This window comes from Clostridium sp. Marseille-P7770, from assembly GCF_902143525.1.
Classification (GTDB): Bacteria; Bacillota; Clostridia; order Lachnospirales; family Lachnospiraceae; genus Pilosibacter.
On sequence record NZ_CABFVC010000002.1, the window covers coordinates 519,044 to 634,386 of the forward strand.

96 protein-coding genes, 1 tRNA gene, 1 other RNA gene and 1 pseudogene (1 of these 99 cut by a window edge) are annotated in these 115,343 nt (G+C 50.4%); 88 read left to right on the top strand and 11 right to left on the bottom strand.

All coding sequences use genetic code 11. From position 1 onward, the window contains the following. The first annotated feature begins 354 nt into the window (after positions 1-354). The 9 genes from FN001_RS06185 (at position 355) to FN001_RS06225 (ending at position 14,105) form a co-directional block, all read left to right on the top strand. Entirely contained in the window at positions 355-1,710 is a 1,356-nt protein-coding gene (locus tag FN001_RS06185; RefSeq protein ID WP_118297819.1) for a GntP family permease, read from the top strand. A 77-nt stretch (positions 1,711-1,787) separates the two neighbouring features. Next, positions 1,788-3,527: a dihydroxy-acid dehydratase gene (ilvD, locus tag FN001_RS06190; protein WP_486463490.1), complete on the top strand. Its 1,740-nt coding sequence runs from the start codon at positions 1,788-1,790 to the stop codon at positions 3,525-3,527. Positions 3,528-3,799: 272 nt separating this feature from the next. Then, positions 3,800-6,160: an ATP-dependent helicase gene (locus FN001_RS06195; RefSeq protein ID WP_142411172.1), complete on the top strand. Its 2,361-nt coding sequence runs from the start codon at positions 3,800-3,802 to the stop codon at positions 6,158-6,160. 652 nt (positions 6,161-6,812) lie between these two features. After that, positions 6,813-7,148: a DUF4366 domain-containing protein gene (locus FN001_RS06200; RefSeq protein WP_142411173.1), complete on the top strand. Its 336-nt coding sequence runs from the start codon at positions 6,813-6,815 to the stop codon at positions 7,146-7,148. Positions 7,149-7,407: 259 nt separating this feature from the next. Next, positions 7,408-8,811, top strand: coding sequence for a 23S rRNA (uracil(1939)-C(5))-methyltransferase RlmD (rlmD, locus tag FN001_RS06205; protein ID WP_142411174.1), 1,404 nt, complete (start codon positions 7,408-7,410; stop codon positions 8,809-8,811). 233 nt (positions 8,812-9,044) lie between these two features. Next, positions 9,045-10,301 (top strand): BMP family ABC transporter substrate-binding protein, encoded by a 1,257-nt coding sequence (locus tag FN001_RS06210; protein WP_486463485.1) that lies wholly within the window; start codon positions 9,045-9,047, stop codon positions 10,299-10,301. A gap of 207 nt (positions 10,302-10,508) precedes the next feature. After that, positions 10,509-12,047: an ABC transporter ATP-binding protein gene (locus FN001_RS06215; RefSeq protein WP_486463486.1), complete on the top strand. Its 1,539-nt coding sequence runs from the start codon at positions 10,509-10,511 to the stop codon at positions 12,045-12,047. After that, a complete protein-coding gene (locus FN001_RS06220; protein WP_118727860.1) occupies positions 12,040-13,128 on the top strand; it encodes an ABC transporter permease in 1,089 nt (362 codons plus the stop codon). Before FN001_RS06215 ends, FN001_RS06220 begins: the two co-directional genes overlap by 8 nt. Then, complete coding sequence (locus FN001_RS06225; protein ID WP_142411177.1) at positions 13,125-14,105, top strand: ABC transporter permease; 981 nt, start codon at positions 13,125-13,127, stop codon at positions 14,103-14,105. Before FN001_RS06220 ends, FN001_RS06225 begins: the two co-directional genes overlap by 4 nt. Before the next feature lie 186 nt (positions 14,106-14,291). On the opposite strand, the gene FN001_RS06230 is transcribed toward FN001_RS06225, so the two are convergent. After that, positions 14,292-14,804 (bottom strand): alpha/beta hydrolase family protein, encoded by a 513-nt coding sequence (locus FN001_RS06230; RefSeq protein WP_486463491.1) that lies wholly within the window; start codon positions 14,802-14,804, stop codon positions 14,292-14,294. A gap of 157 nt (positions 14,805-14,961) precedes the next feature. Between FN001_RS06230 and FN001_RS18385 the strand changes: the two are divergent. Continuing rightward, a pseudogene (locus tag FN001_RS18385) lies at positions 14,962-15,048 on the top strand (CpsB/CapC family capsule biosynthesis tyrosine phosphatase); the annotation flags it as partial. On the opposite strand, the gene FN001_RS06235 reads toward FN001_RS18385, so the two are convergent. Continuing rightward, positions 15,046-15,531 carry an aspartate/glutamate racemase family protein gene (locus FN001_RS06235; protein ID WP_142411179.1) on the bottom strand — a complete coding sequence of 162 codons (486 nt, stop codon included), beginning with the start codon at positions 15,529-15,531 and terminating at the stop codon, positions 15,046-15,048. The pseudogene FN001_RS18385 and the gene FN001_RS06235 sit on opposite strands and share 3 nt — an antisense overlap. Before the next feature lie 134 nt (positions 15,532-15,665). Here FN001_RS06235 and FN001_RS06240 point away from each other — a divergent pair, with 134 nt between their 5' ends. The 10 genes from FN001_RS06240 to FN001_RS06285 all read left to right on the top strand — a co-directional run bounded on the left by FN001_RS06240 (position 15,666) and on the right by FN001_RS06285 (position 23,251). Then, positions 15,666-15,965, top strand: coding sequence for a LysR family transcriptional regulator (locus FN001_RS06240; RefSeq protein WP_279230956.1), 300 nt, complete (start codon positions 15,666-15,668; stop codon positions 15,963-15,965). A gap of 127 nt (positions 15,966-16,092) precedes the next feature. Beyond that, entirely contained in the window at positions 16,093-16,464 is a 372-nt protein-coding gene (locus FN001_RS06245) for a hypothetical protein (RefSeq protein ID WP_142411181.1), read from the top strand. Positions 16,465-16,613: 149 nt separating this feature from the next. Next, complete coding sequence (locus tag FN001_RS06250; protein ID WP_142411182.1) at positions 16,614-17,108, top strand: hypothetical protein; 495 nt, start codon at positions 16,614-16,616, stop codon at positions 17,106-17,108. Further along, positions 17,105-17,776 carry a response regulator transcription factor gene (locus FN001_RS06255; protein WP_142411183.1) on the top strand — a complete coding sequence of 224 codons (672 nt, stop codon included), beginning with the start codon at positions 17,105-17,107 and terminating at the stop codon, positions 17,774-17,776. The genes FN001_RS06250 and FN001_RS06255 overlap by 4 nt, the downstream gene beginning before the upstream one ends. Beyond that, positions 17,773-18,843 carry a sensor histidine kinase gene (locus tag FN001_RS06260; protein ID WP_142411184.1) on the top strand — a complete coding sequence of 357 codons (1,071 nt, stop codon included), beginning with the start codon at positions 17,773-17,775 and terminating at the stop codon, positions 18,841-18,843. Before FN001_RS06255 ends, FN001_RS06260 begins: the two co-directional genes overlap by 4 nt. Then, on the top strand, positions 18,840-19,367 hold the full coding sequence (locus FN001_RS06265; protein WP_142411185.1) for a hypothetical protein: 528 nt from the start codon (positions 18,840-18,842) through the stop codon (positions 19,365-19,367). The genes FN001_RS06260 and FN001_RS06265 overlap by 4 nt, the downstream gene beginning before the upstream one ends. Positions 19,368-19,497: 130 nt before the next feature. Further along, positions 19,498-19,632 carry a hypothetical protein gene (locus FN001_RS18595; RefSeq protein WP_279230954.1) on the top strand — a complete coding sequence of 45 codons (135 nt, stop codon included), beginning with the start codon at positions 19,498-19,500 and terminating at the stop codon, positions 19,630-19,632. Between the two features lie 46 nt (positions 19,633-19,678). Then, entirely contained in the window at positions 19,679-19,945 is a 267-nt protein-coding gene (locus tag FN001_RS06270; RefSeq protein ID WP_142411186.1) for a hypothetical protein, read from the top strand. 819 nt (positions 19,946-20,764) lie between these two features. Further along, positions 20,765-21,775, top strand: coding sequence for a zinc-dependent alcohol dehydrogenase (locus tag FN001_RS06275; RefSeq protein ID WP_142411187.1), 1,011 nt, complete (start codon positions 20,765-20,767; stop codon positions 21,773-21,775). A gap of 705 nt (positions 21,776-22,480) precedes the next feature. Further along, positions 22,481-23,251, top strand: a complete 771-nt coding sequence (locus FN001_RS06285) for a TraX family protein (protein WP_142411188.1) — start codon at positions 22,481-22,483, stop codon at positions 23,249-23,251. Positions 23,252-23,351: 100 nt separating this feature from the next. Here FN001_RS06285 and FN001_RS18390 read toward each other — a convergent pair whose 3' ends face one another. Then, positions 23,352-25,280, bottom strand: a complete 1,929-nt coding sequence (locus FN001_RS18390; protein WP_243121948.1) for an alpha/beta hydrolase family protein — start codon at positions 25,278-25,280, stop codon at positions 23,352-23,354. 377 nt (positions 25,281-25,657) lie between these two features. Between FN001_RS18390 and FN001_RS06295 the strand changes: the two genes are divergently transcribed. Continuing rightward, on the top strand, positions 25,658-26,386 hold the full coding sequence (locus tag FN001_RS06295) for a YebC/PmpR family DNA-binding transcriptional regulator (protein WP_015554900.1): 729 nt from the start codon (positions 25,658-25,660) through the stop codon (positions 26,384-26,386). Between the two features lie 210 nt (positions 26,387-26,596). Continuing rightward, a complete protein-coding gene (locus FN001_RS06300; RefSeq protein ID WP_486463487.1) occupies positions 26,597-28,219 on the top strand; it encodes a Na+/H+ antiporter NhaC family protein in 1,623 nt (540 codons plus the stop codon). A 52-nt stretch (positions 28,220-28,271) separates the two neighbouring features. Here FN001_RS06300 and FN001_RS06305 read toward each other — a convergent pair. Further along, positions 28,272-28,345: transfer RNA gene (locus FN001_RS06305), tRNA-Pro, on the bottom strand. A gap of 132 nt (positions 28,346-28,477) precedes the next feature. On the opposite strand from FN001_RS06305, the gene FN001_RS06310 reads away from it, so the two are divergent. From FN001_RS06310 to FN001_RS06375, 14 genes are all read left to right on the top strand, one after another. After that, positions 28,478-28,852: a DUF3783 domain-containing protein gene (locus tag FN001_RS06310; protein WP_118297825.1), complete on the top strand. Its 375-nt coding sequence runs from the start codon at positions 28,478-28,480 to the stop codon at positions 28,850-28,852. Positions 28,853-28,983: 131 nt separating this feature from the next. Continuing rightward, on the top strand, positions 28,984-30,465 hold the full coding sequence (gene pap / locus FN001_RS06315) for a polyphosphate:AMP phosphotransferase (RefSeq protein ID WP_142411189.1): 1,482 nt from the start codon (positions 28,984-28,986) through the stop codon (positions 30,463-30,465). Continuing rightward, positions 30,462-31,694 carry a BaiN/RdsA family NAD(P)/FAD-dependent oxidoreductase gene (locus tag FN001_RS06320; RefSeq protein ID WP_142411190.1) on the top strand — a complete coding sequence of 411 codons (1,233 nt, stop codon included), beginning with the start codon at positions 30,462-30,464 and terminating at the stop codon, positions 31,692-31,694. Before pap ends, FN001_RS06320 begins: the two co-directional genes overlap by 4 nt. Positions 31,695-31,748: 54 nt before the next feature. After that, the gene (gene cmk, locus FN001_RS06325) at positions 31,749-32,420 is read left to right on the top strand and encodes a (d)CMP kinase (protein ID WP_118297828.1); all 672 of its coding nucleotides are present in this window, start codon (positions 31,749-31,751) and stop codon (positions 32,418-32,420) included. Position 32,421: 1 nt separating this feature from the next. Beyond that, positions 32,422-33,267: a 4-hydroxy-3-methylbut-2-enyl diphosphate reductase gene (gene ispH / locus FN001_RS06330; protein ID WP_118513519.1), complete on the top strand. Its 846-nt coding sequence runs from the start codon at positions 32,422-32,424 to the stop codon at positions 33,265-33,267. After that, positions 33,255-34,334 (top strand): 30S ribosomal protein S1, encoded by a 1,080-nt coding sequence (rpsA, locus tag FN001_RS06335; protein ID WP_118297830.1) that lies wholly within the window; start codon positions 33,255-33,257, stop codon positions 34,332-34,334. The genes ispH and rpsA overlap by 13 nt, the downstream gene beginning before the upstream one ends. 315 nt (positions 34,335-34,649) lie before the next feature. Then, positions 34,650-35,384 carry a hypothetical protein gene (locus FN001_RS06340; protein ID WP_142411191.1) on the top strand — a complete coding sequence of 245 codons (735 nt, stop codon included), beginning with the start codon at positions 34,650-34,652 and terminating at the stop codon, positions 35,382-35,384. Between the two features lie 55 nt (positions 35,385-35,439). Next, a complete protein-coding gene (locus FN001_RS06345) occupies positions 35,440-35,646 on the top strand; it encodes a small, acid-soluble spore protein, alpha/beta type (protein ID WP_185911852.1) in 207 nt (68 codons plus the stop codon). A 152-nt stretch (positions 35,647-35,798) separates the two neighbouring features. After that, positions 35,799-36,893 (top strand): cobalt-precorrin 5A hydrolase, encoded by a 1,095-nt coding sequence (locus FN001_RS06350; RefSeq protein ID WP_142411192.1) that lies wholly within the window; start codon positions 35,799-35,801, stop codon positions 36,891-36,893. Positions 36,894-36,949: 56 nt separating this feature from the next. Next, positions 36,950-38,026, top strand: a complete 1,077-nt coding sequence (locus FN001_RS06355; protein WP_142411193.1) for a bifunctional adenosylcobinamide kinase/adenosylcobinamide-phosphate guanylyltransferase — start codon at positions 36,950-36,952, stop codon at positions 38,024-38,026. Beyond that, the gene (locus FN001_RS06360) at positions 38,026-39,114 is read left to right on the top strand and encodes a pyridoxal phosphate-dependent aminotransferase (protein ID WP_142411194.1); all 1,089 of its coding nucleotides are present in this window, start codon (positions 38,026-38,028) and stop codon (positions 39,112-39,114) included. The genes FN001_RS06355 and FN001_RS06360 overlap by 1 nt, the downstream gene beginning before the upstream one ends. A 217-nt stretch (positions 39,115-39,331) precedes the next feature. Further along, positions 39,332-40,786: an IMP dehydrogenase gene (guaB, locus tag FN001_RS06365; RefSeq protein ID WP_021905973.1), complete on the top strand. Its 1,455-nt coding sequence runs from the start codon at positions 39,332-39,334 to the stop codon at positions 40,784-40,786. 114 nt (positions 40,787-40,900) lie between these two features. Beyond that, a complete protein-coding gene (locus FN001_RS06370) occupies positions 40,901-41,800 on the top strand; it encodes an AEC family transporter (protein WP_142411195.1) in 900 nt (299 codons plus the stop codon). Between the two features lie 201 nt (positions 41,801-42,001). Next, positions 42,002-43,555, top strand: coding sequence for an ABC-F family ATP-binding cassette domain-containing protein (locus tag FN001_RS06375; protein ID WP_118297836.1), 1,554 nt, complete (start codon positions 42,002-42,004; stop codon positions 43,553-43,555). Positions 43,556-43,629: 74 nt separating this feature from the next. Here the strand turns inward: FN001_RS06375 and FN001_RS06380 are convergent, their stop codons facing one another. After that, complete coding sequence (locus FN001_RS06380) at positions 43,630-45,048, bottom strand: spore germination protein (RefSeq protein WP_142411196.1); 1,419 nt, start codon at positions 45,046-45,048, stop codon at positions 43,630-43,632. A 681-nt stretch (positions 45,049-45,729) separates the two neighbouring features. Here FN001_RS06380 and FN001_RS06385 point away from each other — a divergent pair. The 11 genes from FN001_RS06385 (at position 45,730) to FN001_RS06435 (ending at position 56,675) form a co-directional block, all read left to right on the top strand. Continuing rightward, a complete protein-coding gene (locus tag FN001_RS06385) occupies positions 45,730-47,661 on the top strand; it encodes an NAD(+) synthase (protein ID WP_142411197.1) in 1,932 nt (643 codons plus the stop codon). Further along, on the top strand, positions 47,658-48,440 hold the full coding sequence (locus FN001_RS06390) for a TrmH family RNA methyltransferase (protein WP_118320840.1): 783 nt from the start codon (positions 47,658-47,660) through the stop codon (positions 48,438-48,440). The genes FN001_RS06385 and FN001_RS06390 overlap by 4 nt, the downstream gene beginning before the upstream one ends. A 13-nt stretch (positions 48,441-48,453) precedes the next feature. Further along, positions 48,454-48,897, top strand: a complete 444-nt coding sequence (locus FN001_RS06395) for an NfeD family protein (RefSeq protein ID WP_142411198.1) — start codon at positions 48,454-48,456, stop codon at positions 48,895-48,897. Between the two features lie 134 nt (positions 48,898-49,031). Beyond that, entirely contained in the window at positions 49,032-49,967 is a 936-nt protein-coding gene (locus tag FN001_RS06400; protein WP_118297841.1) for an SPFH domain-containing protein, read from the top strand. Beyond that, positions 49,951-51,096, top strand: coding sequence for a patatin-like phospholipase family protein (locus tag FN001_RS06405; RefSeq protein ID WP_142411199.1), 1,146 nt, complete (start codon positions 49,951-49,953; stop codon positions 51,094-51,096). Before FN001_RS06400 ends, FN001_RS06405 begins: the two co-directional genes overlap by 17 nt. A gap of 23 nt (positions 51,097-51,119) precedes the next feature. Continuing rightward, positions 51,120-51,422, top strand: a complete 303-nt coding sequence (locus tag FN001_RS06410; RefSeq protein WP_118297842.1) for a DUF6637 family protein — start codon at positions 51,120-51,122, stop codon at positions 51,420-51,422. 20 nt (positions 51,423-51,442) lie between these two features. Then, positions 51,443-52,423 carry a biotin--[acetyl-CoA-carboxylase] ligase gene (locus FN001_RS06415; RefSeq protein WP_142411200.1) on the top strand — a complete coding sequence of 327 codons (981 nt, stop codon included), beginning with the start codon at positions 51,443-51,445 and terminating at the stop codon, positions 52,421-52,423. Then, entirely contained in the window at positions 52,416-53,570 is a 1,155-nt protein-coding gene (gene mutY / locus FN001_RS06420) for an A/G-specific adenine glycosylase (protein ID WP_243121949.1), read from the top strand. Before FN001_RS06415 ends, mutY begins: the two co-directional genes overlap by 8 nt. 21 nt (positions 53,571-53,591) lie before the next feature. Next, positions 53,592-54,521 (top strand): diacylglycerol/lipid kinase family protein, encoded by a 930-nt coding sequence (locus FN001_RS06425; RefSeq protein ID WP_346011239.1) that lies wholly within the window; start codon positions 53,592-53,594, stop codon positions 54,519-54,521. Positions 54,522-54,665: 144 nt separating this feature from the next. Continuing rightward, positions 54,666-55,790, top strand: a complete 1,125-nt coding sequence (gene rpoD, locus FN001_RS06430) for an RNA polymerase sigma factor RpoD (protein ID WP_118297844.1) — start codon at positions 54,666-54,668, stop codon at positions 55,788-55,790. Between the two features lie 225 nt (positions 55,791-56,015). Beyond that, the gene (locus tag FN001_RS06435) at positions 56,016-56,675 is read left to right on the top strand and encodes an epoxyqueuosine reductase QueH (RefSeq protein WP_142411201.1); all 660 of its coding nucleotides are present in this window, start codon (positions 56,016-56,018) and stop codon (positions 56,673-56,675) included. 3 nt (positions 56,676-56,678) lie between these two features. On the opposite strand, the gene FN001_RS06440 is transcribed toward FN001_RS06435, so the two are convergent. Then, positions 56,679-57,683 carry an MBL fold metallo-hydrolase gene (locus FN001_RS06440; RefSeq protein WP_185911854.1) on the bottom strand — a complete coding sequence of 335 codons (1,005 nt, stop codon included), beginning with the start codon at positions 57,681-57,683 and terminating at the stop codon, positions 56,679-56,681. 285 nt (positions 57,684-57,968) lie between these two features. Between FN001_RS06440 and FN001_RS06445 the strand changes: the two genes are divergently transcribed. From FN001_RS06445 to FN001_RS06525, 17 genes are all read left to right on the top strand, one after another. Continuing rightward, positions 57,969-58,232 carry an HPr family phosphocarrier protein gene (locus tag FN001_RS06445; RefSeq protein WP_118297848.1) on the top strand — a complete coding sequence of 88 codons (264 nt, stop codon included), beginning with the start codon at positions 57,969-57,971 and terminating at the stop codon, positions 58,230-58,232. Between the two features lie 237 nt (positions 58,233-58,469). Then, entirely contained in the window at positions 58,470-59,315 is an 846-nt protein-coding gene (locus tag FN001_RS06450) for an Mrp/NBP35 family ATP-binding protein (RefSeq protein WP_118531816.1), read from the top strand. 371 nt (positions 59,316-59,686) lie between these two features. Further along, a complete protein-coding gene (locus FN001_RS06455) occupies positions 59,687-60,721 on the top strand; it encodes a methionine ABC transporter ATP-binding protein (RefSeq protein ID WP_142411203.1) in 1,035 nt (344 codons plus the stop codon). Then, on the top strand, positions 60,714-61,394 hold the full coding sequence (locus FN001_RS06460; protein ID WP_142411204.1) for a methionine ABC transporter permease: 681 nt from the start codon (positions 60,714-60,716) through the stop codon (positions 61,392-61,394). Before FN001_RS06455 ends, FN001_RS06460 begins: the two co-directional genes overlap by 8 nt. A 140-nt stretch (positions 61,395-61,534) precedes the next feature. Next, positions 61,535-62,425: a MetQ/NlpA family ABC transporter substrate-binding protein gene (locus tag FN001_RS06465; RefSeq protein WP_118727844.1), complete on the top strand. Its 891-nt coding sequence runs from the start codon at positions 61,535-61,537 to the stop codon at positions 62,423-62,425. A 449-nt stretch (positions 62,426-62,874) separates the two neighbouring features. After that, positions 62,875-64,242, top strand: a complete 1,368-nt coding sequence (locus tag FN001_RS06470; protein ID WP_243121950.1) for an MATE family efflux transporter — start codon at positions 62,875-62,877, stop codon at positions 64,240-64,242. Positions 64,243-64,637: 395 nt separating this feature from the next. Continuing rightward, positions 64,638-65,360: a DUF554 domain-containing protein gene (locus tag FN001_RS06475; protein WP_142411205.1), complete on the top strand. Its 723-nt coding sequence runs from the start codon at positions 64,638-64,640 to the stop codon at positions 65,358-65,360. 206 nt (positions 65,361-65,566) lie between these two features. Further along, positions 65,567-67,549, top strand: coding sequence for an ABC-F family ATP-binding cassette domain-containing protein (locus FN001_RS06480; RefSeq protein ID WP_142411206.1), 1,983 nt, complete (start codon positions 65,567-65,569; stop codon positions 67,547-67,549). 340 nt (positions 67,550-67,889) lie between these two features. Then, entirely contained in the window at positions 67,890-68,816 is a 927-nt protein-coding gene (locus FN001_RS06485) for a LysR family transcriptional regulator (protein WP_142411207.1), read from the top strand. A gap of 80 nt (positions 68,817-68,896) precedes the next feature. Further along, positions 68,897-70,084, top strand: coding sequence for a M20 family metallopeptidase (locus tag FN001_RS06490; protein ID WP_142411208.1), 1,188 nt, complete (start codon positions 68,897-68,899; stop codon positions 70,082-70,084). 110 nt (positions 70,085-70,194) lie between these two features. After that, positions 70,195-70,833 carry a Na+/H+ antiporter NhaC family protein gene (locus FN001_RS06495; protein WP_243121951.1) on the top strand — a complete coding sequence of 213 codons (639 nt, stop codon included), beginning with the start codon at positions 70,195-70,197 and terminating at the stop codon, positions 70,831-70,833. 198 nt (positions 70,834-71,031) lie between these two features. Next, positions 71,032-71,724, top strand: a complete 693-nt coding sequence (locus tag FN001_RS06500) for a redox-sensing transcriptional repressor Rex (protein WP_118531806.1) — start codon at positions 71,032-71,034, stop codon at positions 71,722-71,724. Further along, positions 71,718-72,086 carry a holo-ACP synthase gene (acpS, locus tag FN001_RS06505; protein ID WP_118296894.1) on the top strand — a complete coding sequence of 123 codons (369 nt, stop codon included), beginning with the start codon at positions 71,718-71,720 and terminating at the stop codon, positions 72,084-72,086. The genes FN001_RS06500 and acpS overlap by 7 nt, the downstream gene beginning before the upstream one ends. After that, a complete protein-coding gene (locus FN001_RS06510; RefSeq protein ID WP_142411209.1) occupies positions 72,083-73,666 on the top strand; it encodes an NAD(P)H-hydrate dehydratase in 1,584 nt (527 codons plus the stop codon). The genes acpS and FN001_RS06510 overlap by 4 nt, the downstream gene beginning before the upstream one ends. Further along, entirely contained in the window at positions 73,656-74,831 is a 1,176-nt protein-coding gene (gene alr / locus FN001_RS06515; RefSeq protein ID WP_142411210.1) for an alanine racemase, read from the top strand. The genes FN001_RS06510 and alr overlap by 11 nt, the downstream gene beginning before the upstream one ends. Positions 74,832-74,982: 151 nt before the next feature. Beyond that, positions 74,983-75,333 carry a type II toxin-antitoxin system PemK/MazF family toxin gene (locus FN001_RS06520; protein ID WP_118531922.1) on the top strand — a complete coding sequence of 117 codons (351 nt, stop codon included), beginning with the start codon at positions 74,983-74,985 and terminating at the stop codon, positions 75,331-75,333. Between the two features lie 213 nt (positions 75,334-75,546). Further along, positions 75,547-76,944 (top strand): hemolysin family protein, encoded by a 1,398-nt coding sequence (locus tag FN001_RS06525; RefSeq protein WP_142411211.1) that lies wholly within the window; start codon positions 75,547-75,549, stop codon positions 76,942-76,944. Between the two features lie 189 nt (positions 76,945-77,133). Here the strand turns inward: FN001_RS06525 and FN001_RS06530 are convergent, their stop codons facing one another. After that, positions 77,134-77,718 (bottom strand): xanthine phosphoribosyltransferase, encoded by a 585-nt coding sequence (locus FN001_RS06530; RefSeq protein ID WP_142411212.1) that lies wholly within the window; start codon positions 77,716-77,718, stop codon positions 77,134-77,136. 490 nt (positions 77,719-78,208) lie between these two features. On the opposite strand from FN001_RS06530, the gene recQ reads away from it, so the two are divergent. The 10 genes from recQ to FN001_RS06580 all read left to right on the top strand — a co-directional run bounded on the left by recQ (position 78,209) and on the right by FN001_RS06580 (position 90,633). After that, positions 78,209-80,077 (top strand): DNA helicase RecQ, encoded by a 1,869-nt coding sequence (recQ, locus tag FN001_RS06535; RefSeq protein ID WP_142411213.1) that lies wholly within the window; start codon positions 78,209-78,211, stop codon positions 80,075-80,077. A gap of 403 nt (positions 80,078-80,480) precedes the next feature. Further along, positions 80,481-81,515 carry an ABC transporter substrate-binding protein gene (locus FN001_RS06540; protein ID WP_142411214.1) on the top strand — a complete coding sequence of 345 codons (1,035 nt, stop codon included), beginning with the start codon at positions 80,481-80,483 and terminating at the stop codon, positions 81,513-81,515. A gap of 92 nt (positions 81,516-81,607) precedes the next feature. After that, complete coding sequence (locus FN001_RS06545) at positions 81,608-82,537, top strand: ABC transporter permease (protein ID WP_117484315.1); 930 nt, start codon at positions 81,608-81,610, stop codon at positions 82,535-82,537. Continuing rightward, complete coding sequence (locus FN001_RS06550) at positions 82,530-83,324, top strand: ABC transporter ATP-binding protein (RefSeq protein WP_142411215.1); 795 nt, start codon at positions 82,530-82,532, stop codon at positions 83,322-83,324. The genes FN001_RS06545 and FN001_RS06550 overlap by 8 nt, the downstream gene beginning before the upstream one ends. 343 nt (positions 83,325-83,667) lie before the next feature. Continuing rightward, complete coding sequence (ybaK, locus tag FN001_RS06555) at positions 83,668-84,165, top strand: Cys-tRNA(Pro) deacylase (protein WP_118296885.1); 498 nt, start codon at positions 83,668-83,670, stop codon at positions 84,163-84,165. Between the two features lie 303 nt (positions 84,166-84,468). Then, positions 84,469-85,410 (top strand): cell wall hydrolase, encoded by a 942-nt coding sequence (locus FN001_RS06560; protein ID WP_142411216.1) that lies wholly within the window; start codon positions 84,469-84,471, stop codon positions 85,408-85,410. A 251-nt stretch (positions 85,411-85,661) separates the two neighbouring features. After that, entirely contained in the window at positions 85,662-86,348 is a 687-nt protein-coding gene (locus FN001_RS06565) for an HAD family hydrolase (RefSeq protein WP_142411217.1), read from the top strand. Positions 86,349-86,598: 250 nt separating this feature from the next. Continuing rightward, positions 86,599-86,777: non-coding RNA, 6S RNA (gene ssrS, locus FN001_RS06570), on the top strand. Between the two features lie 196 nt (positions 86,778-86,973). After that, positions 86,974-88,263, top strand: coding sequence for an AI-2E family transporter (locus tag FN001_RS06575; protein ID WP_118531782.1), 1,290 nt, complete (start codon positions 86,974-86,976; stop codon positions 88,261-88,263). Positions 88,264-88,332: 69 nt separating this feature from the next. Continuing rightward, entirely contained in the window at positions 88,333-90,633 is a 2,301-nt protein-coding gene (locus tag FN001_RS06580; protein ID WP_142411218.1) for a SpoIID/LytB domain-containing protein, read from the top strand. Positions 90,634-90,775: 142 nt separating this feature from the next. Here the strand turns inward: FN001_RS06580 and FN001_RS06585 are convergent, their stop codons facing one another. After that, a complete protein-coding gene (locus tag FN001_RS06585; protein WP_118296881.1) occupies positions 90,776-91,990 on the bottom strand; it encodes a 6-phosphofructokinase in 1,215 nt (404 codons plus the stop codon). Positions 91,991-92,503: 513 nt separating this feature from the next. On the opposite strand from FN001_RS06585, the gene FN001_RS06590 reads away from it, so the two are divergent. From FN001_RS06590 to FN001_RS06645, 11 genes are all read left to right on the top strand, one after another. Further along, positions 92,504-94,477, top strand: coding sequence for an oleate hydratase (locus FN001_RS06590; RefSeq protein ID WP_142411219.1), 1,974 nt, complete (start codon positions 92,504-92,506; stop codon positions 94,475-94,477). A 335-nt stretch (positions 94,478-94,812) separates the two neighbouring features. Further along, the gene (locus FN001_RS06595; RefSeq protein ID WP_142411220.1) at positions 94,813-96,444 is read left to right on the top strand and encodes an RsiV family protein; all 1,632 of its coding nucleotides are present in this window, start codon (positions 94,813-94,815) and stop codon (positions 96,442-96,444) included. A gap of 116 nt (positions 96,445-96,560) precedes the next feature. Further along, positions 96,561-97,214, top strand: coding sequence for a fructose-6-phosphate aldolase (gene fsa / locus FN001_RS06600; protein ID WP_118320870.1), 654 nt, complete (start codon positions 96,561-96,563; stop codon positions 97,212-97,214). A 418-nt stretch (positions 97,215-97,632) separates the two neighbouring features. Beyond that, positions 97,633-98,535, top strand: a complete 903-nt coding sequence (locus FN001_RS06605) for a YitT family protein (protein WP_142411221.1) — start codon at positions 97,633-97,635, stop codon at positions 98,533-98,535. Positions 98,536-98,710: 175 nt separating this feature from the next. Then, on the top strand, positions 98,711-100,141 hold the full coding sequence (locus tag FN001_RS06610; protein WP_243121952.1) for an acyl-CoA carboxylase subunit beta: 1,431 nt from the start codon (positions 98,711-98,713) through the stop codon (positions 100,139-100,141). 17 nt (positions 100,142-100,158) lie between these two features. Beyond that, positions 100,159-100,953, top strand: coding sequence for an OadG family transporter subunit (locus tag FN001_RS06615; protein ID WP_142411223.1), 795 nt, complete (start codon positions 100,159-100,161; stop codon positions 100,951-100,953). Positions 100,954-100,974: 21 nt separating this feature from the next. Continuing rightward, complete coding sequence (locus FN001_RS06620) at positions 100,975-101,376, top strand: biotin/lipoyl-containing protein (RefSeq protein WP_142411224.1); 402 nt, start codon at positions 100,975-100,977, stop codon at positions 101,374-101,376. 38 nt (positions 101,377-101,414) lie between these two features. Beyond that, positions 101,415-102,563: a sodium ion-translocating decarboxylase subunit beta gene (locus FN001_RS06625; protein ID WP_021906021.1), complete on the top strand. Its 1,149-nt coding sequence runs from the start codon at positions 101,415-101,417 to the stop codon at positions 102,561-102,563. Positions 102,564-102,630: 67 nt separating this feature from the next. After that, positions 102,631-104,043 (top strand): oxaloacetate decarboxylase subunit alpha, encoded by a 1,413-nt coding sequence (locus tag FN001_RS06630; protein ID WP_142411225.1) that lies wholly within the window; start codon positions 102,631-102,633, stop codon positions 104,041-104,043. Positions 104,044-104,410: 367 nt separating this feature from the next. Then, positions 104,411-106,639 (top strand): N-acetylglucosaminidase, encoded by a 2,229-nt coding sequence (locus FN001_RS06640; protein ID WP_142411227.1) that lies wholly within the window; start codon positions 104,411-104,413, stop codon positions 106,637-106,639. A 151-nt stretch (positions 106,640-106,790) separates the two neighbouring features. Next, a complete protein-coding gene (locus FN001_RS06645) occupies positions 106,791-108,653 on the top strand; it encodes a cadherin-like beta sandwich domain-containing protein (RefSeq protein ID WP_142411228.1) in 1,863 nt (620 codons plus the stop codon). 215 nt (positions 108,654-108,868) lie between these two features. Here the strand turns inward: FN001_RS06645 and FN001_RS06650 are convergent, their stop codons facing one another. Next, entirely contained in the window at positions 108,869-109,891 is a 1,023-nt protein-coding gene (locus FN001_RS06650; protein ID WP_142411229.1) for a sugar kinase, read from the bottom strand. 360 nt (positions 109,892-110,251) lie between these two features. Between FN001_RS06650 and FN001_RS06655 the strand changes: the two genes are divergently transcribed. Continuing rightward, positions 110,252-111,940 carry a glutamine--tRNA ligase/YqeY domain fusion protein gene (locus tag FN001_RS06655; RefSeq protein WP_118320882.1) on the top strand — a complete coding sequence of 563 codons (1,689 nt, stop codon included), beginning with the start codon at positions 110,252-110,254 and terminating at the stop codon, positions 111,938-111,940. 6 nt (positions 111,941-111,946) lie between these two features. Continuing rightward, on the top strand, positions 111,947-113,389 hold the full coding sequence (gene pdxR / locus FN001_RS06660) for a MocR-like pyridoxine biosynthesis transcription factor PdxR (protein ID WP_142411230.1): 1,443 nt from the start codon (positions 111,947-111,949) through the stop codon (positions 113,387-113,389). Between the two features lie 72 nt (positions 113,390-113,461). Here the strand turns inward: pdxR and FN001_RS06665 are convergent, their stop codons facing one another. Further along, the gene (locus tag FN001_RS06665; protein WP_118296867.1) at positions 113,462-114,229 is read right to left on the bottom strand and encodes an IclR family transcriptional regulator; all 768 of its coding nucleotides are present in this window, start codon (positions 114,227-114,229) and stop codon (positions 113,462-113,464) included. Next, positions 114,226-114,633, bottom strand: coding sequence for a hypothetical protein (locus FN001_RS06670; protein ID WP_142411231.1), 408 nt, complete (start codon positions 114,631-114,633; stop codon positions 114,226-114,228). Before FN001_RS06670 ends, FN001_RS06665 begins: the two co-directional genes overlap by 4 nt. Positions 114,634-115,111: 478 nt before the next feature. Between FN001_RS06670 and FN001_RS06675 the strand changes: the two genes are divergently transcribed. Then, a protein-coding gene (locus tag FN001_RS06675) for a co-chaperone GroES (RefSeq protein WP_015554836.1) crosses the window boundary here: on the top strand, positions 115,112-115,343 show its 5' portion. It continues 53 nt past the right edge of the window; only the first 232 of its 285 coding nucleotides appear in the window; the start codon lies at positions 115,112-115,114; the stop codon falls past the right edge of the window.

Sequence of the window (115,343 nt, forward strand, 5' to 3'; positions counted from 1 at the left end):
CCGTCAGGGAAATGACCGGATCATGGTGATAATGGAATAAAAAGCAGGATTGCAGGGGAAAATAATGCACAATTTTCCCCTGCTTTTTTTGTGCGAAAAAGAGAAAAGCCAAAATACATCAGACATGTATTGCAAAAAGTATAGAAAAATGTTAGATTATGCACATAGACATAAGACATCAGACGAATACAAAAAATAAGCGCCGGAATCCCCGGAGATGTCTGATGAAAATGCCGGAAAGCTCCAGTACTCATCTGGTTTTCACGGTATGCATCACAAGCGCGGTCCCGTCCTGGGGTATCATGCGGATGCCGCGCGTCAAAAAACACAAATATATTGGGAGGTAAATCCACTATGTCTGAAGGAGTTGTACTCAACCCGACCCGCCTTGTCCTGGCAGCCCTGATCGGTCTGGTGATCCTGCTTGTCCTGATCATCAAGTTTAATGTTCAGGCGATGATCGCGATCCTGATCGGTGCGATCTGTATCGGACTTCTCGCGGGAATGCCGACACAGGACATTATTTCGGCAGTAAATGATGGAATTGGAAACACGTTAAAAGGAATTGCCCTGCTTGTAGGTCTGGGATCCATGTTCGGTGCGATCTTAGAGGTATCGGGCGGCGCGCAGACCATCGCTGTCACGATGGTAAAGAAGTTCGGTGATGAGAAGGCCGCCTGGGCGCTCGGTATCACAGGTCTCGTGATCGCGATGCCGGTATTCTTCGATGCAGGACTGATCATTCTGATCCCGCTTGCGTTCTCACTCGCGAAGAAGACAAAGCGTTCCTCCCTTCATTATGTTATTCCGCTTCTCGCAGGACTTGCGGTCGGACATGCGTTCATTCCGCCGACACCGGGTCCGGTCCTTGTAGCGACAATGCTGAATGTAGACCTCGGCTGGGTCATCTTAGTCGGAATCTTCTGCGGAATCTTCGCGATGATCGTTGCCGGTCCGGTATGGGGATCCATCTGCGGAAAGAAATATTTTGTTCCGGTTCCGGAGAGCGTAGCGAACCAGGAAGAGATCGACGAATCCAAACTTCCGAGCTTCGGACTGATCGTCGGAATTATCCTGATCCCGTTAGTGCTGATCATCCTGGACTCCATCTGCGGTGTTGTACCGGCTCTTGCAGGTGTTGCTCCGATCTTCGAGTTCCTCGGTGAGCCGTTTGTAGCGCTTCTGATCGCGACACTTGCCGCAATGTTCGGTCTTGGATTAAGACATGGATACACGATGAAAGAGCTTGAGAAGGTCATGACAAAGTCCCTGGAGCCGACCGGTCTGATCCTTCTTGTGACAGCGTGCGGCGGCGTGCTCAGATATGTACTTCAGTATTCCGGACTCGGAGATGTGATCGGAAACGCAGTTGCGTCCATGAATCTCCCGATCGTTGTACTGGCATTCATCATTGCGGTCCTTGTCCGCATCAGCGTTGGTTCTGCAACCGTTGCGATGACCATGGCGGCCGGTATCGTTGCAGCACTTCCGGGAATCAGCGAGCTTTCCCCGTTATACCTCGCATGTACCGTAGCAGCGGTAGCAGGCGGTGCGACTGTCTGCTCCCACTTTAATGACTCCGGTTTCTGGCTGGTAAGATCCCTTGTCGGAATCGATGAGAAGACGACTTTAAAGACATGGACCATCATGGAGACATTAGTCGGCGGAACAGGATTTATCGTAGCGCTGATCATCTCATTCTTCGCGTAAGATTTTACGTTGACAGCCCGGATGAGATACACAATAATACCCACCACACAAAGAAAGAAGGAACTATCATGAAATGTCTGAAAAGCCAGGAAATGAGAAAACTTGCACCGGAGCTTGATCCGTTAAGGATCGGTACCGGCTGGAAACCGGAAGAGCTTGCAATGCCGCAGATCATCATCGAGAGCACCGCGGGCGACAGCCATCCGGGAAGCGGACATCTCCATATTTTAGTAGATGAAGTAAAGAAAGGGATCGCAGAGGCAGGCGGCCGCGGCGCAAAGTATTTCTGCACCGATATCTGTGACGGCGAGAGCCAGGGAACAGACGGCATCAACTACAGCCTTGCAAGCCGTGAGATGATCGCAAACATGATCGAGATCCACGCGAACGCGACTCCGTTTGATGCGGGCGTTTATCTCGCAAGCTGCGATAAGGGAATGCCGGCAAACCTGATGGGATTATTCCGCGTGAATATCCCGGCAGTCGTTGTTCCGGGCGGAACCATGAACGCAGGTCCGGAGATGCTGACACTTGAGCAGCTTGGAATGTACAGCGCACAGTTCGAGCGCGGAGAGATCGATGAGAACCGTTTAAACTGGGCAAAACACAATGCATGTCCGAGCTGCGGTGCATGTTCCTTCATCGGAACTGCATCCACGATGCAGATCATGGCAGAGGCTCTCGGTCTTGCACTTCCGGGAAGTGCCCTGATGCCGGCGACAAGCCCGGATCTCTTAAACTATGCGAGAGAGGCCGGAAAACAGGCCGTAAAGCTCGCAAAGATGGACAATATGCGTCCGAGCGATATCGTGACCATGGAAAGCTTTGAGAACGCGATCCTGGTACATGCGGCAATCTCCGGAAGTACGAACTGCCTGCTCCATCTTCCGGCGATCGCCCATGAACTCGGGATCGAGATTACAGGCGACACCTTCGACAGACTCCACCGCGGTGCGAAATATCTCCTCGATATCCGCCCGGCAGGAAAGTGGCCGGCAGAGTGCTTCTACTATGCGGGCGGTGTTCCGGCGATCATGGAGGAGATCAAGGATCAGCTTCACCTGGATGTCATGACCGTGACCGGAAAGACACTCGGTGAGAACTTAAAGGAATTAAGAGAGAACGGATTTTATGAGCGCTGTGAGAAGTGGCTTCAGAAGTTCAACGAGCGCTATGGAACATCCGTGACACGCCAGGACATCATCCGTCCGGCTGACAAGGCGATCGGAACAGATGGAAGTATCGCAGTTCTCCGCGGAAACCTTGCTCCGGAAGGCGCTGTCATCAAGCATACCGCGTGCCCGAAGGAAATGTTCAAAGCAGTCCTCAAGGCGAGACCGTTCGACAGCGAGGAAGAGTGCCTCGATGCAGTCCTGAAACATAAAGTACAGAAAGGCGATGCAGTCTTCATCCGCTATGAGGGCCCGAAGGGAAGCGGCATGCCGGAGATGTTCTACACATCCGAGGCGATCAGCAGCGACAAGGAACTCGGACGTTCCATCGCCCTCATCACAGACGGAAGATTCTCCGGTGCGTCCACAGGTCCGGTCATCGGACACTGCAGTCCGGAGGCGGCAGACGGCGGCCCGATCGCCCTCGTTGAGGAAGGCGATCTGATCGAGATCGATGTTATGGAGAGAAAGTTAAATATCATCGGCATCAAGGGCGAGAGAAAGACTCCGGAGGAGATCGATGCAGTCCTTGCTGAGAGAAAGAAAAACTGGAAACCGAGAGAGCTCCGTTACAAGAGCGGCGTGCTTCGCATGTTCAGCGAGCATGCGGCAAGCCCGATGAAAGGTGCTTATCTGGAGTTTTAAAAAATATTTTCTGGAAGAGAAGATCATAAATCCCCTGCAGTAACCGAAAACTGTGTCTGCAGGGAAAAAAGGAAAGTCCGGGAACGCGGCTGCATGGAGACATGCAAAACGCGGTTCCCGGATTTTTGCTTCAGGTTTTGGAATAGGGGATTGCACGAACGAGTGTTCCTGTGGTAAAATATTCATATATATGCTTCCGGTTGCGGGAGAGGTCGGGAAGGAAAGATTACGTCCGGATCTGACCGGATCCGGGAACATGAAAGGGGAACAGGATGAACAATTATGATACATTAAATCCGATGCAGAGGGAAGCTGTCTTTACCACGGAAGGTCCGCTCTTAGTGCTGGCGGGAGCCGGATCCGGAAAGACGAGAGCCCTGACGCACCGGGTTGCTTATTTAATAGAAGAAAAAGGAGTAAAACCGTGGAATATCCTCGCGATCACCTTCACGAACAAGGCGGCGGGTGAGATGCGGGAACGCGTCAACCAACTCGTGGATTTCGGTGCGGACAGCGTATGGGTCAGCACGTTCCACTCCCTCTGTGTGCGGATCTTAAGAAGATTTATCGAAAATCTCGGATATACGACAGATTTCTCGATCTACGATTCCGATGACACAAAGACGCTCATGAAGCAGATATTCAAGGATCTGGAAGTGAACCAGAAGGTTCTAAAGGAGCGGGGCGTTCTCGGTGTGATCTCCTCCGCAAAGAATGAGATGATCTCACCGGAAGAGTTTTTGCTAAGCGCAAAGGCTGACGGCGATTCGAGACTCCAGCGGATCGGGGAACTCTACATGGAATACCAGAAACGCCTGAAAAAGAATAATGCCCTGGATTTCGATGATCTCCTCGTAAAGACGGTCGAGCTCTTCCAGGCAAAGCAGGAGGTCCTGGAGTATTATCAGGACCGCTTCCGATATATCATGGTGGACGAGTACCAGGATACAAATACGGTGCAGTTTAAGCTGGTCAGCCTGCTTGCGGCGAAATACCGCAACATCTGTGTCGTGGGAGATGATGACCAGTCGATCTACCGGTTCCGCGGCGCCAATATCAAAAATATTCTGAGTTTTGAGGAGACATTCCCGGGCGCAAAGGTGATCAAGCTGGAGCAGAATTACCGTTCCACGAAGATGATCCTGGATTCCGCGAACGAGGTGATCAAGAACAACTCCGGGCGTAAAGATAAGACACTCTGGACGGAGAACGAGGTGGGCGAGAGACCGGTATTCCGGGAGTTTGGCTCCTCCTTTGATGAGGCAGAATGGGTGGTACGGGATATTGTAAAAAAAGGCGGTCCGTGGAAGGACTACGCGATCCTCTACCGTACAAATGCCCAGTCCCGTCTGTTTGAGGAGAAATGTATCGCATATAACCTGCCGTACCATCTTGTGGGCGGCGTGAACTTCTATCAGAGAAAAGAGATCAAGGATATCCTCTGCTACTTAAAGACGATCGCAAACGGCCGGGATGATCTGGCTGTCCAGAGGATCATCAATGTCCCGAAACGCGGGATCGGTGCGATGAGCGTTGCCCGCGTGAACATGTTCGCGATGGAGAACGACATGAGTTTCTACGAGGCGCTGGAGCGGGTTCAGGCGGTTCCGGGGATCGGAAAAGCGGCGTTAAAGATCGGCGTGTTTACGGATCAGATCGGTGAATTCCGAAAGATGCTGCGGGAAGAGAAAACGATCAAAGATGTGATCGAGGCGGTTCTTGAAAAGACCGGATACCGGGAAGAGCTGAAGGAAGAGGGCGAGGTGGAAGCCGAGTCCAGACTGGAAAATATCGAGGAATTGATCAATAAGGCTGTCTCCTACTGGGAGAGCGCGGATGAGCCGAGTCTCTCTGAGTTCCTGGAAGAGGTTGCCTTGGTTGCGGATATCGACAGTATGGATGAGTCGGAGGACCGGATCATCCTTATGACGCTTCATTCTGCGAAAGGCCTGGAGTTTCCGTATGTATACCTTGTCGGAATGGAAGACGGACTTTTCCCGAGCATGATGTCGCTCATGGAGGGACCGGAGGCGTTAGAGGAAGAGCGCCGTCTCTGCTATGTCGGTATCACGAGAGCGGAGAAGCGGCTGACCCTGACGGCGGCAAAGAGCCGGATGGTGAAGGGCGAAATGCAGTATGCGAGAACGAGCCGGTTTATCAATGAGATCCCGGATGTCTGCCTGGAGCGGCCGGATCAGGATGATTCAAAGAGCGGGTGGAGGAAGACCGCGGCCGACTTTGATGAGGCGATTGCGAAGGCCGGACTTCTGTGGGAGAAATCTGCGGAAACTGCGAAAACTGCCATAGGAGGACACGGCGGAAGATGTAAGGACCGTCCGTCCGGTGTGAGCCTGTTCGGACAGAAGTCAGATGCATACAAGAGTCCGTATGTGTCAAAAACATCGGGAACACCGTCATCAACGCCGGCCTTCGGAAAGGCGTTTACGGTGGAAAAACCAAAGAATCTTGACTATTCCGAAGGCGACCGGGTTCATCACATGCGGTTCGGAGATGGAACCGTAAAAGCGATCACGGACGGCGGAAAAGACTTCGAGGTGACGGTCGAATTTGACCGGGAGACAGTCGGAACGAGAAAGATGTTTGCGTCGTTTGCGAAGCTGAAAAAAATTTGAGTTAGCGATTGATTTTTTCGGAGAAATCGCATATACTAGATAACAGCTAAGGAATCCAGTTATATTTCCACAACTACCCGAAAACCCCCGGAGGTGCTAGCTCCGGGGGTTTTCTCGCTCTTTACAGCGAGCTGAACTGTTCAGGCTGTCACTGTCTGTTGTTTCTGTCCAGCCATTTGCAAACATAGTAGCCAACTAAACTTGCCATGACAGAAACAAGGAATCCAGTTATGTATTCCATACTACCACCTCCTTTCTGCTGGAGGTCGACAGCAACTTAATTTTACCATATTTTTGGGGAGGGCTCCATGCGTAGGATGTAGAAAAGAACAGGTGATTTTTGGTTACTTTTTACGGATAGGAATTTTCTGAATTGAAAATTCCGTATAATGCAGTTGCGGTCGCAGATTTTGCCGATTTGGAATGCGAAGCATCGGCAAAATCCTGTTACAGGTAACAGTTTTTTCAGTTATCCTGTGGCTGGAATGAAGAGATCAAAAATTTAGGATAGTAAAAATCAGAAAAGCATGGTATACTATTAAAAAATATCGCTTTGAATGGAAATGTTCGACCAGGAGAGCGGCAGCCGTGAAAGCTCCGGGAGAGCTCCGGGAGAGCGAAACAGCTGCAAAAACAGAAAGGATGTGCGAGAATGAACAAATTCGATATGATGAGTAAAGACGCACTCAGTAAAATGGAAGAACTTATGAACGCGTCCAAACTGAACGAACTGCTTCATAAAAAAGAAGAAGAAGATAAGAAAAAGACCTGTATTCTCTGGATTCTTGCGATCATCGGTGCAGTGGCTGCAGTAGCAGCGATCGCGTATGCGGTTTATCGTTTCTTCACTCCGGATTATCTGGAAGACTTTGAGGACGATTTCGACGATGATTTCGATGACGACTTTTTCGAGGATGAGGAGGAAGCTCCGAAGAAAGTGGAAAAAGCAGCAGAGAAAAAAGATGAGGACGAGGAGACAGAGGCTTAAAAGTTCGCGGACTGCCGGGATGGCAGTGTGAAAAGTCTTGTGCTCATGACAGAAAAGAGGCTGTGGCAGGGAGTACGCTTGCCCGGCCTCTTTTGTTTAACAGGAACTTCCTGTTAAACAAAAAGGCACTACGTGCCTAAGATGCACACTCGCGCGAAGATGAAGGTTGTCGCAAGCGACCGCGCTCGGCGCGAGAATGTGCCGAGGCACATTTTTTTTTAACAGAAAATTCTTTTTTATATAGACAGAAGGAGAAGAGATGAAAAAAGGTGAGATTTACACCGGAGTGGTGGAAAAGATGGATTACCCGAACAAGGGAGTTCTCCACATCGGTGAGGAGAAAGTGGTTGTAAAGAACGCGCTTCCGGGTCAGACTGTGGAGATCGCGATCTCGAAGCAGAGAAAGGGAAAATGTGAGGGACGGCTTCTTAAAGTGGTAACACCGGCAGATTACGAAAAGGCCGAGGGTGCATGTCCGCATCGCGCAGACTGCGGCGGATGTACATACCAGACCGTGCCGTATGAAGAGCAGTTAAAGATCAAGGAGAGACAGGTCCGTGCACTCCTGGATCCGGTTCTCCCGGAAGGCTACAACTTTGAGGGGATCAAGGGAAGTCCGCTGACGAGAGCGTACCGCAACAAGATGGAATTTTCCTTCGGAGATGAATTCAAGGATGGTCCGATGACACTCGGTATGCACAAACGCGGCAGCTTTTATGATATCGTGACGGTAGATCAGTGTGTTCTGGTGCATCCGGACTGCTGTAAGATCTTAAAGGCAACTCTGGACTATTTTACGGAGCAGGGTGCGACATTTTATAAAAAAATGGCGCATGTGGGATATCTGAGACATCTTCTCGTCCGCCGCGGTGTGAAGACAGGGGAGATCCTTGTGGACCTTGTGACTTCCACACAGACGGAAGGAACCTGGAAGAGTGAAGCGAACGAGGAAGAATTACTTGAAGGCTGGAAAGAGGAACTCCTTGCGCTTGATCTGGAAGGAGCCTTTGCCGGAATTCTCCATACGGAGAATGACAGTCTTGCGGATGTGGTACAGAGTGACCGCACGGTGATTCTTTACGGACAGGATTTCTTTATGGAAGAGCTTCTTGGGCTGAAATTCAAGATCACACCGTTTTCCTTCTTCCAGACGAATTCCCTGGGTGCGGAAGTTCTCTACGAGACAGCCCGCGAGTATATCGGTGACACGAAAGGAAGAAAGGTATTCGACCTTTACAGCGGTACTGGTACGATCGCACAGATCCTGGCCCCGGCGGCAGAACATGTGACGGGCGTGGAGATCGTTGAGGAGGCAGTTGAGGCTGCAAAGATCAATGCACAGAGGAACGGACTTACAAACTGCGACTTTATCGCCGGAGATGTCCTGAAGGTGCTGGATACGCTGGAAGAGCGCCCGGACCTCATCGTCCTGGATCCACCGAGAGACGGGATCCATCCGAAGGCGCTGCCGAAGATTATCAAATACGGCGTTGATCACATGGTCTACATTTCCTGCAAACCGACGAGTCTTGCGAGAGATCTTGTTGTTCTCCAGGCAGGCGGATACACGGCAAAACGGATCTGCTGTGTGGACATGTTCCCTGCAACAACCGGGATCGAGACCGTGTGCTTATTGGAAAAGCAGAAAAGTGCGGACGAATAGAGTGTTCGAAGAATAAGATAAAAAAGTTGAAGGGTCGGGATGTAAGTTCCGGCTCTTTTCAGTTGTTGTTCAGTTCACATGTCAGCTGCTGAAAAAGTCTTCTTTGTCATACTCAGGGATCATCAAAAAGATAATCTAAAAATTTTGTCAAAAACAGTTGAAAAAAACATTATAAGGTGCGATAATGTTTCTGTGCTTGTTTATTAAACAACCTTATAACGAGGAGGATCATTATGAAGAAACAGTTAAGTGTCATTCTTGCAGCATCCATGGTTCTTTCCATGACAGCCTGCGGAGGCAGCAGCCAGACAGCAGAGACAACAGCAGCAGCGGCAGATACGACCGCAGCGGCAGCAGCGGATCAGACAGCGGCGGCAGCCGAGACGACCGGCGAGGGCGTGGATCCGGCGGATCTGAAAGTCGGCTTCATCTTTATCGGCGATGAGAACGAAGGCTACACCGCAGCTCATTACGCAGGTGCCAAGAAGATGCAGGAAGCATTAGGTCTCAAGGATGACCAGTTAATTGTAAAGTGGAACACACCGGAGGACGAGACTGCTTATGACGCAGCTGTCGATCTTGCGGATCAGGGATGCCAGCTTGTATTTGCAAACAGCTTCGGTCAGGAAGACTATGTAAAACAGGCAGCAGAGGAATTCCCGGACGTCCAGTTCTGCCATGCAACCGGTTACCAGGCTGCATCCAGCGGACTTTCCAACTTCCACAACTTCTTTACAAATATTTATGAGTCCCGTTACGTTTCCGGCGTTGTCGCAGGAATGAAATTAAACGAGATGAAAGAAAAAGATCCGTCTATGGATCTCAAGATCGGTTATGTCGGCGCTTACCCGTACGCAGAGGTGATCAGCGGATTCACTTCCTTCTTCCTCGGCGCACGTTCCGTTTGCCCGGAAGCTCATATGGAAGTAACTTACACAAACAGCTGGGGAAGCTTCGATCTTGAGAAAGAGGCAGCTGAGGCTCTGATCGCGGACGGCTGTGTTCTGATCTCCCAGCACGCGGATACAACAGGCGCTCCGACCGCATGTGAGGCAGCTGGCGTTCCGTGCGTAGGCTACAACATCTCCATGATCGCGACAGCTCCGACACAGGCTCTTACATCCGCATCCATGGACTGGGGCATCTACTACACATTCGCAGCACAGAGCGTAGTTGACGGAACAGAGATCCCGGCTGACTGGTGCCGCGGATTCGCAGACGGTGCAGACAAGCTCACAGAGTTAAATGAGAACGCAGTTGCAGCAGGAACAGCAGAGAAGGTCAAAGAGGTTGAGGACTCCATCGCAAGCGGCGACCTCAAGGTATTCGCTACTGACACCTGGACTGTAAACGGCAAGAAAGCCGAGGATGACGCAGAGCTCATGGACAAGTACAAAGATTACATCTATGACGGTTACTTCCACGAGTCCGAGAAAGCTTCCGCTCCGTCCTTCGATATCATCATCGACGGCATCGAGAGCCAGGCGTAATATGAATGAAACGGCAGGAAGTCGATGGAAATTCCTGTCTGTGTGAGAGGAGCGGCATCCGGAGGACTGTAAAATACAGAACCCGGGTGCCGGTTCCAATCTCAAAAAGAGATACAGGCGAAACTGCTGGAATACGACAGTTTCGCTATTTTTCGCCTAATGGTCCGGGCGGAAAGGACCAGAAAAAATTACGTGGGAGGTCTGTTCGTGGCAGCACAGGATAACGCAATTGAATTAAAAAACATCACGAAGCGGTTTGGCAGCGTCGTGGCGAACGACAAGGTATGTCTGACCGTCAAAAAAGGAGAGATCCTTTCCATTCTCGGTGAGAACGGAAGCGGAAAGACGACACTGATGAATATGCTGTCCGGAATCTATTTTCCGGATGAAGGGGAGATCTATGTCGATGGAAAAGAAGTGACGATCGCATCTCCGAAAGACTCGTTTGCCCTGGGCATCGGCATGATCCATCAGCATTTCAAGCTGGTTGACGTTCTCACAGCAGCGGAGAATATCATCCTCGGACTTCCGGGAAAAGAAGTTTTAAAGATGGATGAGGTGCGGAAAAAGATCAAAGGTCTTGTGGACAAGTACGGATTTGACCTGGATCCGGATCAGAAGATCTACGAGATGTCCGTTTCCCAGAAACAGACGGTCGAGATCATCAAAGTCTTATACCGCGGAGCAAACATCCTGATCCTTGATGAGCCGACAGCCGTTCTGACCCCGCAGGAGACAGAGAAACTCTTTGCGGTCCTCAGAAATATGAGAGTGGATGGACGTTCCATCATCATTATCACGCACAAACTTCATGAAGTGTTGTCCTTATCCGACCGCGTGGCGATCCTGCGAAAAGGAAAATATATCGGAACCGTCGAGACAAAGGATGCGACTTCCGAATCTCTTACCGAAATGATGGTAGGCCAGAAAGTGGACCTTGACATCAAACGCTCCGCACCGAAAGATCTCACAAGACGTCTTCTCGTGCAGGATCTGACATGCGTAAATCCGGAGAACGTCATGACCTTAAATCATGCGACCTTCAGTGCATACGGCGGCGAGATCCTTGGAATCGCCGGTGTTGCGGGAAGCGGACAGAAGGAACTTTTAGAGGCGATCGCGGGACTTGAAAAGACATCTGAAGGTTCCGTTATGTACTACCCGCCGGACGGCATCGGGATCGACCTTGCGACAAGGGATGCGACAGAGATCCGGAATCTCGGGATCCACCTGTCCTTCGTTCCGGAGGACCGTCTCGGAATGGGACTTGTCGGCTCCATGGACATCACTGACAACATGATGCTCCGCGGATACAACAACGGACATAACTTCTTTGTTGACCGGAATACACCGAAAAAGCTGGCGGAAGATCTGATCCGCCGTCTGGAGATCGTGACGCCGGGAACGACGACACCGGTAAGACGACTTTCCGGAGGAAATGTCCAGAAAGTCCTTGTCGGACGTGCAATCTCCTCAAATCCGACTGTCCTCATGGTTGCATATCCGGTCCGCGGACTTGATATCAACTCCTCCTACACGATCTACAACCTGCTCAATGAACAGAAGGAGAAAGGCGTTGCAGTCATCTGTGTCGGAGAGGACCTGGACGTTCTCCTGGAACTCTGTGACCGGATCCTCGTTCTCTGCGGCGGTTCCATCTCGGGGATCGTGGATGCGAGAACTACAACGAAAGAGGAGATCGGACTTCTTATGACAAAGACCGGAAAGGAGAAGAAAGATGAGTAGTATCCATATTTCCAAAAGGGACGGAATGCCTTTCGCGAAAGCGCTCATGATCCGGCTGATCGGCGTCCTGTTATCCCTGGTCGTGTGCGCGGTGGTGATCGTTGCACTCACAAAATTAAATCCGGTGGAAGTCTATAAGGCGATCTTTTCCGGAGCTGTCGGAACATCGAGACGTGCCTGGGTGACGATCCGTGACGCGCTGATCCTGCTCTGCGTGGCGATTGGTCTGACACCGGCGTTCAAGATGCGGTTCTGGAACATCGGTGCGGAGGGACAGGTCCTCATGGGCGGCTGCGTCTCCGCGGCGATCATGATCTACGGGGCTGACCATTTCGGAACGGCGCAGCTGATCCCGATGATGGTGGTCGGCAGTATCGTTGCAGGAATGATCTGGGGACTGATCCCGGCATTCTTTAAAGCGCACTGGAACACGAACGAAACGCTGTTTACCCTGATGATGAACTACGTTGCGATGCAGATCATCACGTTCTGTATCGTTTTCTGGGAGAATCCGGCAGGTTCCAATACCGTCGGCATCATCAACTCCAAGACAAAGCTCGGCTGGCTCCCGGCACTCTCCGGACTGACTTACGGCTGGATCGTCGTGATCGTCCTCGTGCTTACCGTTGCCATGTTCGGTTACTTAAAGTACAGCAAACAGGGCTACGAGATCTCGGTTGTCGGCGAGAGTGAGAATACGGCGAAGTACGTCGGCATCAACGTAAAGAAGGTCATCATGCGCACGATGGCGATCTCCGGTGCGATCTGTGGTCTCGCAGGCTTTATCATCGTCAGCGGTTCCAGCCATACGATCTCCACGAGCACGGCGGGCGGACGCGGATTTACTGCGATCATCGTCGCATGGCTCTCAAAATTCAACACGTTTACAATGGTCGTGATCTCCTTCTTCCTGGTTTTCATGGAGCAGGGCGCAGGTCAGATCGCCTCCCAGTTCAACTTAAATGAGAACGCCTCCGAGGTCATCACGGGGATCATCCTGTTCTTCATCCTCGGCAGCGAATTCTTTGTAAACTATAAGATCCAGTTCAAGAAGAAAGAGGAAGGAGGACATACAAAATGAGCGTGATCATCATTTTCCTTCAGAAAGCGATCGCACAGGGTATTGGAATGCTCTATGGTGCACTCGGCGAGATCGTGACGGAGAAATCCGGTAACTTAAACCTCGGTGTTCCGGGTGTCATGTACATGGGCGGCATTGCAGGCCTCATGGGCGCGTTCTTCTATGAGAACGGAAATCCGGCTCCGAACGGACTTGTGGGACTTATCATTTCCTTCCTCTGCGCGTTTCTTGCGGGCATCATCGGCGGACTGATCTACAGTATCCTGACGATCACTCTGCGCGCAAACCAGAACGTGACGGGGCTTGCACTGACCACCTTCGGAACAGGCTTCGGAAACTTCTTCGGCGGTTCCCTTTCCGCTCTTGCGGGCGGTGTCGGTCAGATCTCCGTCGCCTCAACTGGTGCAGCTTATACAAAGTCGATCCCGGTGCTGAGCCAGATCCCGGTGATCGGACCGGTGCTGTTTTCCTACGGATTTATGACATACCTCTGCATTATCCTGGCATGTGTGCTCGCGTTTTTCCTCGCAAAGACGAGAAAAGGCCTGAATCTCCGCGCAGTCGGTGAGAATCCGGCGACTGCGGATGCGGCGGGCATCAATGTTACATTGTATAAGTATCTCGCGACATGCATCGGCTGCGGGATCAGCGGTCTCGGCGGACTGTACTTTGTCATGGAGTATTCCGGCGGAACCTGGACCAACAATGGGTTCGGTGACCGTGGATGGCTTGCGGTTGCCCTTGTCATCTTCTCCTTATGGAAACCGTTAAATGCGATCTGGGGATCCATCCTCTTTGGAGGACTCTACATCCTGTATCTCTATCTTCCGGGTGTTGGAAGAAGTGCACAGGAGATCTTCAAGATGCTTCCGTACCTGGTAACGATCATTGTCCTGATCTTTACAAGCTTCCGGAGAAAGAGAGAGAACCAGCCGCCGGCAGGACTCGGACAGCCGTACTTCAGGGAAGAGAGATAGGCAGGATAGAAAAAACAATTTGATATGATGAAAGAAATGCGCACCATATTCCCGCCGCTTGAGCGGCGAGTCAGGTGCGCATTTTTTGTGAAGAGTTCACTGCTGCGATTGCACAAAACGCAAAAACAGCAATGAAAATTCCAGGCTTTTTATGTCCCAGGGGATGTTGGTAATCCAGTTAAATAATTATCTCAGATATGTATCCATCCACTCAATAATCTCCCTCATCCGGTCGAGCCTGTTTTCCGGCTTTCCGCTCCTTGAGAGTTCATGATTTTCCCCGTGGAACAGGCAGAGCTTTGCAGGGCAGCCGTTCCGCTTGATGGCGCTGAACATGGCGAGCCCTTCGGCCATATAGCAGCGGTAGTCTTCATCGGAGTGGATAAAGAGCGTCGGCGTCTTGCAGTTCGGTGCAAACTGAAGCGGGGACTGCTTCCAGAGAAGTTCCACATCGGTCCTCGTATTTCCGCCCTGGTTGTTTAAGATGAAGGTGTGTCCGATATCGGAGTTATGTTCAAAGGACACCCAGTTGGAGATGGAGCGCTGGGATGCGGCGGCATGGAACCGGTCGGTATGTCCGATGATCCAGTTCGTCATAAATCCGCCGTAGGAACCTCCGGCAACACCGAGACGGGATGTGCTGCGGGATGCAGGTGTTTTCAGCCGGAAAAAAGCGTAAAGTGACAGAGCTTGTCGTATTTAACCTGAGGTTAAAAAAATTACAAACTTCTTTGCAACTTCTTAACATCACGGTGTGAAAACAGAGTTAACAATTATAAAAATCAATGGTATAGTTGTTCTGAATGTCGGAATTTTACAGAATCGGAAAATAAACAGAAGAGCATACGGAGACAGAATGATTGATATTCATAGCCATATCATCCCAGGCGTGGATGATGGATCCCCAAATCTGAAAGAAACAGAAAAACTTCTGAAAATGTCATGGAATCAGGGAGTGACCGATCTGATCGCGACCCCGCATTTTTCCCGTAATCTTGATCCGGAAAGACTGGCGGACTGCTTTGAAAAAGTCTGCTTCCATGGTGGCGGATGTTCCTATCAATCCGACTTTTTTGTATCCTCGCCGTACCGCCTCGGCGCAGGTAGCCTCCACGATGCTGACAAGTGGAATGGGAGATGTTTTTTGCAGCTCGTCAAACACCAGATGCCCCGTATTGCAGGCCAGCGCGCCCACCTCTGCCCCCGCCGCAGCCAGATTGCGGATGCCCGCCAGCAGATAGGCAGTCAGCCCCTCTGTATCGCCCTCACTGCTCATGCGGATGACCTCGAAGCAGCTCAGACTTTCGATGGTCATAGGCGGCAGATAGGGTCTTCCCACCCTGTCTTTCACGCCGTTTACGATGCTTCTGTAATAGGGAATGGTGGATTCCGGTCCTACGCCGCCGATTAAACCTAATTTTTTCATACTGTTTCGACCTCCCGTTCAAAAAATATCTTCTTTTAATGGTAGTATATACTGTATCATAGAATCAGTAAAATAGATGTTTGTGATATTTAGTATGCAGAAATGTTATTCTAAATCTGGATCGTTATATTGCGCTGCAAAAAGTCGTGGAAGTCGGCAGTTTCACCAAGGCGGCGGAACTGCTGGGATATACGCAGCCTGCCCTCAGTCAGATGATCGCCTCGCTGGAACGGAAACTGAATATCAAACTGCTGTACCGTACCAGTCACCGGGTCTGCCTGACGCTGGAGGGAGAGCATATTTTCCCAGCCATTCAAAAATCGGTATCGCAATATCTTGCGATGCAGGAGATTGCCAAAGAGATACGCGGTTTGGAAACCGGTGTCATCCACATTGGACCAAGCGCATTTGGAGTTGTGTATGTGTCGAAGTAGTCTTAAAGATGAAAGTTGTCTCACTGTATCATTTTGATATTTCGCAAACAAAACTCAAACATCCAGCCAACAAAGCTGATGTATCATACAGCCATCCGATGAGGAAAAATACATGGAGGTCTTTCAAATGTCTAAGAAAAATTTTGTTTCCCTGATCTTTGGTACGGTTGGTGGTATCCTGTTTGCACTGGGTATGTGCATGGCAATGATCGCCGAGTGGGGTGCCTTCAAGCAGGGCATCGTAGTCGGCTGCATAGGTCTGGTTGTGCTGCTGATCATGCTGACCGTGCGCCGTAAAATGGAGGGCAAGCCCATTCTCGTTCCCCTGAGCGCCAAGACTGTCGGTACAGTCGTGCTGGGTGTTGTCGGAGCCATTACGCTGGGCGTCGGTATGTGCCTGGTTATGGTATGGAACAATCTGGTCTGGGGTATTGTGGTCGGTCTTGTAGGTATCGTCCTGCTGCTGTGCCTGATTCCGTTGGTCAAGGGCATCAAATAAATCCATTCTGTTTGGTGGGCAGAAACTGAAAAGCCGCTGCCCGATTTTTTATTTCCCGAGCAAATTAACAATTCTCAAACAATTCTCAAACATTTCGGCAATGCTGCTTTTGTATGATATAATCATTATAAGCAGAGGGAGCAAAAAGGATGGAACAATTCAAACTTTCCCTCGGCCTTAATGTGATATATGCCGTGATGAAATTTACGTTCGGCCTCCGGTATCATTCCGTATGGTTCGGAACGCTGGCAGTTTATTACTTCCTGTTGGCCGTCATGCGCTTTCTTCTGCTGCATCATGCGAACCGGAAAGGCTTTGGCACAGACAGAAGCGGTGAGCTGCAAAGCTATCGCTTATGTGGTATGATTTTAATGGTCATGAATGTAGTGAAATACCGAAAATACCGCAGTCCGGTCATGTCTGCGGCCAAGGTGGTGAGTCTCGCTGCTGCACTGGTATCTATGCTGTCGCTGGAAACGGCCATGCTGACACAGTTCGGCAGCACCGACTCGGAAATGTCCCGTAGGATCATGACGGCCTGCACAGGAGCCGGTGTCTGCACGATTATTTTGGCAATGGCGGTTTATATGATTTATCATGCAACACGGGAATTGAAATGCGCACGAATGGAGGAAGCAAAATGATTCGTATTCTTGTTTTGGAGGATGACGCAAAACTGAATCAGATGGTTTGCACCTATCTGAATGACAGTGGTTTTCAGGCCAAAGGCTGCCTGCACGCAAACGACGCTTACGACGAGATGTATAACAGTCTCTACGACCTCATTATCTCGGATATTATGATGCCGGATATTGACGGCTTTGAATTTGCGGAAAATGTGCGCCGGGTCAACAAGCACATTCCCATTCTCTTTATGTCAGCAAAGGATGACTTACCATCCAAACAGCGTGGATTCCAGCTCGGCATTGACGATTATATGGTCAAGCCGATCCAACTGGACGAACTGCTGCTGCGGGTGCGGGCGCTTCTGCGGCGTGCCAATATTGAGATGGAGCGCAAAGTGGTGGTCGGTAATCTGGAGCTGGATGCGGATGGCATGAGCGCTGCCATTGACGGCGAGGAAATTCCCGTCACAACGCGGGAGTTCAATATTCTCTATAAGCTCCTGTCCTACCCGAAAAAGACCTTTTCCCGCGCTCAACTCATGGATGAGTTCTGGGGTGTCGATACGGATACCAGTCTGCGGGCGGTGGATGTTTATATCACCAAGCTGCGGGACAAATTTTCCGCCTGTGACGGCTTTGAGATCAAAACTGTCCGGGGACTTGGCTATAAGGCGGTGCTGAAATGAAAGAGCAGGATGCAAGAGTAAAAGCGGACATTTTCCCGGTCAGCGGTTTTCTGATTTCGCTGATTACCTTTGGCGTCATTACGACTATACAGATGAAAATTCTTGGGAATTATATTGATGTCTCCCAGATCGCACCTGTTCATGTGATATTGGTTCTAATTCTCTGGCTGTTGGTAGCTGCAACTTTTACCATCTTCACAAGCTACCAGATCCGAAAACGGTATCAGAAGCCCATCGAGGAATTTGCGGAGGCTGCCCGTAAAGTAGCCGCCGGAGACTTTTCCGTTTATCTTGCTCCCCGGCACAGTGAGGATAAGCTGGATTATCTGGATGTGCTGTTTCTGGATTTCAACAAGATGGTGGAGGAGCTGGGCAGCATTGATACTCTGAAAACAGACTTTGTTTCCAATGTATCGCATGAGATCAAAACGCCGCTGGCGATTATTTACAACAATGCAGAGTTGCTGAACAAGCCAAATTTGACCGAGGAAAAGCGGCTGGAGTATTCCCAGACCATTCTCTCTGCTGTGCATCGCCTGTCCGAGCTGGTGCGTAATATGCTGAAGCTGAACAAACTGGAAAAGCAGGTCATCAAGCCGGTGCCTGAACGCTACGATGTGACGGCGCAGATTTGCGAGTGCGCCGTGCAGTTTGAAGAACTGTGGGAGAAAAAGGGTATCAACTTTGAAGCGGATCTGGAGGATTGCGTTATGCTGGAAGCCGATGCCGGACTGTTGGAGCTGGTCTGGACAAACCTCCTGTCCAATGCCCTGAAATTTACTCCGGAGGGCGGCACGATCCGACTGTCTCAGTCCTTAGATGACACAAATGTGACAGTCTGTGTGTCCGATACCGGCTGCGGAATGACGCCGGAAACCATGAAGCATATCTTCGATAAATTCTATCAGGGCGATACCTCTCATGCCACGGAGGGAAACGGCTTGGGGCTGCCGCTGGTGCAGCGCATCTTGCAGCTTTCAGACGGTACCATCTCCGTGCAGAGTAAACCCGGAGAGGGTTCTACCTTTACCGTGGTGCTGCCTAAAAAACAGGGAGGTCAATCATGATGGAGCAGGAAAAGCGTCCCTATGTGGGTTATGAATATAAAAAAATCACTGTTTCCGAGGAAAATGCATCCTGGTATCTGGACTGCTATGAATCTTTTGGCTGGGAGCAGGATGACCATGTACCAGCCGCAATCGGCGGTCATACCGTGACACTTTCTTTGAAGCGCGATCGTAAGATCATCAATAAGGCGGAGCTGACCCGCTTGCAGCGAAACTTTGAAGCCTGCGTTGCAGAAATCAACCATCTGGAGCGTTCGCGCCAGAGTGCGGCAACCATGTGGGCACTGATCGTTGGCGTAATTGGAACGGCTTTTATGGCAGGCTCCGTATTTGCCGTAACCCATGAACCGCCAATTATCTGGCTGTGCATTTTGCTGGCGATTCCGGCCTTCATCGGCTGGATTACACCATACTTCCTCTATCGCTCCATAGAGGTCAGGCATACCACAAAGATCCAGCCAATGATCGAAGCAAAGCAGGAGGAAATCTATGAGCTTTGCGAGAAGGGACACAACTTGCTGTAAAGTGAAGATGCCGATGCTGCTTCAAAAAGCACCGGCATCTTCTTTTTAATAATTCGCAAACAGAACAGAAGCATTCAGAAAACAATGGCGTTCTATAATAAGCTCATAGTTAAGGCGAAAGGAGAAGCCTATGAAAAAAGCAGTATTGACTACCGGCTGCGGAGTCGGTGTGATTGTAGGCGCGCTTTTGATTTGGAAGTTCGTGTTTCCGCTCATTGGCTGCACGCTCCAACATATTTGGGGATTTCTGACCGTGCTGCTGTAAGAAAAGCAACAAGAAATATGTTTATAACAAACAGGAGGCTATCATTATGAGCGAGTATAAACTGAAGCCCGGTAAGCTGGGCAAGAAGATCATGGATACCTATCAGGGCATTGAGGACAAGTTCGTAGACAAATTTCTGGAGGAAGATGGTTCGCTGAAAACCGGCGGCATGGCAGAAAAAGCAACCGCAGCCTACCATAAGGTCGAAGATACCGTGGTCGGTGGATATAAGAAGGTGGAAAACGCCTTCGTGGATGCGTTCCTTGAGAAAGTGGATGAGCCAGAATCCAAGGATTCTGAGGAAAAGAAGTAATGCCAAGCAAAGAACGGCAGGTACAGTTCAAATGTGCCTGCCGTTCCCTTTTATTTTTAAGATTATAGAAACACAACGCCAATAAAACGCAAAAATTGATTGGGTATTCTATAAAACGAAAATAATTCTCAGGAGAATCGCCCATGAAATCGATTTATATTATGCTGACGCGGTCGGAAACTATCATCATATTCCCTGCGCTGTGTATGAACTGAAGGTCGAAAACGATGCCTACGAAGCAGCCCGCAAGGAGGTCGCTTCCATTATGGCAAATGCAGACCAATATCATTTCAATATTTTCGACCTTTTGCTATGTCGTTTCGGAATACCGTATCATCGCAAACCATTTAATAAATTGCAAACAGGATTCAAGCATTCGGCAAACAATCCTATTGTATGATTCAATCATCAAAAATGTCCAGAAGCCAACGTGGTTTATGGCGTTTCAAACTGAAAGGAGGAGCTTCGCAATGCTGAAATGGATCATCGGTATCGGTGCTGTCGTTATCGCCGCCGTTGGCGCAGTGGCTGCTTTCTTTAAGCATCGCAGATAATGAAAAGAGCCAAAAACAACGAAAGCAATTTGGTAAGAATGAAAGCTGTCATCATTGTTGCAGTGATCGTTATTGCCGTAATTGGCGTGATCGCGGCAATCGTTAAGAGCCACAAGTGATTATTCCATAGCTGCCCATGGTTTTTGCCGTGGGCAGCTATGTTTAATATTTCTCAAACAAAACTGAAACACGCGGACAATCTTCCGGATATATAATTACCGTGCAGGCTGAAAAATGCCGAGTCTAATCTTGTGAGGAAAACGCAATGAAAGCTGCGATTTATTATGGACAGAAGGATGTCCGTCTGGAAGAATTGGAAACGCCGGTAGCCGGTGACAATGATATTGTGGTGAAGAACCTCTATGCCAGCATCTGCGGTACAGATGTAGCGGTTTACACGCATGGCCCTCATACCGGGCACCGGATCACAGTAGGCAGCGAATTCGGTCATGAGATGATCTCCGAAGTTGTGCAGGTTGGTAAGAATGTAAAAGACATTGAGCCAGGTATGATCGTCTATCCCTACCCCCGGCTTGCCAAGGGTGACCCAAAGCGGGCAGGAACAGTGGGCGGCTTCTCTGAGTATGTCCTGATCCCCAACGCAGAGTTGGACAAGCAGGTATATGATATTCCTGCAAAAATCCCTGTGCGGGAAGCCTGCCTGATTGAGCCGTTCACGGTGGGCTTCCGCGCCGCTCGCCGTGCCGAGCCAAAACCGGGAGAAAATGCCATCGTATTTGGTGCCGGTACGATTGGCATTGCCGCAGCCATCGGTCTGAAATACTTCGGCTGCAAGGAAGTTATGATTTGCGACCACTCGGATTTTCGGCTGGAAAAAGCAAAGCATCTGGGCTTTGCCACCTGCAACAATAGCCGTGAGGATTTGAAGGAAGCGGCAATGGCAGTGTTTGGCACAGCCCCCTCCCGTTTCGGCCCGACAGCAAATGCGTCCATTTACATTGACGCTGCCGGAGCCGAGCCGATTCTGGAGCTGTATCAATCCATGGGCAAAATTGAGAGCCGCATGGTGGTAGTTGCCGTTCGTGCAGGCAAACGCCCGGTGGATGTGCTGGAAATGACCTATTCCCAGCACGCACTCATTGGCTCCGGAGGTTATAATCCGCAGGATGTGGAGGATGTCATTGCGGTGATGGTGCAAAAAAAGTGGGACATTGAATCCATCATCACGGATGAGTTCCCGCAAGAGCAGATCACGCAGGCCATTGAGCGTGCAGCAGATGTAGATCATGCGCTGAATGTGGTGATTCGGTACTAAACACAGGTGGTGATACGCATTGGCAGAAAGTCTCCTGGATTACTTGGCGAAAGAATTAAACCTCGCTTATGTTTCTGATTTACACAAGAATACATACCGAGAATCAATGAAGTACATGATAGAAAATTTAGATTGTCGGCAATTTTCCCTGTTTGACTGGAATGACAGAATCGCCTATTTGTTGGGGAAACCCATGAACTTTCAGGATTGCAGTGCGGCGCAAGCGTTTCTGATTGCACAAATCTAAACAAGTTCCAGATTTAGAGGGAGGCCTTTTGAGAAGCCCCCGTCATCATCAAATATCCCGTCAGGCAGATGACCGCCAAGAACTCAGGCGCTACCTACGCCTGTATCAATCAGGGACAGGAGGTTTGCTCTCAAGAAATCGAGCAACGATCAATCTGCATGAATGCAGATATTGGACAGGTTTTGCAGAGCTTGTCCGATGCTGCAATTCAATAAAAGAAAGCAGTTCTACCACGCATGTATTGTGTGATAGAACTGCTTTTGTTTCGTGAGCCCGGCGGCTAATAAGGCTTCAAACTCTTTAGGGCATACAGAAATTCCTCCCAGCTGATGGATTCGATTTTGACAGGCGTGAACGTGAGATGGCAGGCAGAAGAATCATTGTCACTGATAAGGATTTGACCAGAGACGGTAAATGGAAGTATAATTGGACTGAGAGAAAACAACAGGAGTGACAATATGGTAAAAAATCAAGTACATTCATCTCGGTCAGGAACCTTTGACATCAGTGCGGCAATGCTCCATATCATCGCCATGACATTTATGCTGATGGATCATCTCTGGGCTACGCTTCTTCCGGCTCAGGACTGGCTGACTTGCGTAGGAAGGCTCGCGTTTCCCATCTTTGCATTTATGGCAGTGGAAGGATATTTTTACACGCACAGCTTTAAAAAGTACATTCTCAGGCTGCTGCTGTTTGCGGTGCTGTCGGAGATACCCTTTGATCTGATGTATGGTGGAACCTGGTTTTATCCGTTTCATCAGAATGTGATCTGGACGCTGTTGATAGGACTCGCTGGAATCCATTTGATGGAAAAAGCTCGAAAAAAACAGAAGCTTACGATCTTTCTGCCGACGGCGGTTCTGGCCGTGTTGGTTGGAAGTGCACTTGGGACGGTAGGAATGGCAGATTACTACGGTGCCGGTGTATTGACACTGTTTATTTTTTACTTTTTCCGGGGAAGAAAATGGTGGTGTTTTTCCGGACAGCTTCTGGCGCTCTATTGGGTCAATGTAGAGCTGCTGGGAGGTCTGATGTACCCCATCCGGCTTTTTGGGATGGACTTTGAACTCTGCCAGCAGGGACTTGCATTGCTTTCACTGCTTCCGATCTGGCTGTATCGTGGACGGCAGGGCTGCCATACGAAAGTCTTCCAGTATAGCTGTTATGCGTTTTATCCGGTCCATATGCTGATTCTTGCATTGGTGCTGAATTATGTAAATCGATAATGATAAGATCTGCGGCTGCAGGGAATACGACCCTGCAGCCATTTTTTATTAACAGGAAACCTTGTGGCACATATAAAAAAGAACGGTAGGATCGTTTCCTTTATTTTAAATATTCATCCATCCAGTTCATGATCTCCGTCATCCGGTCAATCCTGTTCTCCGGCTTTCCGCCTCTGGACAGCTCATGGTTTTCTCCATGGAACAGGCAAAGCTTCGACGGACAGCCGTTCCGCTTGATGGCGCTGAACATGGCGAGTCCTTCTGCCATATAGCAGCGGTAGTCCTCATCAGAGTGGATAAAGAGTGTCGGTGTCTTGCAGTTCGGCGCAAACTGGAGCGGAGACTGCTTCCAGAGAAGCTCCACATCGGTCCTCGTATTGGCTCCCTGGTTGTTTAAGATGAAGGTGTGTCCGATATCGGAGTTGTGCTCAAAGGATACCCAGTTAGAGATGGAACGCTGGGAAGCGGCGGCATGGACCCGGTCTGTATGTCCGATGATCCAGTTTGTCATGAATCCGCCGTAGGAACCGCCTGCGACACCGAGATGTTCCGGATCGATCATTGGGTACCGCTTCAGGACTTCATCCGTGAAATCCATCAGGTTCTGATAGTCCACAGTTCCGTAGATTCCGTTGATATTTCCAAAGTCCGTACCCCGTCCGTCAGATCCTCTCGGGTTGCAGAAGAACACAAAATATCCGCGGTTTGCCCACATCTGCATCTCATGATAGTAGACATCTGAATAAACGGTTCTAGGACCGCCGTGGATATTTAAGATTCCAGGATAGGACTTACCTTCCTCGAAACCTGCCGGTTTTAATACCCATCCGTGGATCTCGTACCCATCGCTGGCAGTGAATGTGAAGGATTCCGGAGTCTGGACATCGTACTCGTCGGTGAGCCAGTCATTCATGTGGGTCACCTGCTCGCCGTCTACAAATAGTTCCGCAATGTGGAGTCCGTGGAATTCCATGGAGGCGATGTGTCCGCCCGCGAGATCGAAGCTGTCGCAGGAGCTTCCTGCCGTCAGCGGCTCGGAGACGGTGCCGCCCCGGGAGATCTTATAGAGATGGGAAAAATCTCCTACGGTGGAGATATAGTAAAATTCTCCGTCCACAGCCTTAAATGTCTGTCCTGCGCCAAATCTGGAATCGGAGCCTACGGAGGAGCCGCCGATGGAGGACTCATAAGGATGGATCAGCTTCATGGATCCATCCGCGAGATCCATATGGTAGAAGTCACAGTATTTCGTCGTATCTTTATAGGAGTCATCCGTTGCCGCAAGGAGTGCAGTCTTTTCGTCTAAGAGGGAGACAACTCCGGTGCGCATGGAATCCGGCGCGATCAAGGTTTTCGTCTCTCCGGTGGAGAGGTTATAGAGATAAACGCCCGGACGGATCCCCATGACACTCTGTTTCCACGGATAGGCCTTGTAGAGCAGGAGGCTTCCAAGGACAGAATGCTGGGAGCAGTCAGTCCATTCGTCCGCCACGTAAGTGAGCTTATCGGATCCCATATCATAGACAGCGTAACGGTTTCTCTTCGCGTTCGTGTATCCCTGGCCATTGCCCCAGAACGGAAGCTCGTCGAAGACCTCGTAAGATTTCTTCCTTGTATCCTTGTAATTATCATGGCGGATCGTCAGGAGGTAACGCCCGTCCGGGAGAAGACGGATCCCTGTGACGGAAGCCGGAACCGATGCGCGGCATGAGGCTTCGCCGCCGGACGGGGAGATTTCATAAAAGAAAGAAGTGCCGGTTTCTTTTTCCTTTTTAAGGGCCGCAGTCCGGGCCGCAGTAAAGATCAGCGTATTTTCTGCTGTCCAGGACCAGATCTTCGCGTCACCGGCGCAGGTGACACGGGAGACAGTCTTCTTCCCGAGATCATACAGGTACAGGTCAGACAGATAGCCATTGGTCTCCCGGTCCGGTACGGATATCGTGAAGGCGATCTTCGTTCCATCGGGTGAGAAATGTGGGTTGCTTAAAAAACGGAACTTCAGGAATGTGTCGATTTCAAGCTTCTTCATCGTCATGTCCTCCATAATTAATATTTTGTAATAGGAAATCCGAGGAATTCCCTATTATACAAACAGGCACTAATGTGCCAATGATGCGCACTTGCGCAAAAATGCAGGTCAGATGCATCCATCCACAGAATCTGCCGGGCTGACCCCGGAAGATCATAGGCCGGAAGGCACTGGATCGTTATGAAATGAGTATAAATACTCAGAGTGGAATGTGTCAAGGAAAAGTGGAGCAGGGGTATCCGGAAAAAGCGCTTGCCATATCGGAAAAATGATGTTAAAATGTTTTAGACTATGTATAATGCGCACGAAAAGGTCCCCGAGACCGGTGCACGAGAGATAAAAAAGAGCGAGATGCGAAGAGAAAGGAAGATAAATCGATGTCAGGACATAATAAGTTTTCCAACATCAAACACAAGAAAGAGAAAAACGACGCAGCAAAGGGTAAAATCTTTACCGTAATCGGAAGAGAGATCGCTGTCGCAGTTAAAGAGGGCGGCGCTGATCCGGCTAACAACAGCAAACTGCGTGATGTAATTGCAAAAGCGAAAGCAAACAACATGCCGAACGATACCATCGACCGCGGTATCAAAAAAGCTGCTGGTGACTTAAACTCTGTAAACTACGAGAACTTAACATACGAAGGATACGGCCCGAGCGGTGTAGCGATTATCGTTGACACACTGACTGACAACAAGAACCGTACTGCAGCTAATGTTAGAAGCGCCTTCACAAAGGGCGGCGGAAACGTAGGTGCTCAGGGAAGCGTTTCCTTCATGTTCGACCGCAAGGGCCAGATCGTGATCGACAAAGAAGAGTGTGATATGGATGCCGACGAGCTCATGATGGCAGCGCTTGATGCAGGCGCTGAGGATTTCTCCGAGGAAGAGGACAGCTACGAGGTTATCACAGATCCGGACAACTTCAGTGCAGTCCGCGAGGCTCTCGAGAAAGCCGGAATCCCGATGGTAGAGGCTGATATTACTATGATCCCGCAGAACTGGGTAGAACTTACCGACGAGGAAGCGATCAAGAAGATGCAGAGAATCCTTGATCTCCTTGACGAGGATGATGACGTACAGGCTGTATACCACAACTGGGATGAATAAAGAATCGTAATTGTGTATGTTGTGATCCCCTTTCACCAGAATTGTACTGATGAGAGGGGATTTCTTCATGTAACAGGAAATTCCGGGGAATTCTCTGTTACATAAAAATAATCCGGCAGCCGGAAGGCACCGGACAGTCACATAAAACATAGAACTGCAGGAAAAGCGGAGAGCGTGGAACTCTCCGGAGGCAGGAGGGAGGAGTCCGTTATGACGGATATGAAGAAAAATATAAAAAGGACAGCAGTGCTTTCCGTGGTGCTGATCCTGGTGTTCGCGACAACCGTATTTGGCGCGGAGCAGACGGAAGAGTATGTGCCGGCGGTCTACGCGACGTTCTGGGCGCTCGTTCCGCCGGTCGTGGCGATCGGGCTGGCACTTGTCACAAAAGAGGTGTACAGTTCTCTGTTCGTTGGTGTTCTCATGGGTGGAATCCTGTATTCCGGTTTCAGCTTTGAGGGAACGATCACCCATATTTTTGAGGACGGAATGATCAGCGTTCTCTCTGACAGCTACAATGTGGGAATCCTGATCTTCCTTGTGATCCTTGGAACGATGGTGTGCCTGATGAACCGGGCCGGCGGGTCGGCAGCATTCGGCCAGTTTGCGGCGGATCATATTAAGGGACGCGTGGGCGCGGAGCTTGCGACGATCCTGTTGGGCTGTCTGATCTTTATCGATGATTATTTTAACTGCCTGACTGTGGGAAGCGTGATGCGCCCTGTGACAGACAAATTTAAAGTCTCAAGAGCAAAACTCGCGTACCTGATCGATGCGACGGCAGCTCCGATCTGCATTATCGCGCCGATCTCTTCCTGGGCGGCCGCGGTTACCGGATTTGTTGAGGGCGAGGACGGATTTTCTATCTTCGTGCGGGCGATCCCATACAACTTTTACGCGATCCTGACGATCGTGATGATGATCGGAATGGTACTCTTACGGACAGAATTCGGCTCTATGAAATTTCATGAGAAGAATGCGCTCAAGGGGGACCTTTATACCACGCCGGGACGTCCGTATGACACGGAGAAACAGCCGGAGGTCTCTGTCAGGGGAACTGTTCTGGATCTTCTGATCCCGATCATATCCCTGATCATCTGCTGCATGATCGGCATGCTCTATACGGGTGGATTTTTCTCAGGAGAGGATTTTGTGACAGCCTTCTCCCAGAGTGACGCGTCCCTGGGACTTACGATGGGAAGCTTTTTTGGACTTTTGATCACGATCGCTCTCTATCAGGTGCGCCGGGTCCTGAAATTCTCCGAGTGCATGGCATGTATCCCAGAAGGCTTTAAGTCCATGGTCCCGGCGATCATGATCCTGTCATTTGCCTGGACATTAAAGGCGATGACGGACAGCCTCGGCGCAGATGTCTATGTGGCGACTGTGGTTGCGTCCAGCGCCCGTTCCTTCTTAAATTTCCTTCCGGCGATCATCTTCGTTGTGGGCTGTTTCCTGGCATTTGCGACGGGAACATCCTGGGGAACCTTCGGAATCCTGATCCCGATCGTTGTTGCGGTATTTGAGAACAGCAATCCGGATCTCATGATCATCTCCATCTCCGCCTGCATGGCAGGAGCTGTCTGCGGGGATCACTGTTCCCCGATCTCTGACACGACGATCATGGCGTCTGCCGGTGCCCAGTGTGAGCATGTAAACCATGTGACGACCCAGCTTCCGTATGCGATCGTGGCTGCGGTGGTATCCTTTATCTCCTACATCATCGCAGGCTTCGTCCAGTCCGCCTGGATCGCACTTCCGATCGCGATCGCGCTGATGGTGATCACGATGCTTGTGATCCGCGGGATAAACGGGGTGCTGAAAGAAGAATAGAGAAGAAAAACAAAAAGAGCAGAGGCTTTTTCAGCCTCTGCTCTTATAAAAATCGGGGCAACAGGATTTGAACCTGCGACCTCTCGGCCCCCAGCCGAGCGCGCTACCAAGCTACGCCATACCCCGGAAGTAAATTTATTATATCAGAATCCAGGGAAAAATCAACAAAAAAATCATGGATCTTTCTGTGCCGTTGCAAAGCTGCACGGGAATTGATATAATGAAATACATGAAAACAGGAAGGAATCAGAAAAATATATGAAACCTACGATCCTTTTATACCATCTGCCAGAGGGCGAGAGACTGTTAAAGATCAAAAAAGCGCTGTTTCCGCTTGGAATGAAGCTTCGCGCAGTGAAGAAGGAAGAGTATCTGGAACCGGTGGGATATCTCGCAGGAGTGAAGGAGATCGCTTCCTGCGGCGAGATCTACGACGGAGAGGACTTTGAAAAAGAGATGATGGTGATGGCAGGTCTCACGTCCGGACAGGTGGACCGGGTGATCCTGGCGCTCAGAAAGGCAGGAGCCGGACGAATCGACTACAAGGCAGTGCTCACACCGACGAACCAGAACTGGAATGCGCTGAAATTGTATGAAGAGCTTGCGGGAGAGCACGCGCGGATGAATCAGTAAAAAGCATACCCGGACGGGAATTGGAAGAAACTGATGACAAATCGTGCCAGGGCGGAAAAGCTGCAAATAGGCATGGGAAACAAAAATGGTTAAGAATGTCTGATCGGACCATAGAGTGGAGGAATCAGCCGATGAAAGATGAAAAAAAGCAGAAAAAAGAAGTCCTGAAAAAAGAGATGGAAAGACTCGGAAGCCTGCAGCGGGAATGTAAGGAGGAAAAGATCCCGGTCTATATCCTGTTTGACGGGTATGATGGCGCCGGAAAGGGCGTTCAGATCGGGCGTCTCATGCAGGCGCTTGATCCGAGAGGATTTGACGTTTACACCGGAGACAAGGATACCGAGGAGGAGGCACTCCGCCCGTTCCTCTGGAGGTTTGCGGTTCATGCTCCGGCAGCGGGGCGGATCGCGATCTATGACACGAGCTGGTACCGGAGAGTCCAGGCGGACCGCTTTGAGGGGATCCTGAAGGAGAAACAGGTGGATGCAGCGTTTGAGGATATTCTTGCATTTGAACGCTGTCTCGTGGACGGCGGAACAGTCATCGTGAAGCTGTTCCTCGAAATATCGGAAAAAGAACAGGCAAAACGGTTTGAAAAACTCCTGGGATCAAAGGATACCGCATGGCGCGTGACAGAAAAAGAGCGTGAGAGGAACGCCCACTACGGAAAATACAAAAAGATCAGCGACGAGATGATCCGCCGGACCGATATGCCTTACGCACCTTGGTATGTGATCGATGCGAAGGATAAGACGGAAACGGCCCTTACAGTGATAAAGACGGTGGCGGATGTTCTGGAAAAGGCGCTTGAGAAAAAACGGGCAGGAAAAGAGCCGGAACTTTTTGAAGCTCCGCTCCCGCCGGACCGGTATGAAAAAGGGGTTCTTGCGAAAGCGGATCTTACGAAGAGCCTCAAGGAGGCAGAGTACCGGAAAAAACTGGCAAAGATCCAGAAACGCCTGGAGACGCTCCACGGGGAACTCTATCGTCTGCGGATCCCGGTGATCCTGGGATTCGAGGGATGGGATGCGGCTGGAAAAGGCGGCGCGATCAAGCGTCTGACAAGCCACCTCGACCCGAGAGGTTACAAGGTCTGCCCGACGGCATCCCCGAATGACCTGGAAAAATCCCACCACTATCTCTGGAGATTCTGGAACAATGTGCCGAAGGCCGGACATATCGCGATCTTCGACCGGACCTGGTACGGAAGAGTCATGGTGGAGAGGATCGAGGGATTCTGCTCCGAGGCAGACTGGCATCATGCCTACCGGGAGATCAACGAGATGGAAACGCATTTCGTCAATTCCGGAGCACTTGTCCTGAAATTCTGGATCCAGATCGACAAAGATGAGCAGGAACGGCGCTTCAATGACAGGATGAAAAATCCGGAGAAACAGTGGAAGATCACGGACGAGGACTGGAGAAACCGGGAGAAGTGGGATTCCTATGTCCTTGCAGTGAATGAAATGCTGGAAAAGACCTCCACGAAGGACGCACCCTGGATCGTCGTGGAAGGAAATTCCAAATGGTATGCGAGGATCAAGGTCCTCGAGACTGTGGCGGATGCCATGGAGAAAAAGATAAAAGAAGTGGAAAAAGATAAGAAGAAATGAGTAAAGTTGTGATTATCGGCGGCGGGGCAGCGGGAATGGCTGCTGCCATCGGCGCCGCGGAGTGCGGACATGACGTCTCCGTCTATGAAAAAAATGAAAAGCTTGGAAAAAAGATCTATATTACAGGAAAAGGAAGATGCAACCTGACAAACGGCTGCGATACGGAGGACCTGTTCAGACACATGGTCTCCAACGGAAAATTCCTCTACAGTGCGATCTACGGGTTCACGAATTTCGATATCGTGGATCTCGTGGAGGCAAATGGCTGTCCGGTAAAGGAAGAGCGCGGCGCAAGGATGTTCCCGGTATCGGATCATGCATCCGATGTGACAGGGGCTCTGGAGCGGAAGATGAGATCCCTCGGCGTAAAGATCTTTCTGAATGAGCCGGTAAAGGATATCGTGATCCGCGAGGAAAAGGCAGCCGGGATCATCCTGGAAAAATCAGGAAAGACCGTAGAGGCCGACGCGGTGGTGATCGCCACAGGCGGACTTTCCTACCCGTCTACAGGGTCTACCGGGGACGGATACCGGTTTGCAAAGGAGGCAGGCCATACGGTGACACCGCTGTCACCGGCGCTTGTCCCGTTCGTGTGTGCGGAGGACGATGTGAAAGAGCTTCAGGGACTTTCCCTGAGAAATATAGAGGTGACGGTCTGGAACGGAAAGAAGGTTCTCTGGAAAGAATTCGGGGAAATGCTGTTTACCCATTTTGGCGTCAGCGGACCGGTCGTTTTAAGCGCCAGCAGCTATGCTGCGAAGATCATCAGAAAAACGCCTCTTAAGATGGATATCGACCTGAAACCGGCGCTCTCGAAAGAGCAGCTGGACGCCAGGATCCTGCGGGATTTCGATGAGGCGAAGAATAAGCAGTTCAAGAACGCGCTGAACCATCTCTTCCCGGCAAAACTGATCCCTGTGATGATCAAAAGAAGCGGGATCGATCCGGAAAAACAGGTCAATGAGGTGACGGCTGAGGAGCGGAAGCGCCTGGTCGACCTCACGAAGGCATTCACGGTAACGCTCACAGGACTTCGCGGATATAATGAGGCGATCGTGACCCAGGGCGGCGTGAACGTGAAGGAAGTGAATCCGTCCACGATGGAGTCGAAGAAGTTAAAAGGTCTCTACTTCGCCGGAGAGGTCCTTGACCTGGACGGCGTCACCGGCGGATTCAACCTGCAGATCGCCTGGTCGACGGGAATGCTGGCCGGAAGAAGTGCGGAATAAATGAACAGTCACGAATAAATAAAAAAACTTGAAATAAACTAAGGGGAGAATGACATGTCTTTTAATGTAGCGATCGACGGCCCGGCAGGGGCCGGAAAGAGTACCGTGGCAAAATCTGTCGCGGCACTGAAAAACTTTATCTATGTGGACACCGGAGCGATGTACCGGGCCATGGCACTCTATTTTCTTCGAAAAGGCATCGACAAAACGGACGAGAGTGCGATCAACGCCGCGCTGGGGCAGGTGGAGATCACGATCCGCTATGAGAACGGTGCGCAGCAGGTGATCTTAAACGGTGAGAATGTGTCCGGTCTGATCCGCACCGAGGAGGTAGGAAATATGGCGTCTGCGACTTCTGTCTATAAAAAGGTCCGGGAGAAGCTTGTAGAACTCCAGAAGGAGCTGGCAAGACAGGCGGACGTCATCATGGACGGCCGCGATATCGGAACCTGCGTCCTTCCGGATGCCGACGTGAAGGTGTATCTGACTGCAAGCTCCGCAGTCCGTGCAAAACGCCGCTACAATGAGCTCAAAGAGAAAGGGACTGACTGTGATCTCGACGAGATCGAGAAGGACATCATCGACCGGGACTACCGGGATATGCACCGGGAGAATTCTCCGTTAAAGCAGGCGGAGGATGCGGTGCTTCTTGACAGCTCCGACATGACTCTGAAGGAAGTTGTGGACGCGATCGTTGCGATGATCGAGAAAAAGCAGGGTGCGTGACATGGAAGTAACAGTGGCAAAGACAGCGGGCTTCTGCTTTGGCGTGAAGCGTGCTGTGGAAAAAGTATATGAGCAGATCGGAAAGACGGAAAAACCGATCTACACCTACGGTCCGATCATCCACAATGAACAGGTCGTGGGGGATCTTCAGGAAAAAGGAGTGGAGGTCATCGACACTCTGGAAGAGCTGAAGACGATCCGCGATGCTGTTGTTGTGATCCGTTCCCACGGTGTCGGAAAAGACGTCTATGATATTTTAAAAGAAAACGGAGTGGAGATCGTCGACGCCACATGTCCGTATGTAAAAAAGATCCACCGGATCGTGGAAAAACAGACCGCAGAGGGAAGAAGAGTCCTGATCGTCGGCAGTGAGGACCATCCGGAAGTGCAGGGCATCAAGGGCTGGGGTGATGAGAGGACAAAAGTCATCGAAAACATGGATGATTTCCGCAGACTGGAATTACCGGAGGACGAAAAGCTTTGTATCGTATCCCAGACGACATTTAATTACAAGAAATTTCAAGATCTAGTTGAAAAAATTTCTAAAACGCGGTATGATATAACTGTTTTAAATACGATTTGCAATGCAACACAGGAAAGACAAGTGGAAGCGATGAGGATAGCCTCGCAGGTGGACGTGATGCTGGTTATCGGCGGGAAACACAGCTCGAATACCCAGAAGCTATACGATATCTGCCGGAAGGAATGTAAAAACACCTATTACATCCAGACTCTGGGCGACTTTAATCCTGAATGTATTAGTTCTGTGCGCAGTGTAGGTATTACGGCCGGGGCGTCAACCCCAAACAATATTATCGAGGAGGTTCATACTAAATGTCAGAATTAAGTTTTGAACAAATGTTAGAAGAATCATTAAAAACAATACGTACAGGAGAGGTTGTCACCGGTAAGGTCATTGACGTAAAAGAAGACGAAATCGTTTTAAATATTGGTTACAAGTCTGATGGCATCATTACCCGCAGTGAATACACAAACGAGTCCAATGTAGACTTAAGAAATCTTGTACATGTTGGTGACGAGATGGAAGCCAAAGTCGTAAAGGTGAACGACGGTGAAGGTCAGGTTGCTCTTTCTTACAAGAGACTGGCTGCAGACAGAGGAAATAAGAGACTTGAGGAAGCATTTGAGAACCATGAAGTTCTTACTGCAAAGGTTTCCCAGGTTCTTGACGGCGGTTTAAGCGTGATCGTGGACGAAGCAAGAATCTTCATCCCGGCAAGCCTTGTATCCGACGTATATGAGAAAGATTTATCCAAATATGCTGATAAAGAGATCGAATTCGTGATCACAGAATTCAATCCGAGAAGAAGAAGAGTCATCGGTGACCGCAAGCAGCTTATCGTTGCTAAGAAGGCTGAGATGCAGAAAGCTCTCTTCGAGAAGATCGCTGTAGGCGACAAGGTAGAAGGAACTGTTAAGAACGTAACTGATTTCGGTGCATTCATCGATCTCGGCGGTGCTGACGGTTTACTCCACATCTCCGAGATGTCCTGGGGCAGAATCGAGAACCCGAAGAAAGTATTTAAGGTTGGCGATAAGGTAACAGCTCTCATCAAAGACATCAACGGTGAGAAGATTGCCCTTTCCATGAAGTTCCCGGAGACAAATCCGTGGGCAAACGCTGCTGAGAAGTACGCAGTAGGCAACGTAGTTACTGGTAAAGTAGCTCGTATGACTGACTTTGGTGCATTTGTTGAGCTTGAGCCGGGCGTAGACGCTCTGCTTCACGTATCCCAGATCTCCAGAGAGCACGTTGCAAAACCGGCTGATGTACTTTCCATCGGTCAGGAGATCACTGCAAAGATCGTTGACTTCAACGAGGCAGACAGAAAGATCAGCTTAAGCATGAAGGCTCTTGAGGCTGACAACGCACAGGAGCAGACAGAGGAGTAATCCGGAAGTCTTTGATCTGAAATGAATTTTTTGGGACATCACAGTTGTGATGTCCCTTTTTTGGTTTAACGGGAAATTTCAACGGAACTCCCTGTTAAGCAAAAGGGCATTGCCTGCCCGGGGTGCGCACTCCAAAGTGCCCGGATTGCCGCAGAAATGCCGCAATCCGGATCCTTTCTACAAAAATGCGTAAGGGATTTGTAAATGAAATCCTAGTATATTTTCAAGAATTATATGCTAAGATATGCCTACAAAAAAGAAAACAGCTGCGACAACTTTTTTGAAATCTGGAAAATTTGAGGAGGAACTGATATTATGAAGAATATGAAAAAAATGACTGCGCTGGCATGTGCAGCGATGATGATGGCATCTATGGGAATTACCGGATGTGCAAAGGCGGACGGACAGACAAAGGAAGAGACAAAAGCTGTTGTCGTTGAGACTCCGGCAGGAACGGAAACTTCCGCAACGACAGAAAATGAGGCGACAATGCTTCCAGGCGGCGAAAACCCGGAGGGCACAGGAGCGGAGGCAGAGAGTGAATACGCTCCGTTTGTCGGCACCGTTGTTTCCATGGAAAACGGTGAGCTTACGATGAACCGCCAGGTCGGGGATTCCACCGAGGAAGTGATCATCACGATCTCTGATGATACAAAGATCCTCGACGGCGTCAACGGTTACCCGGTTGAAACAGATACTCTGACGGAAGGAAAAGCAGTGAACGTTTATGTGGGACCGGCGATGACAATGAGTCTGCCGCCGATCGCGAACGGGATCATGATCATCACGGATGTTCCGGAGGACGCGGCGTTCCCGAAATATACCCAGGTAGAGAGCCTTGATCAGGGAAGTGCAGACGGAGAGTTCGTTTTAACAACCGTGGATGGCAGCGAATACACGATCACGGCTGAGACAAGACTTCTTCCGTATCTGACTAAAAATATCGTTTCCGAGGAAGATCTCACAGAGGGAACCGATATCCTCGTCTGGACATCTGCAGATGATGCCGCAAAGACAGAGAAGATCGTGATCTTCCAGAGCGGAAACTAAGGGAATAAAAAGACAGGATCCGGGCATACTTCCTTTACGGAAGGAGTGTGGACCATTGTCTAAAAAGAAAAGGGAACCGATCGATCCGGAGCATATAAAGCCGGAGGATCGGATGAAATTTGAGATCGCGAAGGAACTGGGACTTGCCGACAAGGTTGTAGCCGGCGGGTGGAGGTCACTCACTGCAAAGGAGAGCGGACGGATCGGCGGTCTTATGACAAAAAAGAAAAGAGAGCTGTCTGCGGGGGAAGAACACAACTGATGAGGAGAAAAAGGGAAATTTTCGGACCGAAAATTCCTACCCGCAAAAAGTAACAGGAAAACTGCCGTTGAACAACCGGCAGTTTTCTTTTATAATGAGGAAGAAAGAGTTTGGCTGAATGCAAGTGAGACTTGATCCGGAGAGGATGGAAGATGATGAAGGTATCGCTCGTCTGCTTTACGAGAATGGGATTTGAAACGATGAAAAAGATCGCCGGGACGGGGAGTGCCGGCGGAAATGAGGAAAAATGGGACACGTCGCTGTGGGTCGCAGGGCGTTACGCGCTCCGGCTTGCCAGGGAAGATGCCGGTCTTCCTTATCAGGCGATCGCGGAGGGCGGACTTTCCGCGTGGACCGGGGCGGAGTTTCAGCGCTCGGATGCGCTTATTTTTGTCGGCGCCTGCGGGATCACTGTCCGCGCCATCGCCCCGTTCGTGCAGGATAAATTCCATGATCCGGCCGTTCTCTGCGTGGATGAGGCGGGAACATTCGTGATCCCGCTCCTTTCCGGTCATGTCGGAGGAGCAAACCGCCTGGCGGAGTTTGTGGCCGGTGGGATCGGGGCGGTCCCTGTCGTCACGACGGCGACGGATGTGGAACGGAAATTCGCAGTGGATGTCTTTGCGACGGATCACGGGCTTGTGATCACAGACCGGGTACTTGCAAAAAGGATCTCGGCGGATATTCTTGCGGAGGAACCGGTTGGCGTGTTCTCGGATTTCGGCTTTTCAGGATGGAAAAAAATACCGGAAGGACTGTTTCGCGACCGGCTCTGTAAACGGAATATCCGGATCACGGTGTCGGACCGGGAGAAGGACGGGATCCTGTCAGACCGTGTCCTGCGCCTCGTACCGAGGTGTGTGGCACTGGGGATCGGATGTAAACGGGGAACTCCGGCGGAGAAGATCCGAGAGACGGTGGAGGATGCTATGAGGCGGAACGGGATCGACCTCAGAAGTGTCTTTGCGGTCGCGAGTATCGATATCAAAAAGCAGGAACAGGGGATCATCGATTTTGCAAATACGCTGCAGGTCCCGTTTCTCACCTTTTCCAGTGAGGAGCTGAATAGCCAGCCGGGAGCGTTTACAGAGTCGGAATTTGTCAAAAAGACAACGGGGACCGGAAATGTCTGCGAGAGATCTGCGGTGGCAGCCTGCCGGATGGGAGTCAGAGACTGCCGGATCTTATTTAAAAAGGAAGCGGGAGACGGCGTGACGGTGGCGGCGGCGTATGATCCCGGGCTGTAAAAAGATGCTATGCGGCAGCGCTTGTGATGTACACGGATAATAGGAGAGAAGAGACCATGATGATTCTTGTAAACGGAGGCAGTTCGAGCGGAAAATCGGCATTTGCGGAATCGCTGATCCTTGAACAGGATAAAAGAGAACGGGCGGAAGAAAATAAGACCTGCCCATCCTGGTATCTGGCGACGATGATCGCCTGGGATGAGGAGTGCAGGGAGCGGATCCGGAAACACCGGAATATGCGGGCGGAGAAGAATTTCAGGACGATCGAATGTCCGGTGGATCTTGAAACGGCGGAGATCCCGGCTGGGAGCCGCTGTCTTCTGGAATGCGTTTCAAACCTTGCGGCGAATGAGATGTACCGGGGAGATATGAAGAATCCGGCGGAACATGCAAAAGAGAGGATCCTTGCCGGAATCGAAAAGGTCAGGAGGAAGTCCGGCTTTTTCGTGATCGTGACAAATGATGTCTCCGGAGATCAGGGGGCATACTCGGAGGAGACGGAAGAGTACCGGAACCTTCTGGGAGAGATCAATATTGCGCTGGCCGGGGAGGCCGATGAAGTGTATGAGGTCCTCTGCGGAATTCCGGTAAAGATAAAAACTGCGGAGAAGAACACGGCTCAGAGAGAGGACAAGGAGAAAATGGAGCATATGACAGACGGGATCACGCTGATCACAGGGGGAGCGCATCAGGGAAAAGCGGAATTTGCCATGAAAAGGGCGGCGGAGAACAGAGAAGACCGCTTTATCTGTGCGGCGGACGGAGAAAAAATGCGATTTGCCGATGCGTTCAACGCGGAGGTGATCTTAAATCTTCATATATATATAAGAAGAATGATCAAGGATCCGGACGAGTCGGGACTGCGGACGGAATATCCGGCTGGAAATGAGGAAAATTGCGGGGACAGGGCGGAAGCGTGCATGTACCGCTTTCTGGATGAAATTCTGGAAAAAAATCCGGCAGCAGTCATCACCTGTGATGAGATCGGCTGCGGGATCGTCCCGGCGGACGCGGATGACCGCCTCTGGCGTGAGATGACCGGGGACGCGTGCCAGTATCTGGCAGCACGCGCGGGAACGGTCTTTCGCGTTGTCTGCGGGATCCCGGTGCTGTTAAAAGGCGGTGAGCAGTGATGGAATACGGACACGGCGGTGATGTTTACCGGAACCGGAACGTGGAGCTTGATTTTTCGATCAATGTAAATCCACTGGGGATGCCGAATTTTGTGTGGGAGGCGGCGATGAAGAGCATCGCACTCAGCACCAGATACCCGGACAGTACCTGCGGAGCACTCCGCGCGAGAATGTCGGAACTTACCGGGATCCCGGGGGAGATGATGATCTTCGGGAACGGCGCTGCGGAGCTGATCTTCCGGCTGGTGCAGACGTTATGCCCGAAGAAAGCCGCGATCCCCGCCCCGTCTTTTATGGAATATGAGACCGCACTGAAAGCATGTGGGACGGAAGTTTCCTTTTTTTACTTAAAAGAATCGGAATCCTTTTTTCTGAACATTTCTGAATATCTGGAATTTCTGAAAAAAGAACGCCCCGATATGATCTTTTTGTGTACACCGGCAAATCCGACCGGTGCGATGATGAGAAAAGCGGATCTCTTAAAGATCCTCAACTACTGCAAAAGAGCGGGGATCGTTGCCGTGATCGATGAATGCTTTATCGAATTCTTAAATGAAGAAAAGGCGGATGGCTGTATCCGGGAATTTCTGGCGTGGAAGGAAGGAATGCCGGAAAATGGGGGAACGTTATTTCTCCTCAGGGCATTTACGAAGACATACGCGATGGCGGGACTGCGGATCGGCTATGGATTCTGCACGGATCCGGGACTTGTCGAGCAGATGGAAGAAAACTGGCAGCCGTGGAGCGTATCGATCCCGGCCCAGGAAGCTGGGCTGGCGGCTCTTTCGGATGAGCGGATCCCGTTCCTGAAAAAAATGCGGGAGCTGGTGGAAAAGGAGAGAAAGGTTCTCTCGGACGGACTCACAAAGGCGGGATTTACAGTGTTCCATTCGGAGGCGAATTTCCTGCTGTTTAAGGATTTTAAGACGGAGCAGGAATCGTGGCTGTACGAGTTTTTCCTGGAACACGGGATCCTGATCCGGCCCTGCAAAAACTACAGGGAACTCGATTCGAGATTTTACAGGATCTGCGTCCGGACGCACGAGGAAAATCTTGAGTTTCTGGAGATCCTGAAAGAGTACCGGTAATTCCGTATGGCGAGGCTGGAACTGCCGGGCTGAAAAATTTTCGGAAATTTATAAGCAAAAATAATAAAAAAGTGAAAAAAATTATATGAATTGACGGTTGCTAAAATTCGACAAAGCTGTTATACTCTAGGATAATAACTGGAACTGACGCAACGACAGTTTTTAGTTATATTTTTTTTAAAAATAATAAAACAGAAGAAAGAGAGGGAACCATAAAATGGGTAAGATCATTGGTGAAGGTATTACATTTGATGATGTGCTCCTCGTACCTGCATATTCTGAAGTAATCCCGAATCAGGTTGATGTTTCAACACACCTGACAAAGAAAGTCAAGCTCAATATTCCATTTATGAGTGCCGGCATGGATACCGTTACTGAGCACCGCATGGCGATCGCTATGGCGCGACAGGGCGGAATCGGTATCATTCACAAAAACATGTCGATCGAGGCGCAGGCTGAAGAGGTAGATAAGGTAAAACGTTCTGAAAACGGAGTAATCACAGACCCATTTTATTTGTCCCCGGAACATACATTAAAAGATGCAGATGAGCTGATGGCAAAATTCCGCATTTCCGGTGTTCCGATCACTGAGGGTAAAAAGCTCGTCGGAATCATCACAAACCGTGATCTGAAATTTGAGGAAGATTATTCCAAGAAGATCAAGGAGTGCATGACTTCCGAGCATCTGGTTACAGCTAAAGAAGGCGTAACTATGGAAGAAGCAAAGCGCATTCTTGCAAAGGCAAGAGTCGAGAAGCTTCCGATCGTCGATGAAAACTTTAACTTAAAAGGACTCATTACGATCAAAGATATCGAGAAACAGATCAAATATCCGAACTCCGCAAAGGATGACCACGGAAGACTTCTCTGCGGTGCTGCAATCGGAATCACAGCAAATGTTCTTGAGAGAACGGAAGCCCTTGTAAATGCAAAGGTCGATGTTGTTGTTCTCGATTCTGCGCACGGACACTCTGCGAACGTTCTCAACTGCGTAAAGATGATCAAGGAGAAATATCCGGATCTTCAGGTAATCGCTGGTAACGTTGCAACGGGTGAGGCTACAAGAGCCCTGATCGAGGCCGGCGTTGACGCTGTCAAGGTTGGTATCGGACCGGGATCGATCTGTACGACACGTGTCGTTGCAGGTATCGGTGTTCCGCAGATCACTGCTGTTATGGACTGCTATGCAGTTGCTAAGGAGTACGGTATTCCGATCATCGCCGACGGCGGTATCAAATATTCCGGAGATGTTACAAAGGCTCTCGCAGCCGGCGGTAATGTCTGCATGATGGGATCCATGTTCGCGGGCTGCGATGAGAGCCCGGGAGACTTCGAACTTTATCAGGGAAGAAAATATAAAGTTTACCGTGGAATGGGATCTATTTCTGCTATGGAGAACGGCAGTAAGGACCGTTACTTCCAGTCGAACGCGAAGAAGCTTGTTCCGGAAGGCGTTGAAGGACGTGTTGCTTACAAGGGATTCGTTGAGGATACGGTATTCCAGATGCTGGGCGGTCTTCGTGCCGGTATGGGATATTGCGGTGCTCATGATATCAAAGAGCTTCAGGAGAACAGTCATTTTGTTAAGATCTCCGCAGCCGCACTCCGCGAGAGCCATCCGCATGATATCCACATCACAAAAGAGGCTCCGAACTACAGCGTAGACGAATAATTTTAATCCCGAGAGGGCAGCAAAGGGCTGTGCAGGCGGCGGAAACGCTGTTCCCTGCACAGCCTTTTTTCGGACTGTGTGTATTTAGAAATAAGGGACCAGATGGAAAATTTTATGAAGATGCTTTCGACCCAGGCGATCCTGCTCGTGTACATGGCGGTGGGATTTTACTGCAGAAAGCGTGGAATTATTGAAAAAAAGATGCAGGGAAAGCTCACGGATTTTGTTCTCAGGATCACGCTGCCCTGTATGATCTTTAACTCCTTCAGCATGCATATCACATTGGACATGTTAAAACAGGCGGCCCTGTGTCTCGGAGTGGCATTTTTTATCTGCTTCGCGGCATGGATAGGTGGAAAAGTTGTCTACAACATGTATCCGAAGGAGAAAAAATCCGTCTTACAGTATGCCACACTCGTCAATAATGCGGCGTTTTTGGGGCTGCCGATCGTGAAGGCGGTGCTCGGCGAGGCGGGAATGTTCCTAGCGTCGATCTTTATTATCCCGAACCGTATCTTTATGTGGACGGCGGGAGTGTCGATTTTTACGGCGGAGGCGGATAAAAAGGCGGCGTTTAAGAAGGTCATGCTGAATCCGTGCGTGATCGTGATCTTTATCGGACTTTTCAGAAGCTTCACAGACTTTACTCTGCCGGAATTTCTGGCAAAGTCTGTCACAGGACTTGGAAACTGTACAACTCCGCTCTCCATGGTCCTGATCGGAACGATGATGACGGAACTGACGCCGGCATCCTTTAAGGACTGGAGTACGGTGTACCTGGCGTTTATGCGTCTTGTGGCGTTGCCGTTTCTGGCGCTCTTTATCATGCGCCTGTTAAATGCAGATCCGATCATGACAGGATGCGCAGTGATTCTTACAGCGATGCCTGCGGGAAGCACGACGGCGCTTCTGGCGGAGAAATATGGATCAGATCCGGTGTATGCGTCGAAATGTCTGCTGACCAATACACTGTTCTCTCTGATCACGATTCCGATCATGACATTATTTATATGAGGGTGCTATGTGCCGGTGGCACATGTCCAGCACTGACCGAAGCGGAGCGTAGATGCGGGAGCACGTAGTGCGGAGCAATCCGGTATCAGGGAGGTCAAAAGACTTTTTGCCCTCAACATCATTTATATAGGTTTACCTGGGATTCCAGGAGAAAGGGAAAACGGCTGAATTTTAAGGAAAAGCCGGAATAAAAGAAGTTTTATGAGTATTTTAAATGTAGAACACCTGAGCCATGGTTTCGGAGACCGGGCTATCTTTACGGACGTTTCTTTCCGCCTGTTAAAGGGGGAACATATCGGTCTCATCGGAGCAAACGGTGAGGGAAAATCCACATTTATGAATATCATCACCGGGAAGATGATGCCGGATGAGGGAAAGGTCGAGTGGTCGAAGAATGTCCGCGTGGGCTATTTAGACCAGCACACGGTGCTTGAAAAGGGGATGACGATCCGCGACGTATTAAAGAGCGCATTCTCCTTCCTTTTTGAGATGGAAGAGAAGATGAACGACATCTGTGCGAAGATGGGGGACGCTTCTGAGGACGAGATGAACGCCATGATGGAGGAGCTGGGGACGATCCAGGACCTTCTGATGGCGCATGATTTCTATATTATCGACTCCAAAGTAGAGGAGATCGGACGCGCCTTCGGTCTCGATGAGATCGGACTTGACAAGGATGTCGACGAGCTCTCCGGAGGACAGAGAACAAAGGTCCTTCTCGGAAAACTTCTCCTTGAAAAGCCGGATATCCTGCTCCTCGACGAGCCGACAAACTATCTGGATGTGCAGCATATCGAGTGGCTGAAACGGTATCTCCAGGACTATGAAAATGCCTTTATCCTGATCTCCCATGATATCCCGTTCTTAAACAGCGTGGTAAACTTGATCTATCATATGGAGAACCAGAAGCTTGACCGTTATGTTGGTGACTATGACCGGTTTATGGAAGTCTATGAGATGAAAAAGAGCCAGTTAGAGGCGGCTTACAACCGGCAGCAGGCGGAGATCGCGAAGCTCCAGGACTTCGTTGCGAGAAATAAGGCCCGCGTGGCGACGAGAAATATGGCGATGTCGAGACAGAAGAAACTTGATAAGATGGAAGTCATCGAGCTTGCGAAGGAGAAACCGAAGCCGGAGTTCCATTTTCTGAATGCGAGGGCCACCGGAAAACTGATCTTTGAGACGAAGGATCTTGTGATCGGTTATGATGAACCGCTTTCAAAACCGCTTAATTTCCTCATGGAGCGCGGCGAGAAGATCGCGGTCATCGGTGCGAATGGTATCGGGAAAACTACCTTTTTAAAGAGCATTCAGGGGTTGATCCCGGCGATCTCCGGAACCGTTGAGGTCGGTGACTATCAGTTCCCGGGTTATTTCGAGCAGGAGATGGCACCGGGAAATACGACGACCTGTATCGAGGAGATCTGGAAGGAATTTCCGTCCTACACCCAGTACGAAGTCCGCTCTGCCCTTGCAAAGTGCGGCCTTACAACGAAGAACATCGAGAGCCAGGTCCGCGTCCTCTCCGGTGGTGAGCAGGCGAAGGTCCGCCTCTGCAAGCTCATGAACCGGGAGACAAACGTGCTGCTCCTCGACGAGCCGACGAACCATCTCGATGTAGATGCGAAGGATGAGTTAAAGAGAGCGCTTCAGGAGTACAAAGGTGCGGTCCTTCTCATCTGCCATGAGCCGGAGTTCTATGACGGACTGGTGTCGAAGGTCTGGGATCTCAGTAAGTGGTCGTTAAAGATCTGATAAAACCGTTATATCTTCCTGAGAAAGGGATATTTGCGGTGTGAGCCTGTAAAGGAAAGAAGCCGGATTCAAATTTAGTTTTGACGTTTCTCCGTATGCGGAAGCCGTCCGCGCAGAAATCGTTTTTTGACCTCTGACCAGGAAAACGGGATCAGAGGATAGATGTAACTCTTTCCAGCGATCGTCCGGTTGAATACGATGGAGCAGACGGCGATGGCGGTCCCGAGGACGAAGCCCCAGACGTTCAAAAGGGAGGTCAGGATCAGTAGGATCACCCGCATGAATTTCAGCGCGTAGCCCATCTCAAAGCTTGCCTGGGAGTAGTTGGCGATCGTGACGAAGGCCATGTAGAGCATCGTCTCCGAATTAAACCAGCCGGATTTTACGGAGTATTCGCCGAGAACGATCCCGGCGATGACGCTCAGAGGCGTTGTCAGCATGCTCGGCGTGTTGACGGCTGCGAGGCGCAGGCCGTCGATCGCGAATTCCAGGATCAGAAGCTGGAAGATCAGCGGCACATACATATCGTCCGCCAGTTTAATAAACTCCAGCCAGCCCGGGATCCACTCCTGATTCTGCATAAAGAGGAGCCAGACCGGGGTGAGAAACAGGGTGAGGAAGGAGACGGTCATTCTGGAGAGCCGCAGGTAGGTCCCGGTCACCGGCGGGAAATAGTAGTCATCCGCCTCCTCGATGATGTCGAAGACTGAGGACGGCAGGATCATGCAGGCGGGGGAGTTGTCCACAAGGATCACGATATTTCCCTCAAGAATGGAGGCCGCCGCTGTGTCCGGCCGCTCGGAAAAACGGAATTTCGGGAACGGGTTGAACCATTTGTGGGGAAAAATGCACTCCGCAAGACTCTCCTGGTTCATGGTGAGAGCGTCCACATGGAGATCCTCGATCCGCCCTTTGATCTTTTTCAGAAGTTCCTCATCTACCCGCCGCTTCATATAGCAGATCGCAATGTCCGTGTGGGAACTCTCACCGGTCTGCATGATCTCCACCGTGAAATTGATGTCCCGGATCCTGCGGCGGATCAGGGCGGTGTTGAAGATCAGGGTCTCCACAAAGCCGTCACGGGACCCGCGGAGCACCTTGTCTTTTTCCGGTTCTGAGACGCTGCGGGCGGGATAAGTCCGGCAGTCGATGAGGATCGCCCGGTCGTATCCGTCGATCAGGAGGCAGGAGAGACCGGAGAGGAGCTGGATAAAGATATTCCGGTCATCGGTCTCGACGCTGGTCTCGCCGTAGTGGACGTACTGCCTGGCAAAATCATGGGCGGACTCCGGGAATGCGTCCGCTTTTACGGAGGAGAAATCCTGCATCAGCCGCAGAAGAATCTCATCTTTTGTGAACCCGTCCACAAAGTACAGGCAGGCATCCCTGCCGCCGATGGTGAGTGTGTGATATACGATATCGAAATTTTTCTGAACATCGAGAAGTTCGTGAAAATGGGAGAGATTCCGGTCGAAGTCTGATGAAATATTCATGGATCGCCTGTCCTTTCGTGAGTGATGGAAATACATGATCCGGATGTCCCAGATAGTATTTCATGGAAACAGGAAATTATACCGGAAGGATATTCAGAATGAAAAAATGCGTACTGTATACAAAATGCGGATTTCATCCAGCAGAATCACGACAGACAGGATTGTTTTTTTGTAAAAACAACGGAATTGCATTTTCAGCGCGGACATTTGTGCAGAAGATAGTAAATATATACAATAAAATTGTGCAAATTTAACTATATTTACCATAGCATTTCCCACAATATTTTGCTATACTGCATGAGCATTGAAATTGAAGGGGTATCAATTTCGAGGAACTGTATAATGCAAGGAAATTGTACGTGAATGAAAGGCTGTGCTCAGTGGGGGAGCACAGCCTTTCGCCTTTTCAAAAATAATATAAAGATGAAATATATATAAAACGGGCGAAAAGAATAGCTCTTTTCAGAGAAAAAGTGTATAATAAAAATAACTGCCCGGTAGGTCTGCGCATTTACTGCGCTGACCGTAAGAAAATATCGGCTTGAAGGCAAAACTCCCATCGGCGCAGCCGATCTGGAATGGATTTTTGCGCGTAACAAAAAATGATCATTCAGCCATGCGGAAATTTTCAAAATAGGGAGAGACCGTCTATGACTGAATTGTTGTATAAGGAGAAAAGAGATGAAAGACGGATTTATCCGGGTGGCGGCGGCCACCCCAGATTTAAAGGTTGCGGATCCGGTATTTAACCGGGAACAGACCTGGAAGATGATGCAGGAAGCGGCGGCCAGGGACGTGAAGATCCTCGTATTCCCGGAACTCGGCCTTACCGGATATACATGCAGTGACCTGTTTTTGCAGGATACGCTGATCGACCAGGCAAAGGAAGAACTTTTATGGCTCCTGGACGCCTCAAAAGATATGGACATGCTGACCTTCATCGGACTTCCGTGGATGAAGGACGGAAAGCTCTACAATGTGGCGGCTGTCATCAAGAGCGGTGAGCTTTTGGGTCTCGTTCCGAAGAGACATCTCCCGAACTATTCTGAATTCTATGAGCTCCGCCATTTCAATCCGGGGCCGGTAAAACCGGATGTGGTAGAGTGGGGAGAGCGCCTGATCCCGTTTGGAAGCAAGGTGCTGTTCCGCTGTACAAATATCCCGGAACTCGTGGTTGCCGCGGAGCTCTGTGAGGACGTCTGGACGATGGATCCGCCGAGCGTTTCCCACGCAAAAGCGGGAGCGACCGTGATCGCAAACTGTTCTGCAAGCGACGAGACGACCGGAAAGGCCGGATACCGTGAGATGCTGATCGCAGGACAGTCTGCCCGCCTTGTCTGCGCGTATATTTACGCGAACGCAGGGGAGGGCGAGTCCACCCAGGATCTTGTCTTCGGAGGACATGACATTATCGCAGAAAACGGAAATATCCTCGCGGAGTCCGAGCGCTTCAAAAACGGAATGATCACGGCGGATATCGACCTTGTCAGACTGAAAAACGAGAGAAGAAGAATGACGACCTGCCAGCCGGGAACTGAGGCGGATGGATATGATTATATGGACTTTACCCTGGAACGGACAGACCTCACGTTAAACCGTTATATCGATCCGGCACCGTTCGTTCCGTCGGATGAGCGGGAGAGAACAGCACGGTGCGAGGAGATCCTGACGATCCAGGCGATGGGCTTAAAGAAACGTCTTGCCCATACCGGCGCAAAGAGTGCGGTGGTCGGAATTTCCGGCGGACTTGACTCTACACTTGCTCTTCTCGTTACAGCGAGAGCATTCGACATGCTGGGGATCCCGAGAGAGAACATCCTCTCCGTCACGATGCCGTGCTTCGGAACGACAGACCGCACCTACAACAATGCGGTCACCCTTACAAAGAAGTTAGGTGCGACATTAAAAGAAGTAAACATCCGGAAAGCGGTCTCCATCCACTTTGAGGATATCGGACATGATCCGGCGATCCACGATGTGACTTATGAGAACGGACAGGCGAGATACCGCACCCTGATCCTCATGGACCTCGCGAACAAGACAAACGGCATGGTTATCGGAACAGGAGATATGTCCGAGCTGGCGCTCGGCTGGGCAACCTACAACGGTGATCACATGTCCATGTACGGAGTGAATGCCTCTGTCCCGAAGACTCTGGTGCGCCATCTGGTCCGCTACTACGCGGATACCTGCGGTGACAAGGCACTTGCGGACGTCCTCTATGACGTTCTCGACACACCGGTAAGCCCGGAGCTCCTGCCGCCGGAGGATGGAAAAATCTCACAGAAGACGGAGGACCTTGTGGGACCTTACGAGCTCCACGACTTCTTTCTCTACTATATTCTCCGCTGCGGCTATCATCCGGCGAAGATCTACCGCCTTGCAAAGATCGCATTTGCGGGAGTTTACGAGGACAAGGTGATCTACAAGTGGTTAAATCCCTTCTACCGCCGGTTCTTTGCACAGCAGTTTAAGCGCTCCTGCCTGCCGGACGGCCCGAAGGTCGGTTCCGTGGCTGTCTCCCCGAGAGGCGATCTGAGAATGCCGAGTGACGCTGCGAGACGGATCTGGATGGAGGAAGTAGAGAAACTTGATCCGGAGGCAGGAAAATGATCACAAGCACAAAAAATGACCAGGTAAAGGCGGTCATTGAGTTAAAAAAGAAGGCGAGAGCGAGGAATGAGCAGGGACTTTTCGTTGTGGAAGGTGTGCGGATGGCCGCGGAGCTCCCGAAAGACCAGGTGAAAAGTGTCTATGTTTCTGAAACCTTCGCGAAAGATCCGGCAAATGCCGCGTTCCTTGCGGAATATCCGGGATATGAGCTGGTCAGTGACCAGGTATTCGCTGCGATGTCTGATACCCAGACGCCCCAGGGAGTGCTGGCACTTGTCAGACAGTTCTCCTACGGGATGGACGAGATCTTAAAGAGCGACCGTCCGGCCCACCTGATGGTCCTGGAAAATCTTCAGGATCCCGGAAATCTCGGAACGATCTTAAGAGCCGGAGAGGGAGCGGGGATCACGGGTCTCATCATGAGCCGTGATACCGTGGATATCTATAATCCGAAAGTGATCCGCTCCACGATGGGATCGGTCTTCCGCGTTCCGTTCTTCTATACGGATGATCTGGAGCAGACCGTGCTGGATCTGAAGGCACGGGGGATCCGGGTATTCGCGGCGCATCTCGCCGGGAAGAATAATTACGAGCAGGAAGACTATACTGGTAATACGGCATTCCTGATCGGAAATGAGGGAAACGGACTGACAGAAAAACTTTCGTCCATGGCGGATACCTGGGTAAAGATCCCCATGGCCGGAAAAGTGGAGTCATTGAATGCCGCGATCGCGGCGTCGATCCTGATGTTTGAGACGGCAAGACAGCGGCGCGCGTAAAAGGAGTGATTTTATGGATATGATCGGATGGCTGGCAGCTTTTGTAGTCCTGATCGGAATTGAGGCGGCAACGATGGCGCTCACGACGATCTGGTTTGCGGGAGGTGCGGTGGCCGCATTTTTAGCCGCGGTGCTGGGTGCTTCCGTGCAGGTACAGCTTGTGGTGTTCCTGATCGTATCGTTTATCCTTCTGCTCTTTACGAGACCGCTCGCTATGCGGTTTGTCAACCGGGAGACCGTGAAGACGAACGTAAACGGGCTGATCGGGCGGAGAGCGAAAGTGATCGCAAAGATCGATAATAATGAGCCGTCCGGAGCCGCCGTGATAGACGGACAGGAGTGGACGGCGAGATCCGCGGATGACGCGGTGACGATCCCGGTCGGGACTCATGTCCGGATCAAAGAGGTCCGGGGCGTAAAACTTATCGTGGAGCCGATCCCCGATACGGAAAAATAAGAACGACCCAGGTAACTGTGAGGATGCTGAACGGTTATCGACCCGGAAAACATCAGAACGGTCGGTGATATCCGGGCATTCTGGGATAAAAAAGGGATCATGATGATCCCCCAATGAAAAAAGGAGGAATAAATATGCCGGCATTATTAGTATTAGTACTGATCTTCATCATTCTGCTGATCTTCGTCTCCTGTATCCGCATCGTGCCGCAGGCACAGGCGATGGTAGTGGAGAGACTCGGCGCGTATCTTGAGACATGGAACGTGGGCGTCCATTTCAAAATGCCGTTTATCGACCGCGTGGCAAAACGGGTTCTCTTAAAAGAGCAGGTCGTTGACTTTGCACCGCAGCCGGTGATCACAAAGGATAACGTTACCATGAAGATCGACACGGTCGTGTTCTTCCAGATCACGGATCCGAAGCTCTACGCTTACGGCGTTGAGAATCCGATCATGGCGATCGAGAACCTGACAGCAACCACACTCCGGAACATCATCGGTGACCTGGAACTTGACCAGACCCTGACTTCCCGTGAGACGATCAACACAAAGATGCGTTCCGCACTGGACGTTGCGACGGACCCGTGGGGCATCAAGGTCAACCGTGTGGAGTTAAAGAACATTATCCCTCCGGCAGCGATCCAGGATGCGATGGAGAAACAGATGAAGGCGGAGCGTGAGCGCCGTGAGGCGATCCTCCGTGCGGAAGGTGAGAAGAAGTCCACGATCCTCGTTGCGGAAGGTAAGAAACAGTCCGCGATCCTCGATGCGGAGGCGGATAAGCAGGCAGCGATCCTCCACGCTGAGGCGGAGAAGGAAAAACGGATTCGCGAGGCGGAAGGTCAGGCGGAGGCGATCTTAAAGATCCAGCAGGCGAATGCCGACGGTATCCGCATGATCAAGGAAGCAGGAGCGGACCAGGCAGTTTTACAGCTCAAGAGTCTTGAGGCATTCGCAAAGGCGGCGGACGGAAAGGCGACAAAGATCATTATTCCGTCCGAAATCCAGTCCCTGGCCGGCCTTGTGACAAGTGTAACGGAGATTGCAAAGAAGAGTGAAACTGAGAATTGATCTTGAAAAAGAATATGGGATCGTCTTAGAGGGCGGCGGAGCCCGGGGTGCGTACCAGATCGGCGTCTGGAAAGCGCTCCGGGAAGCCGGCATGAAGATCAGGGGAGTCGCGGGAACGTCAGTAGGGGCGTTGAACGGCGCACTGATCTGTATGGATGACCTGGAAAAAGCGGAGGAGATCTGGAGGAATATGACCTACTCCACGGTATTCCGGGTGGATGATCCCATGATCGCAAAACTAAAGAAATTCGGCGTTCGATCCATGAAAATGACCGACGCGGCGGCAGAATTCAAACGGCTGTTTTCAGACAGGGGGCTTGATATCGCCCCACTCAAAAAACTTCTGGAAGAGACGGTGGATGAGGAGCGGATCAGGCGCTCACCACGTGATTTCTGTGCCGCGTCATTTTCAGTCACGGACCGGAAGGAAGAGGACTTTGATGTGAAGGAAGCGCCGCCGGGAACCATGAAGGACATGATGATGGCCAGCGCTTACTTTCCGGGCTTTAAGCAGGAAAAAATCGGCGGAAAGACGTATCTGGACGGCGGCAGCGTCAACAATGTCCCGGTCGATCTTCTGACGGACCGGGGATATAAAGATATCATCGTGATCCGCCTTTACGGGATCGGCGTGGACCGGAGAAAGTTTATGGAGATTCCGGCGGACGTGACGATCCATGAGATCGCACCGGGGAGAAATCTTGGCGGGATACTGGAGTTTGACAGCGCAAGGACGAAGAAAAACATGAAGCTCGGCTATTTCGACGGGCTGAGATTTCTTTACGGACTCTGTGGGCGGAAATATTATCTTGACATGCCATATTCCGAGGCGTATTATTTTGGCAGGATCATGTCGGAGCTTGACCTCTTTAAGATCTGGCTGAAACCGTATGTGAAAGAGGACGAATTCGCGAAGCTCACGGGTTACCGTGTCTACACGGAAAAGATCTTTCCGTTTCTCGCAAAGAAGCTGAGGCTTTGCACCGAGTGGGACTACAGGGATCTTTACGGTGCGGTCCTTGAGCTGTTCGCAAAAAAGATGCAGTTGGAAGTCTACCGTGTATACACGCCGGATGAGATCGTTGGGAAGATCCATGAACTGCTTTCGGATAAGCTGACGGTAGGATAGAGATATGAGGAGAACGCTGAAATATGGCGGAAAACAATAAAAGAAGAAAGGTCAGGAGCGAATCCATGGCGCTTGATGCCATGCATATCATCATCGGGATCGCCGTGGTGGTCATGTCCGTCATTTCGTTTCTTGACACGGAGAGGTACATGTTCCTCTTTCCGGTGATCTTTTTCCTGGCGGCGGTTTTAAATCTCGCCACAGGAAAATACTGGCTCTCCCGGACAAAGCGGGAGCGGCGGAGAAGAACTGCGGCGGTGTTCCAGATGGGATTCGGAACGGTCCTGCTGATCTTCACGATCTTAAGCGCGGTTAGCATTTGGTAGGAACTGTTGGAGGTAATGAGATGAAGGGAGAAATCCTGAAATTATTAAAAGAGACAGACGGCTATATTTCCGGACAGGAGCTCTGTGAGAAGTTCGGTGTATCGAGGACAGCAATCTGGAAGGTGATCAATCAGCTGAAAGAAGAGGGCTATGAGATCGAAGCGGTCCGGAATAAAGGATATATTCTGAAAGGATCTGCGGATGTGCTCTCGAAGGAAGAGTTGGAAAGTACGATCCATACGAAGTGGGCAGGAGCGAATGTCGTATTCTTTGAGGAGACAGTCTCCACAAACAACGAGATCCGGAGCCTTGCGGAACAGGGCGCGCCCCACGGGACTCTGGCAGTTGCGGAACAGCAGCTTGGCGGAAAGGGAAGACGGGGCCGTGTCTGGACATCCCCTGCGGGAGTCGGGATCTGGATGAGCATGCTGTTGAGACCTCAGATCGATCCGCTGGCTGCGTCGATGCTGACGCTGGTCATGGCTCTTGCGGCGAAAAAGGGAATTGAAATATCGACGGGACTGAAATCGGAGATCAAATGGCCGAACGATCTTGTATTGAATAAGAAGAAGATCTGCGGGATCCTGACGGAGATGAGCACGGAACTCATGGAGATCCAGTATGTGATCCCGGGAATCGGCATTAACGTAAACCAGAAGGATTTCCCGGACGACATTAAGGCTACCGCAACTTCCCTCTACATAGAGAGCGGAAAGATCCAGAAGAGAAGCGAGATCATCGCAGCGATCATGGAGGCCTTTGAGGGATACTATGACACGTTTATCGAGACTCAGGATATGTCGGGACTCATCGAGGAGTACAATGCGAATCTCGTAAATCTCGGCAATGAGGTGTGTGTCCTGGACCCGGCGGGCGAGTTCCGCGGCGTTTCCGAGGGGATCAACAAGGAAGGCGCATTGTTGGTACGTCTCGCTGACGGCACGTTAAAGGAGATCATCTCCGGGGAAGTTTCAGTCCGCGGAGTCTATGGATATGTATAAGGATGAAATGAATGTTTCGGGGGCGGATCTCTATTCCGGCCTCCAGAAAATCTTTCCGGATGAGAAGAACCTCACCCTGACGGAACGTCTGGATGCCGCGAGAGGACCGCTCCTTTCGTGGTATCGGGAAAACAGGAGAGATCTCCCATGGCGTGAGAACCGGGATGCCTACCGGATCTGGATCTCGGAGATTATGCTGCAGCAGACGAGAGTCGAGGCAGTAAAACCGTACTTTGCCCGCTTCATGGAACATTTTCCGACCGTTCAGGCGCTGGCGGATTGTGAGGAAGAGGAACTTTTCAAGTGCTGGGAAGGTCTTGGCTATTACAGCAGAGCGAGAAATCTGAAAAAAGCGGCAGAGATCATCGTCTCCGAATACGGAGGAGCGCTTCCGGCAGACCACGCGGCGCTTCTCTCACTTCCCGGGATTGGAAGTTACACGGCGGGAGCGATCGGCTCCATCGCGTTTGGTATTCCTGTCCCTGCAGTTGACGGAAATGTTATGCGGGTCCTGTCAAGAGTGGCGGGAAGCTATGAGGATATCTTAAAGCAGGCAGTGAAAAAGAAGATGGAACTGGCGGTGGAGGAGACCCTGAAAACTTTAAAAGAAGGAGAAGCCGGGGACTTCAACCAGGCTCTCATCGAGACGGGAGCGATCGTCTGTGTGCCGAACGGAGCGCCGCTCTGCGGAGCACCGTGCCCGTTCTATACCGTCTGTGAGGCGAGAAAAAAGGCTCTGACCGCAGAGATCCCGGTGAAAACACCGAAAAAGAAAAGGAAAATAGAGGAAAAGACCGTATTATTAGTGGAATACGGGGATAAAATAGCCATTAGAAAGCGGGATGACACAGGGCTTCTGGCATCCCTCTATGAGTTCCCGAACCTGGAGGGAAAACTTTCCGGGAAAGAAGTGCTGGAACAGATGAAATGCAGAGCTGTGATCGAGAAAGAACTCCCGACGGCAAAGCATATTTTCAGCCATGTGGAATGGCATATGAGCGGATATCTGATCCGTGTAACAGAAGAAATTCCGGGACTGCTGTTTGCAGATCGGGAAGAGCTGAAGGAAAAGTATCCGATCCCGAATGCGTTTGCGGCTTATAGAAAGATTGCAGCTGCGCAGACAATGGACAGCTGCGAGAGCTAGTTGAAAGTATGGAGCGTGATCATGATGAAAAAAATGATATTTCTTTTTAATCCCCGTTCAGGGAAGGAAGCTATTAAAAATCAGTTATCCGATATCCTCGGGATCTTCTGCAGGGCAGGTTATCTGCCGTCCGTCTATGTGACCCAGGAGCCGGGAGATGCGGCAAAGATCGCTGAGGAGTATGGCAGTGAGGTAGAGCTTTTTGTCTGCAGCGGCGGGGACGGCACATTAAACAGCGTGATCTCCGGCATCATGAAGTTAAAAAAACGACCGGAGATCGGGTATCTTCCGTCCGGTTCCACGAACGATTTTGCAAGAAGTTTAAAGATCCCTGCAAACCTCACGGAGGCAGCGCGGGATGTGGTGAGCGGTAAATCCTACGGTGTCGATATCGGAAAATTCGGGGATCAGAGGTATTTTGTGTATATCGCAGCGTTCGGAGCGTTTACTGAGGTTTCCTACAGTACGCCGCAGGATGTCAAAAATGTTCTCGGACATCAGGCGTATATCCTGGAATCAATCAAGGCGCTGGGAAAGCTGAAGTCTTATAAAATGCATATTGCATGGGATGACGGCGAGGCAGACGGGGAATTTATCTTCGGAATGGTGACAAATACCACGAGTGTCGGCGGATTCAGCGGACTCGCTCCTAAGGATGTTTCGTTCCATGACGGTCTGTTTGAGGGCTTGTTTATCCGGACACCGAAGTCACCGGTGGACCTTCCAAACATCTTAAGCGGACTCCTCCTGTTCCCGGAACAGGAAAATAAGGATATGATCCGGTTCAAGTCATCAAAATTCACGGTGACTGCAGATGAGGATGTCCCGTGGGTCCTCGACGGTGAGTTCGGCGGGGCGGTAAAAGAGGCGAAGATCGAGAATGTAAAGGAAGCAGTCACTCTGAGCTGCAGCCCGGAACCGGAAAAAAAGGAAGAGAAGACGGAAAACTGATCGCAAAGCGGCATGAGATGTTTCGAATATGCTAAAAATCAGTGAAAAATTCAAGGAAAAAAGTTGAAAAATGTCGCTGGATGGTATATAATGAACTATCGTGGAGCAGTTTGAGCAAGCCCCAACCTGAAAGGACGTTATTCAGTGGAAAAAGAAGTATTTTTAGACAAACTTAAGAAACTTGTCGCACTCGGCAAGTCAAAACAGAATGCCCTTGACGCGACGGAGATCAACGACTTTTTTGCCGGAGATAACCTCGGACCGGAGCAGATGGACGAAATTTATAATTACCTGGAGCATAACAATATTGATGTTGTGCCGGTAATCGATGACGCAATGCTTGCGGATGATTCCATGCTTCTGGACGATCTGGATGATGACTACCGTGAAGACAAGGACGGAGAGGACATTGACTTAGACGCCATCGACCTTCTGGAAGGTATCGGAACAGAAGATCCGGTCCGCATGTATTTAAAGGAGATCGGTACTGTGCCGCTTCTTTCCGCGGATGAGGAGCTTCGTCTCGCGAAGAGAAAGGCAGAGGGAGATGAGTCTGCGAAAGAGCGCCTGATCGAGGCAAACCTGCGTCTTGTTGTAAGTATCGCAAAGCGTTATACAGGACGTGGAATGAGTTTCCTGGATCTTGTTCAGGAAGGAAACCTTGGTCTTATTAAGGGCGTTGAGAAGTTCGACTATACAAAAGGATATAAGTTAAGTACATATGCAACCTGGTGGATCCGTCAGTCCGTGACGAGAGCGCTTGCAGATCAGGCGAGAACGATCCGTGTTCCGGTTCATATGGTAGAGACGATCAACAAGATGTCAAAGATGCAGAGAAAGCTGACCCTGGAACTTGGCTATGAGCCGTCCGTGACAGAGCTTGCGGAAGCGCTTGATATGTCAGAGGACAAGGTCATGGAGATCATGCAGATCGCGAGAGAACCTGCATCCCTGGAGACTCCGATCGGTGAGGAGGATGACTCCAACCTGGGCGATTTCGTTGCGGACAGCAACGCAGTTACCCCGGAGGGAAATGTAGAGTCTGTAATGCTGAGAGAGCACATCGATGCATTATTAGGCGATCTCAAAGAGAGAGAGCGTCAGGTCATCGTGCTTCGATTTGGTCTTGAGGACGGACATCCGAGAACACTTGAAGAGGTAGGAAAAGAGTTCAACGTAACGAGAGAACGTATTCGCCAGATCGAGGCGAAGGCGCTCCGGAAACTCAGAAATCCGGTCCGCAGCAAACGGATCAGGGATTTCCTGTAGAAACTCGTTTCAAAAAAGATGAAAGCGGATCGCAGGTGCGGATGTGTCTGGTGGATCCGAAAAAGAGATACAGGCAGCAGGAGAAGATCCGGCTGCCTTTTTTCTCTTCCTTTATTTACGCGAACAACGAGCCAAAGTCTGCGCTTGCGCAAGACTTTGGCGACTGTCACGATAACAAGGGGAAACTCGCGAAGCGTGTTTTCGCTTGTTATCATTGGAGAATTTATGAATAAACGAAATTATCAGAAAGAATTAGAAAAAAAACTGGAGGAACTTCAGAGCAGGGGAGGGGTGCCGACGCTGTTTCTCCATAGCTGCTGTGCACCTTGCAGCAGTTATGTCCTGGAATACCTCTCCCGGTATTTTGAGATCACGGTCTTTTATTATAATCCGAATATCTATCCGCCTTCTGAGTACGAGGAACGGACTTCGGAGCAGGAGCGCCTGATCCGGGAATTCAACGGAGAGTGGGAAAACGAGGCGGACCGCCATCCGATCCATTTCGTGGCGGGAACGTATGTGCCGGACGATTTCTACGCGGCGGCAAAAGGCCTGGAACAGGAGCCGGAAGGCGGCGCACGGTGTACGGAATGCTTTAAACTCCGCCTTTCCGAGGCTGCGAGGGAGGCAAAAGCCGGCGGGTTCGATTTCTTTACAACGACCCTCACGATCAGCCCGTTAAAAGATGCGGAGCGGCTGAACCGGATCGGGGAAGAGATGGGAAAAGAGTACGGCATCGAATTTCTGCCGTCGGATTTCAAGAAGAAAAACGGATATAAGCGATCCACGGAGCTCTCCAGAGAACACGCGCTGTACCGGCAGAATTACTGTGGGTGCGTGTTCTCGAAGAGAGAGGCGGAGGAGAGGACCGGGCGCAGCGAATAGGCGTCACCGGAGAGACCAGTACAAAACTCCGTCCTGTTCCGTGCGGTCGATCACACCGGTCTCGAAAAGCCAGTCCAGGCAGGAAAAGAGCTTTGGCCAGGTGTGAAGATAGGAGAACAGGAAGGAGTAGCGGTATGTCTGCATGCGCTGGATGTAGAGCGCCTGGTCGAGTTCCAGGAGAGTCATCGGGCGATTACTCTCTGCCAGTGCCTGACGGAGCTGTGTGCAGCGCTCCCCGTATCCGGCGATGATCCGGTCGGCCTCTTCTTTGATCTCTGTGAATTCACCGTAGTGCCCCGGGAGAAAACGGTATCCGCTGTAATCAGATGCGAGTTCCCTGAGGGAAGCGAAGTATTCGGTGAGGAGATGCTGATCCTTTCCTGAGGTGATGACGATGGGAACAAGGCCGAGGATCACCTGGTCGGCGCAGAAGAATAACTTCGCATTTCGGTCAACAAGACCGCACTGACCGGAGGTGTGCCCGGCAAGGGAGACGACTTCGAAGTCGTAACCGCCATAAGAAAGACGGTCTCCGGGGGCGATGGGAGTGAACGGAAAGTCGAAATTCACGTTGTTATCCCTGGCGAGCTGGTCGGCGCCTGCCTTGATCTCCTGCCATGCGTCCGGAGTCCGTTCTTTTGTGACTCCGACCTCACTCGTGTAGGAGCGGCGCATATCATTGTCCTCATAAAAACGATGGTAGCGGTCGGAAGAGGCTGCGATCTCTACCGGATTCATGAACGCCCGGGCGCCGCGGTCGGTGAAAAAGGAGACATAGCCGCTGTGGTCTACATGATTGTGGGTCACGAAGATGTCGAGATCCCTGCAGTCGATGGAGAGCTCGTTCAGGGCTTGTTCCATCTCCGACAGACACTCCGGCACGTTCCAGGAGGTGTCGATCATGAGGCTTCGTTCACTGCCTTTTATAATATAGAGGTTTCTGGATGAAGTCCTCATGTTTTTGTTCGTCAGGATGATCTTATATAAGTTTGGGGCAAGTATTTTCATTGGGGAAAACTCCTCGTTGGATATTTGGACGTGCCGGCATTCCAGTCGGGACAGGATCGTGAAGGCTGGCCGGACACGTTGCTTGTGCACGATATTGTTTTGATTGTAGCCCGGTGAGGGGAAAATGTCAAACGATTCCGGGGGATGCTCCGTTGACATTAGGGAAATTGTAGTATACAATGAAACTGCCTGGTCATGAATAAAAACGTCGTAAATGAGGAATGGTCATTTGGGGCGGTTTTTACTTGTTTATGAACTTACAATCAGAATAGGAGGAATTAGGTAATGGTAGAAAGAAAAGTTACAGTCGTAAACCCGACCGGTCTTCATCTTCGCCCGGCGGGACTGCTCTGCCAGACATCCATGAAGTTCGATTCTAAAGTGATGATTTTTTATAAAGAAAAGGAAATCAACGCGAAGAGCGTATTAAACGTAATGGCATCCGGGATCCGCTGCGGCGATGAGATCACCGTCCACTGTGACGGACCGGACGAGAAAGAGGCCATTGAAGCAGTCTGCAATCTGATCGAGACAGGACTCAAGGAATAAGATCCGGAGAGCAGTACAGGACGATCAGGTTATGCTCTGTACATAAAATGCAAGGCAGAATGTATGCTTGAATGTAACTATTCAGTAGGTCTGCGCACTTGCTGCGCTGACCGTAATAAAGCACAGGTCTGGAGGCAAAAATCCCATCGGCGAAGCCGATCTGGAATGGATTTTTGCTCGTAACTGTGAGGGTACTGAACAGTTACGCCTGAATAACAGTTAGAAAGTGAGATAGTAATGAGCGAAACAGCAGAAAATTGTACCCATAACTGCGGAACCTGCTCCGCAAACTGCGGAAGCAGAACGAGCGAGCCGCAGAGCTTCCTTGAGAAGTTAAATCCGGCGAGTTCCGTAAAGAAAGTGATCGGCGTAGTCAGCGGTAAAGGCGGCGTCGGAAAGTCTTTAGTTACATCCTTAATGGCATGCCGGATGCGCGCGACAGGTGCGAAAGTCGGAATCCTTGATGCCGATATCACAGGACCGTCGATCCCGAATGCATTTGGGATCCATGACGGCGTGACCGTGACACCGGACGGAAAACTCCTTGTTCCGGCGACATCCTCCACCGGGATCGATGTGATCTCCTCCAATATGCTTCTGGAGAATGAGACAGATCCGGTGATCTGGCGTGGTCCGGTGATCGCCGGTGCGGTAAAACAGTTCTGGAGTGAGACACTCTGGCAGGATATCGACTACATGTTCGTTGATATGCCTCCGGGAACCGGCGATGTGCCGCTTACTGTATTCCAGTCACTTCCGGTCAACGGGATCATCATCGTGACATCCCCGCAGGAGCTTGTCTCCATGATCGTTGAGAAGGCCGTCAACATGGCGAAAAAGATGAACGTTCCGATCCTCGGACTTGTTGAAAATATGAGCTATCTCGAATGTCCGGACTGCGGAAAGAAGATCGCAGTATTCGGAGAGAGCCGTATCGAGGAAGTTGCGAAAGAATACGGAATTCCGGTTCTCGCGCAGATCCCGATCCGTCCTGAGATCGCAAAGGCTGTCGATGAGGGAACGGTCGAGTATGTGAAGGCGGATTTCCTTGATCAGGCTGTGAAGGCTGTGGAAGAAGCGTAAGAAAAGAGAAATAGATCAGAACACGAAGTACAGGGCGGCGAACATGGTAGCTGCCCCGTACTTTTTTGTGTGGCGGGAATTGACCTCGCGAGGTGCCTGAATGTGCTGAGGCACAGTCTTTTGGCGTGTCGGAAAAATTTGGAGTAATTCCTACGGCGCACAAAAAGGTGGCGATCGGCCATGAATGTTCACCTGGTAAAGACAGATGAATGCCACAGCCGGAAAAATTGATAAAAAAGGCTTTGCTATAGAAAAAACCTATAATAACTTATTTCTTATCTATATTGGACGAATAGGTTAAAACGTGGTATCTTATTAGCACACACAGAGATTAGAAAATGTACGGCTGGCACGTACATGGGAGGATAAAATTGATTCAGTTAGACCATATTACAAAGACGTTTGATACCGGTGCGGAAAAAGTCCATGCGGTCTCTGATGTCACACTCCATATCAGGAGTGGTGAGATCTTCGGTATCATCGGATTCTCCGGTGCCGGAAAATCCACACTGGTGCGATGTATCAACTTACTGGAACGACCGACGAGCGGAACCGTCACGGTTGACGGAAAAGTTCTCACGGATCTTCCGGCGAAAGAACTCAGGGAAGCGAGAAAGAAGATCGGAATGATCTTCCAGCATTTCAACCTGATGAGATCCAGAACAGTCGGAGAGAATGTCGCTTACCCGTTAAAGGGAAGCGGACTTTCCAAAGCACAGATCAAGGCGAAAGTGCGGGAGCTTTTAGCGCTTGTCGATATCGCAGAAAAAGAGAATGCGTATCCGAGTCAGCTTTCCGGCGGACAGAAACAGAGAGTCGCGATCGCGAGAGCGCTTGCGAATGATCCGAAAGTTCTCCTCTGCGATGAGGCGACGAGCGCCCTGGATCCGCAGACGACGGGGGCGATCTTACAGCTCTTAAAACACTTAAATGAAAAGCTCGGCATTACCATCGTGATCATCACCCATGAGATGGCGGTCGTCAAAGAGATCTGTGACCGCGTAGCCGTCATGGAACACGGTAATGTCGTGGAGGAAGGCGATGTCTACTCGATCTTTGCAGCACCGAAGGCCGGGATCACGAGAGACTTCATCCGCACGACATCAAACCTTCAGAAGATCGAAAAGCTGGTCGAGGAGAAGTCACCGCTTGTTGCGTTAAAGCCGGGTGAAAAGATTCTGCGTCTGAATTACATTAAGAAGAATACGTCGGAGGCATTGATCTCCGAAGCTTCCAGAAGATTCAGCGTGGATCTGAATATCATCTTCGCTGATATCGAGATCGTTCAGGACGCCCCGATCGGCGGAACAGTGGCGATCGCAAGCGGAACGAAGGAGAATATCGAAGCCGCGATCGAATATCTGAAGGAGAAGAACGTTGGAGTGGAGGTGATCGAGAATGCTTGATTTCTTAAATGCGATTATCCCGAATGTCATGTCAAAGCCGGATGAGCTTTTCGAAAGCTTCGGTCAGACGATTTATATGGTCATCGTATCAGGTGCGATCTCCATGGTGTTCGGACTTTTCTTTGGGATCATCCTCACTGCGACAGCTCCGAAGGGTGTCCTGAAAAACAAGGTGATCTTCAATATTTTGGATAAGCTGGTCAACATTTTCCGTTCGATCCCGTTCGTAATCCTTCTGACAGCGCTGATCCCGCTGACCCGTATGGTCGTCGGAACAGCGATCGGTACAAAGGGTGCGATCTTACCGCTTATTTTCGGAACGGTCCCGTTCTTTACGAGACAGATCGAGAGTGCGCTCGCAGAAGTTGACTACGGTCTGATCGAAGCGGCGGAGAGCATGGGAAACAGCCCGTGGGAGATCATCTTTCGGGTATACTTAAAGGAGAGTGTCCCGGGGATCGTCCGTGCAATGCAGATCACATTTGTCAGCCTGGTCGGCCTTACCGCGATGGCCGGTGCGGTCGGCGGCGGTGGACTCGGCGATTTCGCGATCCGTTACGGTCATTCCAGAGGGCAGACCGATGTCACCTATGTGACCGTCATCATCATTCTGATCATGGTAAGTCTGATCCAGAGTACCGGTTCCTATGTGATTAAAAAGACGACTCACTAGAACGGTGGTTTCAGATTAAAATTGCTTGAAACGGAGCGGAACTATTTCCGGACCGTATCAATAAAAGGAACTGTCCGGTCTGCACAGCGAATGCGGATGAAACCGGGCGGCGACAAAGAAAGTTCAGGAGGAGAAAAATTATGAAGAAAAGAGTTTTAGCACTTGGCGCAGCAGCAGTTTTAGCATTATCCTTAACCGCATGCGGCAGCAGCCAGAAGACAGAGACAACAGCGGCAGCAGCCGATACAACCGCAGCCGGTTCTGAGGCAGCAGCTGATACAACAGCAGCCTCCGGCGAGAAGACAGTCATCAAACTCGGTGTTGTAGGTGAGAACAACGAGCAGTGGCAGCCGGTCATCGACAAGCTTGCTGAAGAGAACATCGACCTTGAGCTTGTAAAATTTGCAGATTATCCGCTTCCGAACCGTGCATTAAATGACGGTGAGATCGATCTGAACTCTTTCCAGCACATCGCTTACTTTGAGGATGACTGCAAGAACAACGGTTATGATCTTTCTATCATCGGTGAGACCATCATGGCTCCGTTAGGCCTCTACTCCAACAAGATCAAGGACGTATCCGAGATCAAGGACGGTGATATCATCGCGATCCCGAATGACGCTACAAACGGCGGCCGTGCATTAAAACTTCTTGAGTCCGCAGGTCTGATCAAGGTTGATCCGGCAGCAGGCTACACACCGACAAAGAAAGACATCACAGAGAACCCGTTAAACCTTGACATCAAAGAGGTTGAGGCAGCAAATACAGCAAGCCTTCTTCCGGACGTTGCAGCAGCAGTCATCAACGGCGGTCACGCAGTTGACAACGGTTTAAACCCGAAGGAAGATGCGATCTTCCTTGAGAGCGTGGAAGAGGGATCTGACAACCCGTACGTCAACATCATCGTTGCAAGAACAGCTGATAAGGACAACGAGCTTTACAAGAAAGTAGTCGATTATTTCCGTACACCGGAAGTTGCAAAAGTGATCGAGGACACTTACAAGGGAGCTTACATCCCGGCATGGGAGTAACTCCTGAAATCACGGCCATAAAATAAAAAGATGGGAAAGACAGGACAGGGTACCGAAAAGGGATCCTGTCCTTTTCTTGTTTAACAGGAAATTCCGAAGGAACTTCCTGTTAAACAAAAAGGCACTACGTGCCTAAGATGCACACTCGCGCGAAGATGAAGATTGTCGCAAGCGACCGCGCTCGGCGCGAGAATGTGCCGAGGCACATTCTTTTGAACAAGAGAGAAAAAGCCAGAGAAAGCTTCTGAAGGAGAAAAGAATGCCCGGGCAGACCAGAAGAACGGGGTACAAAAAAATCATGTGCCGGATACAAAAATTTCCTGTGGGATCAACAAAAGAGAACAGCTTGCTTTTTAACGGAAAATCCCGTATGATTTACATAGATATTACAGAATGACGGCAGATTTTACATATTTCGTACACATGCGATCGCAGAAAGGGACAAAAGAATGTCAAAAATTACATCCGGCAGAAAAAGCAATATCGATATGACACAGGGCGTGATCTGGAAACAGCTGGTTCTTTTTGCAATCCCGCTGATCATGGGAAATATCTTCCAGCAGCTCTACAACACAGTGGACAGCATTGTCGTGGGAAACTATCTCGGAACATCGGCCCTGGCTGCGGTCGGCGCGACGACGGCGATCTGCAATACGCTGGTAAACTTCTTTAATGGGATCTCGATCGGTGCCGGAGTTGTGATCAGCACGTGTTTCGGTTCCCGGAATCATGAAAAGCTCCACGAGGCGGTCGAGACGACGATCCTGTTTGCAGTGATCGTCGGATGTTTTGTCTCCCTGATCTCGGTCTGGGTTGTCCCGCTGATGTTAAAGTGGATGTCAACGCCGGATGATGTGATCGGACCGGCGGGAGAGTATTTAAAGATCTATTTTACCGGAGTTCCGGTCCTCTTTCTTTACAATATGAGCAGTGCGATCTTAAGGGCTGTGGGCGACACGAAGCGCCCGTTAAATTTCCTGATCATCAGCAGCTGTTTAAATATCGCTCTGGATATTCTCTTTGTTGCGAAATTTGGCTGGGGGATCAGCGGTGTCGCGATCGCTACGGTGATCGCCGAGGCAGTTTCCGCTGCTCTTGCGTGCTCGACTCTTATGAGGACGAAGGAAGCACATCGCCTTGTTCTTCGGGACCTTCACATCAATAAATCCTGCCTCGGTGAGATCTTCCGGATCGGTCTTCCGGCGGGAATCCAGCAGGGACTTACTGCGTTTTCCAATGCGCTTGTGCAGTCGTATGTGAATGGACTTGGCTCTTCTGTTATCATGGCGGGATGGAGCTGCCATTCAAAGATCGATCAGTTCGCGATCCTGCCTGCCCAGAGTATGGGACAGGCTGCGACAACGTTCGTGGGACAGAATCTCGGCGCAAAGAACGTGGAGCGTGCGAGAGACGGCGTCAAACAGGCAGTGTTCATGGGTGTTGGCGTGTTGATCTGCATTTCCGGCGCGATGGCACTTTCCGCAAGATTCCTGGTATCTCTTTTCAATCAGGATCCGGATGTGCTGCACTATGGAACCTTATTTATCCTGATGACGGTCCCGTTCCGCTTCTGTAGTTCCTTCAACCAGATCCTTGCGGGTTCCTTGAGAGGATCCGGGGATGCAAAGGGACCGATGTGCATCATGCTCTTCAGCTTCGTTGTCTGCAGACAGATCTATCTCTTCTTCGTGACAAAGATCGCATTCAACGAGTATACGGTCGGAATGGGATATCCGGTCGGCTGGATCGTATGCGCGATCCTTTCCTTCCTGTATTACAGAAGGAGCAGATGGGAAGAAAAGGTAAAAGAAGATTAAAAAATCAGTATAAACGCAGAAAACGACCTCTGTGTCAGGATCCTGATGAAAATCATAAGGGCTTGACCTGAGGTCGTTTTAAATAATGGGTGGAATTTCCAGTTGTTTTGCTATGAACAGGCAGGGAAAGTGGGACGAATCGCCTTTCCATTGCCGGTGTCATTCGTCTGGCAGAATGTCGGGGAATGCCGAGACCGGAAAACTTGGAGATAGACGAAAATATGATTTTGTGCTATACTTCAATTTGCATGTATACAGGCGATCACGAGCGCAGGAGAGGGAAAAAGCCTGCAGATTGCCGGAAAACAGCAAATGCGGATCACGATCACCGGATAAGCAGCCAAAAGTGTGAAAACTTCGGATCGTGATATCATGACAGAAGAAAAGAGACAACTATGTTCGGGCTTGGAACGATCATCAATGTCACTGCGATCGTCGCGGGCGGCGTGATGGGGTTATTATTTGGAAAGAAACTGACGGAGCGTTATCAGAGCAACCTGATGATGGCGTCGGCGCTCTGCGTATTGTTTATCGGAGTCTCCGGCTGTATGGAGCAGATGTTAAAACTGACGGAAAACGGGCTTTCTTCATCGGGATCCATGATGATGATCGCCTGTTTTGCTGTCGGGGCGGTTCTCGGCGAGTGGATCGATCTCGACACGAAAATGGAACGGTTCGGGGAATGGCTGAAGGAGAAGACGAAAAGTGACGGCGACAATGCGTTCGTGGATGCATTTGTGACGGCTTCCCTGACCGTCTGTATCGGAGCGATGGCGGTTGTCGGATCGATCCGGGACGGAATTTACGGCGACTATTCGATCCTCACGGCAAAAGCTGTTCTCGATATGATCATCGTCGCGATCATGACGGCGTCCATGGGAAAAGGCTGTATTTTCTCGGCGATCCCGGTCGGGATGTTCCAGGGGGCGATGACGCTCCTTGCGAAGGTGATCGAGCCGTTCCTGACGGATGAGGGACTGGCGGACATGTCCCTGACAGGATCGGTCCTGATCTTCTGCGTCGGAGTGAACCTGATCTGGGGAAAGAAGGTCAAGGTGGCGAATCTGCTGCCGGCGATCTTTCTTGCGGCGGTGTGGCCGTATTTCCCGTGGGCGTAACGCAGAAGTTGAGAAAAGGCAGAAATTCTGTGAAAAAGAGTAATCCTTTTTTCAGGACAACAATGAAAAGATTAACGACAGATTTTTATGCATGACGGTGCAGGAACGGAACCGTTGTGCGAGGAAGAAAAACGTCGTCTGGAAAAATACAGAAGCCGTATGAACGAAGGAAATAGCGGCTGTACAACAAGAAACAGGAGGATTTTATGATATTATCCTGCAGCAATATCTGCAAATCGTTCGGAAGCGACGATATTATCAAGAACGCTTCCTTTCATATTGAAGATCATGAAAAAGCGGCGATCGTCGGCATCAACGGCGCCGGAAAATCAACATTGTTAAAGATCATCGTGGGTGAGCTGGCACCGGATTCCGGCGAGGTCGTGCTGGGAAGCGGAAAGACACTGGGGTATCTGGCACAGAATCAGGATCTTTTAAGTCACCGGACGATCTATGAGGAGATGCTCGATGCGAAAAAGTCGGTCATCGAGATGGAAAACCGGCTGAGAGATCTGGAAAATTCGATGAAAACGGCCTCCGGGGAAGCGCTGGAGACCATGATGAACCAGTACAGCCGCTTGAGCCACGAATTTGAGCTCATCAACGGCTATGCCTGGAAGAGTGAGATCGTCGGAGTCTTAAAGGGACTCGGATTTACGGAGGAAGAGTTTTCCAAACAGATCTCCACACTGTCCGGCGGACAGAAGACAAGAGTTTCTCTGGGTAAACTTCTTCTCACAAATCCGGACATCATTCTCCTCGATGAGCCGACGAACCACCTGGATATGTCCTCCATCGCATGGCTGGAGACATATCTCTTAAATTACCGCGGAGCGGTCCTGATCGTTGCCCATGACCGGTATTTCCTCGATAAGATCGTAACAAAGGTCATCGAGCTGGACAACGGACATGCGATCGTGTACTCCGGAAACTATACGGCCTACAGTGAGAAGCGGGCGCAGATGCGCGCGATCCAGATGAAGGCGTACTTAAACCAGCAGCAGGAGATCAAACATCAGGAAGCGGTCATCGAGAAATTGAAGTCCTTCAACCGGGAGAAGTCCATCAAGCGGGCGGAGAGCCGCGAAAAGATGCTCGACAAGATCGAGGTCCTGGAAAAGCCGTCGGAGGTCAACGATGCAATGGACATCCGCCTGGAGCCGAATATCCTGAGCGGAAATGATGTGCTGACGGTCAAAGGACTTGCGAAGTCCTTTGGCACCCAGACCTTGTTTACGGACCTCAGCTTTGATGTCAAGCGCGGCGAGCGCGTGGCGATTATCGGGGATAACGGAACGGGAAAGACGACGATCTTAAAGATTATCAATGGTCTTGTCGAGCCGGATGCCGGTGAGATCATTCTGGGTTCCAGAGTCCACATCGGCTATTATGATCAGGATCATCAGGTCCTGCACATGGAAAAGACGCTGTTTGAGGAGATCTCCGACGCATATCCGGGAATGTCCAACACACAGATCAGAAGTACGCTGGCGGCGTTCCTGTTCACCGGGGATGACGTGTTTAAACGGATCGGGGATCTGAGCGGCGGTGAGAGAGGACGTGTGTCGCTTGCAAAGCTCATGCTCTCCGAGGCGAACTTCCTGATCCTCGATGAGCCGACAAACCATCTGGATATCACATCGAAGGAGATTCTGGAGAACGCGCTGAGCCACTACGGCGGAACTGTGCTCTATGTCTCCCATGACCGTTATTTTATCAACAAGACCGCAACGAGGATCCTGGATCTCACCGGAAAGCGGATGATGAATTATATCGGAAATTACGATTATTATCTGGAAAAACATGACGCGATGATGACGGCCCATTTCGGAAACGAGGCGCCGGAGAGTGCCGGCGGGATCGTCGTATTCGGCGCGTCGAAGACAGGAGCGGCGGCGGAGACTGCCGGAAAGCCTGCGGAGAGCAGCGCAGCGGATGCCGGCGGAAAGCTCGACTGGAAGGCCCAGAAGGAAGAACAGGCCCGCCAGAGAAAACGCCAGAACGATTTAAAGAAGGTCGAGGATGAGATCCACAAGCTGGAGACAAGAGACGGGGAGATCGACGGCCTCCTCTGCGATGAGAGCGTATTCTCCGACGTTGCGAAACTCATGGAGTTAAACAAGGAAAAAGAGGAGATCGCAGGAAAACTGGAAGTTCTCTATGAAAAGTGGGAAGAACTTGCAGAATGATCATGACTGTCTAACAGCCCACACTGCAAAAGGGGCAGGCTTTTATACAGAGTGAGCTCTCGGCCCTGTGGGAATGCAGGATTGAATGCTTACGAATACAGACATACTCAAAGGAAAATGCTTCGTCCGGTCTGGGGAAATTTCGGACGGGGCATTTTTCTTTTTGCAGAGTGAACCATAAGAAGAATAAATGATCAGATTAAGTTATTTATATGTCCGGACAAAAGGGAGAAGGTTTGTCAATTTTTCGTTAAGATGATACAATAATGAATATAAAAACACATCGCGAATCTGTGGTGATCAGAGGAATAGAGACAATACGGAGGAGGAGAGACAACTCATGGATCTTCGGGAACAAAAATATGTCTGTACACTGGCAGAATTGGGAAATCTTACGAGAGCGGCGGAACGCCTCTATATCTCCCAGCCAGCACTCAGCATCTATATCACGAATCTTGAAAAAAATCTGGGAATCCCACTGTTTGACCGGAGCGGTAAAAAGTTCACATTGACATATGCCGGAGAACAGTATTTAGAAAAGGCAAAGAAAATGCTGGAGCTGGAGCGGGAATTTTGTGAAGATATTGAAAAGATCACCCGGGAAACAGCTGGGCGGATCCGGTTGGGAATTTCCCAGAGACGCGGCTGTTTCTTTTTACCTCCGGTGATCGCGGAGTACGAGAAAACATGGCCGGAGATCGACCTGGTGATCCGGGAGGGGAATCTCACAGACCTGGGAGAACTGTTAAAAAACGGAGAGCTTGATATGGTCGTCCTGAACCGATCGGATGTAAAAGGTGATATGGATACGGAGCTTCTGTTTCAGGAAGAATTCCTTGTGGCGGTTCCGGCCTGTCACGAGATTAATGAGAAGGCGGAATATGTTCCGGGCAGCAGGTATCGGAAACTCAAACCGGAACATCTCAACGGGGAGACTCTGATCCTTCACACGGCGTGGCAGAGCAGCCGCGGGATCGAGGATGCAATCTTGAAACATTACGGAGTAGTACCGAAAAAAGTCCGAGTGATCCGCAGCATGGAGACGGCAGTCCAGATGGCGGCGGAGGGACTGGGGATCACGTTTATCCGGGAAGCGTATGCGGCAAATTTTCACTATCGGAAACCGGTCAACTATTATATTCTGGACATTGAGCGCCACAGACGCGATGTTGTCGTGGCTTTTAAGAACGGAAGTGAGCTTCCTGCCTACATGAGAGGAATGGTGGAAATCCTGAAAAAGCATGGGAGCGAATTTCTCAGCAAATAGTCATCTTAAATTTTATATATTTCACAGGCACCACGTCTGTCTGGTATCATTCAGGTATCAAACGACGGAGGTGCTTTTTTATGTTGAAGGAAGTCATGTTCCGGGAGATCGATGAGATCCGGAACGAGATGACGGCGATGGCGGATGACATCTTCGACCATCCGGAGATCGGAATGGAAGAGTTCCATGCCCAGAAGGTCCTGACAGACTGGCTCGAGAAGGAAGGCTTTCAGGTAGAACGGGGAGTTGTCGGAGTCGAGACCGCATTTAAGGCCGTTTACAGTCATGGAACAGGTGGACCGAATATCGGCCTTCTCTGTGAGTATGACGCATTGCCCGGGATCGGACATGCCTGCGGACATCACATGCAGGGCCCATCGATCCTGGCAGCAGCAAAGGCATTAAAGGATGCCGACATCAAAGAACCGTATACGATCACGGTTTACGGAACACCGGCGGAGGAGAGCGTCAGCGGAAAGATCCGGATGATCCAGAACGGATGTACATTCGAGGAACTCGATGTCGCACTGATGATGCACGGGGGACCGGCGACCCAGGTGGACGTAAAATCTCTCGCGAACTCCAAATACAAGGTGATCTTCCATGGAGTGAGCTCTCATGCGGCGATCCGTCCGGAAAAAGGAAGAAGTGCTCTTGACGGACTGATCCTGGCATTCCAGGGAATCGAGTTTTTGAGAGAACATGTCAATTCCGATGTGAAGATCCACTATACAGTGGTCAACTGCGGCGGGACACCGGCCAATGTGGTTCCGGCGTACGCGGAGGCGAGCGTCTATGTCCGCTCCTACAACCGGGCCTACCTTGACACCGTGTGCAGGCGTTTTGAGAAGGTACTGAAGGGCGCGGCCATGATGACGGAGACCGAGGTGGAGATCATCGAGGAGAAGAAGGTGGATAACAAGATCCCGGTTCTCACTCTGAACGATCTCGTCATGAAACAGGCAGAAGAGCTTCACGCACCGCAGCTTGCCCCGGCAAGAGAAAAAACCGGTTCCACAGATTTTGGAAACGTCATGAGACGGGTTCCAGGGACCTGCGCGAGAATTGCCTTTGTGGATCCGGGAGCGGCAGCGCATTCCCAGGAATATATTGCGGCCGGAAAGACCGATGCAGCTCACGATGCCGTAGTCTACGGAGCCAAGATCCTTGCAGGAACCGCGCTGGAGCTGATCGAAGATCCGGAACTTTTAAACCGTGTGAAAACAGAGTTCAAGGAAAATCTGGCAAAAGAGAATTCGGAAGTTTAAAAGTTTCAGAGAAACTGGAAAGAAAACACCGGCCGGAAGGGATCTCCCAAAAGGATCCCTGTCTGCCGGAACCTGGGAACGGGGGATATTACTATGAAAAAAAAATTAAAATGCCGCATTCGCTGGTCCTGGCAGTATTTCTTGTTTCCTTCGGTATTTTAATGTACGGCTGCATCACACGCGGCTGGGGTCTTGTGGAAACCGCAGTATGCCTGTTCTGGATGGCATTTATCGGCGGACTTGTCTATGGCTACAACCCGAGCACGATCGCTACAAACTTTGTAAAAGGTGCGAAAAATATGACTTCTGCGGCTCTGATCGTAGGTCTCGGCGCAACGGTTGCCCTGATCCTTCAGTCTGCAAAAGTTCTTGATACCGTTGTTTACGGACTTGCCAATATGCTGTCCCTGTTCCCGAACTTCTTAAAACCGGCAGTCATGCTCATCATGAACGTGATCGTCAACGGTTTCGTAACATCCGGTACCGGACAGGCAGCAGTTGTCATGCCGGTTATGGTTCCGCTCGCAGATGTCGCAGGTGTGACAAGACAGACTGCAGTTCTCGCATATAAGTTTGGTGATGGCTTCTGCAACTACGTTCTTCCGCATGCATCCGCACTCATGGGATTCCTTGGCGCTACCGGAATCGGCTATGACCGCTGGATGAAGTTTATGGGAAAACTGTTCGGAATCTGGATGCTTCTGGGATCCGCGATCCTGATCTTCGGATATTTCGTTCAGTACGCATAACAGTAGTTTTTATCTAGACAACTTTCTTTTTATTCAGATATACTCATTTGAAAAATGCTTCGTTCGGTCTGGGGAGATTTCGGGCGGGGCATTTTTCCGTCTGGGCAGTTTGCGTATTTTACTGACAAAGATTTGACAAATAATATAGATATAGGTATAATAAAAGACAGCGTTATACTGAGAAGGTGGAACTAGAAAATGACAGACGAGAGACAGATCTCAAAGGCGGTAATCTCAAGACTTCCGCGTTATTACAGATATCTGGGCGAACTGATGGAGGAGGGGATCGAGAGGATCTCTTCCAACGAACTGAGTGCCAGAATGAAGGTGACAGCGTCCCAGATCCGTCAGGATCTTAACAATTTCGGCGGCTTTGGACAGCAGGGATACGGATACAATGTGAAATATCTCTACACTGAGATCGCAAGGATCCTGGGGATTGACAGACAGCACAACCTCATTATCATCGGCGCCGGAAACTTGGGTCAGGCGATCGCCAACTATACAAATTTTGAGAAGCGCGGCTTTATGATCAAGGGAATGTTCGATATCAACCCGCGCCTGATCGGTCTTGTGGTCCGCGGAGTCGAGATCCGTGGGATCGATGACCTGGAGCAGTTTATTGTCGACAATGAAGTACAGATCGCGGCTCTCACGATCCCGAAGTCCAAAGCACCGGAGATCGCGGAGCGCCTGGTAAAAGCCGGGATCAAGGCGATCTGGAATTTTGCCCATACAGACTTAAATGTGCCGGATGATGTAGTCGTTGAGAATGTGCATCTTTCCGAGAGCCTGATGCGTCTTTCCTACCGTGTCTGCAGCATGCAGGATGAGCGGGAGCGGAAAGCAAAGGAAAAAGCAGAACAGACGGGAACCAATGAGACATGTTGATTGGAGTTGGCTGTGATTTGATCGAAATTGAGCGTGTGAAAAAAGCCTGTGAAAAAGAGGCTTTTTTGACGCGTATTTATACCGAGCGCGAGCGCCGGCAGGCAAAGGGTGATCCCCGGGTCCTTGCCGGCACTTTTGCGGTTAAAGAAGCAGTAGCGAAGGTGTTTGGAACGGGATTCCGGGACTTTATGCCGGTCCATGTGGAGGTCTTAAGGGACCCGCTTGGAAAGCCGTATGTCGAACTTCATGCGGGAGCAGAGATGAAGGCGGAGGAGCTCGGGATCAGGACGATCGAAGTGTCGATCTCTGACACGAAGGACCATGCGATGGCGTTTGCCGTCGGAGAGGGGGATGCCGGATGAAAGCAGTTCTGAGCGGAAAAGAAATGAAAGCGTTTGACACCAGGTCCATCAGGGGGTACGGGATCCCGTCCCTGGTGCTGATGGAGCGGGCGGCTCTTGCCGTTGCGGAGAAAGCGGAAGAGATCCTTAAGAGAGAACAGGCAGAGACAGTCTGGTCCGTCTGCGGTTTTGGAAATAACGGGGCAGACGGAGTGGCCGCCGCCAGGATGCTGTTCTTAAAGGGATATGATGTGAAGATCCTGTTCCCGGGACGGGACGGAAAAGGGAGCGAAGAGCTGGAAGCCCAGTTAAATATCGTGAAACGGCTGGGGATCCCGGTGATGACGGCGGAAGAACTGCCGGATGCAGAAGAAAAACGATCCCCGGCGCATCCGTTTGCAAAGACGGTGACAAAGGCGAACGCATGCCGCGGCGTGATCCTGGATGCGGTCTTCGGGATCGGTCTTTCGAGAAATGTGGAAGGTGCATACAAAAAGCTCATTGACTGGATCAACCGCAATGAGGATATGAAGACGATCGCTGTGGACATTCCCTCCGGCATCAGCTCCGACACAGGAGAAGTCATGGGGGACGCGGTCCGCGCGGATGTGACGGTCACTTTCGGAATGAAAAAGCTCGGACAGGTTCTGTTCCCGGGAAGAGAATACTGCGGAGAGCTTCTGGTCAGGGACGTCGGTTTTGTGCCGGAGAACAGCGCGGAGCAGGAAAAACACGTGCAGATGCTTGATCGGGAAGATCTTTTGAGGATCCCGGAAAGGACGCCGGATTCCAACAAGGGAACATACGGAAAAGTCCTCGTGATGGCGGGGGCAAAGAACATGGCGGGAGCAGCCTGCCTCTCAGCGAGAGCGGCATACCGGATGGGAGCCGGACTCGTGAAGATCTTTACACCGGAGGAAAACAGGATCATCGTCCAGGAAAAACTCCCGGAGGCGATCCTTTCCACCTACGATGCGAGAGAAGCCGGAAAAGATCCGGAGAGCTTTGCGAGAAAGATCGCAAGGGAGACAGAATGGGCGGATGTGATCGTTCTGGGGCCGGGGATCGGCATGGAGGATCATGCGCGGCTCATGGTGGAAAACGTCTTAAAGGACGCGTATGTGCCGATCATTCTTGACGCGGACGCGCTGAATCTCGCCGCGGAGTACCGGGAACTCACCGGTTATTTTACAGAAAATATCATCGTGACGCCGCATATGAAGGAAATGTCGCGGCTCACAGGAATTCAGATAGAGGAGATCAAGGAAAATCCGATCCGTGCAGCGAGAGAGTTTGCAGATCAGTACGGAGTGGTCTGCGTCTTAAAGGACGCGGCGACCGTGATCGCGGGAAGAGACGGAAAGACCTTTGTCAATGGAAGTGGGACGCCCGCTATGGCAAAGGGAGGTTCCGGGGATGTGCTGACCGGTGTGATCGCGGGACTGATCGCGCTGGGGCTTGAGGAGAGCGATGCGGCTTCCCTCGGAGTCTATGTGCACGGTCTGGCAGGGGAAAAGGCGGCGAAGCGCTTTGGCGTTCACGCAGTCCTTGCCGGGGAGATCGCGGATTGCCTTTCGGAGGATAGAGAAAATGGAATTTGACAGAATTTATACAGAGATCGATCTGGGTCATATAGAGGAAAACATGGAGGCGATGGAGAAAAATCTTCGCCCGGGGACAAAAATGTACGGAGTCGTGAAGACGGATGCTTACGGACACGGCGCCGTTCCGGTCGCGAAGACGATCGACCGCTTTGTATGCGGATATGCGGTCGCGACCGTTGAGGAAGGTGTGCAGCTGCGGAAACACGGGATCACGAAGGAGATCCTGATCCTCGGTCCGGTCGCTGCTCCGAGATACGAGGAGTGCATCCGGCAGGAGCTCTGCATGCCGGTCTTTGAACTGGATAAGGCAGAGGGAATGTCAGAAGCTGCAGAAAAGCTGGAAAAGACAGTCCACGTCCATATCGCGGTGGATACCGGAATGAGCCGGATCGGACTCAGACCGGACACGGCGTCCGTAGAGATGGTAAAAAAGATCGCGGCGCTTCCGGGAGTGAAGATCGACGGCATGTTCACGCATTTTGCGAGAGCGGATGAGGCGGATAAGACTGGTGCGAGACAGCAGTATGACCGGTTTAAGAACTTCTGTGATGCTGTGAAGGCAGCAGGCGTGGAGGTTCCGGTCTGCCATTGCTCCAACAGTGCCGGGATCGTGGAGATGCAGGAGATGAACATGGATGCAGTCCGCGCCGGGATCACGGTCTACGGTCTGTACCCGTCGGATGAGGTGAGAAAGGATATCCTCACGATGAAGCCGGCGATGGCACTGAAGAGCTTTATCACGTATATCAAGGAGATCGGGCCTGGAACTGAAGTCGGCTACGGAGGAACGTTCAAGGCAGACCGGACGATGCGGATTGCGACAGTCTCCGCCGGTTACGGGGACGGATATCCGAGAAACCTGTCCGGCCGCGGGGAAGTGCTGATCCACGGAAAGCGCGCGAAGATCCTCGGCCGCGTCTGTATGGATCAGTTCATGGTGGATCTTACCGGGATTCCGGAGGCCAAAGAGGGAGATCTTGTGACCCTGATCGGAAGAGACGGGGAGGAAGAGATCACGATGGAGGAGATCGCAGAGATTTCCGGCGGCTTCCATTACGAGATCCCGTGTCTGATCGGAAAGCGGGTTCCGCGTGTGTATGTGAAGAACGGAAAGGTCCTCGGGATCATGAACTGCCCGGATGAGGAGTATGTCGGATTCTGACCGGCACGCCGCCGCGATTTCTGAATAAAATATCATAAGTGGGGAACACTCTGAATACGGAAATGTCGGGGAAGCTGTCAAAAAAGATACCGTTATGGCTTTGACAGCAGCCCCGGACTCTCCGCAGAAATTCAGACGGAGCGTGAGACTTGTGATCATCAGACGGGGCGATATTTATTATGCGGATCTAAGACCGGTGGTAGGTTCTGAGCAGGGAGGTGTGCGCCCTGTGCTCATCATCCAGAACGATGTGGGAAACAAACACAGTCCGACTGTGATCTGTGCGGCGATCACATCGAGGATGAATAAGGCGAAGCTTCCAACTCATGTGGAGCTATCCGCGAGGGACTGCGACATGATGAAGGATTCGGTGATCCTCCTGGAACAGTTGAGGACCATCGACAAGCAGCGATTAAGGGAAAAGATCTGCCATCTTGACGGGGACCTGCTGGACCAGGTAAATGACGCATTGAAGGTGAGTCTGGAACTTGGCGGTTTTTGAGGACCGTGCAGGGAGAAAAAACTGCTACATAATCGCAGTTTGGCGCTGCAGTGCGCGGGCATGGAGGACCCGTGTACTGTAACGTGAAAAGTGATACGGCGGAATGATTCCTTGACGGGCATGGAAATAGATGTTATAGTGGACGAAATACGGAAAAAAGTAACTGAAAAAATAGGATAGTTATGGAAAGATAAAGGAGTGTTGGAAAATCTCATGGACGATGGCAATTCATGGATAGGAATTGTTCTGTTTGCCGCATCAGTGATCCTGTTTGCGGTGATGTACGGATTCGGTGCGGCCGTTCAGGCCCTGAACACCAGTGCGCTGGAGGATGAGCGCGACGAAGGAAACAAGCGGGCGGAAAAACTTTTAAAGATACAGGAAGACCCGTATCTCTTCATCCGCACGAACCAGCTCGCGACGAGCATCCTGACGCTTGCGATGGGCGCGTCCTCGCTGGCGTTTGTGGTAAAAAAACTCATGGCTTTAATCGGGACGCATACACAGATCCCGCATCCGGCAGCGGTGGGGATCGCCTACATTGCGGGACTCGTCGGGATCGCATTTCTGCTCACGGGGCTCGGGATCGTGATCCCGAAGCGCATCGCGGCAAAGAGCCCGATCCGCTTCTGTTATAAAGTTCTGCCGCTCGTGGAACTTGTGACAAAATGTCTCTTTCCGTTTGCGTGGCTGATGGACCAGTTTGCCTATATTTCCTTAAAGACGGTTGGGATCGATATCCGCGAGAAGGATGACAACGTGACTGAGGAAGATATCATGTACATGGTCAATGAAGGCCATGAACAGGGCGTTCTGGAGGCCAGCGAGGCGGAGATGATCACGAACATCTTTGAGTTTGACGATAAGGTGGCGGCGGATATCATGACACACAGGACCGCGGTCATCGCACTCGACGGGGAGATGACTCTGAAGGAAGCGCTCGATTTCGTTGTGAAGGAAGCAAATTATTCGAGATTTCCTGTTTATTCCGAAGATATCGACAATATCATCGGCATCCTTCACATGCGCGACATGCTCCACTATACGGATTCCAAGGACCATCTGAACACGCCGATCGCAAAGATCAAGGGACTTTTGAGAAGCCCTCATTTCATCCCCGAGACGAAAAATATCAACGCTCTTTTTAAGGAGATGCAGTCCCAGAAGATCCACATCGAACTTGTGGTGGATGAGTATGGTCAGCTTGCCGGCATCGTCACGATGGAGGACATTCTCGAGGAGATCGTCGGAAATATCCTCGACGAGTACGACAAGGAAGAGCCGGATATCGTATCCCGGAAGAACGGTACATATGAGCTCACGGGTCTCACACTTTTGGACGATGTGGAAGAGACGCTCGGAGTGGAATTTGATAAGGAAGATAAGGACAATTTTGATACCCTGAACGGTTTTATGGTATCGAGGATCGGACATATCCCGAAGGTTGGAGAGAAGGGAAGTGTCAGGATCGGGGATTACCTCTTAAAGATCATGAAGGTGGAGAACAAGGTGATCCAGACCGTTCTCGCGATCCCGCTTCCGAAGGAGAAGAGCGGAACAGAAGCGAAAAACGGGAACGAGATGAATGAGAAAACTGACAGGAAAAAATAAAAAAACATCCTGCGGCCGGTACATTGGGTACTGACTGCAGGATGTTCTTTTTTATTCAACAGGAAATTCCGATGGAACTTCCTGTTAAATAAAAAGGCACTGCGTGCCTAAGATGCGCACTCGCGCGAAGATGATGGTTGTCGCAAGCGACCGCGCTCGGCGCGAGAATGTGCCGAGGCACATTCTGTTTTATTCCTGGCTTCGGAAGTTAACGGTTCCGGTGGTCGGATCCATGGAATCTACGATCGCCAGGGACTCTAAGTGGTAGCCGAGATTTCGGATGACCTGTCCGCCGATCTGGAATCCTTTCTCGATCGCGATGCCGATTCCCTCAACGGTAGCGCCTGCGTCATGGACGATCGAGATCAGTCCCTGAAGCGCGTAGCCGTTCGCAAGGAAGTCGTCGATGATCAGAACATGATCGTCCGGGGAAAGGAACTTTTTGGAGACGATAACCTGGTTCTTGCATTTATGGGTGAAGGATTCCACTTCCGCCACATACATTTCGCCGTCTAGGTTGATGCTCTGGGATTTCTTTGCAAATACGACCGGCACATGGAAGTGCATTGCCGCGATACAGGCGATACCGATACCGGATGCCTCGATCGTCAGGATCTTGTTGATATTTTCATTGGCAAAACGGCGCTTGAATTCCGCACCCATCTCGTCAAAAAGCTCGATATCCATCTGATGGTTTAAAAAGCTGTCAACCTTTAATACGTTTCCTTCTTTTACCACACCGTCTTTTGCGATGCGCTCTTCTAAAAAGTTCATGTTTTCTCCTCCGTCAATCACTCTTTTTGAGTATCTTTGTATTGTATCCAATTATAGCAATATCGGGGAGAGATTACAAGATAAAAAGCGGCGGGCCGTGGATGAGATAAAAAGTTATTTTTCGCAGGCAGGAATTTTCTGAATTGAAAATTCTGTATCATACAGTAGTGGTTGCCGGTTACTTTTCACGGGTAGGAATTTTCTGAACTGAAAATTCCGTATGATACAGTTATGGTCGCAGATTTTGCCGATTCGGAATGCGGAGCATCGGCAAAATCCTGTTACAGTGCGCGGGCATAGAGTGCCCGTGTACTGTAACGGTTACCGATTTGTTTATGAAATTTTAATGCCGGTCATACTTGCGGGGGCGGTGGGAGAGTGATATCATGGACAGACAACTGGAAAGCGGTTCACCAGCTGCAGCCAACAGATCAACGATAAAAAGGTTCCCGGCAGCAATTGGCGGGTGTGGAAAGGGATCATTACTTTTATGGATAAATATGAGGTTCTCAAACAATATTTCGGTTATGACACGTTCCGGGACGGGCAGGAGAAGATGATCGATGCGATCACTTCCGGCAGGGATGTGCTGGGGATCATGCCGACGGGCGCAGGAAAGTCCCTGTGTTATCAGATCCCGGCTCTGATGGCGGGGGCAAACGGGGGGATCACGCTGGTGATCTCGCCCCTGATCTCACTTATGAAAGACCAGGTCAGCGCCCTGAACCAGGCGGGCGTTCATGCTGCGTACCTGAACAGTTCTCTGACGGCGGGACAGTATTATAAGGCGCTCGGATATGCGAGAGAGGGACGGTATCCGATCATCTACGTCGCTCCTGAGCGGCTTCTGACTCCGGAATTTCTTGATTTTGCCGTCCATGCGAAGATCGCCATGGTGGCGGTCGATGAGGCGCACTGCGTCTCCCAGTGGGGCCAGGATTTCCGGCCGGGATACTTAAAGATCGAGGAATTCCTGCGGGCACTTCCGGAGCGCCCGGTCGTCAGCGCCTTTACGGCGACCGCGACGGCGGAAGTCCGGGATGACATTATCGATCTCTTAAAGCTGCAGGATCCGGTCGTGACGACGACGGGATTTGACCGCCCGAATCTCTACTTTGAGGTTCAGAGCCCGAAAGATAAATATGCGGCGGTAAAAACGTATATCGAAGAACATGCAGGACAGTGCGGCATCGTCTACTGCCTGACGAGAAAACTCGTGGAGGAAGTGACGGAGAAGCTGATGAAGGACGGATTCTCCGTGACGAGATACCATGCGGGACTTTCCGACAGCGAGAGAAAGCAGAATCAGGAAGATTTTATCTTCGATCGCGCCCAGATCATGGTGGCGACAAACGCGTTTGGAATGGGGATCGACAAATCGAATGTCCGCTTTGTGATCCACTACAACATGCCGAAAAATATGGAGAGTTACTATCAGGAAGCCGGGCGCGCAGGGCGTGACGGGGAACCGGCGGACTGTCTGCTCCTGTACGGCGGGCGGGATGTCGTGACGAACCAGATGTTTATCGACAACAACCGTGACAACGAAGAGCTCGACGATGTGACAAGGCAGATCGTTGCGGACCGCGACCGGGAACGGTTAAAAAAGATGACATTCTACTGCTTTACGAACGACTGCCTCAGGGAGTATATTCTCCGGTATTTCGGGGAGTACGGAAGCGGATACTGCGGAAACTGTTCTAATTGTAAGACACAGTTTGAGGAGACGGATGTGACGGAGATCGCGAGAGCCATCGTCGGCTGCGTCGCGGAGTGCCGCGGGCGGTACGGGACAACGGTGATCCTCGATACGGTGCACGGAGCTTCGACGGCGAAGGTCAGGAATTATCACATGGATGAGAATTCCTTTTACGGAAAACTGGCAAAAGTCCCGGTCTACCGGTTAAGACAGGTTTTAAATTTTCTGCAGATAAAAGAATATCTGGTGGTGACCTCTGACGAGTACGCGATCGTGAAGCCGGGAAAGAATGCGGAAGCGCTTTTAAACGACGGTGAGACGGTCATGATGAAGCTTCCGAAGGAGCAGGAGAGAGTGAAGACGGGGAAGATCTCCGGCGGCGCGAAGAAGACAAAGATGGCAGCCGGTACCGAGTCGTTTACGGAGGCGGAGACGACACTGTTTGACCGGTTAAAAGAACTGCGCCGTGAGATCGCGCGGGAGGAGAAGGTTCCACCGTATATCGTATTTTCTGATAAGACTCTGGTGCATATGTGTCTGATCAGACCGAAGAATAAGGAAGAAATGCTGACGGTCTCCGGAGTCGGGGAATTTAAGTATGCGAAGTATGGGGAGAGATTCCTGAAAGTTTTTGCGGATAAAACGGATTCCGTTTCCTGACAAAAATCGTCTGACAAATTGTGGAAAACCTACAATTATTGTGGGATATTGAGAAAAGGTTACTTTTCACGGATAGGAATTTTCTGAACTGAAAATTCCGTATGATAACGTTGTGGTCGTGGATTTTGCCGATTCGGAATGCGAAGCATCGGCAAAATCCTGCTACAGTGCGCGGGCATAGAGTGCCCGTGTACTGTAACAAGAAAAGGTAAAAACAGAAAAATCAAGCTTGACGAATCCGGCGTATAGGTGTATGATAAGGACAGTTTCACTTACATGCGTTAAAGCGTAACGCAACAACGCATTTGAGAATGTGAGATCACGTCTGAAGGGGAGGATCTATAGATCCTGAAAATGACAGCGGGATGTTACAAAAAAGAAAAACTGAGGGGAGATCGATATTATGAAAAAAGTAACAGCACTTGCAATGGCGGCCGTTGTAACGGCTTCCGCATTAACCGGATGTGGATCCAGTTCCACAGCAGAGACAACAGCAGCTGCAGCAGAGACAACGACAGCAGCAGCGGCCGATTCCACAGAAGCAGCAAAAGAAGACGGAAAGACCTACAATGTGGGAATCTGCCAGTTAGTACAGCACCCGGCACTTGATGCGGCGACAGAAGGCTTCGAGGCTGCATTAAAAGATAAACTCGGTGACAATGTAAAATTTGATCTTCAGAACGCATCCGGCGATTCCGCGACATGCGCAACGATCATCAACCAGTTCGTTTCCAACGATGTAGATCTGATCCTTGCAAACGCGACTGCAGCTCTTCAGGCCGCAGCGGCAGGAACCAGCGAGATTCCGATTCTCGGAACTTCCATCACAGATTACGCGACAGCGCTTGATATCGACAACTGGACAGGTACGACAGGTCTCAACATCTCCGGTACCTCCGACCTTGCTCCGCTCGACCAGCAGGCAGCAATGTTAAATGAGCTGTTCCCGGATGCAAAGAATGTCGGCTTATTATACTGCTCCGCAGAGCCGAACTCCAAATACCAGGCAACAACCGTAAAAGGATATCTTGAGGATCTCGGATATACCTGTAAGGAATACACCTTCGCAGACTCCAACGATATCGCTTCCGTAACAACAACAGCAGCAGGCGAGAACGATGTTCTCTATGTCCCGACTGACAATACGGCTGCTTCCAATGCAGAGATCATAAACAATATCTGCCTTCCGGCGAAAGTTCCGGTAATTGCAGGTGAAGAAGGAATCTGCTCCGGATGCGGCGTTGCAACTCTTTCCATCGACTACTACGATATCGGATACAAAGCCGGTGAGATGGGCGCAGAGATCCTGATGGACGGCAAAGATGTAAAGGAAATGCCGATCGAGTTTGCACCGGAGGTAACAAAGAAATACAATAAGGCAAACTGTGAGGCACTTGGAATCACGATTCCGGATGACTACGTTGTGATCGAAGAATAATAACGACTTGAAATTATGAGGACATCAGGGTGGCAAACAGCAAAAACTTTTGTCACCCTGTTTGTTATCATTAGCCATAGGAGGAAAGAAACGTGAATTTTGCAACATTGTTTAATGCATTGCCGGGTGCCTGTGCACAGGGACTCATCTGGGGCATCATGGCGATCGGCGTTTATATTACATATAAGATCCTCGATCTTGCAGACCTTACCGTGGACGGAACCATGTGTACGGGAGGTGCTGTCTGCATCATTTTCATGTTAAACGGACATTCTGTGGGAGTGTCCCTGTTTGCGGCGTTTATCGCGGGAATGATCGCGGGCCTTGTGACCGGAATCTTTCACACGGCGATGGGGATCCCGGCGATCCTTGCGGGAATCCTGACCCAGCTTGGTCTCTACTCCATCAACCTCCGCATTATGGGCGGTAAGGCAAATCAGGCCATCAGTGTGGATAAGTATGATCTTTTAGTGTCTCTCCGTTATGTAAAGGGAGTCGCATTTTACAGGAACACGATCTTCGTGACGGCATTGATCATTGTGATCTTGATCGCGGTCCTCTACTGGTTCTTCGGAACAGAGATCGGATGCTCCATCCGTGCCACAGGTTCCAATCAGAACATGTCACGTGCCCAGGGAATCAATACCGATTTCACAAAGATCTTAGGTCTTATGATCTCCAACGGGATCGTTGCCTTTGCGAGCGGCTTATATGCCCAGTATCAGGGCTTTGCGGATGTCAACGCAGGCCGTGGCGCCATCGTGATCGGTCTCGCAGCCGTTATCATCGGTGAGGTCGTATTCGGAAAGATCAGCCAGAACTTCGGTTTCAAGCTGTTCTCCGTTGCCTTCGGTGCAATCATTTATTATCTGGTCCTTCAGGTCGTACTCTGGATGGGATTAAATTCCAACGATTTAAAACTCCTGTCAGCTCTTGTCGTTGCGGTATTTCTTGCGATCCCGTACATGAAAGGCAAATATTTCTCTAAACCGGTAAAAAGAGGAGGTGCACCTCGTGCTTGATCTTCACAATATTTATAAAACCTTCAATGCAGGAACCGTCAATGAAAAGACTGCGTTAAACGGATTAAATCTTCATTTAAACGAAGGCGATTTTGTCACCGTCATCGGCGGAAACGGAGCAGGAAAATCTACCATGTTAAATGCGGTCGCAGGAACGTGGCTTGTGGACGAAGGAAAAATCACCATCGATGATATCGACGTGACAAAACTCCCGGAGCATAAACGTGCGAAGTATCTTGGACGCGTATTTCAGGACCCGATGACAGGAACGGCTGCCACCATGCAGATCGAGGAGAACATGGCCCTGGCGGCGAGAAGAGGAATGACGCGCTCCCTGAGACCGGGGATCACCGCGAAAGAGAGAGAATTCTACAGAGAACAGTTAAAGATCCTGGGACTTGGCCTGGAGGACCGCCTTACATCGAAGGTCGGTCTTCTCTCCGGCGGACAGAGACAGGCGCTGACACTTCTCATGGCAACCTTAAAGAAGCCGAGACTTCTTCTCTTAGATGAGCACACGGCGGCTCTCGACCCGAAGACGGCGGCGAAAGTCCTCGAGACGACGGATAAGATCGTAAACAGTGAACATCTGACCACTCTGATGATCACTCACAACATGCGTGACGCCATCGCACATGGAAACCGCCTGATCATGATGAACGCGGGCCATGTGATCTACGATGTGGCAGGTGAGGAGAAGAAGCACCTGACGGTCCAGGATCTTCTCGCGAAGTTTGAGGAAGCCGCGGGCGGCGCGCTCGCGAACGACCGGATGATCCTCTCATAGGCTTTTGAGATGCGGAATCAGAAGCGATATATTATATAGAAGAAACAGATCAGAAGATGGAAAGAGGCAGTCGATTTTGCAAAAATGCGGGACCGGCTGTCTTTTTTTATGCGGCAGTAAATGCAGCGAAAAATGGTAACTGTTCAGCAGGTCTGCACACTTGCTGCATTGACTGTAATAAAATACAGGCTTAAAGGTACAAATATGTGGGCAGACATTCTTTTATAGAAAAGACTGGATTTTTTTACAAAGACGTTGTATAAAGAAGATGCGGTCGAGAGGATGTGCAGCCGGCTGCAGTCAAAGGCGGCAGAGAGAATGTCGCTTTCAGGAGGAAAAATTTATGAGCAAATCTGCAAAAAATGATAAAACAAAGACAAATGTGATGCGGCTTTTAGATGCCGCAAAGATCCCGTATGAGTCAAAGGAGTACCCGGTGGATGAACATGACCTCTCCGGGAGCCATGCGGCTGACATGCTGGGAGTGGACCATGGGAGTGTGTTTAAGACTCTCGTGCTGAAAGGAGAGCGCACAGGATTTCTCGTCTGCTGTATCCCGGTGGATGGCGAGGTGGACTTAAAAAAGGCAGCAAAAGCGGCAGGAGATAAGAAGGTGGAGATGCTTCCGATGAAGGATCTTTTGGCCACAACAGGCTATATCCGCGGCGGCTGTTCCCCGATCGGCATGAAGAAAAAATTCCCGACATTTATCGATGAAGCGGCTTTAAATTATGAAACGATCGCGGTCAGCGCCGGCCAGAGAGGCTTTCAGGTCCTGCTTTCCCCGCAGGCTCTTGCGGACTATGTCGGGGCAAAACTTCTGGATCTTCAGCAAAATTAGTTGACATAACTGAAAACGTTATGGGAAACCACTCAAAAATGGGAACTCAATATTTAACAAAATTGTAATATTTGCAATATTTTATACTTGCCAATACTACCAAAAATCCAGATTTTGTGCGGATTATATTTGGAAAAACTATTAAAAAAATGTAACAATATTTAAAAAACAGGCTGTAAAATGTAACAAAGTTGTGCAGGACTTATTGACATTCGCCCCCTCATTCTCCTATAATCACAGACACCGGCCGGAAAACGGTCGGAATGAACAACCGGCGACAGGACGGAGAAAGAGGGTATTCAAATGAATCCATGGAACTCATTTCTTCAGACAGTCTTTCAGTTTGTGAAATCACTCTTCGGCGGTGTGACAAAGAAGATGCACCGGAATGCGGCAGTCCTCACGATGGGCGCAACACTGATCGCAGTGATTCCATTTACAGCGGTGGACTTCCAGGGCGGAGGCAAAAACGCGATCGTCGCGTATGCCGAGACGCAGGGAGGTTCGGATGAAGACAGTCTGGAGGAGACAGAAGATACTGCTCTTCCGGAAACAGACGGAAATGTTTTAGAGGATGAGACGACGGCGGATGAGGCATCATCCGCGGAGACGGAAGCAGATATCAGGACAGAAACAGAAAATACAGAGACGAAAGAGGAGAGCATCACAGAGCCTGCTGCAGGATCGGAAAATGCGGACACGGATCATGGTCCGGAAGAAGCTGTAGAAACAGAAACTGCGGCTGCGGCGGATGAAGTGAGCGGGATCACGCAGGCAGAGCCGGAAACAGAGGTGTCCGGGGAAGCCAGGGTACAGGCGGCAGCAGAAGAGACCGTCGTGGCAGAGGAACCTGCAAGAGAAGCGTTCACGGGGTATTCCGAAAGCGACTACAATGTTCTTCTCCGGATCGTTCAGGCGGAAGCCGGAAACTGCGACATCGAAGGACGTGTCATGGTGGCAAACGTGATCTTAAACCGTGTGGAGGACGATGCATTCCCGAACACGATCACGAAAGTCGTTTACCAGAAGCACCAGTTTTCCCCTGTGGGAAACGGATCCATCAAGCGTTGCAAGGTCACGGCCGAGACCGTAGAGGCAGTCGAGAGGGCACTTTCGGGTGAAGATCTGACAGACGGCGCCCTGTATTTCATGAACCGGCGGGCATCTTCCAGGAAGAACGCGAGCTGGTTTGACAGACATCTGGAATTCCTGTTTAAACATGGAAATCACGAGTTTTTCCGGTAAAAACTCCGGGTCAGATAAAAGGATTAGAATAAAAAAGGATAAGGGAAAAGCGGCATGCGACAGGCGGTGAAGATCGTTTTGGGGCATGCCGCTTTTTACAATTGACATTTATACTCCGCCATGGGATAATAAGACACTGGTATCGCAGAAATACCTGTGAAATTGAAATATGGAAAAACGGTTTCGCTGTGAGTAGGAGAAAATATATGCAGCGGAATGATGATATTGGAATACATGAAAGAGGAAACAGAATGAAGTTAAAAAAAGTTTTTTTCGACCTTGACGGGACACTGACGGATTCCATGCCGGGGATCACGAAAGGCGTTCAGTATGCATTGAAGCATTATGGGATCCAGGTGGATGACCTGAATGTTTTAAAACCGTTTGTCGGTCCGCCGCTCTCCGACAGTTTTAAGGAGTATTACAATTTCTCCGAGAAGGACGCGGAGGATGCGATCTACGTGTTCCGGGAATATTACGATGTGGAAGGATGGAAGGACAACGCACCGTTTGCCGGAGTTGAGGAGATGTTAAAGTCCTTAAAGGACGCAGGACTCGAACTCTATGTGGCAACTTCCAAGCCGGAGGTGACCGCAAAGCGCGTGCTGGAATATTTTCATCTGACAAACTACTTTAAATTCATCGGCGGCGCGTCCCTGGATGAAAAGCGCGTGAACAAGGATGACGTGATCCGGTATGTGCTGGAAGAAAACGGGATCGGCGAGGAAGAAAAGAAATCCGTGATCATGGTGGGCGACCGGAAACATGACGTGGAAGGCGCGAAGAAGACGGGACTTTCCGTGGTAGGCGTGCTTTACGGATACGGCAGCAGGGAAGAGCTTCAGGATGCCGGGGCAGATTATCTCTGTGAAACTCCAAGAGAGGTTGCAGAGCTGTTAAGATCGCTGGCTTTTGCAGATGGAAATTCCCTGAACTGAAAATTCTGTATCATACAGCGGCTGCGATCCTGACGGTCCGGAATGCGAAGCAGCGGCAGGATCGTGTTTCAGTTTCAGAAACCGGACGTTTTTACGGGCAGAAAAGTGTACGGATCCGACAGTAAGAAAATTGGTTACTTTTCGCGGGCATGGAGTGCCCGTGTACTGTAACAAAATTGTACGGTACCATGAAATGGAACTTGAAAAATGATCGATGATGCGCTATAATAGTTGTCAGTGAAAGGGAATGTGATTCCTGGGATGTTCGACACTCCTGTCTATTTTGAACCTACATTTTGACATACGGGATTCCTACATCCTTGAACGGATGCCAGGCCTCCATCGAGTGGAAGGCAGATGTTTAAGTGCGGATGCCCACCTAGCACTGCTAGGCGTCAATTATTCAGGAAACGGCATTTTGGGATTGCGAAAGATAAAAAAGCAGCGAGAGATCGCTGCTTCTTTTCGTTTAACAGGAAATTTGCCGATGCTCTGCATTCGTTCAGATTTTGCTAAGGCTCTTTTCTAAATATGAGAAGTATGGTATGATGATGCCATGGTCGACGGTACAAAATGGTTTCGATAGACGGAAAAAGAGAAGTAACTGCAAAGGAGAAACTTTTATATGAAAAATGAACGGTTCGAACGGTACATTTATACAGGTGTGACGGCGATCCTGGTATTGATCGCGGCGGTGTTCGTCGTGTTTCTGTTTCTGGAAAGGTCGGCGGTGTTTGCCTTTCTGGGAAAGGTTCGTTTTGTGCTCGCACCAGTGATCTATGGAGCGGTTCTGGCATTTTTAATGTCCCCGGTCTACAACTGGTGCTACCGGCTGACTGTGTATACAGGAAAGTCCGGGGAGCCAAAGGCAAGATTTAAAAATGAAAAACTGGGTGCTTTTTTCGGAAGAAGCGTGGGAACAGCTGTCAGCCTTGTATTTCTTTTGGCGGTGATCGTCAGCCTTTCCAGTATGATCATCCCGCAGCTGTATTCCAGTATCGTAGGGATCATCAATATGATGCCGGAATATTTCCAGAATGTGTATGACTGGCTGACGGATTTCTTCGTGAACAATCCTCCGGTGGAGCAGGCAATCTTAAATATTTATGAGCAGTCGGCCCAGTATTTCCAGAACTGGATGGAGACAGACCTGATGTCGAATCTCTCGAACTTCCAGAATTTCCAGAATATCGAGAAGATCCTCGGCGGTGTTTCCAGCGGTGTCATGAATCTGATCACCCTGACAAAAAATCTGCTGATTGGGCTGATCGTCATGATCTACCTGTTAAACATCAAGGAATCGCTCTCGGCACAGGGAAAGAAATTTATCTATTCGATCCTGCCTCTGAAGGCTGCGAACATTGTAGTCGGAGAGTTTCGTTTTATCAAAAAAGCGTTTTCCGGCTTTATCATCGGAAAGCTGATCGATTCCCTGATCATCGGAATCCTCTGCTTTATCCTGATGAACCTGTTCAAACTCCCGTATGAGCTGCTGATCAGCGTGATCATCGGAGTGACGAACATTATCCCGTTTTTTGGACCTTTTATCGGGGCTGTACCGTGTGCGATCCTCGTATTCCTCATCAGTCCGAAACAGTGTCTGTATTTTATCGGTCTGATCCTTGTACTCCAGCAGTTTGACGGAAATATTTTAGGACCGAAGATCCTTGGAAACTCCACGGGTGTTTCCAGCTTCGGAGTCCTGTTCTCGATCCTGCTGTTTGGCGGACTGTTCGGATTTGTGGGAATGATCATTGCAGTTCCGCTGATGGCGGTCATCATCCACGTTTACAGACAGATCCAGGATCATTTTCTTGCGAAAAAGAATCTGAGTCAGGAAGAAAACGACTATGTAAAACTGGACCGCATTGACGAGAAGAGCGGTGAGTATATCAGGCGCACGGACAAACAGTAAGTCCGGATGTTTTCGCGCGGGAAGAACCCGTGTACAGTGACCGGGCCGGGTTTGCCCGGGAAAGGAATTATGAACGAGAGTAGGAAAATGATAAACTGGATGGCAGGGGTCACGACATTTGTCGTGGCACTGCTCATCGTGATCGTACTTCTGGACACGGAACAGGATGGAGTTTCTCTGGCGGCAGCGTCCAGAACAGTCGCTCTGACGCTGGAGTCGGAGAGCGGGATCCTGGAAAATGCGCCGGAGACATCGAACTTTGACGAAAAACTTTCTGATCAGTGGTATGTAAAATATATGGATTACCTGTATGGGCAGGGATATCTTGACAGCGGGGTGATCCAGGCGGATGAGAGGAGTGCGACATCCGCAGTTACATACGCAGTCCTTTCGGACTGGGCGAAGAAGGCATCAGAGGAGGGAAACGGGGAAACCGATGCACTCCTTTCCTATGTGGATGCCGGGGACCGCGCAAAAAAAGCAGTTTCCAGCGAAAATTTCTGGAAATTTTATGATGCGTTCCGTGCAGCCGCAGATCCGGAAGGGGCGGTTGCCGAGGTCGAGACGGATCTTTACGGGACTCCGGACAATGTGGACGGAGCTCCGGCATGGACGGCATACACAAGGGACGGGACCTTCCAGTTTGAGGGACTTTATCTGGATAACTATATTGACCGGAAGATCCGGTTCCTGGCGAGAGACGATGAGATCTTAAAGGTGGAGACGATGGTCTCTGACGAGATCGTCTACGAGAACGCCTGGATCTCTGGATTTTCCGGGCGGACTGTGACCGTCTTTATCGGAAATATCCAGAGGGAATTTCCGGTAAAGGGAGTATTAAAGGATGAGAGTGAGATCTCTGGCCAGATCGGGGATCTGTATTTAAAGGGCGGTCAGCCAAAGCGGCTGGTGCTGAAAAAAGAAAAGATCACCGGAACCGTTCTTGCGGTCCGAGATACGGAGATCGAGATCGATGGCTACGGCAGTGTGCCGCTGGCGGATCAGTTTAAGATCTACCGCACATACGGGGTCCTGAGGGAGCAGCAGAAAAAGGACATTCTTGTCGGTTACCATATGCAGGAGTTTGTGGTCGCAGACGGGGAGATCTGTGCGGCACTCACGACGGAGAAACCGGATATCGACGCGATCCGTGTCCTGATCATGACAAATGGTTTTAAGTCTCTGTTCCACGACTCGATCACGCTTTCCTGTGATTCGATGGCGGTCCTGGAATACGGGGATGAGAAGGATGCGAAGACAGAATCCATCGCGGCAGGAGAGACGGTGACGATCAAGCCGGGCGACTCCAGACTGGCAAGCGGACGTCTCACCTTCAAATCCGCCAACGATGGCGGGATGATCACGGTGCACAGCTTAGAGCGTGCCCAGGGAACTCCGGTCTATCCGGGACATATGGAGATCACGGAGGAGCGCGACGGACTGCTGCTCTTAAACGAGGTGGATCTCGAGGAATACTTAAAACGGGTAACGCCGAGCGAGATGCCGCCGACTTATGAGCTGGAGGCACTGAAGGCTCAGGCGATCTGTGCGAGAACTTACGCATGGCGCCAGATTCAGGGCAACGCCTATTCCACTTACGGCGCCCATGTGGATGACAGCACGAATTTCCAGGTATACAACAATACATTGACGTATGATTCCACGGATGCTGCTGTGAATGAGACGTTCGGGCAGCTTCTGGAATACAACGGGGACCCGATCGAGGCGTTCTATTACTCCACATCCGACGGACATGGAACCGACGGAAGTGTGTGGGGAGCGGATGCGTCCAACACGCCGTATCTCAGAGCAGTGACGATCAACGACAAGGCGAAAAAGCTGGATCTGACTTCGAATGAAGCGTTTGAGAACTTTATCAAAGATGAGAATACAGATGCTTACGATTCCGATTTCCCGATGTTCCGCTGGAACACAAAGACGACCAGCACGATCCTGGATGAGAAGATCGGCGGTGTCGGCCGGATCACAGGACTTACGATCACGTCGAGAGGGGCCGGCGGATACGCAAAGACCCTAAAGGTCGTGGGAACGGAAGGTTCCAAGACATTCTCCGGACAGAGCAAGATCCGCAGCGTTCTTGGAAATTCATCGCTTGTATACAACAGAAAAGACGGATCAACATCCACGGGATGGGATACATTTCCGAGCGGCTTTATTTACATCGAGAATAACGGCACCGATGAAAACCAGGTGACGACGTTTACGATCTATGGAGGCGGCTTCGGGCATGGAGTCGGCATGAGCCAGAACGGCGCCCAGGGCATGGCAAAGCAGGGAAAGACCTGCCAGGAGATCCTGAAGTTCTTCTATGATGGATGCGGGCTGATGGATATCAGTGAAGTGAATTGATCGAATTGAATATTGAAAAAAGGTCCGTGAAAAGTAACGAATGATCACTTTCATGGACCTTTTTTGTCTGACAGGAAATTCAGATGGAACTTCCTGCTAAACAAACTTTTTTTATTAAACAAAGAAGAATGGTGCTGTAAAACTATTTCCGGTACAGATATTTCGGCACGCCGTTTTCCATCACGCGCTTTGGCTCGCCCTGGATCAGCGGGAGAGCGTAAGCGAGGAAATCGTCGGTGATATCATTTCCTGCTGCGGAGATCCATTCCTTTGGGAATTTTTTCTCCTGGTTGCAGATCAGGCTCACATCCTCCGCTGCACAGTGCATTGTGTACGGAACATCGGAGTCACGCTTGAAGGCGATCATCTTTTTTGTCTCTCCAGCGAGGACAGCCTTCACACCGGCAGCACCGGCCATGGCAGCTTCCTCGATATCAGTCTCGGATACCATCATTCCGCTGCAGCGCTGGTTGACATTCAGCTCGATCGAGCGGACTTTGACACCGAATTTATCGCGCACAAAGCTCTCTAAGACTTCGCCGCATCCGGTGAGCATCTTGTGACCGAAAGAGTCGAGTTTTGCGGCGTCGGAGTATTCACAGATGAATGTGCCGCCCTCATCGGCGATTCCCTCAGAGACGCATACGACGAGGTTCGGAGACTTTTTGAACGCTTCCTCCAGGTCTTTATAGAACTGCTCTAAGGAGAACGGAGCCTCCGGAAGGTAGATCAGATATGGATTGTCACCTTCGTATTTTCTTGCCAGTCTGGAAGCCGCGGTGAGCCAGCCTGCGTGGCGTCCCATGATCTCGACGATCGTGACGGATTTCTGCTGGTAGACAGAGGCGTCGAGGACGATCTCGCGGACCGTGGAAGCGACATATTTTGCAGCACTTCCGAATCCCGGTGTATGGTCGGTGAGGACCAGATCGTTGTCGATCGTCTTCGGAATTCCGATGAATTTCACGTCACTGCCGATCTTCTCCGCGTAGCGGGAGAGCTTGTCGACGGTATCCATGGAGTCGTTTCCGCCGACATAGAGGAAGTAACCGATGTTCATCTCACGGAAATTGTCAAAGATCGCCGGATAGACTTCACTCTCGAGGTCTGCCGGAAGCTTATAGCGGCAGGAGCCGAGGTATGCGGCCGGAGTCAGCTTTAAGAGCTCCAGTTCTTCATCGGAAAGATCTGTGGAAAGATCCATCACATGGTCTGCGAGGAAACCTTCGATCCCGTTGATCATTCCAAGTACATGTCCGTCCGTACCGGATTCCTTAAATGCTTTGACTGCTCCGTAAAGACTTGCATTGATGACGGCGGTCGGTCCGCCGGACTGTCCGATTACAAGGTTTTTCATAAGATTCTCCAATCTGAGTAAATTTGCAGCGATCCGTCTGAGAACTGACCAGTCTCGCAGCAGATGAACTTCCTCCCGGATCTTTCGGGATGGAAGTTCAGGATTCGTTTCTGTATTTATTATAGAAAAAGGTGAATGGAAAATCAATCATCTTTTGAGCTGGTTCGATAAAGTTCGTATGATACAACTGCGGTCGCAGATTTTGCTGCGGAGAAATTTTTTTAGAGGTGTATAAAACAGGAAAAACAGGCAATCCTATGATCAGTACCAAAGAAAAAGATTAATACTTATCCTCCCCTTTTTAATACCTTGCCCGTTTGCCTGGTGCAGCGGGTGAGGTATTTTTTGAAAAATGAGGAGGAATACAACGTAAAAAGTTATATTCAAAATATTTGAATGGAAAAGCTTGACAAAGCATATACAAAGGATTACTATCAGAATTAATAATATGGTTATAAAAACTACATCATATAGGATATAAAACAAAATCAATGGGAAAGGAATGCAAAAACGATGAGCAAAAAAGGATGGAAGGCCGGCGCAGTCCTGGCGGCGGGAGCAGGGATCACAGCGGTACTTGCGGCGAAGAAACGGGGAAACAGAAATGCAGAAAAGACAGACAGGTCTTTTGCGGGAAGCAGGTCTGACTACCGCAACACGGAACTCGGAAAGCATGATAAGAACAGCAAGGGGATCTACTACACAAACGGAAACTATGAGGCGTTCGCCCGCCCGGAAAAACCGGCGGGGATCGAGGAGAAGTCGGCGTACCTTGTGGGAAGCGGTCTTGCGTCCCTGGCGGCGGCCTGCTTCCTTGTCCGTGATGCGCAGATGCCGGGAAAGAACATCCACATTTTAGAGGCGATGGACATTGCCGGCGGTGCCTGCGACGGGATCGACGATCCGACGAGAGGATATGTCATGCGCGGCGGCCGTGAGATGGAAGACCATTTCGAGTGTCTCTGGGATCTGTTCCACAGCATCCCGTCCCTGGAGATCCCGGGTGCGTCCGTTCTCGACGAATATTACTGGCTAAATAAACATGATCCGAACTATTCCCTCTGCCGGGCGACGGAACACCGCGGGGAAGATGCCCACACGGACGGGAAATTCCGGCTGAGCCAGAAAGGCAGCATGGAGATCATGAAGCTCTTCTTCACGAAGGATGAGGATCTCTACGACAAGACGATTGAAGATGTATTTGACGATGAGGTGTTCCGTTCCGATTTCTGGCTTTACTGGCGGACCATGTTTGCCTTTGAAAACTGGCACAGCGCCCTGGAGATGAAGCGGTACTTCCAGAGATTCATCCATCATATCGGAGGACTCCCGGACTTCTCCGCACTGAAATTCACCCGATACAACCAGTATGAATCCCTGATCCTGCCGATGCAGAAATATCTGGAGGCAGCAGGCGTGGAATTCCGGTTCGGCACGGAAGTCACAAACGTCCGCTTTGAGATCAAAGACGGAAAGAAGACGGCCCGCGCCATCGAGTGCCGCACAAAGAACGGGGAGATGGAGATCCCGCTGACGGAGAAAGACCTGGTATTCATCACAAACGGAAGCTGCACGGAAGGAACGATCTACGGGGATCAGGATCATGCACCGTTAGGAGATGCGGAAGTCCGCAGCAGCGGCTGCTGGAGCCTCTGGAAAAAGATCGCGGCCCAGGATCCGGCTTTTGGACATCCGGAAAAATTCTGCTCCGATATCGAGAAGACAAACTGGGAGTCCGCGACTGTCACAACCTCGAATGAGGAGATCATCGACCAGATCAAAAAGATCTGCAGACGTGATCCGAGAACAGGAAAGGTCGTCACCGGAGGCATCGTGAGCTGCCGGGATTCCAGCTGGCTCTTAAGCTGGACGATCAACCGTCAGGGACAGTTTAAAAACCAGAAAAAGGATGAGGTTTGCGTCTGGGTATACAGCCTGTTCACCGATGTTCCGGGAGATCATGTGAAGAAACCGATGAAAGAGTGCACCGGTAAGGAGATCACAGCTGAGTGGCTGTACCATCTCGGGATCCCGGTGGAGGACATCGACCGGCTTGCCGGGGAAGCATGCAACTGCACACCGACGATGATGCCGTATATCACAGCATTCTTCATGCCGAGAAGAGCCGGCGACCGCCCGGATGTGATCCCGGACGGATCTGTGAACGCGGCCTTCCTTGGACAGTTCGCAGAGACACCGAGAGATACGATCTTCACGACCGAATATTCTGTCCGCACGGCCATGGAAGCTGTTTACGGACTTTGCGGCGTGGACCGCGGTGTGCCGGAGGTCTGGGGCAGCGTTTACGATGTGAGAGAACTTCTGGACAGCACCGTGAAGCTGATGGACGGAAAGTCTCCGCTCGAGATGAAACTTCCGATGCCGTTTGAGATGATGAAGAAACCACTTCTTAAGAAAATCGACAGGACGATCGTAGGAAAGCTTCTGAGAGATCATGATGTTCTGAAGGACTGGATGTTAAAATAAGGAAAACACGGGCAGCGCACGGACTGGAGAAGTCCGTGCGCTGCTGTACGCAGTAGGAATTTTCTGAACTGAAAATTCCGTACAATACAGTTGTGGCAGCAGATTTTGCCGATTCGGAATGCGAAGCATCGGCAAAATCCTGTTACAGTACGCGGGCATGGAGTGCCCGTGTACTGTGCGCTGTTTTTAAGAATTCGTAAGGGAAAATGAATGGATTCCGGGGAAGATCTGCGGTAGGATATAGAAAACGGAACGATCCGGAAAACGCGGATCCCGATCTGCGTCGGCGTTCCGGCGGATAACGACGAATAAAACAGGATTTGGAGAAGAAAAGTATGAGAAAGTATGGATTATATCTTTTGATCGCGGTTGGTCTTCTTGCGGGCTGCCAGAAAAAATATACGGCGATGGATACGACGACTGCACAGACTTCTGCGGAAGAGACAAAGACAACAGAAAGTGCAAAAGTGACGGTACCGGAAGAATCAAAAACATCCGGTGAGACAGATGCAAAGGAGCTGGAAAGCACAGGAAAGCTGGATCCGATCCCGATCGCGGTGACAGGCGAGTACGATGGGGAGTGGGACGACAGCCAGACTCCGATCATCACGTCCCGGTGTGACAGGGTCTTTGTCCAGGGAGACGGATATGAGGCGTTAAAGAGTGCACTCTCGGCAAAAAATGATGAGATGGCGGCTGCGCACAAAAAGGAATACGAGGAGTATAAAGTGGAAGCGATAGACATGCGGAAAGAGTTTACAGACGCAAAGTTCACGTATGCCTGCAATTATGAATTCCAGCCGATCCGTTTTGACGGGGCGGTTGCCAGCATGTCCTGGCTGAAGTATTATGATATGGGCGGTGCGCATCCGACCGCCTACAACGATTATTACAATTTTGATACACAGACCGGAAAACAGCTGGAGCTTTCTGATATGGTGAAAGATATGGACGGATTCCGGAGCTATGTAAAGGAAGAACTTGCGGGACGCGCGGCGGACGGAGAGCTGTTCGATGGCTATGAAGATACGGTGGACACGCTGTTTGATGGAACGAACGCAGATTCCAGCCTGGAGTGGGCCATCACGGAAAATGGGGTGAGCGTTTACTTCGCTCCATACGAGATCGGACCGTATGCGGCGGGCGAGATCGAGATCGCTGTCCCGTTTAAGGACCATGAGTCGATGTTTGAGGAAGCCTATATGGGTGCTTCCACGGATGGATGGGCAAAAAAAGTGGATCCGTGGGATACCGTGACTTATCGTTCAGGGGATGTGGACGCAAGCGTCTGCTATACATATGAAGAGCCGGAGACGGAAGATGACTTTACAAGAAAACTCACGATCGAGCGGGAACAGAACGGGAAAAAGGATACGTTTACCGAAGATGTTTACGGAAAGATCGGGGATACCTGGCTCGTCATGACGGATGACGGACGTTCCTATCTCTACATGGAGCTTTCCAGTGAAAATGACTGGAAGACCATGGAGGTGTATGATCTGAGCGGTGAGAAGGTGGCGAAAGCCGGCAGCTCCACAGACAGCGTAAACGGCGCGCCGATCCAGACTCCGGATGCTTTTTATCTCACAAGACGGATCGATGCGCTCGGAACATACAGTGCGTACCGGAAATTCCATGTGGGAGCGGACGGTATGCCGGAGGCGGACGGAAATGTGTATACAAAGATCCGCACTTCCGATTCCCATGAAGACGAAATGCCGCTCGTATCGACGAGAGCGCTGCCGGTAACACTTTTCGGAGCTGACGGAAGCGAGACGGAGGCAACTATGCCGGTCGGGACTAAATTCTATGTGAGAGAGACGGATGAAGAGTCGTTTGTGGACATGGAACTGGAAGACGGAAGAAAATGCCGGATCGCGGTCAGACAGTCCGGCGATGGCTGGGGATTCCTGATCGATGGTGTCTCCGAGGAGGAGTGCTTCGAGTTTGTTCCGTATGCGGGATGATGATTTGCTTGACAAACCATATCCTCATGCTAAAATGGACTTATACAGAGCTGGCGCCCGCATGCGCGGAGACGGCAGCAGAACATGATTATGAGAGATAACAGGAGGGGGAACCAATGAAATTTTTCATTGACACAGCCAATGTGGAGGAGATCCGCAAAGCAAACGATATGGGAGTGATCTGCGGAGTTACGACAAATCCGTCCCTGATCGCAAAAGAGGGAAAAGATTATGTTGAGACCCTGAAAGAGATCGCGTCGATCGTAGACGGACCGATCAGCGGCGAGGTAAAGGCAACGACAACGGACGCGGAAGGAATGATCGCAGAGGGACGTGAGATCGCGAAGATCCATCCGAATATGGTCGTAAAGATCCCGATGACCGTTGAGGGATTAAAAGCAACAAAGGTCCTTGCATCGGAAGGAATCAAAGTAAATGTTACCCTGATCTTTTCTGCAAACCAGGCACTTCTCGCAGCGAGAGCAGGTGCAGCTTATGTATCTCCGTTCGTAGGCCGTCTTGATGATATCTCCCAGCCGGGTATCGACCTCATCGAAACTGTTGCCGAGATCTTCGCACTTCATGATATCGAGACAGAGATCATCGCAGCAAGTGTCCGCCACACGATGCATGTAACAGAGTGTGCACTTGCAGGCGCTGATATCGCGACGGTTCCGTATAAAGTAATCGAGCAGATGACGCATCACCCGTTAACTGACCAGGGAATTGAGAAATTCCGCAAAGACTATGAAGCAGTTTTTGGTAAATAAGAAAAATTCATGAGGACGCCTTCGGGCGTCCTTTTTTTGCGCGCTTTTTTGTGATAAAGAGGTAGAGGGAAGAACAGTAAAGACACAGAAAAGCAGATTTTGAACGCAGATAAGCATTCCCCCGCTTCAAGTGCGCGGAGCACTAAGCGGTGGGTGAGTGGGATGCTTATGTCAGTGGGAGTTGAAAGCTCCCACTGACAGATCGCGAAGCGACTGCGTTCATGAGCAAGTAGCGAAGCGGATTGCGAATGTCCGCTTTACTGATAAGAGAGATCAGGACATTGGGAGATGTGTACTGTGTTAACCGGTAAAAGCTTTACCGGATCATAAAACAGATCAGAATAGTTTATAAAAACAAAAAAGAACAAAGAATACATATAATATAGACAATTTAAAAAGAAAGGTGACAAAGAAAAACATGGAAACACCAGAAATAAAGAAAAATAAGGCGGCATCCGCCGTCACCCAGACCGCGATCATCCTGTTCTGCCTCACGGTCTATGCCGCAGGAGTCGTTCTCTTCATCCTTCCGTCGGACATGATCGCGGCGGGGGCCACGGGCCTGGGACTTTTTGCGGAACACTACTTCGGGATCCCGCTCTCCGGCTTTGTGGCGATCTTTAATATCGCCATGTTCGGACTCGGATGGCTGGAACTCGGAAAGAAATTTGCGGCGACAACACTGATCGCGACTTTTTATTATCCATTTATCCTGAACAGGTTAAGCGCGCTGGCGGGAAACTTCGTTTTCACAAAAGATCCCATGCTCTGCGCGATCTTTGCAGGAGTGATGATCGGATTTTCGTTGGGGATCGTGATCCGCTCCGGAGCATCCACCGGCGGTATGGACATTCCGCCGCTCGTGCTCCAGAAGCGGCTTAAGATCCCGGTTTCCGTGTCCATGTACGTGTTCGACGTGGCGATCTTACTGTCCCAGCTTCTTTTCCGTGACCGGGAAAAGATCCTTTACGGGATCATCATGGTCATGATCTACACGGTGATCCTCGACAAGATGCTCATGATGGGCAAAAAGCAGGTGCAGGCGAAGATCATCAGTGAAAAATATGAGGCGATCAACCTTGCAGTACAGCAGCAGCTTGACCGCGGGACGACCCTGTTCAAGGTCGAGGGCGGTCATCTGAGAAAGCCGTCCATGGCTGTTGTCACCGTTGTTTCCGGACGGGAGCTCCAGAAATTGAACCGGATCGTCATGGATATCGATCAGGAAGCATTCATGGTGGTCCATCAGGTCGGAGAAGTCCGTGGGCGGGGCTTTACGGAGATGAAACGTCATCTGGAAGCAGGAGGTTTAAAAAATTAACTGCATTACGAGACAGGCATTAGAAAAAAAGTTTCTTAAATTTTTCTGACGAAAAGGGATAAAAATGTTGCTAAGGCGGGGAAAAACTCCTTGAATTTTGCATCAAATCCGTTTATTATTACACTAGGCAGAAATTTGATTTTCGTCAATTTAAGGAATAATGGAGGAAAGCAAAATGACAAAAACGTCGGCAATCAACAGAATTCATGATTTGCTTGATGACAACAGCTTTGTTGAAGTTGGTGCTTATATTACTGCCAGAAGCACTGATTACAACATGCAGTCTCAGGAAACCCCTGCAGATGGTGTTGTTACCGGTTATGGCACGATCAATGGCGCTCTCGTCTATGTGTACAGCCAGGACGCGTCTGTTATGGGCGGATCCATCGGTGAAATGCACGCAAAAAAGATCGAGCAGCTCTATAGTATGGCTATGAAAATGGGTGCTCCCATTATCGGGCTTGTTGACTGTGCAGGTTTAAGACTCCAGGAGAGCATGGATGCTCTGGACGGTTTCGGCAAACTTTATGTCTGCCAGGCAATGGCATCCGGTGTGATCCCGCAGATCCAGGCTGTGTTTGGAAACTGCGGCGGCGGAATGGCGGTGGCATCTGAAATGGCTGATTTTACATTTATGGAACAGGAAGCAAAAATGTTTGTGAATGCTCCGTTTGTAATCGCTGAGAACGATGCTGATAATTCCAGCGCTGAGTATCAGGCAAAAGAGACAGGAAACGTATGCGCGACTGGCTCCGAGAAAGAAATTTTCACAGAGATCAGAAACCTTGTTTCCATCCTCCCGGCAAACAATGAGGATGACATGTCTTACAGCGAATGTGAAGATGACTTAAACAGAATCTGCACAGACATCGAAAATTGCGCAGGCGATACATCTATCGCTCTGTCCATGATCTCCGACGACAATTTCTATATGGAATTGAAGAAAGACTATGCTCCGGAGATGGTAACGGCATTTATCCGTTTAAACGGAGCTACCGTTGGCTGTGTTGCAAACCGCAGTGAAGTTTATACAGACGGTGAGAAGACTGCTTCCTATGACGCGGCTCTTACCGCGGCAGGATGTGAGAAAGCGGCAGCATTTGTTAATTTCTGCAATGCTTTTGAGATCCCGGTACTTACACTCGTCAATGTAGACGGTTATAAGAACTGCAAATGCAACGAGAAGAAGATCGCAAAAGCGGCAGCACGCCTGACGTACGCGTTTGCCAACGCGGATGTTCCGAAGGTAACTGTCGTTGTCGGCAAGGCAAACGGAACAGCAGGACTTACTATGAACAGCAAATCCATCGGTTCTGACATTGTATACGCATGGAAGAACGCGAAGATCGGCGTCATGGAAGCAGTACCGGCTGTGAAGATCATGTATGCCGATGAGATCGCGAAGGCTGATAACGCGGCCGTAGTGATCAACGAAAAAGCAGCACAGTATAATGAGATGCAGGCAAGCGCTCTTGCGGCGGCAAAGAGAGGATATGTAGATGATATCATCGAAGCTTCCGAGACAAGACAGCGTGTAGCTGCTGCATTTGAGATGCTGTTCACAAAAAGAGAGGATCGTCCGTCCAAAAAGCACGGAACGATCTAATATGAGGTGGCTGAAATATGAAACAGAGAATTAGAAAAATCTGGCTTGCACTCTGCATGGCAGTTTGCCTCTTCGCGCTTGCAGGATGCTCTGCAGCCGCTGACACCGCTGAAACAATCGATCCGCAGATCGAGATGGCGATGCAGTCCGGCTCCCAGCAGTACCTGGATCTGTTCAACCAGATGGATGACGCTTCCATCGAACAGGCCCTTGCAACAAGCGTAAAGAACAAAGATACTGTTATGGAGAATGCGTTAAAATCCTGGGATTCCATTAAGGATGACCTTGGCGCGTTCGTTTCCAGCGAGACAGCAGTCGTTACAAAAAGTGATGACGGCTATGTCGCAAGAATGAACACTGTTTACGAGAAGAGAGCGATGGAATTCACTCTGATCGCAGACGAAGATCTCAGCAAAGTTGAGACAATTTCCTTCTCCCCGGTTTACACAACAGGCGAGAAGATGGCGAAAGCCGGAATGAATACCTTAATGGGTATGGGCGTTGTATTCGTAGTTCTGATCTTCATCAGCTGGCTGATCAGCATGTTCAAATACATCAACGTATTTGAGGCAAAGATGAAGGCAAAGAAGGCTGCAGCAGCACCGGCACCGGCGGCAGCACCGCAGGCAGCACCGGCAGCTCCGGCTCCGGCACCGGCAGCAGCACCGGCTGAGGAGGAGAACCTCACCGACGACACAGAGCTCGTTTCCGTGATTACAGCAGCGATTGCAGCTTACGAGGGAAAAGAGACTGTTGACAACGGACTTGTAGTCCGCTCCATCAAACGTGTTTCTAACAGAAACTGGAATTAATATTATCAGGAGGAAATCACAATGAAAAATTATACAATCACAGTAAACGGTAATGTATATGAAGTAACAGTAGAAGAGGGCTTCACAGGCGCAGCTTCCACACCGAAGGCAGCAGCACCGGCACCGAAGGCAGCGGCAGCACCGGCAGCAGCACCGAAGGCAGCACCGGCACCGGCAGCAGCTCCGGCAGCTCCGGCTGGCGCAGCAGGCGCAGTAGCAGTTACAGCTCCGATGCCGGGTAAGATCCTTGGCGTTAAGGCATCTGCAGGTCAGGCTGTTAAGAGAGGTCAGGTCCTCCTGATCCTTGAAGCTATGAAGATGGAGAACGAGATCGTTGCTCCGCAGGACGGCACTGTTGCAACAATCAACGTTGCTGTTGGTGATTCCGTAGAGCCGGGTGCTACACTCGCTACATTAAACTAATTTTCTGCTGACTGCAGATTCCACATGGAGGGATTAACATGGAATACATTCAAAATACACTTTTGAATCTTCTTCAGCAGACAGCATTCCTGAACTTAAGCGTAGGAAACCTGATCATGATCTTAGTTGCGTGTATCTTCCTTTACCTTGCAATCGGTAAAGGGTTCGAGCCGCTTCTTCTTGTGCCGATTTCCTTTGGTATGCTGCTCGTAAATATCTATCCAGATATTATGCTGAGCATTGAAGATTCTTCCAACGGTGTTGGAGGACTTCTTCACTACTTCTATTTACTGGACGAGTGGAGTATTCTCCCGTCCCTGATCTTCATGGGTGTCGGCGCTATGACAGACTTCGGTCCGCTGATCGCTAACCCGAAGAGCTTCCTTTTAGGCGCTGCCGCTCAGTTCGGTATCTACGCCGCTTACTTTATGGCTATTTTCATGGGCTTCAACGACAAGGCAGCAGCTGCGATCTCCATCATCGGTGGTGCAGACGGCCCGACTTCCATCTTCCTTGCCGGTAAGCTTGGACAGACAGAGTTCATGGGACCGATCGCTGTAGCAGCTTACTCCTACATGGCGCTCGTTCCGATCATCCAGCCGCCGATCATGAAACTCTTAACAACAGAAGAAGAGAGAAAGATCAAGATGGAACAGCTTCGTCCGGTATCCAAACTTGAGAAGATCCTCTTCCCGGTTATCGTTACGATCGTTGTTTGTATGATCCTTCCGACAACTGCACCGCTCGTTGGTATGCTTATGGTTGGTAACCTCTTCCGTGAGTCCGGCGTTGTTAAACAGTTACAGGAGACAGCTTCCAACGCTCTTATGTACATCGTTGTTATCGTACTCGGTCTTTCTGTAGGTGCTACAACAAGTGCTGAGAGATTCTTAAAAGTTACAACCATCAAGATCGTTATCCTTGGTCTGATCGCATTCGCATTCGGTACAGCTGCCGGTGTTATCTTCGGTAAGATCATGTGCAAGGTAACAGGTGGTAAGGTTAACCCGCTGATCGGTTCCGCAGGTGTATCCGCAGTTCCGATGGCAGCCCGTGTATCCCAGAAGGTTGGTTCTGAGGCAGATCCGACAAACTTCCTTCTGATGCATGCAATGGGTCCGAACGTAGCAGGTGTTATCGGTACAGCGGTTGCTGCCGGTACCTTCATGGCTATCTTCGGAGTTTAATTGAAACCGAAACTTTTGATATAGGGGAGGTCTGCTCAGGCAGATCTCCCGGTAGGAGGATAATAAAATGGCAGAAGTTCAGAAAAAGCCGGTTAAAATCGTTGAGACCGTTCTTCGTGATGCGCATCAGTCTCTCCTTGCAACAAGAATGACGACTGAGCAGATGCTTCCGATCGTTTACAAAATGGATAAAGTTGGCTACCACGCAGTAGAATGCTGGGGCGGCGCTACTTTTGATGCCTGCCTGCGTTTCCTGAAAGAAGATCCGTGGGAGAGACTCAGAAAGCTGAGAGCCGGTTTTAAGAACACAAAGCTCCAGATGCTGTTTCGTGGTCAGAACATCCTTGGATACAATCATTACGCGGACGATGTGGTTGAGTACTTCGTACAGAAATCCATCGCAAACGGAATTGATATTATCCGTATTTTCGACTGCCTGAATGATATCAGAAACCTTGAGACTGCCGTTAAGGCGACAAAGAAGGAAGGCGGACATGCCCAGATCGCCCTTTGCTACACATTAGGCGATGCGTATACACTTGATTACTGGAAGAATATCGCTTCCGAGATCGAGAGCATGGGCGCTGACTCCCTCTGCATCAAGGATATGGCTGGTCTTTTAACTCCGTATGCGGCTTCCGAGCTCGTTACGGCATTAAAGCAGGGCACTAAACTGCCGATCGACCTGCACACGCACTATACCTCCGGTGTTGCTTCCATGACATACTTAAAGGCTGTGGAAGCAGGCTGCGATATCATTGACTGCGCAATGTCTCCGCTGGCTCTCGGTACATCCCAGCCGGCAACAGAAGTTATGGTCGAGACATTCCGCGGAACCAAGTATGATACTGGTTATGACCAGAATCTGCTTGCAGAGATCACCGATTACTTCACTCCGATCCGTGAGGAAGCTTTAAAGAGCGGACTCCTGAATCCGAAGGTTCTCGGTGTCAACATCAAGACTCTCCAGTACCAGGTACCGGGCGGAATGCTTTCCAACCTTGTTTCCCAGTTAAAGGAAGCAGGACAGGAAGACAAGTACCGCGCAGTGCTTGAGGAAATCCCGAGAGTAAGAAAAGACTTCGGCGAACCGCCGCTTGTAACTCCGTCCTCCCAGATCGTTGGTACACAGGCTGTTATGAACGTTCTGTCCGGCGAGAGATACAAAATGGTTCCGAAGGAATCTAAGAAGATAATGATGGGCGAATTTGGTAAGACGGTGAAACCGTTCAACAAAGAAGTCCAGAAGAAGATCATCGGCGATGCAACTCCGATCACCTGTCGTCCAGCAGATCTGATCGAGCCGCAGCTGCCGAAATTCGAGAAGGAATGCGCACAGTGGAAGCAGCAGGATGAGGATGTATTATCCTACGCTCTGTTCCCGGCTGTAGCGAAAGACTTCTTCGAGTACCGCGAAGCACAGCAGACGAAGGTTGACCAGAAGACTGCTGACAAAGCGAATAAAGCTTATCCGGTATAATTTTGCAGTAAATCTGAATATCAATTGACGAAAAAAAAATCCGGCATTTCCGAGAGGAGGTGCCGGATTTTTTTAACAGGAAATTCCGATGGAACTTCCTGTTAAAAAAAGGCACTGCGTGCCCAAGATGCACACTCGCGCGAAGATGAAGATTGTCGCATGCGACCGCGCGAGGCGCACGAATGTGCCGAGGCACATTCTATTTAACCAAACTTTTACAAAACCCTTAAGAAAATGCGGCAATATTTGGAATTTGTGTGAAGTTTTCCCTGCGCGGTTGACAGAAAAGTGCCTTTGTCATTATAATGGGTATGATGTCGGTTTTATGCAAAAAATCACGAAACCGGCAGTGGGAGAGAAGAAAAACATGACAAAAAAACAAAAAAGAATTCTGGCGCTGATGCTGGGAGCGGTCCTTTTGGGGGACTGCGCGGCTCGGACCGGAACGATGATATCCGGACTGTCTCTGGCGTATGCGGCGACAGGTTCGGCGACGGTAAATGCGACTACCCTGAATGTGAGAAGCACACCGGGGACAACGGGATCCGTCGTAAAAAAGCTGGCCTACGGGGCGGCCGTCACGGTGGTCTCCGAGACAGCCGGATCGGATGGAAAAACCTGGTATAAGATCCAGTTTTCTTCCGGATCCGGGACGCAGGAAGGCTACGTCCGGTCAGATTATATTAAATTCCCGGTGTCCTACAGCTATGACTCCACGTTTGAGAATTATCTGAACAGCCAGGGATTCCCGGAAAGCTATAAGGTGTCTCTGCGGACACTTCACACGGAGCATCCGACCTGGGTCTTTCAGGCTCAGAAGACGGGGCTGAACTGGAGCGACGTGATGGCGGCGGAGGGAGCTGTCGGAACGAATCTGGTATCAAAATCCAGCATTTCTTCCTGGAAATCCACAGAGTACGGTGCCTATGACTGGAATACCGGAACCTGGACAGGCTTTGACGGATCGTCCTGGGTGGCGGCATCAAAAGATATTGTCGCCTACTATATGGATCCGAGAAACTTTTTGAATGATACTTACGTGTTCCAGTTCCTGCATCATGCTTACGACAGCAATGCGCAGACGAGAGAGGGACTTACAAGCCTGATCACCGGAACATTCCTGGAAAAGACACCGGAGTCGACAACCGCGGCGACCCAGAGCGTGCAGGAGACCACCGGTTCCGGAAGCTCTCCGGTCGTCAATAACAGCGGAAGCACAGGGACTTCCGGCTCGCTCCAGCAGGGAGAGAGCTATGGACCGGGAATGAGCACGGGCACATCCGGAGGAACTTCTTCGGGAAGCAGCTCCGGCAGTACCGGCAGTCAGGGCGTGAGTCTTGAGGGCCCTGGTTCCACAGTGAGCTCCACGATCAGCCAGAGGAAAGTGATCACGACGGCACTCCCGGAGGTCGAGTACGGCCCGGGAATGGATGCATCCTCGATCACCGATGACAATACCGGTGCGTCAAACACATCTCCGGTACCGACCGGGCAGACTTATGTGGATATCATCATGAAGGCGGCTGCGCAGACCGGTGTCAATCCTTACGTTCTCGGAGCGATGATCCTTCAGGAGCAGGGAACCGGAAAGTCGGGAAGTATTTCAGGAAAGACCGCAGGCTATGAAGGATATTATAACTTCTTTAATGTCGGCGCTTTTGCGTCGGGATCCATGTCTGCAATTACAAGAGGACTCTGGTATGCATCCCAGTCGGGAAGTTACGGCAGACCATGGAATTCCATTGAGAAGTCCATCATTGGCGGAGCGACCTACTACAGCGAGAATTTCCTGAAAAACGGACAGGATACCTTCTATTTAAAAAAGTTTAATGTGCAGGGCAGCAATCTGTACAAGCACCAGTATATGACCAACGTGGAGGGCGCGGCCGGAGAGGGCGCGAAGCTCGCAAGAGCATATACGGATGCGATGAAGAAACAGGCACTTGTCTTTAAGATCCCGGTGTTCAATAACATGCCGGAAACAGCGTGCGCGAAACCGACCGTGAACGGAAGCCCGAACAATAAGCTGTCCGGAATCATGATCGACGGATATTCCCTGACACCGACTTTCAGCAAGGATACGGAGAAATATGACCTTGTTGTTGATTCTTCCGTTTCCTCCGTCAATATCCGCGCGACGGCGATCGACTCCAAGGCAACTGTCAGCGGAGCCGGTACGATCAGTCTCGGCAGCGGAACGACAATCGTTAAGATCGTAGTGAAGGCAGAAAACGGTGATACGAGAACATACCAGGTTTCCATTGCAAAAGGAAACGGAAACGGCAGTACAACTGTTGTCTCCCCGTCAACGGGCAGCTCGGCGGGAAGTCAGTCCGGATCAACGGTGGGACCTGGCGGTTCGACAGGTACATCAAGCTCCGGAAGCACTTCCGGCAGTAGTTCCGGAACTTCCGGTCCGGGAAGCAGCACTTCCGGGACACAGAGTTCCTATCCGGAAGGTGCTTCCGGCTCCGGAAAGCTCGTGACGACATCTTCGGGCACGACCGGTACCTCCGGAAGTACGAATCCGGGAAGTGCAGGTTCGTACCCGGAAGGCGCCTCCGGCAGCGGAAAACTTGTGACAGCGTCAAGATAGAACAAAAGGTATTACAGGTCTGTTTCTGGAAAGACTATGCCTGGATCAAGATGATATAGGAGCTTATTCTGACAGGGACCGTGATTTACCCATTGCCTTTGCAGGCAGGAGATCCGGTATTTGTCTGAATGAGCTGGAATAGGAGAAGAATATGAAACAATGTATGAAAAAACTGGCGGCAGGACTGCTGGCGTTCGCGCTGATGGTCATGCTGCTGCCGGCAGGATCCATGGTCTCTTTTGCGGCCTCCGGGAAACTCTCATTTTCCGACCCGACCGCTTCGGTGGGAGATCAGGTATCTGTCACGATGAAGATCACTTCGGACGGAGCTCTCGGTTCCTCGGACGTGATGCTCCAGTATGATGCGGATGCCCTTGAATTTGTCAGCGGAACAAATGCAAACGGCGGCGCCGGTTCGGTCCGCGTGACCGGTTCTGCGGAAGCCGCAGACCAGAAGGTATTCAGTTTTACACTGAAATTTAATGCCTTAAAGGCGGGAACTTCCTCCATCACGGTGACATCCCAGGAGGTTTATGATGCAGATTCCAAGGCTGTAACACTTGACCATGTCGGAAGTGCTTCCGTGAAGATCAATGCGGCGGCGTCTTCCTCCAAAGATGCGTCCCTGTCATCCCTTGAAATCTCACCTGGTACGCTGAAACCGGAGTTCTCCGCTGATGTTACGGAGTACACGGCTGCGGTTTCCAGCGATGTGACTTCCATAACGGTCAGTGCACCTGCAAAAGATGGAGCTGCAAAGGTTGCCATCAGCGGAAATGATGATCTCCAGGACGGGGAGAACACGATCACCTGTACCGTTACGGCGGAAGACGGGGAGACAACAAAGACGTACACGATCGTTGTGACAAAGTCTGACGAGGCGGCATCTTCCGATGAGGAGACAACTGCGGATTCCACTGAGACAAGCGGCGGTGTTGTCGGCGAGGAAGGCAACTGGACGGTTGCGGATACCTTTGATGATTCGGAACTCCCGTCCGGCTTTACTGCGACGGAGATCGAGTATGAGGGAAGAACCGTAAAGGCAGCGACAGATGATTCTGGAATGACCCTGCTTTACATGACCGATGATACCGGCAAGGGAGATTTCTTTGTATACAACAGTGAGACCGGAACATTATCCGCATATGTGGTCGTCAAGATGGCGGAGAAGACGGTTGTCGTTCTTCCTCCTGAGTGCATCCCTGAGGGAACAGCTCTTCCGGACGGATTTGCCGAGTGCACCATCGATATCGGAGATCACACGGTTCATGGCTGGATCTGGAAGGACAGCGGAGATTCTGCTCCGGAATACTGTGTGGTTTACGGACGGAATGAGAATGGCGATGAAGGCTTCTACCGCTATGATCAGAAAGAGATGACGCTCCAGCGTTATTTCCAGGATCCGGATGCAGCAGATGCGCGCAGCAAGTACTTAAAGGTTGCGGAGGATTACAACAGTCTGTTAAAGGACTACGAGATCCGCGGATTCTTTGTGATCGGACTCTTTGCACTCTGCATTATTTTAGTGATCATTGTGGTCGTTCTTCTGCTCAGAAAGCCGAAGGCACCGAAGAACCCGGGCCGCAACAGATACGATGACGAATATGATGACTACGAAGACGGACGGAAAAACAGAAAGTCCGGGAAGCAGACAGCGAAAAAGTCCGGAATGACAGCGAAAGCACCGGAGAGAAGACCGGCCGCGAGACCGGCTGCACGCACAGAAACACTTCCGTATGAGGAAGAGGAAGAAGCGCCGCGCAGAAGACAGCCGGCTGCACAGACACGCCGTCCGGCGGTACAAACCCGTGAAACGGTAAGACCGGAAAGACCTTCCGCAGAAACCGGAACAGCAGCACCGGAGAGACCGGCAAGACCTGTCAGAAAGAATGTCGCAGATGTGGAAAAGGATCTGTCGAGAAATCTTGCGAAGGAAGCGGAAGCCGCGAAATCAGCTCCTGATAAGAAGACAGAGAATGATGATGACTTCGAGTTCATCGATCTGGATCTGTAAAGAAATGTAAAAAACAACGAGCCAAAGTCCGCGCTTGCGCGAGACCTTGGCGACTGTCGCGATAACAAGGGGAAACTCGCGAAGCGTGTTTTCACTTGTCTGATCGGCTTAAACGTTGCGTACATGGAGAATGATAGAATAAAAAAGGTCTGAGCAGCATTAAAGACTCAGACCTTTTTGTGCAAAAAGTTTTATGTGATAAAATCAGCTGTTTCTTACCGGTTCATCTCACTTACCGGACCTGTGGAATGATGTTCGCGGATGATCCGGTCGATCTCTTTGAAATCGGAGGACGGAAGATCGCCGGGTACCGTGTTTTTGACGCTCGATGTGGCATTTCCGAACTGCATGGCCTTTTCAGGGTCGCCGTATTTTAAGAGTCCAAAGAGGACACCGGCCACATAGGCGTCACCGGAACCGATCCGGTCGATGACATCGATGTCGTTGTAAGGCGCCTCTGTGTAAAATTTATCAGAGCGTGCGTCGTAGACGATCGAAGTGAAGTTGTGTTTTCTCGGGCTGATGACCGTGCGCTGGGTGGTGGCAACGATCTTTACGCCATAATCAGTGGCATAGCTCTTCATGATCTCCTTCAGGTCACCGGTCTTTTTGAACATCCGGCGGCTTGTCTCCTCGGAGACAAAGAGCACATCGACGAGCGGAAGGATCTCCTCGATCGTCTTTCTGGCATCTTCCTCACTCCAGAGGTTCGCGCGGTAGTTGACATCGAAGGAGATCGTTGCTCCAGCGGCCTTGAATCGGCGGATCAGCTCCACAGCAACATTCTGCATGTTCTGACAGAGCGCTAACGAAATTCCGCTCGTGTGGAACATTCTCGCGCAGTGGTAGATGTCATCCGGGATCTCGCTCATTTTGATCCTCGTGACGGAAGCCTGATGGCGGTCATAGACGATCGTAGGCTTTCTCGGGGCAGCGCCCATCTCGTAATAGTAGAGTCCTAGTCTTGCGTCCGGTGTGTCGTCATAGACGAGATAGTCATCGGATACGCCGACAAAACGGATCCTGTTTTTAATGAAGGTTCCGAGCTCATTCTGCGGAAGTTTGGAAACGATACCGGTACGAAGTCCTAAAAGGGCAACGCCGGAAGCAACATTGAGTTCCGCTCCGCCGGCACGCTTTTCGAAGATATCGCCATCGACGATGCGGGCATGACGCGGCGGGGAAAGGCGCAGCATGATCTCACCAAATGTTATCAGATCGAAAGAATTCTTGTCCATATCATTTCCTCCGGATTTTATATATTGTGAAAAATTTAGCAGGCTATATGGACAGTATAATCCCTGAATACAGATTCGTCAAAGGATTTTCTACATTTTCAGTCAATAATTTTCACCCTTTTTCATTGGCAGAAATTTCGGTTCAGAAGATTCCTGCCGGTAAAAAGGAAAGATAACATAGTCAAGGATGTAAATCCTGTAAAATTTCCCCTTTAATTCTTTGATAAAGTGTGCTAATATTTAGTATTATATCTATAACAGTTCGATATCTGATCCTGCCGGAAAAGGAAATACGGCGGAAATTGAAAATAGAAGGATGTACGGGCATGTTATTGAAAAAACGAAATGGAGGAAATTGATATGGCTGAGAATATGACACCGGCTGAGGAAACAAAAGAAGTAGTTTCCAAAAACTTTATCGAGCAGGAAATTGATAAAGATCTTGCGGAAGGAGTATATGACCATGTCCAGACCCGGTTCCCACCGGAGCCGAACGGCTACCTTCATATCGGACATGCAAAATCGATCATCTTAAACTCCGGTCTCGCAAAAGAGTATGGCGGAAAGTTTAATCTTCGTTTCGATGATACAAACCCGACGAAGGAAAAAACGGAGTTTGTACAATCGATCACAGAGGATGTAAAGTGGCTTGGCGCTGACTTTGAGGACAGATTGTTCTTTGCTTCCAACTACTTCGACACAATGTATGAGTGTGCAGTAAAGCTGATCAAAAAGGGAAAAGCGTTTGTCTGCGATCTTTCTGCTGACCAGATCAAGGAGTACCGCGGTGACTTCACAACACCGGGTAAAAACAGCCCGTACCGTGACCGTTCGATCGAGGAGAACCTCCAGTTATTCGAAAACATGAAGAACGGTATGTACAAGGACGGTGAGAAGGTTCTCCGTGCGAAGATCGATATGGCATCCCCGAACATCAACATGCGTGATCCGGTCCTCTATCGTGTTGCCCATATGACACACCACAACACGGGAGACAAGTGGTGCATCTACCCGATGTACGACTTCGCTCATCCGATCGAGGACGCAGTCGAGCACATCACACACTCCATCTGTACTCTGGAATTTGAGGATCACAGACCTCTCTACGACTGGGTCGTAAGAGAATGTGAATTTGAGAATCCGCCTCGTCAGATCGAGTTCGCAAAGATGTACCTGACAAACGTTGTAACCGGAAAACGTTACATTAAAAAACTCGTTGAGGACGGGATCGTGGACGGCTGGGATGACCCGCGTCTTGTTACGATTGCTGCTCTCAGAAGAAGAGGATATACACCGGAATCTTTAAGAATGTTCGTGGATCTCGTCGGTGTTTCCAAGGCAAACAGCTCCGTCGACTATGCAATGCTGGAGTACTGCATCCGTGAGGACCTGAAGTTAAAACGCCCGAGAATGATGGCTGTTCTTGATCCGGTCAAACTCGTGATCGACAACTATCCGGAAGGACAGACCGAGATGTTAAGTATCCCGAACAACCTTGAAAATCCGGAGATGGGCGAGCGTGAGGTTCCGTTCTCAAGAGAACTCTACATCGAGCGCGAGGACTTCATGGAGAATCCGCCGAAGAAGTATTTCCGCCTCTTCCCGGGCAATGAAGTGCGTCTCATGGGAGCTTACTTCGTGACATGCACCGGTGTTGAGAAGGATGAAAACGGAAATGTGACAGTGATCCACTGCACATACGATCCGGAGACAAAGAGCGGTTCCGGATTTACCGGAAGAAAGGTAAAAGGAACGATCCACTGGGTATCTGTTCCGACAGCCGGAAAAGTCGAGTGCCGTCTCTATGAGAATATCGTGGATGAGGAAAAAGGAAAGCTGAACGCAGACGGAACCCTGAACTTAAATCCGAACTCCAAGACCGTCACGACCGCATATGTAGAGCCGAAGCTCATGGAGGCAAAGGCTTACGACAGCTTCCAGTTTATGAGAAACGGTTATTACTGTGTAGACTGCAAGGACAGCGAGGAAGGAAAGCCGGTATACAACCGTATCGTTTCCTTAAAGAGCTCCTTCAAGCTTCCGAAATAAAGATTTATGGAATTGATCGTACCGTTAAATGTACAGGGGGACAGGCCTCTGTATGAACAGATCTATCAATATATCAAAGATGAGATCCGAAAAGGCAATATAAGACCGGAAAAGCAGCTCCCTTCATCCAGGGATCTTGCGAAGAGCCTTAAGGTCAGCAGGAGTACGACGCAGCTTGCGTATGAGCAGCTGGTGTCGGAAGGTTATCTTGAGGCAGTTCCGCGAAAGGGCTATTTTGCGGCGTCACTGGACGGAATTTTTCCTCCGGTGGCGCGGTCTGCCGCTGCCAGAACGGATCAGAAAAAAGAGCTGTCCTCCGGCATGGAACAGGAAAATGCCGGGGAGCAGCTCTTTTCGGAAAAAATGGAAGTGGATTTTTCCCCGCGCGGGATCGACCTGGAGGGCTTTCCCTATGCGACCTGGAGAAAGATCAGCCGTGCTGTCCTGAAGGAGGAGGACCGGGATCTTTTTTTGAAGGGGGATCCGCAGGGAGACCTGATCCTCAGGGAGGCGATCCGGGAATATCTCCATGCGGCGCGCGGCGTGAACTGCGATGCATCCCAGATCATCATCGGAGCGGGAAACGAATATCTTCTGATGCTGCTCTCCCAGCTGCTCGGAAAAGATGCAGTGATCGCAATGGAAGATCCCACTTACCGACAAGCGTACCGGGTATTATCCGGCGTGGGGCATAAAGTCCTGCCGGTGGGGATCGATAAGAATGGATTCTGTGTAAAGGAGCTTGAGGATCAGACTGCACAGGCCGCGTATGTGATGCCGTCCCACCAGTTCCCGACAGGGATCGTGATGCCGGTAAAGCGGAGGCAGGAGCTTTTATCCTGGGCGGGGGAGCTGCCCGGAAGGTATCTGATCGAGGATGACTATGACAGTGAATTCCGGTATAAGGGAAAACCGATCCCGGCGCTCCAGGGGATGGATCAGACGGGTTCGGTCGTGTATATGGGAACCTTTTCGAAGGCTATCGCCCCTGCGATCCGTGTGGGATACATGGTGCTTCCGGAGAGTCTGCTTTCCGTATACCGCAAAAAGGGAAGATTTTATTCCTCGACGGTATCCAGAGTCGATCAGAGGATCCTGGCGAATTTTATTTCCGGGGGATATTTCGAGCGCCATCTGAACAGGATGCGCGAGATCTACAAGGGAAAGCATGATGTACTCCTTGGTGCATTAAAACCATTGGAAAAACGGTTCGAGATCAAGGGGGAATACGCGGGACTTCATGTTCTTCTGACCGACAGAAAGGGTGAAGCGGAACAGGCGCTTTTAGCGAAGGCAGAAGAAAAAAAGGTCCGCGTCTACGGTCTGTCCGGATTTTGTATGGAAGAAAGGCGGGCAAAGGAATCCCACACGATCGTTCTTGGGTATGCAGGACTTGCAGAAGAGGAGATCCGGAAGGGCGTGGAACTTTTGCGCGAAGCGCTGGAGTGAAAAAAGGATAGAGGAAAAGATACAAAAAGGGATATACATTTGAAAATGTATATCCCGAAGATTCAAAAGTGACTATTGAAATACATCGTGCTTCTCGTATCCGAGGTCGGAGGAGAGGGCAGATGCATAAAACTGGACAAGATCTCTCTGGGTCTCAAGAAGTTCCGGAGAGCCGATCCGGATCTCCGGGGCAATAATGCCGATGGAACCTGCAAGCTCGCCCTCAGAGTTGAAGACCGGGGCACCGATCCCGACAGCATCGTTGACATATTCTCCGCGGGTAATGGCGTAGCCGTCCTGGCGGATCTTTTTTAACTCTTCGCGCAGATCATCCGGGCGGACATGCGGGAACGCCTGGTCGTGGATGATGATGGTTCGGAAATATTCGTCGATGAAGGTCGGAGTCTGCCATGCAAGGAGGACCTTTCGGATCGCTCCGCAGTGCATATACATCTCGTAGCCGAATTCCTCGACGACCTTTAAGTGGCTCGGACCATCGACTTTCTCGATCACAAGGCCCTTATTGCCGACCGGGATCACGAGATAAGCGTCCTCCTTTGTCTGCTTTGCGAGCTGCGTCAGGATACTGTGGGCAGCATCCTGAAGACGGATCCCTCTGGCGGCAGCCTTTCCTAAAGGAATAAGTGCCGGACCGAGCCGGTAGGTGTGGGATCTGTCATCGCGGATCACATACTTTTTCTCACAGAATGTCTGAAGGATCCGGTGTACCGTACTTGGGGGAAGCTCCATCGCTTCCGCCAGTTCCGCGATCGAGAAATTGCGGTTTTTTTCTTTCAAAACTTCTAATAGCTCCATGGAGCGGAGAAGACTTTGTATCATTCAGTTTTTCCTTCCTCCGTATCGTCCTCAACTACAACGGAGGATGTTTTTTCATTTGCTGCAGATCCCTCTGCCGCAGAGCTGCTGTCTGCTGCTGTTTCGCAGGTTCCCTCTGCTGCTGAACATTCTGCTGTATCGGGATCTTCTTTTTTTTCTGCTGCAGGATCATCGGCGGTCTCTGCGTCTTTTCCGGAGTTGATCGTAATATAAGTTCTTTCCGGAGCATTTTCCACTTTCTCTTCATTTTCATCAGAAGGGGAATCTTCTTCCTCGTATTCGTGAAAATCCTGATCGAGCTCATCATTGAAGGATTTTAATTTCAGATAGTAGGAGATACCGGCCGCAACTGCGCCGCCGAGCATCGCGCCAAATGCGATAAGAAGGCCTGATTTCTTTTTTGACATGGTTCATTCTCCTTTCCGCTGCATCCAGAGGATCGAAGATCCTGCCTGCAGCCGCCAGTCTGCTATTTATAATCATAATCGAATTCATGGGAAAAAGAAAGAGATAATTATGAAAAAAGTTAAAAAAATGTATAAAACCAATGAAAAGTTTTTACAGTATACGGGCATTCCATGCCCGCCTACTGTAACAGGAAGATTCCCGGAAGGCTTGTCTGTATGAAGATTCTCCGCGTAAATTGATATATATTGAACGATTGACGGAGGAAAATGCAGAAAATTTATAGGTCACAAATTTTTCATAAAATAATTAGCACTCATGACTTGACAGTGCTAACAACATGTGCTATAACATGATTTGTGACGAGGGGTCAGGGAAAAGACCTTAGTCAGACTGAATAAGATAAAAGAAAAAAAGAATTGTGACTGAAAATTACAGAGCGGTCACAAGAGCTTGTAAAATGACAAGGAGGAGTCAGTAATGAAATTAGTACCATTATTTGACAGAGTTGTTTTAAAACAGTTAGTTGCAGAAGAGACCACAAAATCCGGTATCGTTCTTCCGGGTCAGGCAAAGGAAAAACCGCAGCAGGCAGAAGTGATCGCTGTTGGCCCTGGCGGAGTTGTTGACGGAAAAGAGATCAAGATGCAGGTAAAACCGGGCGATAAGGTCATCTACTCCAAATACTCCGGAACAGAAGTAAAAGTTGAGG

What these genes read in the sequence shown, in the direction of transcription:
- FN001_RS06185 (WP_118297819.1), top strand. Translation starts at nt 355, where the DNA reads ATGTCTGAAGGAGTTGTACTCAACCCGACCCGCCTTGTCCTGGCAGCC.
- FN001_RS06195 (WP_142411172.1), top strand. Translation starts at nt 3,800, where the DNA reads ATGAACAATTATGATACATTAAATCCGATGCAGAGGGAAGCTGTCTTT.
- FN001_RS06200 (WP_142411173.1), top strand. Translation starts at nt 6,813, where the DNA reads ATGAACAAATTCGATATGATGAGTAAAGACGCACTCAGTAAAATGGAA.
- rlmD (WP_142411174.1), top strand. Translation starts at nt 7,408, where the DNA reads ATGAAAAAAGGTGAGATTTACACCGGAGTGGTGGAAAAGATGGATTAC.
- FN001_RS06210 (WP_486463485.1), top strand. Translation starts at nt 9,045, where the DNA reads ATGAAGAAACAGTTAAGTGTCATTCTTGCAGCATCCATGGTTCTTTCC.
- FN001_RS06220 (WP_118727860.1), top strand. Translation starts at nt 12,040, where the DNA reads ATGAGTAGTATCCATATTTCCAAAAGGGACGGAATGCCTTTCGCGAAA.
- FN001_RS06225 (WP_142411177.1), top strand. Translation starts at nt 13,125, where the DNA reads ATGAGCGTGATCATCATTTTCCTTCAGAAAGCGATCGCACAGGGTATT.
- FN001_RS06235 (WP_142411179.1), bottom strand. Translation starts at nt 15,531, where the DNA reads ATGAAAAAATTAGGTTTAATCGGCGGCGTAGGACCGGAATCCACCATT.
- FN001_RS06245 (WP_142411181.1), top strand. Translation starts at nt 16,093, where the DNA reads ATGTCTAAGAAAAATTTTGTTTCCCTGATCTTTGGTACGGTTGGTGGT.
- FN001_RS06250 (WP_142411182.1), top strand. Translation starts at nt 16,614, where the DNA reads ATGGAACAATTCAAACTTTCCCTCGGCCTTAATGTGATATATGCCGTG.
- FN001_RS06255 (WP_142411183.1), top strand. Translation starts at nt 17,105, where the DNA reads ATGATTCGTATTCTTGTTTTGGAGGATGACGCAAAACTGAATCAGATG.
- FN001_RS06260 (WP_142411184.1), top strand. Translation starts at nt 17,773, where the DNA reads ATGAAAGAGCAGGATGCAAGAGTAAAAGCGGACATTTTCCCGGTCAGC.
- FN001_RS06265 (WP_142411185.1), top strand. Translation starts at nt 18,840, where the DNA reads ATGATGGAGCAGGAAAAGCGTCCCTATGTGGGTTATGAATATAAAAAA.
- FN001_RS18595 (WP_279230954.1), top strand. Translation starts at nt 19,498, where the DNA reads ATGAAAAAAGCAGTATTGACTACCGGCTGCGGAGTCGGTGTGATTGTA.
- FN001_RS06270 (WP_142411186.1), top strand. Translation starts at nt 19,679, where the DNA reads ATGAGCGAGTATAAACTGAAGCCCGGTAAGCTGGGCAAGAAGATCATG.
- FN001_RS06275 (WP_142411187.1), top strand. Translation starts at nt 20,765, where the DNA reads ATGAAAGCTGCGATTTATTATGGACAGAAGGATGTCCGTCTGGAAGAA.
- FN001_RS06285 (WP_142411188.1), top strand. Translation starts at nt 22,481, where the DNA reads ATGGTAAAAAATCAAGTACATTCATCTCGGTCAGGAACCTTTGACATC.
- FN001_RS18390 (WP_243121948.1), bottom strand. Translation starts at nt 25,280, where the DNA reads ATGAAGAAGCTTGAAATCGACACATTCCTGAAGTTCCGTTTTTTAAGC.
- FN001_RS06295 (WP_015554900.1), top strand. Translation starts at nt 25,658, where the DNA reads ATGTCAGGACATAATAAGTTTTCCAACATCAAACACAAGAAAGAGAAA.
- FN001_RS06300 (WP_486463487.1), top strand. Translation starts at nt 26,597, where the DNA reads ATGACGGATATGAAGAAAAATATAAAAAGGACAGCAGTGCTTTCCGTG.
- FN001_RS06310 (WP_118297825.1), top strand. Translation starts at nt 28,478, where the DNA reads ATGAAACCTACGATCCTTTTATACCATCTGCCAGAGGGCGAGAGACTG.
- pap (WP_142411189.1), top strand. Translation starts at nt 28,984, where the DNA reads ATGAAAGATGAAAAAAAGCAGAAAAAAGAAGTCCTGAAAAAAGAGATG.
- FN001_RS06320 (WP_142411190.1), top strand. Translation starts at nt 30,462, where the DNA reads ATGAGTAAAGTTGTGATTATCGGCGGCGGGGCAGCGGGAATGGCTGCT.
- cmk (WP_118297828.1), top strand. Translation starts at nt 31,749, where the DNA reads ATGTCTTTTAATGTAGCGATCGACGGCCCGGCAGGGGCCGGAAAGAGT.
- ispH (WP_118513519.1), top strand. Translation starts at nt 32,422, where the DNA reads ATGGAAGTAACAGTGGCAAAGACAGCGGGCTTCTGCTTTGGCGTGAAG.
- rpsA (WP_118297830.1), top strand. Translation starts at nt 33,255, where the DNA reads ATGTCAGAATTAAGTTTTGAACAAATGTTAGAAGAATCATTAAAAACA.
- FN001_RS06340 (WP_142411191.1), top strand. Translation starts at nt 34,650, where the DNA reads ATGAAGAATATGAAAAAAATGACTGCGCTGGCATGTGCAGCGATGATG.
- FN001_RS06350 (WP_142411192.1), top strand. Translation starts at nt 35,799, where the DNA reads ATGATGAAGGTATCGCTCGTCTGCTTTACGAGAATGGGATTTGAAACG.
- FN001_RS06355 (WP_142411193.1), top strand. Translation starts at nt 36,950, where the DNA reads ATGATGATTCTTGTAAACGGAGGCAGTTCGAGCGGAAAATCGGCATTT.
- FN001_RS06360 (WP_142411194.1), top strand. Translation starts at nt 38,026, where the DNA reads ATGGAATACGGACACGGCGGTGATGTTTACCGGAACCGGAACGTGGAG.
- guaB (WP_021905973.1), top strand. Translation starts at nt 39,332, where the DNA reads ATGGGTAAGATCATTGGTGAAGGTATTACATTTGATGATGTGCTCCTC.
- FN001_RS06370 (WP_142411195.1), top strand. Translation starts at nt 40,901, where the DNA reads ATGAAGATGCTTTCGACCCAGGCGATCCTGCTCGTGTACATGGCGGTG.
- FN001_RS06375 (WP_118297836.1), top strand. Translation starts at nt 42,002, where the DNA reads ATGAGTATTTTAAATGTAGAACACCTGAGCCATGGTTTCGGAGACCGG.
- FN001_RS06380 (WP_142411196.1), bottom strand. Translation starts at nt 45,048, where the DNA reads ATGAATATTTCATCAGACTTCGACCGGAATCTCTCCCATTTTCACGAA.
- FN001_RS06385 (WP_142411197.1), top strand. Translation starts at nt 45,730, where the DNA reads ATGAAAGACGGATTTATCCGGGTGGCGGCGGCCACCCCAGATTTAAAG.
- FN001_RS06390 (WP_118320840.1), top strand. Translation starts at nt 47,658, where the DNA reads ATGATCACAAGCACAAAAAATGACCAGGTAAAGGCGGTCATTGAGTTA.
- FN001_RS06395 (WP_142411198.1), top strand. Translation starts at nt 48,454, where the DNA reads ATGGATATGATCGGATGGCTGGCAGCTTTTGTAGTCCTGATCGGAATT.
- FN001_RS06400 (WP_118297841.1), top strand. Translation starts at nt 49,032, where the DNA reads ATGCCGGCATTATTAGTATTAGTACTGATCTTCATCATTCTGCTGATC.
- FN001_RS06410 (WP_118297842.1), top strand. Translation starts at nt 51,120, where the DNA reads ATGGCGGAAAACAATAAAAGAAGAAAGGTCAGGAGCGAATCCATGGCG.
- FN001_RS06415 (WP_142411200.1), top strand. Translation starts at nt 51,443, where the DNA reads ATGAAGGGAGAAATCCTGAAATTATTAAAAGAGACAGACGGCTATATT.
- mutY (WP_243121949.1), top strand. Translation starts at nt 52,416, where the DNA reads ATGTATAAGGATGAAATGAATGTTTCGGGGGCGGATCTCTATTCCGGC.
- FN001_RS06425 (WP_346011239.1), top strand. Translation starts at nt 53,592, where the DNA reads ATGATGAAAAAAATGATATTTCTTTTTAATCCCCGTTCAGGGAAGGAA.
- FN001_RS06435 (WP_142411201.1), top strand. Translation starts at nt 56,016, where the DNA reads ATGAATAAACGAAATTATCAGAAAGAATTAGAAAAAAAACTGGAGGAA.
- FN001_RS06440 (WP_185911854.1), bottom strand. Translation starts at nt 57,683, where the DNA reads ATGAAAATACTTGCCCCAAACTTATATAAGATCATCCTGACGAACAAA.
- FN001_RS06445 (WP_118297848.1), top strand. Translation starts at nt 57,969, where the DNA reads ATGGTAGAAAGAAAAGTTACAGTCGTAAACCCGACCGGTCTTCATCTT.
- FN001_RS06450 (WP_118531816.1), top strand. Translation starts at nt 58,470, where the DNA reads ATGAGCGAAACAGCAGAAAATTGTACCCATAACTGCGGAACCTGCTCC.
- FN001_RS06460 (WP_142411204.1), top strand. Translation starts at nt 60,714, where the DNA reads ATGCTTGATTTCTTAAATGCGATTATCCCGAATGTCATGTCAAAGCCG.
- FN001_RS06465 (WP_118727844.1), top strand. Translation starts at nt 61,535, where the DNA reads ATGAAGAAAAGAGTTTTAGCACTTGGCGCAGCAGCAGTTTTAGCATTA.
- FN001_RS06470 (WP_243121950.1), top strand. Translation starts at nt 62,875, where the DNA reads ATGTCAAAAATTACATCCGGCAGAAAAAGCAATATCGATATGACACAG.
- FN001_RS06475 (WP_142411205.1), top strand. Translation starts at nt 64,638, where the DNA reads ATGTTCGGGCTTGGAACGATCATCAATGTCACTGCGATCGTCGCGGGC.
- FN001_RS06480 (WP_142411206.1), top strand. Translation starts at nt 65,567, where the DNA reads ATGATATTATCCTGCAGCAATATCTGCAAATCGTTCGGAAGCGACGAT.
- FN001_RS06485 (WP_142411207.1), top strand. Translation starts at nt 67,890, where the DNA reads ATGGATCTTCGGGAACAAAAATATGTCTGTACACTGGCAGAATTGGGA.
- FN001_RS06490 (WP_142411208.1), top strand. Translation starts at nt 68,897, where the DNA reads ATGTTGAAGGAAGTCATGTTCCGGGAGATCGATGAGATCCGGAACGAG.
- FN001_RS06495 (WP_243121951.1), top strand. Translation starts at nt 70,195, where the DNA reads ATGCCGCATTCGCTGGTCCTGGCAGTATTTCTTGTTTCCTTCGGTATT.
- FN001_RS06500 (WP_118531806.1), top strand. Translation starts at nt 71,032, where the DNA reads ATGACAGACGAGAGACAGATCTCAAAGGCGGTAATCTCAAGACTTCCG.
- acpS (WP_118296894.1), top strand. Translation starts at nt 71,718, where the DNA reads ATGTTGATTGGAGTTGGCTGTGATTTGATCGAAATTGAGCGTGTGAAA.
- FN001_RS06510 (WP_142411209.1), top strand. Translation starts at nt 72,083, where the DNA reads ATGAAAGCAGTTCTGAGCGGAAAAGAAATGAAAGCGTTTGACACCAGG.
- alr (WP_142411210.1), top strand. Translation starts at nt 73,656, where the DNA reads ATGGAATTTGACAGAATTTATACAGAGATCGATCTGGGTCATATAGAG.
- FN001_RS06525 (WP_142411211.1), top strand. Translation starts at nt 75,547, where the DNA reads ATGGACGATGGCAATTCATGGATAGGAATTGTTCTGTTTGCCGCATCA.
- FN001_RS06530 (WP_142411212.1), bottom strand. Translation starts at nt 77,718, where the DNA reads ATGAACTTTTTAGAAGAGCGCATCGCAAAAGACGGTGTGGTAAAAGAA.
- recQ (WP_142411213.1), top strand. Translation starts at nt 78,209, where the DNA reads ATGGATAAATATGAGGTTCTCAAACAATATTTCGGTTATGACACGTTC.
- FN001_RS06540 (WP_142411214.1), top strand. Translation starts at nt 80,481, where the DNA reads ATGAAAAAAGTAACAGCACTTGCAATGGCGGCCGTTGTAACGGCTTCC.
- ybaK (WP_118296885.1), top strand. Translation starts at nt 83,668, where the DNA reads ATGAGCAAATCTGCAAAAAATGATAAAACAAAGACAAATGTGATGCGG.
- FN001_RS06560 (WP_142411216.1), top strand. Translation starts at nt 84,469, where the DNA reads ATGAATCCATGGAACTCATTTCTTCAGACAGTCTTTCAGTTTGTGAAA.
- FN001_RS06565 (WP_142411217.1), top strand. Translation starts at nt 85,662, where the DNA reads ATGAAGTTAAAAAAAGTTTTTTTCGACCTTGACGGGACACTGACGGAT.
- FN001_RS06575 (WP_118531782.1), top strand. Translation starts at nt 86,974, where the DNA reads ATGAAAAATGAACGGTTCGAACGGTACATTTATACAGGTGTGACGGCG.
- FN001_RS06580 (WP_142411218.1), top strand. Translation starts at nt 88,333, where the DNA reads ATGAACGAGAGTAGGAAAATGATAAACTGGATGGCAGGGGTCACGACA.
- FN001_RS06585 (WP_118296881.1), bottom strand. Translation starts at nt 91,990, where the DNA reads ATGAAAAACCTTGTAATCGGACAGTCCGGCGGACCGACCGCCGTCATC.
- FN001_RS06590 (WP_142411219.1), top strand. Translation starts at nt 92,504, where the DNA reads ATGAGCAAAAAAGGATGGAAGGCCGGCGCAGTCCTGGCGGCGGGAGCA.
- FN001_RS06595 (WP_142411220.1), top strand. Translation starts at nt 94,813, where the DNA reads ATGAGAAAGTATGGATTATATCTTTTGATCGCGGTTGGTCTTCTTGCG.
- fsa (WP_118320870.1), top strand. Translation starts at nt 96,561, where the DNA reads ATGAAATTTTTCATTGACACAGCCAATGTGGAGGAGATCCGCAAAGCA.
- FN001_RS06605 (WP_142411221.1), top strand. Translation starts at nt 97,633, where the DNA reads ATGGAAACACCAGAAATAAAGAAAAATAAGGCGGCATCCGCCGTCACC.
- FN001_RS06610 (WP_243121952.1), top strand. Translation starts at nt 98,711, where the DNA reads ATGACAAAAACGTCGGCAATCAACAGAATTCATGATTTGCTTGATGAC.
- FN001_RS06615 (WP_142411223.1), top strand. Translation starts at nt 100,159, where the DNA reads ATGAAACAGAGAATTAGAAAAATCTGGCTTGCACTCTGCATGGCAGTT.
- FN001_RS06620 (WP_142411224.1), top strand. Translation starts at nt 100,975, where the DNA reads ATGAAAAATTATACAATCACAGTAAACGGTAATGTATATGAAGTAACA.
- FN001_RS06625 (WP_021906021.1), top strand. Translation starts at nt 101,415, where the DNA reads ATGGAATACATTCAAAATACACTTTTGAATCTTCTTCAGCAGACAGCA.
- FN001_RS06630 (WP_142411225.1), top strand. Translation starts at nt 102,631, where the DNA reads ATGGCAGAAGTTCAGAAAAAGCCGGTTAAAATCGTTGAGACCGTTCTT.
- FN001_RS06640 (WP_142411227.1), top strand. Translation starts at nt 104,411, where the DNA reads ATGACAAAAAAACAAAAAAGAATTCTGGCGCTGATGCTGGGAGCGGTC.
- FN001_RS06645 (WP_142411228.1), top strand. Translation starts at nt 106,791, where the DNA reads ATGAAACAATGTATGAAAAAACTGGCGGCAGGACTGCTGGCGTTCGCG.
- FN001_RS06650 (WP_142411229.1), bottom strand. Translation starts at nt 109,891, where the DNA reads ATGGACAAGAATTCTTTCGATCTGATAACATTTGGTGAGATCATGCTG.
- FN001_RS06655 (WP_118320882.1), top strand. Translation starts at nt 110,252, where the DNA reads ATGGCTGAGAATATGACACCGGCTGAGGAAACAAAAGAAGTAGTTTCC.
- pdxR (WP_142411230.1), top strand. Translation starts at nt 111,947, where the DNA reads ATGGAATTGATCGTACCGTTAAATGTACAGGGGGACAGGCCTCTGTAT.
- FN001_RS06665 (WP_118296867.1), bottom strand. Translation starts at nt 114,229, where the DNA reads ATGATACAAAGTCTTCTCCGCTCCATGGAGCTATTAGAAGTTTTGAAA.
- FN001_RS06670 (WP_142411231.1), bottom strand. Translation starts at nt 114,633, where the DNA reads ATGTCAAAAAAGAAATCAGGCCTTCTTATCGCATTTGGCGCGATGCTC.